The organism is Bacteroides reticulotermitis JCM 10512 (assembly GCF_000517545.1).
GTDB classification, from domain to species: Bacteria; Bacteroidota; Bacteroidia; order Bacteroidales; family Bacteroidaceae; genus Bacteroides; species Bacteroides reticulotermitis.
The window spans coordinates 1-115343 of sequence record NZ_BAIV01000002.1 but is presented as its reverse complement, the minus strand read 5'-3'; the positions used below and the strand labels follow the sequence as shown (position 1 = coordinate 115343).

The 115343-nt window shown below is 43.2% G+C and carries 78 protein-coding genes and 16 pseudogenes (1 of these 94 running past the window's edge); 53 read left to right on the top strand and 41 right to left on the bottom strand.

Annotated elements, in window-relative coordinates:
- The 6 genes and pseudogenes from JCM10512_RS23270 to JCM10512_RS01415 form a co-directional block, all read right to left on the bottom strand.
- Positions 1-264 carry the 5' end (the start) of a BACON domain-containing protein gene (locus tag JCM10512_RS23270; protein WP_244436812.1) on the bottom strand. Its footprint begins 771 nt before the window's first position, so the window shows 264 of its 1035 coding nt (coding positions 1-264); it begins with the start codon at positions 262-264; its stop codon lies off the left edge, out of view.
- 31 nt (positions 265-295) lie between these two features.
- A complete protein-coding gene (locus JCM10512_RS23265; RefSeq protein WP_244436811.1) occupies positions 296-1192 on the bottom strand; it encodes a DUF1735 domain-containing protein in 897 nt (298 codons plus the stop codon).
- Positions 1167-1703 carry a DUF1735 domain-containing protein gene (locus JCM10512_RS23260; protein ID WP_244436810.1) on the bottom strand — a complete coding sequence of 179 codons (537 nt, stop codon included), beginning with the start codon at positions 1701-1703 and terminating at the stop codon, positions 1167-1169. Before JCM10512_RS23260 ends, JCM10512_RS23265 begins: the two co-directional genes overlap by 26 nt.
- Positions 1704-1730: 27 nt before the next feature.
- Complete coding sequence (locus JCM10512_RS01425; RefSeq protein ID WP_044159730.1) at positions 1731-3602, bottom strand: RagB/SusD family nutrient uptake outer membrane protein; 1872 nt, start codon at positions 3600-3602, stop codon at positions 1731-1733.
- Between the two features lie 19 nt (positions 3603-3621).
- Positions 3622-6738: pseudogene (locus JCM10512_RS01420) on the bottom strand (SusC/RagA family TonB-linked outer membrane protein).
- A gap of 256 nt (positions 6739-6994) precedes the next feature.
- Positions 6995-10954, bottom strand: a complete 3960-nt coding sequence (locus JCM10512_RS01415; protein ID WP_044159728.1) for a two-component regulator propeller domain-containing protein — start codon at positions 10952-10954, stop codon at positions 6995-6997.
- Between the two features lie 1115 nt (positions 10955-12069).
- On the opposite strand from JCM10512_RS01415, the pseudogene JCM10512_RS01410 reads away from it, so the two are divergent.
- The 14 genes and pseudogenes from JCM10512_RS01410 (at position 12070) to folE (ending at position 23576) form a co-directional block, all read left to right on the top strand.
- A pseudogene (locus JCM10512_RS01410) lies at positions 12070-12782 on the top strand (pyridoxine 5'-phosphate synthase).
- Positions 12782-13500 (top strand): annotated as a pseudogene (locus tag JCM10512_RS01405) (MotA/TolQ/ExbB proton channel family protein). Before JCM10512_RS01410 ends, JCM10512_RS01405 begins: the two co-directional pseudogenes overlap by 1 nt.
- A 6-nt stretch (positions 13501-13506) precedes the next feature.
- Positions 13507-13926 (top strand): ExbD/TolR family protein, encoded by a 420-nt coding sequence (locus JCM10512_RS01400; protein ID WP_044159726.1) that lies wholly within the window; start codon positions 13507-13509, stop codon positions 13924-13926.
- A gap of 6 nt (positions 13927-13932) precedes the next feature.
- Positions 13933-14763: a cell envelope integrity protein TolA gene (tolA, locus tag JCM10512_RS01395; RefSeq protein ID WP_044159724.1), complete on the top strand. Its 831-nt coding sequence runs from the start codon at positions 13933-13935 to the stop codon at positions 14761-14763.
- Positions 14764-14788: 25 nt separating this feature from the next.
- Positions 14789-15340, top strand: a complete 552-nt coding sequence (locus tag JCM10512_RS01390) for a DJ-1 family glyoxalase III (RefSeq protein ID WP_044159722.1) — start codon at positions 14789-14791, stop codon at positions 15338-15340.
- Between the two features lie 3 nt (positions 15341-15343).
- The gene (locus tag JCM10512_RS01385; protein ID WP_044159720.1) at positions 15344-16015 is read left to right on the top strand and encodes a 2-C-methyl-D-erythritol 4-phosphate cytidylyltransferase; all 672 of its coding nucleotides are present in this window, start codon (positions 15344-15346) and stop codon (positions 16013-16015) included.
- Positions 16003-18097, top strand: a pseudogene (gene recG / locus JCM10512_RS01380) (ATP-dependent DNA helicase RecG). The gene JCM10512_RS01385 and the pseudogene recG overlap by 13 nt, the downstream one beginning before the upstream one ends.
- Before the next feature lie 219 nt (positions 18098-18316).
- Positions 18317-18781 (top strand): nucleoside-diphosphate kinase, encoded by a 465-nt coding sequence (gene ndk / locus JCM10512_RS01375; RefSeq protein WP_044159719.1) that lies wholly within the window; start codon positions 18317-18319, stop codon positions 18779-18781.
- Positions 18782-18800: 19 nt separating this feature from the next.
- Positions 18801-19684, top strand: a pseudogene (locus JCM10512_RS01370) (peptidoglycan DD-metalloendopeptidase family protein).
- Positions 19685-19789: 105 nt separating this feature from the next.
- Entirely contained in the window at positions 19790-20332 is a 543-nt protein-coding gene (locus JCM10512_RS01365) for a DUF1599 domain-containing protein (RefSeq protein ID WP_044159717.1), read from the top strand.
- Positions 20322-21655: pseudogene (locus tag JCM10512_RS01360) on the top strand (BT_3928 family protein). The gene JCM10512_RS01365 and the pseudogene JCM10512_RS01360 overlap by 11 nt, the downstream one beginning before the upstream one ends.
- Positions 21656-21699: 44 nt before the next feature.
- Positions 21700-22458 carry a triose-phosphate isomerase gene (gene tpiA, locus JCM10512_RS01355; RefSeq protein WP_044159715.1) on the top strand — a complete coding sequence of 253 codons (759 nt, stop codon included), beginning with the start codon at positions 21700-21702 and terminating at the stop codon, positions 22456-22458.
- Between the two features lie 70 nt (positions 22459-22528).
- Complete coding sequence (locus JCM10512_RS01350; RefSeq protein ID WP_044159714.1) at positions 22529-22978, top strand: SPOR domain-containing protein; 450 nt, start codon at positions 22529-22531, stop codon at positions 22976-22978.
- A 7-nt stretch (positions 22979-22985) separates the two neighbouring features.
- Positions 22986-23576, top strand: a complete 591-nt coding sequence (gene folE / locus JCM10512_RS01345) for a GTP cyclohydrolase I FolE (protein WP_044159712.1) — start codon at positions 22986-22988, stop codon at positions 23574-23576.
- Positions 23577-23618: 42 nt separating this feature from the next.
- Here the strand turns inward: folE and dnaG are convergent, their stop codons facing one another.
- The 5 genes from dnaG to JCM10512_RS01320 form a co-directional block, all read right to left on the bottom strand.
- Positions 23619-25652 carry a DNA primase gene (dnaG, locus tag JCM10512_RS01340; RefSeq protein ID WP_044159710.1) on the bottom strand — a complete coding sequence of 678 codons (2034 nt, stop codon included), beginning with the start codon at positions 25650-25652 and terminating at the stop codon, positions 23619-23621.
- Positions 25653-25819: 167 nt separating this feature from the next.
- Positions 25820-26593 (bottom strand): prephenate dehydrogenase, encoded by a 774-nt coding sequence (locus JCM10512_RS01335; protein ID WP_044159708.1) that lies wholly within the window; start codon positions 26591-26593, stop codon positions 25820-25822.
- 64 nt (positions 26594-26657) lie between these two features.
- A complete protein-coding gene (locus JCM10512_RS01330; protein WP_044159706.1) occupies positions 26658-27719 on the bottom strand; it encodes a bifunctional 3-deoxy-7-phosphoheptulonate synthase/chorismate mutase type II in 1062 nt (353 codons plus the stop codon).
- A gap of 29 nt (positions 27720-27748) precedes the next feature.
- A complete protein-coding gene (locus tag JCM10512_RS01325; protein WP_044159703.1) occupies positions 27749-28933 on the bottom strand; it encodes a pyridoxal phosphate-dependent aminotransferase in 1185 nt (394 codons plus the stop codon).
- Complete coding sequence (locus JCM10512_RS01320; protein ID WP_044159701.1) at positions 28908-29756, bottom strand: prephenate dehydratase; 849 nt, start codon at positions 29754-29756, stop codon at positions 28908-28910. The genes JCM10512_RS01325 and JCM10512_RS01320 overlap by 26 nt, the downstream gene beginning before the upstream one ends.
- A gap of 334 nt (positions 29757-30090) precedes the next feature.
- Between JCM10512_RS01320 and JCM10512_RS01315 the strand changes: the two are divergent.
- The 3 genes and pseudogenes from JCM10512_RS01315 to JCM10512_RS01305 all read left to right on the top strand — a co-directional run bounded on the left by JCM10512_RS01315 (position 30091) and on the right by JCM10512_RS01305 (position 32166).
- Positions 30091-30653, top strand: a pseudogene (locus tag JCM10512_RS01315) (RNA polymerase sigma factor).
- Positions 30650-31093, top strand: coding sequence for a hypothetical protein (locus JCM10512_RS21110; RefSeq protein ID WP_052517061.1), 444 nt, complete (start codon positions 30650-30652; stop codon positions 31091-31093). The pseudogene JCM10512_RS01315 and the gene JCM10512_RS21110 overlap by 4 nt, the downstream one beginning before the upstream one ends.
- 5 nt (positions 31094-31098) lie before the next feature.
- On the top strand, positions 31099-32166 hold the full coding sequence (locus tag JCM10512_RS01305; RefSeq protein WP_044159699.1) for a hypothetical protein: 1068 nt from the start codon (positions 31099-31101) through the stop codon (positions 32164-32166).
- Positions 32167-32213: 47 nt separating this feature from the next.
- Here the strand turns inward: JCM10512_RS01305 and JCM10512_RS01300 are convergent, their stop codons facing one another.
- The 4 genes and pseudogenes from JCM10512_RS01300 to JCM10512_RS24515 all read right to left on the bottom strand — a co-directional run bounded on the left by JCM10512_RS01300 (position 32214) and on the right by JCM10512_RS24515 (position 37237).
- A complete protein-coding gene (locus JCM10512_RS01300) occupies positions 32214-33176 on the bottom strand; it encodes a tetratricopeptide repeat protein (protein ID WP_044159696.1) in 963 nt (320 codons plus the stop codon).
- A gap of 42 nt (positions 33177-33218) precedes the next feature.
- Positions 33219-35153, bottom strand: a complete 1935-nt coding sequence (locus JCM10512_RS01295; protein ID WP_044159694.1) for a RecQ family ATP-dependent DNA helicase — start codon at positions 35151-35153, stop codon at positions 33219-33221.
- A 48-nt stretch (positions 35154-35201) separates the two neighbouring features.
- Positions 35202-36918, bottom strand: a pseudogene (gene recJ / locus JCM10512_RS01290) (single-stranded-DNA-specific exonuclease RecJ).
- A gap of 184 nt (positions 36919-37102) precedes the next feature.
- The gene (locus JCM10512_RS24515) at positions 37103-37237 is read right to left on the bottom strand and encodes a hypothetical protein (RefSeq protein WP_262482578.1); all 135 of its coding nucleotides are present in this window, start codon (positions 37235-37237) and stop codon (positions 37103-37105) included.
- Positions 37238-37517: 280 nt separating this feature from the next.
- Here JCM10512_RS24515 and JCM10512_RS01285 point away from each other — a divergent pair, with 280 nt between their 5' ends.
- Genes JCM10512_RS01285 through JCM10512_RS01260 form a run of 6 tightly spaced genes read left to right on the top strand, consistent with a single transcriptional unit; the run spans position 37518 to position 45821 of the window.
- Positions 37518-38075, top strand: coding sequence for an anti-sigma factor (locus JCM10512_RS01285; protein WP_044159692.1), 558 nt, complete (start codon positions 37518-37520; stop codon positions 38073-38075).
- Positions 38066-38683 (top strand): FecR family protein, encoded by a 618-nt coding sequence (locus JCM10512_RS01280; RefSeq protein WP_044159690.1) that lies wholly within the window; start codon positions 38066-38068, stop codon positions 38681-38683. The genes JCM10512_RS01285 and JCM10512_RS01280 overlap by 10 nt, the downstream gene beginning before the upstream one ends.
- Before the next feature lie 12 nt (positions 38684-38695).
- Positions 38696-42019, top strand: a complete 3324-nt coding sequence (locus JCM10512_RS01275; protein WP_044159688.1) for a SusC/RagA family TonB-linked outer membrane protein — start codon at positions 38696-38698, stop codon at positions 42017-42019.
- Between the two features lie 12 nt (positions 42020-42031).
- The gene (locus JCM10512_RS01270) at positions 42032-43450 is read left to right on the top strand and encodes a RagB/SusD family nutrient uptake outer membrane protein (protein ID WP_044159686.1); all 1419 of its coding nucleotides are present in this window, start codon (positions 42032-42034) and stop codon (positions 43448-43450) included.
- 16 nt (positions 43451-43466) lie between these two features.
- The gene (locus tag JCM10512_RS01265; RefSeq protein ID WP_158332165.1) at positions 43467-44216 is read left to right on the top strand and encodes a DUF4843 domain-containing protein; all 750 of its coding nucleotides are present in this window, start codon (positions 43467-43469) and stop codon (positions 44214-44216) included.
- A gap of 9 nt (positions 44217-44225) precedes the next feature.
- Complete coding sequence (locus tag JCM10512_RS01260) at positions 44226-45821, top strand: PKD-like family lipoprotein (protein WP_158332164.1); 1596 nt, start codon at positions 44226-44228, stop codon at positions 45819-45821.
- Positions 45822-45870: 49 nt separating this feature from the next.
- Here the strand turns inward: JCM10512_RS01260 and JCM10512_RS01255 are convergent, their stop codons facing one another.
- Positions 45871-46383: a sigma-70 family RNA polymerase sigma factor gene (locus JCM10512_RS01255; RefSeq protein ID WP_044159680.1), complete on the bottom strand. Its 513-nt coding sequence runs from the start codon at positions 46381-46383 to the stop codon at positions 45871-45873.
- A 284-nt stretch (positions 46384-46667) separates the two neighbouring features.
- Between JCM10512_RS01255 and JCM10512_RS01245 the strand changes: the two genes are divergently transcribed.
- Both JCM10512_RS01245 and JCM10512_RS01240 read left to right on the top strand, forming a co-directional pair.
- Positions 46668-47834 carry a thioredoxin family protein gene (locus JCM10512_RS01245; RefSeq protein ID WP_044159676.1) on the top strand — a complete coding sequence of 389 codons (1167 nt, stop codon included), beginning with the start codon at positions 46668-46670 and terminating at the stop codon, positions 47832-47834.
- A 36-nt stretch (positions 47835-47870) separates the two neighbouring features.
- Positions 47871-49043: a thioredoxin family protein gene (locus tag JCM10512_RS01240; protein WP_158332163.1), complete on the top strand. Its 1173-nt coding sequence runs from the start codon at positions 47871-47873 to the stop codon at positions 49041-49043.
- Between the two features lie 60 nt (positions 49044-49103).
- Here the strand turns inward: JCM10512_RS01240 and JCM10512_RS01235 are convergent, their stop codons facing one another.
- Entirely contained in the window at positions 49104-49550 is a 447-nt protein-coding gene (locus JCM10512_RS01235) for an acyl-CoA thioesterase (protein ID WP_044159673.1), read from the bottom strand.
- A 359-nt stretch (positions 49551-49909) separates the two neighbouring features.
- Between JCM10512_RS01235 and JCM10512_RS01230 the strand changes: the two genes are divergently transcribed.
- The 19 genes and pseudogenes from JCM10512_RS01230 (at position 49910) to JCM10512_RS01145 (ending at position 81645) form a co-directional block, all read left to right on the top strand.
- Complete coding sequence (locus JCM10512_RS01230; protein WP_044159671.1) at positions 49910-50473, top strand: L-threonylcarbamoyladenylate synthase; 564 nt, start codon at positions 49910-49912, stop codon at positions 50471-50473.
- Positions 50474-52266, top strand: a pseudogene (locus tag JCM10512_RS01225) (chloride channel protein).
- Positions 52267-52268: 2 nt separating this feature from the next.
- On the top strand, positions 52269-53237 hold the full coding sequence (fmt, locus tag JCM10512_RS01220; protein ID WP_044159668.1) for a methionyl-tRNA formyltransferase: 969 nt from the start codon (positions 52269-52271) through the stop codon (positions 53235-53237).
- A 17-nt stretch (positions 53238-53254) separates the two neighbouring features.
- Positions 53255-53905, top strand: a complete 651-nt coding sequence (rpe, locus tag JCM10512_RS01215) for a ribulose-phosphate 3-epimerase (protein ID WP_044159666.1) — start codon at positions 53255-53257, stop codon at positions 53903-53905.
- An 11-nt stretch (positions 53906-53916) separates the two neighbouring features.
- Positions 53917-56022, top strand: coding sequence for a ComEC/Rec2 family competence protein (locus JCM10512_RS01210; RefSeq protein WP_044159665.1), 2106 nt, complete (start codon positions 53917-53919; stop codon positions 56020-56022).
- A gap of 47 nt (positions 56023-56069) precedes the next feature.
- Positions 56070-57107, top strand: coding sequence for a DHH family phosphoesterase (locus tag JCM10512_RS01205; RefSeq protein WP_044159664.1), 1038 nt, complete (start codon positions 56070-56072; stop codon positions 57105-57107).
- Positions 57108-57224: 117 nt separating this feature from the next.
- Positions 57225-57866 (top strand): BamK family beta-barrel-assembly machinery protein, encoded by a 642-nt coding sequence (bamK, locus tag JCM10512_RS01200; protein ID WP_044159663.1) that lies wholly within the window; start codon positions 57225-57227, stop codon positions 57864-57866.
- A 35-nt stretch (positions 57867-57901) separates the two neighbouring features.
- Entirely contained in the window at positions 57902-59290 is a 1389-nt protein-coding gene (gene glmM / locus JCM10512_RS01195; RefSeq protein WP_044159661.1) for a phosphoglucosamine mutase, read from the top strand.
- Positions 59291-59609: 319 nt separating this feature from the next.
- Positions 59610-63581 (top strand): two-component regulator propeller domain-containing protein, encoded by a 3972-nt coding sequence (locus tag JCM10512_RS01190; RefSeq protein WP_081741186.1) that lies wholly within the window; start codon positions 59610-59612, stop codon positions 63579-63581.
- A 1251-nt stretch (positions 63582-64832) separates the two neighbouring features.
- Positions 64833-68017: pseudogene (locus JCM10512_RS01185) on the top strand (SusC/RagA family TonB-linked outer membrane protein).
- Between the two features lie 19 nt (positions 68018-68036).
- Positions 68037-69971: a RagB/SusD family nutrient uptake outer membrane protein gene (locus JCM10512_RS01180; protein ID WP_044159659.1), complete on the top strand. Its 1935-nt coding sequence runs from the start codon at positions 68037-68039 to the stop codon at positions 69969-69971.
- Positions 69972-70072: 101 nt separating this feature from the next.
- Positions 70073-70759: a discoidin domain-containing protein gene (locus tag JCM10512_RS23250; protein WP_244436806.1), complete on the top strand. Its 687-nt coding sequence runs from the start codon at positions 70073-70075 to the stop codon at positions 70757-70759.
- A gap of 119 nt (positions 70760-70878) precedes the next feature.
- On the top strand, positions 70879-71643 hold the full coding sequence (locus JCM10512_RS23245) for a C2 family cysteine protease (protein ID WP_244436805.1): 765 nt from the start codon (positions 70879-70881) through the stop codon (positions 71641-71643).
- Between the two features lie 70 nt (positions 71644-71713).
- A complete protein-coding gene (locus JCM10512_RS01170) occupies positions 71714-72952 on the top strand; it encodes a hypothetical protein (RefSeq protein WP_052517060.1) in 1239 nt (412 codons plus the stop codon).
- Between the two features lie 292 nt (positions 72953-73244).
- A pseudogene (locus JCM10512_RS01165) lies at positions 73245-75532 on the top strand (GH92 family glycosyl hydrolase).
- Between the two features lie 28 nt (positions 75533-75560).
- A pseudogene (locus tag JCM10512_RS01160) lies at positions 75561-77878 on the top strand (GH92 family glycosyl hydrolase).
- A gap of 10 nt (positions 77879-77888) precedes the next feature.
- The gene (locus JCM10512_RS01155; protein WP_044159657.1) at positions 77889-78680 is read left to right on the top strand and encodes a basic secretory protein-like protein; all 792 of its coding nucleotides are present in this window, start codon (positions 77889-77891) and stop codon (positions 78678-78680) included.
- Positions 78681-78691: 11 nt separating this feature from the next.
- A pseudogene (locus JCM10512_RS01150) lies at positions 78692-81018 on the top strand (GH92 family glycosyl hydrolase).
- A gap of 84 nt (positions 81019-81102) precedes the next feature.
- Positions 81103-81645, top strand: coding sequence for a glutathione peroxidase (locus JCM10512_RS01145; RefSeq protein WP_044159863.1), 543 nt, complete (start codon positions 81103-81105; stop codon positions 81643-81645).
- Here JCM10512_RS01145 and JCM10512_RS01140 read toward each other — a convergent pair.
- Both JCM10512_RS01140 and JCM10512_RS01135 read right to left on the bottom strand, forming a co-directional pair.
- Entirely contained in the window at positions 81623-82141 is a 519-nt protein-coding gene (locus JCM10512_RS01140) for an NUDIX hydrolase (protein WP_044159654.1), read from the bottom strand. The genes JCM10512_RS01145 and JCM10512_RS01140 overlap by 23 nt on opposite strands.
- A 46-nt stretch (positions 82142-82187) precedes the next feature.
- Positions 82188-83407 (bottom strand): annotated as a pseudogene (locus tag JCM10512_RS01135) (S-adenosylmethionine:tRNA ribosyltransferase-isomerase).
- 206 nt (positions 83408-83613) lie between these two features.
- On the opposite strand from JCM10512_RS01135, the gene JCM10512_RS01130 reads away from it, so the two are divergent.
- Positions 83614-84675, top strand: coding sequence for a winged helix DNA-binding domain-containing protein (locus JCM10512_RS01130; RefSeq protein WP_044159652.1), 1062 nt, complete (start codon positions 83614-83616; stop codon positions 84673-84675).
- Positions 84676-84709: 34 nt separating this feature from the next.
- Here the strand turns inward: JCM10512_RS01130 and JCM10512_RS01125 are convergent, their stop codons facing one another.
- The 3 genes and pseudogenes from JCM10512_RS01125 to JCM10512_RS01115 all read right to left on the bottom strand — a co-directional run bounded on the left by JCM10512_RS01125 (position 84710) and on the right by JCM10512_RS01115 (position 86740).
- A complete protein-coding gene (locus JCM10512_RS01125) occupies positions 84710-85402 on the bottom strand; it encodes an HAD family hydrolase (protein ID WP_044159650.1) in 693 nt (230 codons plus the stop codon).
- Positions 85403-85597: 195 nt separating this feature from the next.
- Positions 85598-85981: a DUF3037 domain-containing protein gene (locus JCM10512_RS01120; RefSeq protein WP_044159648.1), complete on the bottom strand. Its 384-nt coding sequence runs from the start codon at positions 85979-85981 to the stop codon at positions 85598-85600.
- A pseudogene (locus tag JCM10512_RS01115) lies at positions 85959-86740 on the bottom strand (HipA family kinase). The gene JCM10512_RS01120 and the pseudogene JCM10512_RS01115 overlap by 23 nt, the downstream one beginning before the upstream one ends.
- A 376-nt stretch (positions 86741-87116) precedes the next feature.
- Between JCM10512_RS01115 and JCM10512_RS01110 the strand changes: the two are divergent.
- Entirely contained in the window at positions 87117-88175 is a 1059-nt protein-coding gene (locus JCM10512_RS01110; RefSeq protein WP_044159646.1) for a DUF2027 domain-containing protein, read from the top strand.
- An 84-nt stretch (positions 88176-88259) separates the two neighbouring features.
- On the opposite strand, the gene JCM10512_RS01105 is transcribed toward JCM10512_RS01110, so the two are convergent.
- The 10 genes and pseudogenes from JCM10512_RS01105 to hemW all read right to left on the bottom strand — a co-directional run bounded on the left by JCM10512_RS01105 (position 88260) and on the right by hemW (position 97626).
- Positions 88260-88616 carry a hypothetical protein gene (locus JCM10512_RS01105; protein WP_044159644.1) on the bottom strand — a complete coding sequence of 119 codons (357 nt, stop codon included), beginning with the start codon at positions 88614-88616 and terminating at the stop codon, positions 88260-88262.
- A 527-nt stretch (positions 88617-89143) separates the two neighbouring features.
- Positions 89144-89746 carry a LysO family transporter gene (locus JCM10512_RS01100; protein WP_044159643.1) on the bottom strand — a complete coding sequence of 201 codons (603 nt, stop codon included), beginning with the start codon at positions 89744-89746 and terminating at the stop codon, positions 89144-89146.
- A complete protein-coding gene (locus JCM10512_RS01095; protein ID WP_044159642.1) occupies positions 89743-90021 on the bottom strand; it encodes a LysO family transporter in 279 nt (92 codons plus the stop codon). Before JCM10512_RS01095 ends, JCM10512_RS01100 begins: the two co-directional genes overlap by 4 nt.
- A 4-nt stretch (positions 90022-90025) precedes the next feature.
- Positions 90026-90724, bottom strand: a complete 699-nt coding sequence (locus JCM10512_RS01090; RefSeq protein ID WP_244436803.1) for a hypothetical protein — start codon at positions 90722-90724, stop codon at positions 90026-90028.
- 76 nt (positions 90725-90800) lie between these two features.
- Positions 90801-91781: a DUF4249 domain-containing protein gene (locus tag JCM10512_RS01085; protein WP_044159640.1), complete on the bottom strand. Its 981-nt coding sequence runs from the start codon at positions 91779-91781 to the stop codon at positions 90801-90803.
- A 6-nt stretch (positions 91782-91787) separates the two neighbouring features.
- Positions 91788-94490 (bottom strand): TonB-dependent receptor, encoded by a 2703-nt coding sequence (locus JCM10512_RS01080; protein ID WP_044159639.1) that lies wholly within the window; start codon positions 94488-94490, stop codon positions 91788-91790.
- Positions 94487-95370: pseudogene (locus JCM10512_RS01075) on the bottom strand (FecR family protein). Before JCM10512_RS01075 ends, JCM10512_RS01080 begins: the two are co-directional and overlap by 4 nt.
- Positions 95371-95389: 19 nt before the next feature.
- Positions 95390-95824, bottom strand: coding sequence for a hypothetical protein (locus tag JCM10512_RS01070; RefSeq protein WP_044159637.1), 435 nt, complete (start codon positions 95822-95824; stop codon positions 95390-95392).
- 90 nt (positions 95825-95914) lie between these two features.
- On the bottom strand, positions 95915-96469 hold the full coding sequence (locus tag JCM10512_RS01065) for an RNA polymerase sigma-70 factor (protein ID WP_044159630.1): 555 nt from the start codon (positions 96467-96469) through the stop codon (positions 95915-95917).
- A 23-nt stretch (positions 96470-96492) separates the two neighbouring features.
- Positions 96493-97626, bottom strand: coding sequence for a radical SAM family heme chaperone HemW (hemW, locus tag JCM10512_RS01060; protein WP_044159629.1), 1134 nt, complete (start codon positions 97624-97626; stop codon positions 96493-96495).
- A 270-nt stretch (positions 97627-97896) separates the two neighbouring features.
- Between hemW and fusA2 the strand changes: the two genes are divergently transcribed.
- The 3 genes from fusA2 (at position 97897) to rprY (ending at position 102578) form a co-directional block, all read left to right on the top strand.
- A complete protein-coding gene (fusA2, locus tag JCM10512_RS01055; protein WP_044159627.1) occupies positions 97897-100053 on the top strand; it encodes an elongation factor G2 in 2157 nt (718 codons plus the stop codon).
- 265 nt (positions 100054-100318) lie between these two features.
- A complete protein-coding gene (locus JCM10512_RS01050; protein WP_044159625.1) occupies positions 100319-101872 on the top strand; it encodes a sensor histidine kinase in 1554 nt (517 codons plus the stop codon).
- 4 nt (positions 101873-101876) lie between these two features.
- Positions 101877-102578, top strand: a complete 702-nt coding sequence (gene rprY, locus JCM10512_RS01045) for a response regulator transcription factor RprY (RefSeq protein ID WP_044159623.1) — start codon at positions 101877-101879, stop codon at positions 102576-102578.
- A 172-nt stretch (positions 102579-102750) separates the two neighbouring features.
- Here the strand turns inward: rprY and JCM10512_RS01040 are convergent, their stop codons facing one another.
- Complete coding sequence (locus JCM10512_RS01040; protein WP_044159620.1) at positions 102751-103197, bottom strand: MarR family winged helix-turn-helix transcriptional regulator; 447 nt, start codon at positions 103195-103197, stop codon at positions 102751-102753.
- Between the two features lie 162 nt (positions 103198-103359).
- Here JCM10512_RS01040 and rpsF point away from each other — a divergent pair, with 162 nt between their 5' ends.
- The 4 genes from rpsF (at position 103360) to JCM10512_RS01020 (ending at position 105075) form a co-directional block, all read left to right on the top strand.
- Positions 103360-103704 carry a 30S ribosomal protein S6 gene (gene rpsF, locus JCM10512_RS01035; RefSeq protein WP_044159618.1) on the top strand — a complete coding sequence of 115 codons (345 nt, stop codon included), beginning with the start codon at positions 103360-103362 and terminating at the stop codon, positions 103702-103704.
- Positions 103705-103706: 2 nt separating this feature from the next.
- Positions 103707-103979, top strand: a complete 273-nt coding sequence (gene rpsR / locus JCM10512_RS01030) for a 30S ribosomal protein S18 (protein WP_044159617.1) — start codon at positions 103707-103709, stop codon at positions 103977-103979.
- 16 nt (positions 103980-103995) lie between these two features.
- Complete coding sequence (gene rplI, locus JCM10512_RS01025) at positions 103996-104439, top strand: 50S ribosomal protein L9 (protein ID WP_044159614.1); 444 nt, start codon at positions 103996-103998, stop codon at positions 104437-104439.
- A gap of 210 nt (positions 104440-104649) precedes the next feature.
- Positions 104650-105075 (top strand): hypothetical protein, encoded by a 426-nt coding sequence (locus tag JCM10512_RS01020; protein WP_148298219.1) that lies wholly within the window; start codon positions 104650-104652, stop codon positions 105073-105075.
- A gap of 187 nt (positions 105076-105262) precedes the next feature.
- Here JCM10512_RS01020 and JCM10512_RS01015 read toward each other — a convergent pair whose 3' ends face one another.
- From JCM10512_RS01015 to JCM10512_RS00990, 8 genes are all read right to left on the bottom strand, one after another.
- Complete coding sequence (locus tag JCM10512_RS01015) at positions 105263-106618, bottom strand: HAMP domain-containing sensor histidine kinase (RefSeq protein ID WP_044159610.1); 1356 nt, start codon at positions 106616-106618, stop codon at positions 105263-105265.
- A 12-nt stretch (positions 106619-106630) separates the two neighbouring features.
- Positions 106631-107317, bottom strand: coding sequence for a response regulator transcription factor (locus JCM10512_RS01010; RefSeq protein WP_044159608.1), 687 nt, complete (start codon positions 107315-107317; stop codon positions 106631-106633).
- 42 nt (positions 107318-107359) lie between these two features.
- Positions 107360-110458 carry an efflux RND transporter permease subunit gene (locus JCM10512_RS01005; protein WP_044159606.1) on the bottom strand — a complete coding sequence of 1033 codons (3099 nt, stop codon included), beginning with the start codon at positions 110456-110458 and terminating at the stop codon, positions 107360-107362.
- A 1-nt stretch (position 110459) separates the two neighbouring features.
- Positions 110460-111557 (bottom strand): efflux RND transporter periplasmic adaptor subunit, encoded by a 1098-nt coding sequence (locus JCM10512_RS01000; RefSeq protein WP_183207562.1) that lies wholly within the window; start codon positions 111555-111557, stop codon positions 110460-110462.
- A 3-nt stretch (positions 111558-111560) separates the two neighbouring features.
- Complete coding sequence (locus JCM10512_RS25215; protein ID WP_500778520.1) at positions 111561-111731, bottom strand: hypothetical protein; 171 nt, start codon at positions 111729-111731, stop codon at positions 111561-111563.
- Positions 111732-111801: 70 nt separating this feature from the next.
- On the bottom strand, positions 111802-112671 hold the full coding sequence (locus JCM10512_RS00995) for a TolC family protein (RefSeq protein WP_262482581.1): 870 nt from the start codon (positions 112669-112671) through the stop codon (positions 111802-111804).
- A 14-nt stretch (positions 112672-112685) separates the two neighbouring features.
- A complete protein-coding gene (locus tag JCM10512_RS23240; RefSeq protein WP_244436801.1) occupies positions 112686-112847 on the bottom strand; it encodes a hypothetical protein in 162 nt (53 codons plus the stop codon).
- Between the two features lie 1078 nt (positions 112848-113925).
- Complete coding sequence (locus JCM10512_RS00990; protein ID WP_044159602.1) at positions 113926-114804, bottom strand: helix-turn-helix transcriptional regulator; 879 nt, start codon at positions 114802-114804, stop codon at positions 113926-113928.
- Positions 114805-115343: the final 539 nt, after the last annotated feature.

Genomic DNA, 115343 nt, shown 5'->3' with positions numbered 1-115343 from the left:
CTCATCAATGACTTTAGCTGCCATACACCAGTCTGGTTCGGAAGAGGTAACACGCCATTCATCTCTTGATAGATTGGTGTTTACCGGAATCTGGATGTCATACTTTTTGCTATCGAAATCCTGAACCAGATATTCTTCTTCTATTTCCAGTTTGGGGACGGAGCTGTTTTGATCTTCGTCAGCACACCCGCAGAACGCGGGAATGCTAAATATAAGTAGGACGAATAGTAAGGCTTTTATTCTTTGTATTTCTTTTTTATTCATGTTTTTCTAATTTTCTTGGTGTTTCATTTACTTATTCAGCAACCCATAGATTTAACTCTGCTATAGCCATGGCATTTAAGCCTGCTTCCTTGGCATGAGTTGATTCAATACGCAGATATCTGAATAGGCCTGAGATCGGTAACATCATACCGGATTCATAAGTTGCTCCCATCTCCGATAATGGCAGATCATCGCTTAATGTATTCAACAGTGTGAAGTTCACTCCATCTTCGCTTGTATAAATATTAAGCTCTTGTGGGTTCCCATTACCGTTGTTTGAACCGTTGGCCTGAGTTCTAGTTACATAACTGAACTTGAATCCGCTATATACGCGAGGTAGTTTAACCTCTATGTATGGTAGTTCGGAGAAATCACTTGGGAATCCGTGGAATGCCCAGTAAGAATGGAACGAGGTGTTAATGTCGCCATCAATGACATTGATTAGTTGCGTACGGGCCTCCAGAGACTCGAAGTCTTCCGTTCTGGCATTGCTGGAAATCATATCTTCTGTCAACTTGATCTCTTTCAGTTCTGTCTCCTCGATATGTTTTTGATATATAATGGCTGCCAGGTAACTATTTGCATCTTCCTTAATTGTGAATGTAGGCATACTACATTCAGTCAGTTCCACTGGAAGAATGTATTTTCCAAATTTCAGGTCATCGGCGATATTGATCTTAATCGTAGCATTACTTGTGCTTTTGCCTGAGATGAATGAGGCTTTTGGGATTAACGTATAGCAGTTTTCAGGTAATAATAGAAAATCCGCCTGATTGCTTTCATTGTACTCTGTTAGTAATTCCGGATTTACTTCCAAGCTACAGTCAAAGTCCCAGGCATTTGCCATTGGCATGCCAATAGGGATTGTAATATCAAATGACATAACTCCTCCTTCTTCCACCTTATAGTTGGTAACCGGATTTCTCAAAGTAGAGATAAGGCGTAACAATGTCCGGTACAATGAAGATTAGTCTTTTGTTGATATTGATGTCATCATTCGAGTTGTTTAGCACCAGTGGTAAGGTGTAATTGGCACTACTCAATTCTTTGATTTTGTCGATCTTAAAAATAACCTTCACCATTTTATGGTCGTCCGAACTATCAAACTCCAGAGTTGTTGTTTCCAGTGTGAAGCAGTCGTCCGGCAACAAATTGTAATCCATGTCATTCTCTGCATTATAAATTTGCAAATTGACTGCGTCCAGGACTGAAACATCTACCGATGAATTTTTCTTCGAATTGTATCCGGCTCTGATAACAACAAACTCGCTGTTGGCTTCATTGCTGGTGTCGTAAATGGTTACATGTTGTTCACCGTTGTTTTTGAAATAGAGGATGGACTCATATTCGTCCAGGTAATCCTCGCACCCGTCATTGCAGGCACCAAAGGGCAACAGTGCAAGGCATAAGGCGATTGCTTTAAATATCTTGTTTTTCATATAGCTTTATTTTTCTAGATTATGGCGTTACCATGCATAATTTTGAGTCAATTGTTTATTCAGACTAATCTCTGTCTGCGTGAACGGATACAAATAATGCTGTTTCTTGAATACGCGCTTTTCGAATGCGGTTCTTACCCAGAAACTATCCGGAGTAACATCACCACTTCCCATCGTTTCGACATTCATACCCCACATCTTACCACCGTCACATTCTTCAGCAATTTTCCACGTACGTGTATCAAAGAAGCGATGATTCTCGAACGCTAATTCTACACGGCGTTCTTTCCGACATAAGTCGAGTAGTGCTTTATCGTCTGCTTGAGGATAGGATTCAGTGATCGCAGGTAAATTGACGCGTGCTCTGAGTTCTTTCCATATCTCCATCGCTTTGGCGGTGTAGTTTCCGGGGATATTTACACCTCTGATTTTACACTCTAGTACTGCTTCTATGAAATTTAAATAGACTTCTCCGAGGCGGAAAGTTGGGAAAGTCATATCTCCCCATTGTCCGTTTGCTGAGTTGGCGGTATGATCGTAGAAACGATTCAGCATAAAACCTGATTTAGGGCGGGCATCTGAGGTATACCCATTGGCACCGTGTGCAAAAGAGGTAAGAGTCATCTCATTTCCGTGATGCCATTTACTACCGCTAAAGAAAACTGTAATGTAGAACCGAGGGTCTCTTTCAGTACACATCTTTACCGTATTCAGCTTGTAGGAGTTAGCTCCTCCCCATGCAGGATAAGTGATATCTGTATAAGTCATTTCATCGATAGCGTAGCCAGACTCCGGATCAATAATCGGAGCACCATCCGATTCATAACCGGTGATGGGGAACCGTCCGGTTTTAGCCATTGGATAAGCATCCACTTGTTGTTGTGTAACACCAACTACTCCCCAGGAAGAACTTCCCGCAACGGAAGTCGGACATGTGTGTGCCCCCATTATGAAGCGTCCTTTGGAACCGGTGGTCCAGATGAGTTCACTATTCCATTTTTCTTGTGTGATTCCATAATAGTTATCGTATGGATTGTCATCTCCGGAATGATATAGCTTATAAAGATTTCCGTCGATTATTTTATAGGCGGCATCTGCTGCTGTTTTCCATTTATTGGCATCATAGTTTTGTGGAAATAGATTAGTTCCGTCTGGGTTCTTAACCGAAGCATACATGGTATTCCCATTAAATAAATCACGTGCTGAATAAAGAGTCAGACGAGAAATAATAGCTTGACAGGCACCTTTAGTTGCCAATCCTTTTTCGGTACTGGATGTCCAGGCAGACTTCATATACGGATTGTCGATCAAGGAGTTCAATTCGCCTACGACATAGTCTACGCATTCGTCCCAGGTGTTGCGTGGGCGTTCCAGTTCGGCTGCACTTTTGGTGAAGTCCAACAGTTCGTCATGAAGGAGGAACACCGGCCCGTAGGTTCGCATCATTAAGAAATAGTAATACGTACGTGCAAAACGGGTTTGTACTTTCCATTGTTCCTTTTCATCGTTCGTAAGCAGTGGGTCGGTACAGCGATCAATGTTTGCCAGAAAGATATTACATTCACGTATACCTCGGTAATAGGTACTCATACGTTCGTAAGGCACATCAGACGGGTTCCATGCCCCGGAAGTCATTATATGGTATTCACGGCTTCTTTGCGACACTGTCACTTCTTCGGCAGCTCCACTCCACGGTGTATATTGGAAATCATTGACGTCATCCGGTAAAAAACTCATGGTAGTTAGCCAGTATTTACGTGAATCCGAGCGGGTTTCCCACACTTTGTCTAAGGTCAGGGATTCGTCTGCTTGCCTATCTAGGAAAGAGTCACAGCTTGTTTGTGAAAGCATCAATACACACACAAACAGAGACGAATAGTATTTTGTTATTTTTTTCATATATTGTTTCATGATTATATTAGAATTTAGCATTCAATCCAATTGTAAAAACTCGTAGTGGCGGATAGATACCACCGTCTGAACTTCCGGTTTCAGGATCCCATAATTTGAATTTACTAAAGGTTATTAAATTGCTTCCGGAAAGATAGAATCGAGTAGACTTGATAAACGTCTTCTCAAGGATGGATTTGGGGATAGAGTATCCGATCTCAAAATTCTTCAGGCGCAAGAAGCGACCGTTGCGCATCGTAAGCGTGGAAGTTTGGTTGTTGTTGGTAGAACCTTCTCCACCAGCTTCGCTTAGTCTGGGATAATAGGCGGCTTTGTTTTGTTCCAGCGTATTGGTTGATTTCCATACATGGTTGTAAATATCTTCATTAATACCGCTCTGGTTTATATTTCCTGTAGAGAAAGGACGCATCGCGGTACCACCCACATAAAAGGTGCTGTGGGCAATCCCTTGGAAGAAAGCATTGATATCCCAACACTTCCATTGGCTGTCAGGCCGAAACCATACGTTATCTCCGGGAGGTCGGTGTATCCCAAGGCTACCTTATCGTATGTATCAACTACGCCGTCACCATTGACATCTTTGTATCTGACGTCGCCTACACGGTAGGTACCAAAATTCTGTTCAGGAGCATTATCTATTTCTTCTTGGCTTTGGAACAATCCTTCAGCTATAAGTCCGAAAGTGTGACTTCCTCCTGTACCGAATGTCTTTCCGATACTATTCTGGTATTTATAGAGCTTTTCTACTTCATCATTGTTTAATAGCTTGTTGCGATTAAATGTAAAGTTTGTCCGACCGGTTAAGAATACTTCCCCTATCTTTTCTTCGTATTCGAGCGTAGCGTCCACACCTCGATTGACAGATGCTCCGATATTCGTTTTTGGCTTTGTTGTTAAGCCTACAATAACGGGAAGTCCCTGACGGTTGATAAATACTCCTTCACGTTTTTCATGGAAGTAATCAGCTTGTAACCGAATTCGATCGAACAGCTTCATTTCAAAGCCAAGGTTTGTTTTATAGGCTTTTTCCCAACTGACAACTACATTTTCGACGTTACCAACTTGGATTCCACCTCCTCCTTCAGCTCCATTTTCACCATAATTCCATCCGTTGTTTGTACTAATTGTAGATTGATAGATCCAACGGTCGCCACCAATTGCATCATTACCAACTGTTCCATAAGATCCTTTTAGTTTTAGTTCATTGATTACAGGACGGATCGGGTCCCAGAACTTTTCATTAGATATCATCCATCCGATGGCATAAGCTGGGAAAAAACCGAATCGATGCCCTTTGGCAAAGTTCTCCGATCCATTGTATCCCATGTTGAACTCGGCAAAATAGGTATCTTTAAACGCATAAGTCACGCGCCCGGCTATTCCCTGGTATTTATAGGGTAATGAGAGCGTTTTACTATAAGTTAGCTTTTTATTTGTAATCTTGTGGTTGTATAAAAGCATGGCACCTATACGATGTTTTTCTGCAAACAGGCGATTGTAGTTAAGGCTTCCTTCCAGATAGGTTGTAATAGAGCCGCTTCCACTCTCGTCGAGTCCTAGTTCATCTGTACCAGTCACAATGGGACTGCCGAAGATAAGATTCCCGTCTTCGTCACGCCCTTTGGCATAATATTGATTCGGCGTTTTGGCACGAACTATGGTATTACTATTAATGGCATCCCAAGAAAACTTGATGGAGGCTGTTAACCCCTTGGTTACTAAATCGCCTAAGTCCTGATTGATACCGATAAGCGCTTGAGCTGAGTTCCAAAACTGTTCACCGTATCCGGAATGTACTAGTAAGTTCCAGGGGTTTTCACCTCCCTGAATACTTGGATACGAGAGTGTTCCATCAGAATACTGTTTAGGGTAAATACCGGGAGACGTTTCGAAAGCCCTTGACCATATGGTACCTTTGTCTGCACCTGGCCCATAGAATTTTTCATAGATATTGGCCAGATTTACATTCAGTACAGTGGACTTCGTTATCGTGAAATCCATGTTGGCGCGAAAACTATATTTATTGTAGCGAAGAGATGTGTTATAGTCGTATTGTTTTCCTGCATTCCGGAAGATCGATCCTTCATTATATAGCGAACCTGATACAAAATATTTGCAGATGTCTCCTCCACCTGAAACATTCAGATTTACTCGTTGATTCGAGGCCATATCTTTATAAAGTTCTTTCATCCAGTCAACATCAGGATATAGGTCGGTGTCTGTTCCGTTTCGGAAGTAATCTAGTTGCGTGGGGGTATAATATTCGTAGCCTTTCATTTCGTTATATAACTCTGCCATTGTGCGGAGTTAGCAAACTTAGGCATTTTGGTCGGTTGTGTAAATCCTGCTTCTACTCTGGCGGTGATGAGAGGTTTGCCTTCTGTTCCTTTCTTGGTGGTAATCAAGATTACACCGTTGGCACCTCGTACTCCATAAACGGCAGAGGCCGACGCGTCTTTTAAGATAGAGAAAGAAGCGATATCTTCTACATCTACTAAGTCTAAGTCGCGTTCGATTCCGTCAACCAATACCAGTGGAGTATTACTTCCGGTAAAGGAAGAAACACCTCGGATATAAAAGTCGGCAGCACTGGCTTTTCCCGGTTCTCCGGTACGGCTCATGCTACTACGCCCGCTAGTTGCCCGGCTAATACACTTGAAATAGAAGATCCCGGTACTTTAACACCAGCCATATCGATCGTCGAGATCGAACCGATAACACTGGCTTTCTTCTGATGTCCATACCCAATAACAACGACCTCATCGATTTTTTCAGTTTCATATTTGAGGGTAACGTTGATTACATTTTGGTTTTCGATCGCGATTTCCTGGGTACTCATACCTATATATGAAAACACGAGTACGCCTCCCACAACAGAATTGTCGATCGTAATAGAATATTTGCCATCTAGGTTAGTAATGGCCCCGGTAGAACTGTTCTTAAGCCATACATTGGCTCCGATGATGGGCATATTGTCTCCTTCGGAAGTGATTGTGCCTGTAACGGTGCGTTTTTTGGGAGATTGCTGGTTGTCTTCTGCGGCATAGGTTTGAATAGATATTCCGTTTAACAGGGTAAAAAGACATAACCAGATAAGTTTGGTGTGAAATAAATGTTGTTTCATGTGTTTTTGTTAAAGTTAATCACAATACTAAATTAAGATTCATTGTGCGATTTGTTGGTCTTTTTGTTTAGGCATCCTCCTTTCTCTTGATTAAGGTTTTACAATCGGTGTCTTTCTGCAAAGAAAAATATTATTAAAGGAAGTCAGGGGGGAGTAATTTGTATTTGAGAGGGGGTAAATTATAATAAAGGGGAGAAAAACGGTCTTTTATTGATTTTCTCCCCTTTATTATAACCTACCTTTTTATATAAGACAGCTATTTCTTATAATCGGATGGTAATACGCCAAATTCTTTTTTGAAACATTCTCTGAAATAACGTAGATCACTAAAACCTACCGCATAGGTTACTTCGGATATTGTATACTTTTGTGATAATATCATTTGTGATGCGACTTTCAACCGGATGCTTCGAATAAAAGCATTTGTTGTCTGGTTGGTAAGTTGTTTTATCTTTTTATTCAGTGTCAGTTGGCTCATTCCAATGGTACGGCAGAGTCGTGAAACACTCAGTTCTTCATTATCTATATTTTCTTCTACTATTGCTATAATCTTCTGAATAAATTCTCTGTCAGCCTGCTCCGGGAAAATGGTAGTAGGGTCGTCTTCGGACATGAGATTACTTCTGAATTTTTGTGCCATCATTCGTCGGTTACCCAATATCGAATGCACCGTAGAGATTAGAATGTCATTGTCAAAAGGCTTGCTGCAATACGCATCCGCATAGACTGACAATCCTTCTTGTTGTGCCTCTTTCGATGTTTTGGCAGTTAACAGCACAACCGGAATGTGTGAGGTCTCTTTCGTGGATTTGATGGCGGAGCAAAGTTCGATGCCACTCATTTCCGGCATGATGATGTCTGAAATGACAATTGAAGGCATCTCAGACAGACAGATGTCGAAAGCATCTTTACCATTGAATGCAGCTGATATATTATAATAAGGACGAAACAGCTCATCTAACATCTGGACGATTCCTTTGTTATCATCGACAATTAACAAGAGCGGCTTGTCTTCTAATTCTTCGTCGCTGCTCTCTGACATCGGATCTATTGGTGAAGGAGGAGGTGGGAAGTATTGTAGGCCGGAAGTCTCGTTTGTTGTGGAAGGTTCTACAGCGTTACTCTTATTTTGAAATGGAATAAATACTTGAAAAACGGTTCCTTCTCCTTCTTTACTCTTGAATTGGATAGTACCTTTGTGAAGTTCTACCAAGCCCTTGGTTAATGAAAGGCCGATACCAATCCCCGATTCGGAATAGAAACGTTCGAAGATATGTTGCTTCACCTCTTCGGTCATTCCTATGCCGGAATCGGCAATATGAATCGAGACCCCTTCTTCTTGTGCTATGATTTCCATATTGATAGAACCTCCGTCAGGTGTGTGTTTGATAGCATTAGAAAGAAGGTTGTACAGAATTTCTTCCATTTTATAAATGTCGAATAATAGGAGAAGGTGGGGGGCATTGGTGTTAAAGGCAAACTGGATTTGCTTGTCATGAGCTAGTTGGAGAAATTGTGAGAAACTGTTTCTACAGAAATCGACAATGTCACTTTCTCTGAGTTCGATATCCAGTTTTCCTTTATCCTGCTTGGATACTTTGAGTATCTGGTTAATTAACCGGAGCAATATGGAACTGTTGTGCTGGATATTCATGAGATGACGATGTAATTCATCTTTTGTTATATTCGGTGTAGAAAGCAACTTTTGCAGCGGAGATATGATTAAGGTTAATGGGGTACGAAACTCATGGGACAGGTTCATAAAGAAATTCATCTTCATCTCTGATAATTCGCGTATCTGTTTCTTCTCTTTCTTTGCAAGGAAGAGTTCATACTTCCTTTTTTCGCGAATCTTAAAATTCCGGATAAACATATATCCAATGAATATACTTATGATTATATATAGTATTATGAAATACCATCGAAGAAGGAGTGGTTGCAGAACTTGAATCTCCATTTTCTGCGGCTCCGACCACGTCTCTCCATCACAAGAAGCTTTTACTAAAAAAACATAAGTACCAGAAGGGATATTGGTGTACTTTGCTGAGCGATTACCTTGCTCACAGGTGATCCATTCTTTGTCAAAACCGTCTAATTTGTACTTATAAATAATTTTATCTGTAGACGTGAAGCACAATCCTACGAAGTCTAAAGAAAAGTTGTTATTCCGGTGGGATAAGATAAGCTTGTTCGTGTTGAGGATTGTACGCTTTAATGGAATTTGTCCATTCACTTTTTCTCCGACTTTCAGACTTTTGTTATTTACGGACAGGTTGATGAAAGATACTTTGGGCAGAATTGTGTCTTCTGTGAAAACAGTAGGAGTAAATGAAGTTATGCCATTAATGCCTCCGAAGCATAGAGTGCCATTGCTCTTCTTTATGTAGGATCTTTCGCAGAACTCATTGTTTGCCAGTCCGTCATTTAGCTGGTAGATTTTGATAGACTGTGTTTGCGGGTCGATCTTGTTTAATCCCTTATTGGTAGCTACCCAAATGAAGCTATTGCTATCTTCTGTGATACTTTTGATGCAATTGTTGGAAAGTCCTTTTTGAACATTGAGCCATTGATAGTTCCATTCGCCTGTAGATGGATCTCGTTTTAAATGGTAGAGGCCATTGTCTAAAGTCCCGATCCATATATCCCCATTTCTTGCTTCTTGAATGTGGACAATATTATCCCGAGGCAGGAGATGGTCATGATAAGTTGCCAGTTTGAATTTCCGACGCGAGGGGGTGCTTTTGAAGCGATCTTGGTTGTTTAATACTATCAGTCCCTCTGCTGTCCCGATCCATAAGTTGTTTTCTTTATCTTTTAAGATTGTACGTATGATGTTTGAAGGAAGCGGGAATGTCTTAGAGTCCGTTTTATAGGCTGCAACACTTTGTTTTGTGGAGCGATTATAAAGAGTTAAACCGTCATTGTAGGTTGCAATCCATAAGAAACAGGAATCTTGCACAATATTTCGGATCGAAGGTACACGTATTCCTGGAATCTGTTGTTGTATGATTTGCTTATTCTTTCCGATCCAAGCTTCATAAAGCCCATACAGAGTTCCTATCCATACTTTGTCTGAAGCGTCTTGTCTACAGATTGTATGTATCATATCATTTTGCAGAGTTGTTTGCGCTATGATTCGTTTCTGGGTAGAATCGAGTACGCATACTTCACCGTTCAGGCTGCCTATCCAATAATTACCCGAATAATCTTCTGCCATGCATTCGATGTTTTTACTAGATAGGTTTTGTTGAAATGGCGTTTGACTTTTATGGAAGCAGAATGCTCCGTCCCGGTAAGTCCCAATCCATGTATTGCCGAAACTATCTTCGGTAAATGAAGTCGTCCAAGGATTACCACTGAATACGGTTTTCAGTTTTCGTTCGGAACTTAGTCCTTTCAGTGAGGTTCGATATAATCCGTCGAAACAAGAGAGCCAAAGTTGATTGTCAGAAGATATAAACAACTCGCGGGCCGGGTGATTTGTCAGCTGAAAAAGGCTCGATGTCTTTTCGTTATAGAGGTAAGCTAATCCTCCTTTAAGAAGATATAATTGCTTCTTGTAAATAAATATTTGATTTATATCCTCGAGGATGTCTTTCTGAAATCGTTGGAATGTATTGAGAGATTTGTTGAAAGTATATACTTTGCCTCCTGCCACAGTTAGATAATGTCCATTAAAAGGGACGCATATATTCGGGAAGTAATATTCAGAGTCCAAATATTGCTTTAATTGGTACTGATTCTTTTTTTTGTTAAGGATCTTAATCTGGTAAATGCCTCCTTTTCCGGTGTATACCCAGAGTTGATCATTCCCTATTGGTTTGATTTTGAGAATAACTCTTTGTATACCTGCATCTTCCGGTAGATAGGAGGAAATGCGTGTAAATAGATCGGTGTCTATGTCATAACGGTAAATCCCTGTTTCTGTGCCGATCCATAAATCCCCGTCACTACTTTCTGTGACGTATAACATTAATCCGGTATCTAAACCGTTATCATATCGGCGATACGTTTTGAAAGAATATCCATCATATCGTACAATCCCATCGAAAGTAGTGAACCATATCAAGCCCCTTGAGTCTTGGATAATGGAGCGCACATAGTTTTGAGGTAATCCGTTGGCCGATGTTATGTGTTTATAAATGTACTCATTTGCCTGTGCGAATAAGAAAAAGTGCATGAGTAAGATCAGTAGGAAATAGCGTTTGTGTTTCATGTGTCATAGGTTTAGCAGATTAACTGCAATCCAAAGATATGAAAACTCTTGTAATAGTGAGAGAAATCGTATAAAAATATTTTTCTAGGATAGGCTATGCTGATTCGCTAGCTAGTCGTTTGAGAAAAACCGTCTAATCTTGTTTCTTTAGCGACTTTGTTTGTCGGTATTAAAAACGAACCCAATGTGTTGCGTTTTGTCGTAGATCTATTAAGCTGTATTTCTTGTCTCATTTTGTCTGTTTATACTTTGTAAATGTACTATAAATTCGCCGTATGCCAAAATGAAAAACTGTTTTTTTATTCAATCACTCATAAATAATTCAGCAAGGAGCTTTATGCGGATCAGATGCAGTATCCTAACACACGGGGCAGGGTGCTTTTCTAATATCGACTAATTTACGATTATCGTGCTTATCCGGAGCAATAATGAAAAATCTTTCCTTCAAATCTCCAAAAACAAGCAAAATGATAGTATGTATTTTAATACATAATTACTTTACATATATATATCGTGGTCCAACATATGGTCCAAACCCATTTTAACATATCTCTCAAACCCGCTCTGGTAGGGCGTTTGAGATAGGTCAACATATGGTCTAACATATGGTCCAAAAAAAACAGAACAAATTGTTAGTTAAATGCGGACTAGTTCTCTTTCTAAAAAGAAATCGTTTCCTTGCATAATACTTTGATTAATAGGTTCGTATGGTGGAGTAGGGCGGTGGGGGCTTTCCCTGGAGCGGTGTGCTTGATCAAATTGACCGGTGTATTTGCCCAAGTCAACGGGTGTATTTGGCCAAATTGATCGGTGTACTTGCCCAAGTTAACGGGTGTACTTGACCAACAACACCGATGTACTTAGCCAAGTTGACCGGTGTACTCAATCAAATTGAACGGTCGATTTTACTCATTAAATCGCCTGATGATAGAAACAGATCGCAATTTTGATTGATCCCCGGCCACTCTTTCATTTATTGACAATAATTGTGTCTATAAAGCTAAAATCCTAGAATTTATGCTTTAAATAACCCAAAAAGAGCGTAGATTGCCCCTCGTATTATTAGGCGGCTTCTAATAATATTCGTATTTTTGCAGCAAATATTACATAAAACTATGACTAAATTAAGTGTAAACATAAACAAGATTGCTACGCTCAGAAATGCGCGGGGAGGAGATGTACCTAATGTCGTAAAGGTAGCCCTTGATTGCGAGAGTTTCGGCGCAGATGGCATCACCGTCCATCCTCGTCCCGATGAACGGCATATTCGCCGGGAAGATGTTTACAATCTTCGTCCATTACTGCAAACTGAATTTAATATTGAAGCTATCCTTCGCCCGATTTTATTGATCTGGTGCTTAAAGTTAAACCGCATCAAGTGACGCTAGTGCCCGATGATCCTTCGCAGATTACCTCCAATTGTGGGTGGGACACGAAAGCGAATTTGGAATTTCTGTCCGAAGTACTCGATGGATTTAATACAGCCGGCATTCGTACATCCGTGTTCGTGGCCGCTGATGTCGAGATGGTAGAATATGCCGCTAAAGCCGGTGCCGATCGTGTAGAACTTTATACCGAACCCTACGCAACGGCCTATCCGAAGAGTCCGGAAGCCGCTATCGCCCCTTTCGTAGAAGCTGCCAAAGCAGCGCGCAAACTCGGTCTGGGGTTAAATGCCGGACATGACCTGAGCCTCGTGAATTTGAACTATATGTATAAAAACATTCCCTGGCTGGATGAAGTTTCCATCGGACACGCATTGATAAGCGATGCTTTGTACCTCGGGTTGGAACGTACCATTCAGGAATATAAAAACTGCCTCCGCTAATGAATGCAATGATGTTACTGGCTCAGGGAGCCATCAGCCTGACCGATTCCCTGGCAACAGCCAATCCCGTATTGACCGAAGTGACCGCTCCGGAAATGAATATGTTTGATATGGCCGTCAAAGGCGGTTGGATCATGATTGTGCTGGGTGTCCTCTCCGTTGTCTGCTTCTACATCCTGTTCGAACGGAACTATGTAATCCGCAAAGCCGGAAAAGATGATCCGATGTTTATGGACAAGATCAAAGACTATATCCATACGGGTGAAATAAAGGCCGCATTGAATTATTGCCGTACAGTCAACACACCTGCTGCGCGCATGGTTGAAAAAGGCATCAGTCGGTTAGGAAGGCCGATCAACGATGTACAGGCAGCTATCGAGAACGTGGGTAACATTGAAGTAGCCCGACTCGAAAAAGGCCTGATCGTCATGGCAACCATCTCCGGAGGTGCACCGATGCTCGGTTTTCTTGGAACAGTGACAGGTATGGTGCGCGCATTCTACGAAATGGCTAATGCCGGAAGTGGCAATATCGATATAACATTGCTTTCCGGTGGTATTTATGAAGCATGATCACCACCGTGGGAGGTCTGATTGTAGGTATCATCGCCATGTTTGCTTATAACTACTTGGTTATGCTGGTGGACAGAGTGGTGAACAAAATGGAATCCCGGACCATGGAATTTATGGATTTACTAAACGAACCCGCTCAGAAATAAAAAGATATGGCATTAAAAAGAAGAGCAAAAGTATCACCGGATTTTAGTATGGCTTCGATGACCGACGTCATATTTCTGCTGCTGATATTCTTTATGATAACCTCCACCGCTGTGTCACCCAATGCCATCAAGGTATTGCTTCCACAGGGAAAACAACAAACTTCGGCTAAACCGTTGACTCGCGTGGTTATCGATAAAGACTTGAACTACTATGCCGCTTTTGGTAACGAGAAAGAGCAGATGTTGGCTTTGGAAGAGCTAACACCCTTCTTGCAAAACTGTGCAACCAAAGAACCGGAAATGTATGTTGCGCTTTATGCTGATGAGTCGGTACCCTATCGTGAAATAGTCAGAATTCTGAATATCGCGAACGAGAATCATTTTAAAATGGTGCTGGCTACACGTCCGCCCGAAACGCGTAAATAAATTAGTATGGACAACAGAAAGAAGGGTGAATATATTGGAGTGCTGGGTGCATTGTTAGTGCATGTGGCTCTGTTTGCTCTTTTGATTCTGGTAAGTTTTGCGGCTCGGCTACCTGATGATAGTGCGGGCGGTGTGCCTGTTATGTTAGGCAATGTGGACCAAGCAAGCGGTTTCGATGACCCCTCTTTGGTCGATGTAGACATTTTGGCTGAAGAACCGGAGGTTGAGTCGATCCCCGAAGAGCCAACTGAACAAGATATGATCACGCAGACCGAGGAGGAAACTGTCGTATTGAAGCCCAAAGAGGTAGAAAAGCCCAAAGAGAATATAAAAAAGACCGAAAAAACCGAAGCTGAAAAGCTAGCCGAAACGCGTAAGTTAGCCGAAGAGCGAGCCGAACGTGAGCGGAAAGAAGCTGCTGAAGCTACTACCAAAAGAGTAGCCAATTCGTTCGGAAAGGGAACTCAACTAGGTGGAAACAGAGGTACGTCCGAATCCGGAACAGGTGTGGAAGGTAGCAAAGATGGAAATTCATCTACCGGACTGAAATCCGGAGTAGGAGGTTACGGAACATTTAATCTTGGTGGGCGTTCTTTAGGTACCGGGAGCTTACCGCGGCCTGCCTATAATGTGCAGGAAGAAGGGCGAGTGGTGGTCAACATAACCGTCAATCCAAACGGTGGAGTAATTGCCACCAGCATCAATCCGCAGACCAATACGGTCAATTCCGCTTTGCGAAAGGCGGCAGAAGATGCTGCGAAGCGAGCCTTGTTTAATACCGTGGATGGTGTAAACAACCAAACCGGTACAATAACTTACTATTTCAAATTAAGATAATAATATCAATTTATAATAAAAGATTATGGGAACTGTGTATACTTTTTTGGCGGATGGTTTTGAAGAAATCGAAGCTTTGACAGCTGTTGACACGTTGCGACGTGCCGGGTTGAAGGTACAAATTGTATCGGTTACCCCGGATGAAATTGTAGTAGGTGCACACGATGTATCTTTGCTCTGTGATGTGAATTACGAGAATTGCGACTTCTTTGATGCCGGACTGTTGCTGCTCCCCGGAGGAATGCCCGGTGCTGGCACATTGGACAAACACGAAGGGCTTCGTAGATTACTTTTAGATTTTGCAGCGAAGCAGAAACCCATCGCAGCTATTTGTGCTGCTCCCATGGTACTCGGTAAACTTGGAATCCTCAAAGGGAAAAAAGCAACCTGTTACCCGGGTTTTGAACAATACCTCGAAGGAGCTGAACTTGTGGATGCACAAGCCGTGCGCGACGGAAATATTGTAACGGGTAAAGGACCGGGCGCCTCGTTGGAATTTGCTCTTTTGGCCGTAGAAATGCTGGTTGGCAAAGAGAAAGCAGACGAGTTGGCGGAAGCCATGTGCGTTAAACTCTAGGCAATGGTGCATTATGCTCTAATTGTAGCCGGTGGCAAAGGGCTGCGTATGGGAGCCGATCTCCCGAAACAATTTCTTCCCATCGGAGGCAAGCCTGTGTTGATGCGTACCCTCGAAGCATTTCGTGCCTACGACAGTTCGTTGAAATTGATTCTGGTTCTCCCCTCCGAACAGCAAGGCTTTTGGACTCAACTCTGTGAAGAACATCATTTTCACATTGAGCATGAATTGGCAGATGGTGGAGATACACGGTTTCATTCCGTACAGAATGGATTGGCTTTGGTCACCACTCCCGGTTTGGTCGGTGTGCATGATGGCGTACGCCCCTTTGTATCTTCGTCGGTCATCCGCAGATGTTATGAGTTAGCGGCTATACATCATGCGGTTATTCCCGTGGTGGATGTTGTCGAAACCGTGCGTGAAGTCACCACAGCAGGAAGCCGGACTGTCGACCGCAACGCATACAAGCTCGTGCAAACACCTCAGGTATTTGATGCCGAATTGCTGAAACAAGCCTATTCGCAACCCTATACATCCCTTTTTACAGACGATGCTTCTGTAGTAGAAGCCTGGGGGACTTCGGTCTATTTGACAGAAGGCAATCGTGAAAATATAAAGATTACCACTCCGTTTGATTTGAAAATAGGCGAAGCCTTACTTGAATGTTCGATTTAAAGACACGTGACATAAAATATATCTCCGGTGTAGGCCCTCAAAAGGCGTCTGTACTGAATAAAGAACTGGAAATATTCTCACTACATGATCTCATCTATTATTTCCCGTACAAATATGTAGACCGGAGCCACATCTATTCCATTCGTGAAATAGATGGAAACATGCCGTATATCCAGCTGAAAGGAACCATTATCGGTTTTGAAACCATTGGCGAAGGACGACAACGCAGGTTGATAGCCCATTTCACCGATGGGAGCGGAGTTATTGATTTGATCTGGTTTCAGGGTGTAAAATACATTCTGGGGAAATATAAATTGCATGAAGAATATGTCATCTTTGGCAAGCCCTCCGTTTTCAATGGGCGTATCAACGTAGCCCACCCCGATATTGATTCCCCGGCCGACCTTAAACTCTCTTCGATGGGTTTGCAACCCTATTATAATACGACGGAGAAGATGAAGCGCAGCTTCTCAATTCGCATGCTATTGAGAAAATGATGGCGTCGGTTGTTGAGCAAATTCAAGATCCCCTGCCCGAAACTCTTTCGCCTAAAGTCTTGTCCGAACATCATTTGATGCCACTCACGGAAGCATTGCGCAACATTCACTTCCCCGCCAATCCTGACATTCTGCGGCGAGCCCAATACCGTTTGAAATTCGAAGAACTTTTCTATCTCCAACTCAATATTTTGCGATATGCCAAAGATCGTCAACGCCGATATCGAGGATATATTTTTGAGAAAGTAGGAGACGTGTTCAATAATTTCTACTCCCGCAACCTACCTTTTGAATTGACAGGCGCTCAGAAACGAGTGTTGAAAGAGATACGCAATGACGTTGGCAGTGTAGGCAGATGAACCGTTTGTTGCAGGGCGACGTAGGAAGTGGTAAAACACTGGTTGCCCTCATGAGTATGTTGATCGCCTTAGATAATGGCTACCAGGCGTGTATGATGGCTCCCACCGAAATATTGGCTAACCAGCATTTAGAAACGATCAAAGAACTTCTCTGGGGCATGGATATCCGGGTTGAACTGCTAACCGGTTCCATCAAAGGGAAAAAACGCGAAGCTATTTTGGCGGGATTGTTAGCCGGTGATGTGGATATCTTGATAGGTACCCATGCGGTGATAGAAGATACAGTTACCTTCTCTTCATTGGGATTCGTGGTGATTGATGAACAGCACCGGTTTGGAGTTGCCCAACGTGCCCGACTGTGGGTCAAGAACGCGCAACCTCCCCATATGCTTGTCATGACTGCTACTCCCATTCCCCGTACATTGGCCATGACCTTATACGGCGATTTGGATGTCTCGGTTATCGATGAACTTCCTCCCGGACGCAAACCGATTGAAACGATCCATCAGTTCGATAACCGGCGGGAGAGCCTCTATCGTTCGGTACACAAGCAACTAAAAGAGGGTAGGCAGGTATATATTGTATACCCCTTAATAAAAGAGAGCGAAAAGATAGACCTAAAGAACTTAGAAGAGGGCTATCAGCATACCTGTGAGGAATTTCCGGAATGTAAGGTTGTTAAGGTGCACGGAAAAATGAAGGCAGCTGAAAAGGATGCCCAGATGCAGCTCTTCGTTTCCGGAGATGCCCAGATCATGGTTGCCACTACCGTAATTGAAGTAGGGGTGAACGTCCCCAATGCTTCCGTGATGATTATCGAGAATGCCGAACGCTTCGGACTTTCGCAACTGCATCAGTTGCGTGGGCGTGTTGGGCGTGGGGCGGATCAGTCGTATTGCATCCTAGTCACGAATTATAAACTGACTGACGAGACCCGCAAGCGGCTCGAAATAATGGTGCGCACCAACGATGGATTCGAAATAGCGGAAGCGGATCTTAAACTACGTGGCCCCGGTGATCTGGAAGGAACGCAGCAAAGCGGCATTGCTTTTGATTTGAAGATAGCCGATATAACCCGTGACGGGCAACTTTTGCAATACGTCCGGGCGATTGCCGAAAAGATTGTAGAACATGATCCCGCTGCACAGAGCCCGGAGAACGAGATTTTGTGGAAACAGCTGAAATCTTTGCGAAAAACGAATGTTAACTGGGCTGCTATAAGCTAAAAAACGGTTAAACATACGTTTTTTTTACAAAGATGTGTTGCAAAACATGTTTGGCTATATATCCTTTATTCAGAGTGCTTTGGGGCGGTATTTTATCCTTGATAATCAGCTAATGGTCTGAAAAATAGTTAATGAAAGATTTGGTGTTTGATTGAAAAACACTATCTTTGGGAGAATTTTTTAGTAAAAGTGTAGTTTAACTAGTTGAAATTTGCCTTTATGATTGAAAGAACTCTGGTCATTTTAAAACCATCTGCTCTACAACGAGGATTAGTCGGTGAGGTCACTCATCGCTTTGAGCGTAAAGGGCTCCGGTTGGCCGGAATGAAAATGATGCAATTGACAGACCACTTATTAGATGAACACTATGCACACCTTATCAACAAGCCTTTCTTTCAACGGGTGAAAGATTCCATGATGGCAGCACCGGTTATTGCTTGCTGTATTGAAGGTGTAGATGCTGTACAAACAGTCCGTACATTGGCGGGACCTACCAACGGGCGCTTGGCTGCACCGGGAACAATTCGAGGAGATTATAGTATGAGTGTTCAAGAGAACATTATTCATACATCCGATTCACCCGAGAATGCAGCTGTAGAATTAACGAGATTTTTTAAACCAGAAGAAATGTTCGCCTACAAGCAAGTGGCATTTGATTACTTGTATGCAACCGACGAATATTAATAATGAATTGACGAAACGAATGAATTTCAATTGTATTATTAAAACAGGACTTGTAGCCGTAGCTACTATGATTAGTTTAAGTTCCTTCTCACAGGACTTAATTGCCCGACAGGCACCAATAGACAAAAAGTTAAAAACGGTAGATTCTCTTGCCCTGCAGAAGCAAATTCGCGCAGAACAGGCAGAGTATCCGGCTTTAAGCTTTATCCAAACTGGAATAATCAGTATGTACATGCTTACGGGAAAGATGCAATTGTTCCTGAAAGTTATGCAATTGATTTGACCGGTTTCCATATGCCGACTCCAAACACACGTATTACGTCCCCTTTCGGCCCACGTTGGAGAAGAATGCATAATGGATTGGACATCAAGGTCAACATTGGTGATACCATCGTTGCTGCATTTGACGGTAAAGTCCGGATCGTGAAATATGAACGTAGAGGATACGGTAAGTATATCGTTATTCGTCATGACAATGGTCTGGAAACTGTTTATGGTCACTTGTCCAAACAAATAGTAGAAGAAAATCAATTGGTTAAAGCGGGAGAAATTATAGGTCTGGGTGGTAATACCGGTCGTTCTACCGGTTCGCACTTGCACTTTGAAACACGTTTCTTAGGAATTGCGATCAACCCGGCTTATATGTTCGACTTCCCGAAACAAGATATCGTAGCCGATACGTATACATTCCGTAAAACAAGAGGCGTAGAGCGCAACCGCGCAGGCTCTCATGATTCGAATGTAGCCGAAAGTGCTGCAATTCGCTACCACAAGGTTAAGAACGGAGATACTTTATCCCGTATTGCCAAAATACGTGGCGTATCAGTTAGTACGCTGTGCAAATTGAACCGTATTAAGCCAACTACAACCTTACGTATTGGTCAAGTATTACGCTGTTCATAAGCGAAAAAACAATATTTATCAAAGAGGGCACTTTAATATAATTTAGAGTGCCCTCTTTCTCTTTTCTCTTAATTATTGTTACCTTTGTGCACAATTTGCAAGAAAATGAAAGATACCAATCAACAATTTGAGCATGTTATCGGTTTATGCCGTGATCTCTTTTCAAAAAAGCTGCACGATTATGGTCCTGCATGGCGTATCTTGCGTCCGGCTTCTGTAACCGATCAGATCTTTATCAAAGCCAACCGGATTCGTAGCATCGAAACCAAAGGAGTAACTATGGTTGATGAGGGAATTCGTTCCGAGTTTATCGCCATCGTTAATTATGGCATTGTAGGGCTAATCCAATTGGAGTTAGGATATGCGGAATCTGCCGATCTTACCAATGAAGAAGCTTTGGCGCTGTATGATAAATATGCGAAAGAAGCTTTAGACTTGATGATCGCTAAAAATCATGATTATGATGAAGCATGGCGTAGCATGCGTATCAGTTCTTACACCGATTTGATCTTGATGAAGATCTATCGCACCAAGCAGATTGAAAGTCTGGCAGGTGATACCTTAGTGTCTGAGGGGATTGATGCCAACTATATGGATATGATCAATTATTCTGTATTCGGATTGATAAAGCTAGAGTTTGAAGGATAAGAATCTACATATTATTCAAAAGATATTAGTGAATGCTTGCCGCTTTCTTTTGGCGGCGGCATTTATCTTTTCCGGTTTTGTAAAAGCTATCGATCCGTTAGGGTCGCAGTATAAAATACAAGACTATCTGACCGCTTTTGGTATGATATCTTGGTTCCCCTCTTTTTTCCCTTTGCTGGGAGGTATCGTATTGTCAGCTATTGAATTCTCGATCGGTATCTTCTTATTCTTCGGTGTCAAAAAGCAACTTTCGTCTTTATTCGCATTGCTGTTAATGGCCGTAATGACACCACTCACCTTATATCTGGCATTATTCGATCCGGTTTCCGATTGCGGATGCTTTGGCGATGCTGGGTATTGACCAATTGGGAAACCTTTGGCAAAAATGTAATCTTACTGGCAGCAGCGATTCTGGTGTTTCGGAGAAAAGCGCTTCTGTGTCGGTTTATAACCGAGAAGATGCAATGGGTGGTATCTCTGTACACATTCTTGTATGTGTTTGCTTTGGCGTTCTACTGTTATTATAGTTTGCCTCTTTTAGATTTTCGTCCTTATAAGATTGGACAGAATATACTAAAGGGCATGACGATTCCCGAAGGTGCCAAACCAAGTGTGTACGAAAGTATCTTTATACTTGAGAAGAACGGGCAGAAGCAGGAGTTTACACTTGAGAACTACCCGGACAGCACATGGACGTTTATTGATACGAAAACAAGCTTAAAGGAAAAAGGATACGAACCACCCATTCACGACTTTTCGATGATAAGTGTGACAACCGGTGAAGACCTGACCGAGGATGTGCTGACAGATGTTGGTTACACATTTCTATTGGTTGCTCATCGCATTGAAGAGGCTGATGATAGTAATATTGATTTGATTAATGAAATTTATGACTACTCAGTAGAACATAAGTATAAGTTTTATTGTCTTACTTCTTCACCGGAGGAGCAAATCGAACTGTGGAAAGATAAAACTGGAGCGGAATATCCATTTTGCCAGATGGACGATATAGCATTGAAGACTATGGTTCGCTCGAATCCGGGATTGATGCTGATTAAGAATGGTACGATACTGAATAAGTGGAGTGATGAGAATATACCTGATGAGTATGTGTTGACCGATAAGCTGGACAAACTGGATCTAGGAAAGCAAAAACCGGTAAGTGATGCACGTACCATTGGCTATGTGTTCTTGTGGTTTATTGTTCCCCTTCTTCTGGTGCTAAGTGTCGATGTGTTGATTGTTCGGCGTTCGGATAGGAGAAAGGCGGGGCTGAAGAAACTAGGTGACTCCGGACCGCGAGAGGAAGAAAAAGAAGATTAAGAGGATGTAATTTTATTAACCCTTTAAAATAAAAAAAGAACAAAATGAGAAAAAACATTGTTGCAGGAAACTGGAAGATGAACACAACCCTTCAGGAGGGTATTGCACTGGCTAAAGAATTAAATCAAGCTTTGGCTGCTGAGAAACCAAACTGTGATGTTGTCATCTGTACTCCGTTTATTCATCTGGCTTCTGTTACTCCTTTAGTAGATGCTGCTAAGATTGGCGTAGGTGCGGAAAACTGTGCTGATAAAGTATCAGGTGCTTATACCGGTGAAGTGTCAGCTTCTATGGTTGCTTCTACAGGTGCTAAATATGTAATTCTGGGTCACTCAGAACGTCGTGCTTACTACGGTGAGACTGTTGAAATCTTGAGAGAGAAAGTAAAATTGGCTTTGGCAAACGGATTGACTCCGATCTTCTGTATTGGTGAAGTATTGGAAGAACGCGAAGCTAATAAGCAAAATGAAGTAGTTGCTACACAAATGGAATCTGTATTCTCTTTGTCAGCTGAAGACTTCTCTAAAATCGTATTGGCTTATGAACCTGTTTGGGCTATTGGTACTGGTAAAACAGCAAGTCCTGAACAAGCACAAGAAATACACGCTTTCATCCGCTCATTGGTAGCTGGTAAATTCGGTCAAGAGATCGCAGATAACACATCTATTCTATATGGTGGTAGCTGTAAACCCTCTAACGCAAAAGAACTGTTCGCTAATCCGGATGTTGACGGCGGATTGATCGGTGGTGCTGCTTTGGCGGTTGCAGACTTCAAAGGTATTATCGATGCGTTCAACGCATAATTGACTATTTTAAGCACGGATGGGGAATCCATAGAATCCCTATCCGTGCTTATCCCTAAATAAAAATTGAATGAAAAAGTTAAGTTTACTTTTGGTCCTGTTTGCCTTTGCTGGTATCACTGTGCAGGCACAGAATATCGTTAAGAGTCTGGAACGTAATGTGCCGGGACAAGGAAAGGTGACCATTCACCAGGAACCCGGTGTCGAAGCTTTAATAGGTACTGAGCGCACGGTGGCCGGTGAACAGAAAGTAATTAAAACTTCAGGGTTCAGAATACAAGCTTATGCCGGTAATAATACCCGGGAAGCAAAATCAGAGGCTTACCAGACTGCGTCACGTATCAAGGGTTTCTTTCCGGAGTTATCGATCTATACTTCGTTTAACCCACCTCGTTGGCTTTGCCGTGTAGGTGATTTTCGCAGTATTGAGGAAGCTGATTCAATGATGCGCAAATTGAAAGCTACCGGTGTATTTAAGGAGGTCTCTATCGTGAAGGACCAGATCAATATTCCTTTATAAATTTGTCATGCTAGAAAAAGAAGAAATTATATCTCCCAACTTAGAGGAGTTGAAAAGTCACTATCGTAGTATTATTGGATTGCTTGGTGAGGATGTGGAACGCGAAGGCTTGTTGAAAACTCCGGAACGGGTCGCTAAAGCCATGTTGAGTTTGACAAAAGGCTATCACATGAATCCCCACGAAGTATTGCTTTCCGCTAAATTCAAGGAAGAGTACAGCCAAATGGTTATTGTGAAGGATATCGATTTCTTTTCTCTTTGTGAACATCATATGTTGCCATTCTACGGCAAAGCGCATGTAGCTTATATTCCCAATGGCTATATTACCGGATTGAGTAAAATCGCTCGGGTAGTCGACATCTTCTCTCATCGCTTGCAAGTGCAGGAGCGAATGACCTTGCAGATCAAAGAATGTATTCAGCAGACACTTAATCCGTTAGGGGTAATGGTGGTTATAGAAGCCAAGCATATGTGTATGCAGATGCGTGGAGTAGAAAAACAAAACTCCATTACTACGACTTCTGATTTTACAGGAGCATTCAATCAGGCCAAGACACGTGAGGAATTTATGAACCTGATCCAGCACGGAACTCTATAAAAGATCGTTCGATTCTGAATCAGGAGGGGTGGTTACGGGTGACTATCGCAGAACAACGCGGTCACCCAAACGTTTAGCCATTAAACTTTGTACCTCCCGCAAACTATTATATCGCTTCATTAACGAATCACATTTCTCATTATTGTTGGCTAGAGCCGGGTCTTGCAGTGCATAAAGTAAATGCTTGAGTTCCTCTGTAACAATGGCATATTTGAAGTTGACCATCAACATGGGAACCAATTCGTACAGACGTTCTTCGTCGGTTACAATCTTCTGCGTCTTTGAATGATATTTGCTGAGCTGATATCGTACGTTAATCAAATCCACACATAGTTTGCTGATAGTGGGATCGGGGTGTGATAGAAAATATCGCTCGGCCTTGAAACCATTATCATACAGATGCGCGGCAGCCTCCGAGAGGATTTGGCGATGTTGTGGATTGTGAAAGGACAGTTCGTCGCCTTTCAGATCGCTGATTACATATTCAAGTACTCTCACCGGAACTTCATTTCCTTCCTCATCTTTCACATTACACATGATTCGTTCTCCATAGCGTATGACTGTTTGGAGAATAAGCCGCTCGAATTTATAGAATTCTTGTCCCTCTTTCCCCTCTTGCGGGATGAAAGACTCATAAACCTCTTCCGGCATCGGAGCGTCGTAAGGGGGAGGAGTTCCTCCTTCGGATGCAGTATTAGGAGAGGCGGGCTGTCCCGGTTCATTGGTAGGAGAAGGGTTTAGCATCGGTCTGTTAGCTTTGGCTGCTTGTGCTTCTCGCAATTTGGCAACTTCAGCTACTAATAACTTTTCTTCGATACGAAGTTGTTGACTACACTCCTTAATATACACATCACGTACAATTGCTTCCGGAATAACGGAGATGCTTCGTACAATGTCGCTGATCAATTCCGCACGCTTGATCGGGTCTTTTCCGGCATCCTCCATCAAGAGATTGGTCTTGAAACGAATGAAGTCGGATTCATGGTCGCGGATAAAGTTCTGGAACCCTTCCGAATTATGTTTGCGGGCGAAAGAGTCAGGGTCTTCTCCATCGGGGAGTAGGCAGACTTTGATATTCATTCCCTCCTCCAATAGCATATCGATACCACGGAGAGAGGCTTTGATTCCCGCTACGTCACCGTCATAGAGTACGGTTATGTTGTTCGTAAAACGATGAATAAGTCGTATTTGTCCGGGAGTAAGAGCGGTTCCCGAAGAGGATACTACATTCTCAACCCCTGCTTGATGCATGGAGATAACATCGGTATATCCTTCTACCAGGAAGCAGCGGTCTTGTTTAACAATCGCTTGCTTGGCAAAAAAGATTCCATATAACTCACTGCTCTTGTGATAGATCTCGGATTCCGGTGAGTTGACGTACTTCACCTTTATGCCTTTAGTCTGCGTACTGAGTACACGGCCTCCGAAGGCAACAACCTTGCCGGAAAGCGTGTGCACGGGGAAAATGATACGTCCCCAGAAACGGTCCCGAAGACGATGATCGTCCGTTTCGTAGCAAACACCGGTTTTAACAAGGAACTCTTTTTTATACCCTAATCGTAGGGCTTCCTGAGCCAAAGAATCATGACTATCGGTACAATAGCCTACTTGAAACTTTTCGATAATATCGTCACGGAATCCTCTTTGGCGTAAATAGGCCATACCGATGCTACGTCCGTCAACATGGTTCTTTAGAATATTCTGAAAGTAGTCACGGGCGAAGTTATTAACGATAAACATACTTTCGCGCGTAGATTGTGCCTGTCTCTCCTCGTTGGTAAGCTCCCGCTCCTTTATTTCAATATTATACTTTTTGGCCAGGTACTTCAGTGCTTCATAATAGGACATCTGTTCATGTTCCATGATGAAGTGAACTACATTTCCACCTTTTCCACAACTGAAACACTTGCATAATCCTTTGGCCGGAGAGACACTGAAAGAGGGCGTTTTCTCGTTATGGAACGGACACAAGCCGACAAAGTTCACACCCCGCTTACGAAGTGTGACGAATTCTGATACTACATCTACAATTTGTGCAGCATCCAATATACGGTCAATGGTGGCTTGATCAATCATTCTAATTTTCCTCTTTTTTTAGCAACACAAAGGTACACATAAAAAAATCCCCTGCAAAAAAAGTTGTTTGCAGGGGAGAGGGTATTTCTTACTTTTATTCAGAACAAGCGAATGCAAAAGAGGAGTCTGCTTATGCTGAATTAAGCTTTTCTGTAAGAGAGAAATTGTTATTTGATCTTTTCCCGGATTTTAGTCAGGTAAGCCTTCATTCCTGCCGCATCTTTGCTTTCAATGATTTCAAGTAACCGTTTCAACTCAGTTCGTATGTTGGCTACTTGCGACGGGGTGCGTGGATTGAACAGAATCTCCTGAAGCAAGTAATCATCTTCGCTCAACAATCCCTTAGCGATAGCCATATGCTTCTTGAATGTAGTACCCGGTGCTTCCTGGTGTTTCATTATGGCGGCAAATACGAAGGTAGATACAAACGGGATAGAGAGTGAGTAAGCTACTGTCTCATCATGTTCGTCGAATGTGTATTCGAAAATATTCAGGCGGAGAGTCTGGTATAAGTCTTTAAAGAAAATCTTTCCCATATGATCGCTCTCACTAATAATAATAGCGTTTTCACTCCCCAAATTATTGAGGCTGGCAAATGTCGGTCCGAACATGGGATGGGTAGATACATACCGGAAGCCGCTTTCTTCGTAGAATTTCTTTAATCCCGTTTTAACGGAAGCTATATCGCTGATGATACAGTCCTTGGGGAGTACGGGAAGTACTTTGCGGAATGCGTCCAGCGTGTACTTTACAGTTGCGGCATTGATGACGAGTTCCGGTTCAAATTCCTTGATTTCCTCCAGAGTTGTGAAACGGTACGTGTTGTACACAAAGCGCAGTTGATGCGGGTTAACATCAAACACAGCTGTCTCATGCTGGAAGCTTAGAATATCAGTGAAGAAAGAGCCCATTTTGCCGGCTCCGAGGATAAGTATTCTCATAATGTTGTTTACGGGTCTCTCCCCAACCTTCTCTTTGTGAGAGGAAGGGGAAGGACCTGTCTTTTTATTTATTAATAATTTCCAATTGTTGGCGAACGGATTCCTCGTGGATCGCTTCGAATATCTTTTTCATAAATTCGGCATCCATGCTACATTGTTCACCTTGTGCACCACGTTTCTCCAGAATTTCATTGTAACGTCCGGTTTGGAGTATGGTGATATTATGCTCTTTTTTATAAGTTCCTATCTCACGGGCGATGCGCATTCTTTTGGCAAGTTCCTGAATGATGTTGTCGTCGCATTCGTCAATTTGTTTGCGCAGCTGACTCAAGCTCTCGGTTGACTGAGTCTCTGTACGGATAACCAGCAAGTTGAGGATATAGTCGAGTACATCCGGGGTTACTTGTTGAGAGGCGTCACTCCATGCGCAATCCGGATTGCAATGGCTTTCTACAATTAGTCCGTCGAAGTTTAAGTCCATAGCCTGCTGACAAAGCGGAGCGATCAGTTCACGTTTACCACCAATGTGACTCGGGTCACAGAAGATAGGTAGGTTCGGAAGACGGCGACGAAGTTCGATTGGAATATGCCATTGGGGAAGGTTGCGGTAGATCTTCTTGTCGTAGCTGCTGAATCCGCGGTGTATAGCACCCAGGCGTTTCAAACCAGCATTATTGATACGTTCCAAAGCACCGACCCAGAGTTCCAGATCCGGATTAACCGGGTTCTTTACTAAAACCGGAATATCAACTCCTTTCAAGGCATCGGCAATCTCTTGTACGGCAAACGGATTGGCTGTTGTACGAGCGCCTACCCATAGGATATCGATGCCTGCTTTCAAACATTCGTAAACATGCTTGGCGGTAGCTACCTCGGTAGAAACATACATGCCTGTTTCCTTTTTGACGTTCTTTAGCCATCCGAGGCCTTCAACTCCAACGCCTTCAAAGCCTCCCGGTTTGGTACGCGGCTTCCAGATACCGGCACGGAAAATCTTTTGTCCTTTGTCAGCCAGTTGTTTGGCCGTTTCCATAACCTGTTCTTCACTTTCCGCACTACAAGGGCCGGCAATAACGATAGGGCGTTTAGCTTCAATGCCCGGTAATAAAATTGATTCGAGTTCCATTATATTTATAGTTTTCTGTTATTATACATTTAATTATTCAGGATTTGGATGCGTTTCAGTGCTTCCGCCAATTTACTGTCTTTACAGCATAAGGAGATGCGGATGTACCGGGCTCCATTGCTTCCGAAGATAAATCCCGGAGTGATAAACACCCTTGCCTCGTGGAGAACTTTCTCGGTCAATTCTTCCACATCTTTGCACGAAGCCGGAATCTTACCCCAGAGAAACATGCCTACTTGCTTTTCGTCATAGGTACATCCCAAGGCTTTCATGATTTCTCCAGCCAGATTACGGCGGTTGCGATAGTTTTTGTTATTACTTTCGTACCAGTCCGCTTCGGCTTCCAGTGCGGTAGCGGCAGCCAATTGCATGGCCCGGAACATTCCGCTATCGATATTGCTTTTTACTTTCAAAATCCATTGTATAAACTCCGGATTCGAGGCGAGCATACCGATGCGCCACCCTGGCATATTATGACTTTTGCTCATTGAATTGAATTCGATGCAACATTCTTTAGCTCCCGGCACGCTTAAAATACTGATCGGATGATCGTTCAGAATAAAGCTGTATGGGTTGTCGTTCACGATCACCAATTGATGGCGGCGGGCGAAATCAACCAAACGTTCGTACAGTTCCGGAGTTGCATTGGCACCTGTCGGCATATTGGGATAGTTGGTCCACATCAGTTTTACGCGGCTGAGGTCCATCTGTTCCAATGCATCAAAGTCAGGCATCCATCCTTCTTCCTCTTTCAAGTCGTAGTTGATTACCTCTGCTCCAAGGATTTTGCTGAGTGAGGTATAAGTCGGATATCCCGGATTGGGTACGAGTACCTGTTCGCCCGGATTGACAAACGCCAGTGTAACATGCAGAATCCCTTCTTTAGAACCAATTAATGGTTGAATTTCCGTATTCGGATTTAGCTCCACTCCGTACCACTGTTGGTACCAATTGGCAAAGCTCTTTCGCAACTCGGGTATTCCTACATAAGGTTGATAGCCGTGACCGTTCGGATCTTGGGCGTTATGGCACAATGTTTCGATTGTCTTCTCCGAAGGAGGCATATCGGGACTGCCTATTCCCAAGCTGATCACATCTTTGCCTTCAGCATTCATCTGAGCTACCTCTTTTAGTTTCTTCGAGAAGTAGTATTCGCTCACACTAGCCAGTCTGTCGGCCGGGGCTATTTTATATACTTGATTTTCCTTCTGCATATTCGCCTAAAATTTTAAGTTCTTTGGTTAATGGAGTTATGGCCGTAATCGACTGTTTGTATCTCAGATAATCGTTGAATACTACATCTACATAAAATTGATATTCCCATTCCCGTCCGATGATCGGAAGAGATTGTATTTTAGTCAGATTGATATTGTAAAAAGAAAGAATGGACAGGACTTGCGAAAGACTTCCTTCCGAGTGGGGAAGCGTAAATACCATACTCGATTTATTGAGCGTGTTGGCATGGTGTTGACGAAGCTCGTCCGCCTGCCAAGGATCAGCTGCAATTAAAAAACGGGTGAAGTTGTGTTTATTAGTCTCAATTCCTTCCTGCAACACTTTCATACCATAGCGTTCGGCGGCAGCTCTGGAGCAGATAGCGGCATGACCTTTCAGATTCTCTTTTTGAATGATCTCCGCACTGCGTGCAGTATCTTCGCCTTCCACAACTTTCAGCTGGGGGTGTTGATTGAGGAACTCCCGGCATTGCATGAGTGCGATGGGGTGAGAGTTAACTTCGACCAAGTCGGCCCAGTCCTCGTCGGGCAAGCATACAAAACTATGAGAAATGCGCAACTTATATTCTCCGATAATCTGCGCACCACTTTGGCGTAACAACTCGTTGTTGTACAACAAGCTTCCCGCAATGGTGTTTTCAATGGCCAGCATTCCGATAACCTGGCTGTCACGACGTACGGCTGTAAACACGTCTTCGAAGTTAGTGCAGCAGATTAACTCTATTTCTTCTCCCTCGAAGTACTTGTGTGCGGCTATATCGTGGTATGAGCCGAGTGTTCCTTGAATTGCTATTTTTCTCATTGTTTTGATGTATGGTATAAAAAAATCCCGCATCCATTGTTGGAGCGGGATTTATATGATTAACTCTTTATTTAGTTCTTAAGCATCATTGTCACTAGACACATACAAACTCCCGCTCTACTTTGCTGCTAAAGTAAAAGTAAAAAAAGAAGTAATATGCATAAGTAAATGATTTCATCCGAATCGTTGTTTTTTTCTCTTTTGTTTCTAATTCAGGGGCAAAAGTAATAAATTTCTGTTATATTCAAACAATAAATGATATTTTTTTCTTTTTTTGCCGAAATCATTCGACTTGAAGTGCATTTGGACGTATTATATATAAACAGGTGATGAAATGATAACTCAAGAACAAATCGGGAATCTTATTGAACGAAGCAAAGCTGATGATAGGAAAGCTTTTGCTCAATTGATTTTAGAGTTTCAGGAGCGTGTATTCAGACTTGCCTTTCGGCTGCTCTGTCAGGATGAGGAAGCTCGGGATATGACTCAGGAGGTGTTTATTAAAATCTGGCTATCATTGGATAAATACGATTCCACCTATCGATTTTCTACTTGGCTCTATAGAGTCACTTGTAACATGTGTTATGATCGTTTGCGGGCTTTGCAGCGTTCACCTTTTAATTATGCAGTTGAGGATGCCAAAACATGTAATGTCGCAAGCCGCGAGACATAGAAGAGCGTATGATTAATAGAGAATTGAAAGAATTGATTTTGCGTTTTACCGAAGAACTTAGTCCGAAACAAAAGATCGTATTTACCTTGCGTGATGTGGAAGAGTTGGAGGTCTCGGAAGTCATACTGATTACGGGGATGACCGGCGTGGAAATCAAACAGAATCTGTATCATGCACGAAAGATTATCAGAAGTAAAATTAATCAAATAAATGCGGGCTTATGAAAAGTGAAGAAGAACAATATGAGCAATGGTTACAAGAAATGAGGTTAGCCTCACCGGTCTTAAGAGAACCTGAAAAGATGGTTGAACTGATCTTTGAAGGAATAGATAATACGTCGCGGAGGAAGAAGAAAATATCCAAATTGATAAACTGGAGTTTGTCAGTGGCAGCGAGTTTGCTATTTACGCTCTTTGTTTATGAAACGTATGTTTATCCTATCACGTTCGACAGGGATCAGGCTGGAATAGCCTTGCAGTCAACAAGTTTTCTTTTGGAACCAAAAGAACCGGAAGAGACGATTGTATGGACGCCGGAGATGGGTGTCATCGAAAAGAGCCAGCGTTTGTCTGCTGTGTGGAAAGAACGTCGGGAAGAGGAGTCTCGAAAAAAGATTTTTATCTATAAGTTTTCTCAAATAACTCATACTAACCTAATAAAATAGAACTTATGAAAAGTGGAAGTAAAATAATCGTTCTGGTCTTATTGCTGTCATTCACAGCTTGTACCAGTCATTTTAGGATGACGACTCGGGTACATCGGGATGGAACAGTAGAACGTTCTGTATATGCGTTTGCCGATTCGGCTTTTCGGGCGGGTGATCGTTCAACGACTCCTTTCTTATTCTTGTTAGATGCTAATTGGCAGGTTACGTGCTTGGACTCTTTCGAACTTTTTGATTCGTTTGGCGAAAAGCAGAAAGTAAATGTGAAAGTAAGTCGGTCGTTGAAAGGGACAGAGGATATGCTTTTCTTTACTCCCAAAGAAGAATGGATGCGTTCATTGGTTGCACCTCAAGAGAAACTTGAAAAGCATTTCCGTTGGTTCTATACGTATTATACCTACTCATGTAGCTTTGGAGAGATCACAGAAAAAGGCCCTGTCTCCATGGATAAATATTTGACTAAGCAGGAACAGAGATTGTTGTTTCAAGGGGATTTGAATGGCTGCGTGGATATGAATGGAATTGAACTGAGCGAGAAATTAAACCAGTTGACTACTCAGTTCCAGCAATGGCTTTATCAAACTCAGTTTGAATTGGCTTATGGCGTTGTAGAGCAGTTCTTGGATGCCTTGCCGGACACGGTCCGTTTGTCGCAGATTCGAAGAGATAAAATGACAGTCTTTGCACATGATAAAACTCTAAAAGATAAGCCGGACTGCTCTCCGGAATACATCTGCAAACTGCTGGACGAACAATATGGTGGTGACTTTTTTACCGAAATGTACAAAGCGCGTGGGGAAGCGATGGATAAAGAGTTTGAAAAGAGGGGTCGTATCGTCGAACTGTTTGCTAACCAAATCAAGTTTGAACTGGCTATGCCGGGAAAATTGATCGCTGCTAATACGCAGTTGACCGAAGATAATCAGCTAATCTGGAAGGTGGATGGCTATCGTTTACTACCGGGAGAGTATGTGCTAAAAGCAGAATCGCGTACAGCTAACGTCTGGACCTTCTGGCTAACCGGCGTGTTGTTGCTGTTCATCGGATATGTATTGATCAAAAAGAGAAAATAATGAAAGAGATGTTCGGTACCGCTTGACAACCGGTACCGAACGTGTGCTTAAAATATCCCGGGTAGTGTTTCGGGCTTTCCACCTAGATTGTTGTAGCTACCGTTCAAAGCAGCTTCCTCCTTAGGATTCAATTCCAAGGATATCTTCATATCTTCTACCGAGCCTTCTTTGTCCCCATTCAATAATTTGGCACGGCCACGCTCATGATAAGCCGCCGCAAAGTTGGGGTTTAGCTCAATTGCTTCATCGAATAAGCCGATTGCCTCTTCCATCTTCTTTTGAGTAATAAAGAGCTGTCCTAGGTATAAATAGGCCTGCTCATTGAATGGATTGATTTCCGTAACGAGTAAGTAGTCAGCTTCGGCTTCGCTCATTTCATCGTTGGCCTCTTTAACCTTTCCGCGAAGAAGAAGTGCGGCCTCTTCTTCAGCATGATGAGCCAATATAGCATCTATATCCTCCATTACTTCCGAATATTGTTTCATGTGGAGTAGGGCTTCGGCACGTATCAAGCGAGCTTCGATGAAATCTTCTTTCAGCGCGATTGCCTTTGTGAGATGAGCAATAGTCATAATCTCGTCATTCTGACCCTTACGAGCTTTAGCCAGAAAGAAATGTGCCATTGCGTTACTCTCTTCTAATTCAATAGCTTTCTGAGCAGCTTCTTCCATTGCCGGATAATCTTCGAGTATATAGCATACATTAGCCAGTGATAGGAAAGTGTTAGTGACATGAGATTCCATCTCCGCCATGCGTTCTAACAGATTTCGGGCATTAGCCGCCTCTCCGGATTGGATGTAAATTTGGCTGAGGTAGCCCATTGTTTCAAAATCCTCTTCGATAGCGAGTGCTTCAGTAAAACATTTCACGGCATAATCAATACGTCCCATGCGTTGTGCGCGTAGTCCGTCATACTTAAATATCTCAAAATTCTTTTGGTCGTTTTTCTGTTTTTCATCTTCTGTCTTTTCCGATTTACGGGAGAATAAAGATTTAAAGAAGTTCGGCATGATTTCTTATAATTTTAGAGTTTACATTGCAAATGTAATAACTTATTTTGGAATTTGTATCATTCCGCTTTCGATCTTTATGATTCCTGTTTCCGATAAGTATTGAAGAGCTTGCGCTAAAATTTCATGATTAGTTTCTAGTTCGTTCGCTATTTCGATTGGAGTTTTAGGGCCATGCTCCAATAAAGTTAATATCCGGCTCTTTAATTCTTCCAGCATTTTAGTCGTTAGGTTGTTCGCCGACCGGTTACTGAGGCAGACGTCGCACTGTCCGCAGTTATGCTCATTTTTCTCTCCAAAGTAATGCAATAGCATCCGGCTTCGACAAGCGCCATCGGTTGTTACATAATCTACCATCGCCTTAATGCGCATCTCATATCTTGCTTTTCGATCTTCATAGGCTGAGGTAGGAATCTGGAGAGCATGCAACTCGATTCGTTCGCGCGTGTATATTATATAAGGCGTTTTTTTCCGTGGGATGTAGTCTACGATACGTCGTTTGGTTAATGCCACTAAGATGTTGTAGATCTGTTGCCGTGTTAAACCGGTGCGTACGGCAATGGAGTCTTCGCTGATGTACGCATAGTCGGTAAATACCCCTGTGTAAGAACGTAAGATCGCATGTATCAAAGCTTCCGTTTCGGAGCCCATCTCCCGTAGCTTGTATAGTTCATCCCGGCGGAGTGTGAAAAGAATGCGGGAAGCATTATCTTGTTCGTCCGTATATTCCAGATAGCCGGCTTGCGTCAATATCCTCAATGCGCTGTCCACAGGTACGGGGAAGTGTTTGAACTTGCGGCAAAATTCTTCCAGATTAAACTCTCTTATACATTGAAATCCATCGCCCATGGCCATCTGATAATAGTATTGTAGATGCTCATAGACCTGTATAATATACTCTTTGACGGGAAACGTATCAGAAATTCGCTTTTGTAATGTTGTTCGGTCGGACTGGGAATATAGTATAATAGCATAGGCTTTATCGCCATCTCTACCTGCGCGTCCGGCTTCTTGGAAATAAGCTTCCAGTGAGTCAGGAAGATCCAGATGAAATACGATTCGGACATCAGGTTTGTCGATTCCCATGCCAAACGCATTCGTTGATACCATAACGCGGACTTCACCGTTTTGCCATCGTTTTTGGCGAAGATCTTTCACAGCATTATCCAGTCCGGCGTGATAAAAATCAGCGGTGATTCCTTCGTTGATCAGAAATTCGGTGACTTCTTTCGTCTTCCGTCGGTTACGCACATAAATGATGGAACTGCCCGGAGTTCTTTGTAGAATACGTAATAATTCACCATACTTATTATCGGTCTTGTGGACGAGATAAGCCAGGTTTTTCCGTTCGAAACTCATGCGGAATACATTTTTCTCGCGGAATTTCAGCTTCTCCTGTATGTCTTCTACTACTTCAGGTGTTGCGGTTGCCGTCAGTGCCAGTATAGGGGCGTTCGGAAGTAGGTCTCTTATCTCGGAGATTTTGAGATAAGCCGGACGGAAGTCGTAGCCCCATTGGGATATACAATGACTTTCGTCCACGGTAACCATAGAAACCTTCATGGATCGAAGTTTGGTACGAAAGATTTCTGTGTCCAAACGTTCGGGAGATATATACAGAAATTTATAATTGCCGAAGATGCAATTCTCCAGTGCGGTAAGTATCTCTTGCCGAGACATACCGGAGTAAATGGCAAGTGCTTTAATTCCTCTTTTCCGGAGGTTCTGCACTTGGTCTTTCATTAAGGCGATGAGCGGAGTAATAACGATACAGATTCCCTCTTGTGCGAGTGCCGGAACTTGGAAGGTAATCGATTTACCTCCCCCGGTAGGCATCAATCCTAAAGTGTCGCGTCCTTCACCGATACTGGTTATGATAGCTTCCTGTAGATCACGGAAGCTATCATAACCCCAGTATTGTTTTAGTATGGAACGATAAAGTTCTATCGGATTTCTCTCCTTTTTATTGTTCTCCATGTGGTTAGGCTCTCTGAGCCTCCTTGTCATTCGCGAAAGGGAGGCTTGCTATTCAGCAGGTTTGATGTCCTCGATTTGCAATTGGACTTCTCCACGTTTATGCGTATTCTCTTCGATCGTATAACAGATGTCGAAGGAACGTTTGGTTTTGATGTATCGTACGTGTGAACTTTGCCCAAAAGCAATACCGTTCATGACATTATTCGACTTATTATCGACCAGTTCCAACTTGATATGTTCCTGTTCACGTCCCACCACTTTGCTCGTTCCGTAATCATACACATGATGTGTGCAGAAGATCGGTTTGAGATTGTCAGGCCCAAATGGATTGAATTTCTTCAAGTGACCAAAGAACTTACTTGTGATATCTCTGAAATCGATTTCGGAATCTATATTTATAAAAGCACTCGTTTGCTCCGGTAGAATGTGTTGGGAAACAAATGCTTCGAACCGTTTGGTAAATGCTTCCACATTCTCCACTTTCATTGATAAACCGGCTGCATAGGTGTGCCCACCGAAATTCTCCAAAAGATCCCGGCAATGTTCAATTGCTTTGTATACGTCGAAACCCGATACGGAACGTGCCGAACCGGTAGCCATATTGTCGGTACGTGTTAAGACAACTGCCGGACGGTAGTAAACCTCCGTTAGGCGAGAAGCTACAATACCGATTACACCTTTATGCCATTCTTCGTTATAGATCACGATAGAGCGTCTGTCAGCTAATCCTTCGAGGTTGTTAACGATTTGATTAGCCTCCTCTGTCATCGTTTTATCCAGATCTTTACGAGTCTCATTGTATTGGTTAATCTGTCGGGACTTCTCCAATGCCGCGGAAAAATCTTTTTCCGTTAATAGATCCACTGCTTCTTTTCCACTCTGGATTCGTCCCGATGCATTGATGCGTGGTCCGATTTTGAAGACAATGTCACTGATTGTGATTTCCCGTTCAGACAATCCGCAAACATCAATGATGGCTTTCATACCTATACTCGGGTTGCTGTTCAACTGCTTTAAGCCATGGAAAGCCAGAATTCGGTTTTCCCCCATAATCGGCACAATGTCTGAAGCGATGCTGACTGCTACCAAGTCCAGCAAAGGGATTAGGTGATGAAATTCGATGCCGTTGTTAATCGCGAATGCCTGCATGAATTTAAATCCGACACCGCAACCGGATAGGTGCGTGTATGGATACGTATTATCCAACCTTTTGGCGTTCAAGATAGCGACAGCCGGCGGGAGAATATCATCGGGTACATGATGGTCGCAGATGATAAAGTCGATTCCCTTTTCTTTTGCATATGTGATCTCTTCTACAGCTTTGATACCACAGTCGAGCACAATAATTAACCCTACGCCACTTTCGGAGGCATAGTCTATCCCTTTTTTAGAAACTCCATACCCTTCGTTGTAACGATCGGGGATGTAATAGTCAATGTTTGAATAAAACTGTTGAATAAACTTGTAGACCAATGCTACGGCAGTAGTACCGTCTACGTCATAATCTCCATAAATCAGAATGCGTTCTTTCTTTCCCATCGCCTGGTTCAGACGTTCTACCGCAAGGTCCATATCCTCCATCAGGAATGGATCGTGCAGGTCGGGCAACTGCGGGCGGAAAAACTTCTTGGCTTCCGGAGCCGTAGTGATTCCCCGCTGTATCAAGAGTTGGCCAAGGATAGGACTAATCCTAATTCTTGTGCTAATTCTTGCTTGTCTCTGCCTGTTCGGGTGTAATGGGTTGATAATTCCATTTGTGATTCATTTTATATATTGTTTTTTCTTTTTCTGTTCTCAAACGTCAGAAGGCTCTACTTTCCAACATGGGGTAAAATTACGAAAAAAAGCGGAAGTGGAGAGTACATCTGATGAAATTATTTCAGTCAGGTGCAGAATAAAAGAACATTTAAGAGTCTTTGTTTTGATTTAAATCGTGCGCAGGATAGGTGCTAGTGGAATAAATACTTATCCGGCCCTATGGTTAGTTTGTTGAAAAGAACGATTAAAAGCAGGAAAAGGCAGTTGATGTAACTGTTTACACCTACTGTGACAGCAGTGCCACCGCCTTGGCACAACTGTGCCATCGCTTTGGCACAACTGTGCCACCGTCTTGGCACTGCTGTCACAACGGCATAGCACTACGTTTTACTTCTATCTTTTTGAACAGAAATAACTAATAAATTGCTTCTTCTATTCGAAAGAGTGAAAGATAGTGAATTGCCTGTTTATTCTGACAAAAGAGAATGATTTTTATACAAAAGATAAGCAAGGCGAACGATAATTAAGTGAAAAATGATTTTTTTTCTATTTATTCATTCACGAGTATTGAGGAAATTGGTGTTATATAGGTAAAAAGGTCACATTATGGGAATAAAAAATAAAAAAGACGAAAAGGTGTTTGATTCAAATGAACTCCCGGAAGAAGAGAAAAGGCTATTTGAAGCGTGGTTGGAGGAGAAGGACCATCGGGCACTGCTTAGTCAATGGAGTGAATCTTCTTCTATACAGCGGGATCTTATTAAACTTCGATTTCTGAAAGAGCGAAAGCGTCACAATCTAAAACGCTTTGTTCATGCTATCCATCGGAAGCAACGATGGAGAAATGCATCGATCGCCGCCTCTTTTCTTTTATTACTGGGACTGGGGACCGGATTGTTCTATTTTATAACGCCCCGAGTGGATGAACCGGTTGTGTTAATTCCGGAAGTGGACCATCCCGTAATGCTCAGAACAGCTTCTCGAATTGAGTTCCTGGCCAACCATCAACCAATAAATAGCTTGGAGCAGCAGGGAGTACGGATTTATACTTCAGAAGAGAAAATCAGTTATTCGAAAGAAGGCAATTATCTGCCAAGTATTAATGACTCCTTGCTCTATAATGAATTGATTGTCCTCGGGGAAAGATTTATGATGTGGAGTTAGCTGATGGGACAACAGTACGTCTCAATTCTGAGTCCCGCCTGCGTTATCCGATTCTTTTCAAAGAAAACAGTCCGCGTGAAGTCTTTCTACAGGGAGAAGGTTATTTCCGGGTACAAGCGGATGCCGAACATCCGTTTATCGTACATTCTCCACGTGTCAAGACCTTTGTGTATGGAACAATATTTAATATAAAAGCTTATCCGAAAGACTCTTACAGCAATGTAACTTTGATTGAAGGTAAACTTAAAGTAACCGACGCCAAAGGGCTCGACCAATTGCTGCATCCCAAACAAGAAATCAATTGCAATAACGACACCTTCGTGAGTGTTCCTGAAGAGACGAATGTGGAAGATATTATTTCCTGGAGCGAAGGGAAATTGTATTTCAACAACCGGAAGCTTTCGGATATTGCGAAAGATTTGGAACGCAAATATGACATAAAGATAGTTTTTAATTCTCCGGCGACCAAACAACTAATATTCTACTCGAAAACTCAGAAATTCAATCAGATTGAAAGCATCTTGGAATTATTAAAACTGACCGGAGAGGTCGATTATCAGATTAAAGGAAGAACTGTATATCTAAATGAGGGTAATGAAAATAATTAAACACTAAAAACAATGAAATTTATTAGAAGATTTCTGGCAAACACGAAACGTGTTGGAGTGCTTTTTAAGCCTATCGGCTTGAGCACATTGTTGTTGGTTTGCTGTAGCACATGGGCTGTAGCTCAGAATGTGAGTGTAAACTTGCACAATGTCTCTTTGCAGCAGGCTATAACAGCTATTGTAGACCAGACAAATTACGGGATTTCTTACAATGTAGATGAAATGCCCAAGGAAAAAAACGTAACGATCAATGTTAAGAATGTATCTTTTGATGCCGCTATGGAGAGTTGCCTGAAGAAGTACGGGTTTACTTACATGGTACACAACAATACCGTAGTGATACAGAAGGTGAAGCAGCAGAAAACTTCCCGAGAAGAAGAGCGGGTCGTGAAAGGAAGTGTGCTTGACAATAAAACGGGTGAAGAACTTATCGGTGTCAATGTGGCCGCTGTTCGGAAAGGTAAAATAGTAGTGGGAACTACTACGCAGGTAGATGGAACGTTCTCCTTGAAAGTTCCGGAAGATGTCGTTTTGAAATTCACCTATGTCGGTTATAAAGAGCGTACCTTATCACTCGGAAATCAGGAAAACATCGTAATAAAGCTGGATGAAGACGAGAATCAGCTAAGCGAGGTGGTAGTAAATGGTTACTACAATCGTAAGCGCGAGAGCTTTACCGGATCCGAGATTTCTATCAAGGCGGAACAATTGCAGGATCTGGGAGCGACTAACATCATGAGCACGATCTCAGCTTTTAATCCTTCTTTGCGTATGACCGAACAATTGGAGTATGGTGCCGACCCGAACCGGGTACCGGAGATGACGTTACGCGGACAAAGTACCTTTGATTTGCGTGGATCTGCCGAAGGCTCCCGTAGCAATCCGAATGCTCCGCTGTACATTCTTGACGGGGTGGAAGTAAGCGCTGAAACAGTTTACGACTATGATATAAACCGAATTGATAATATTACCATCCTGAAAGATGCTTCTGCTACCGCTGTGTATGGTTCGCGTGGTGCCAATGGAGTCATTGTAATGAATACCAAGCGTCCGATTCCGGGACGAATAAAAGTATCCTTTAATGCTAATTATACCGTATCCATCCCCGACTTGCGAGATTATAACCTGATGAATGCAGCCGAAAAACTGGAGTTTGAGAAGCGTGCAGGTGTCTATGTCTATTCGGCCGGTGGTTCGGAAGGGCAGTTGCAAATGGATAAACTCTATAACGCTCGGTTGCAGGAAGTGGCTCGTGGAGTCAATACCTATTGGTTATCGCAACCGGTACAGACCTCTTTGAACCAGAAGTACTCAGCAGTGCTCGAGGGGGGCGATAGCAATCTGCGCTATCAGCTGAATCTGCGATATGATACCAATAAAGGAGTTATGAAGAAATCGGGACGTGATAATTACGGAATCAGTGCTGTGCTCGATTATAACATTGGAGAGAACTTTCGCGTTCGCAATGATCTGGCCGTCTCCAATCTAACGGCCAAAAATTCTCCGTATGGTTCTTTCAGTACATATGCACAGCAGAATCCCTATGATCGTATTTATGATGAGAATGGTGAGTTTGTCAAAGTGCTTTCCACCAATGCCATCAATCCGATGATTAATGCCAGTTTGCCGAATAAGGATGATACCAAGACAACTACCTGGCAAGATAACTTCTCATTGGAATGGAGATTTATGAATGCTTTTCGGTTAACGTCTCGGCTTAGCTATACAAAAGCGTTGGCACAGAGCGAAACGTTTCTTTCTCCCAATTCACCGGTGTTCAAGGATGAAACAGATGTGAAGCGGAGGGGAAAGGCGACTTACTCCAATTCTACCGAGGAGACTTTCGACGGAAACGTCATGTTGTCCTATTATGATACTTATAAGGACGATCATACATTAAATGTGACCGCCGGAACAAACTTTACCTCTACAGAATTCCACGCGCAAGGGTTTGCGGCTACCGGTTTCTTAAACGACAACCTAACCAATATCTATTACGCTCAGCAGTATGCCGAGAATAGTAAGCCGTCCTCCAGTTCGGACGTGTCACGCTTGGTAGGTTTCTTGGTGAATGCAAACTACGGTTTTAAAGAGAAGTATTATGCCGATTTCTCTTTCCGTACGGATGGTTCATCCAAGTTCGGTAGCGAATCACGGTTCGCTCCTTTCTGGTCACTGGGATTGGCGTGGAATGTCGATAAAGAGTCGTTCATGAACGAAGACTTGATGACGATGAAGTTGCGCGCCTCTATCGGTACTACAGGGAATATCAACTTTGCTTCCTCACAGGCTATCACGAAATATTCCTACGATCCGAACAATGTCTATTTGGATTCGTGGGGAGCTACTATTCAGGGATATGGAAATGATAAACTGAAATGGCAGAAAACCATGACCTACAATGTTGGTGTCGACATAACTTTATTGGATAATCGAATTTCGTTCTTTGGTGATGTATACCGTAAACTGACTGATAACCTGCTGTTACCTATGAATGTGGCTCCATCAACAGGTTTCTCGTATTATACAGAGAATGTAGGAAAAGTGGAGAACCTGGGTTTGGAAGGACGTTTACAGGTAAGTTGGTTACGTAAAAAAGAGTTTTCGTGGTCGACTACTTTTTCTGCTTTCCACAATCGGAATACCATCAAGCAGATATCGAATGAGTTACAAGCCATGAACGAGCGCAATAATACGGAGGACGAGAGCAATGTCGGTGGAACGGTAGCCAATCAGTACGAAAACGGTAACTCTACAACTGCTATTTACGTGGTGCGCTCGGCGGGAATTGATCCGGCTACCGGTAATGAAGTGTACATCAAACGTGATGGATCGTTGACCTCTGTTTACGATTACAAAGACAAGGTGGTGGTAGGCGATACCGAACCGAGTGTCAACGGTAATATAATTAATAACATCGCTTATAAAGGGTTGAATGTATATGCCGTGCTGACATATCGTGTCGGAGGTAAGTTGTATAATTCGACTTTGGCGACTAAGGTAGAGGGGGCTAACCCCACTTATAATGCTGATAAACGCGTGTTGTACGATCGTTGGAAAGAACCGGGTGACGTAGCCCACTATCGCCGGATTGATGATAATTCATCGGTATATCAAACCAGTCGTTTCGTACAGGATAATAATTCGTTGGTTCTGTCGAACCTGTCAGTAACCTATACCTTTCCTCAGCGCATTTCTAAAAAGTGGGGATGCGAATACTTTAAAGTTGTAGCCGCTACGACCGATTTGTTCCGACTCACCAGTATTAAGACAGAGAGGGGAACGAGTTATCCGTTTGCGCAGACTTTTTCATTGGGTATTAATGTTAGATTCTAAAAAAGGTGTCGTATGAATACAATTAAATATTTACTGCTCACTTTAGCCGTCTTTGCTCTATTTTCTTGCAGCAATTGGCTTTCTGTTGAACCGGAAACTTCGGTGGATGAAGAAAAACTGTTCTCTACGGAACAAGGTTTTAAAGATGCGATGGCAGGAGTATATGCCGACATGGCTTCCTCTACCTTGTATGGACAGAATCTGGGTTTTGGTTTTTTGGAAGTTTTAGCCCAGCAATATGATTATAATACGTTAAATAGTACCTACAATAGTTTTTATCGGGTGAAAGAGTATGAATATACTTATTCCACGGTCAAATCACAGATTTCTACCATCTGGCTTAAAATGTATAATACCATTGCCGAAGTCAATAATATATTTCGCTGGATGGATAAAAACGGTAGCGTGTTGCCGGAAGCAACTCGTCACCGTATCAAGGGTCAATGTTACATTGCTCGTGCTTACCTTCATTATGACCTACTCCGGCTTTTTGCACCTGATGTGCAGCGTCAACCCAATGAGCGGGGGATTCCTTATGTGGAAACATTCGGTATTATTCCCACAGAGGCCAATACGGTGGCTGAGGTTATTGAAAAGATCAAAAAAGACCTGACTACTGCTAAAGAGGAGCTGAAGGATGATCCGATATTGCAGGTCGTTCCATTTGAAATCGAAGATAAAACGGTATGTGATCAATACGTCGCTCAGGCAAATTACTATACAGCTGAGGCTTTATTGGCTCGTGTTTACCTCAATGAGGGTAATTATGTAGAAGCGCGTAATGCAGCTCAACGGGTAATCCAGTCCGGCAAGTTCCGCTTGGTTGATCAAGAGAGCAGCATCAATGTGCCGAAGGAGGAACTCGATATCTTGTTCAATGACGAACACATATTCTCGCTCAGAAATACCAATATACGTACTTATTCGGAGAATCTTCATTTAGGTAAGTCGGAGAACGGTGTAACATCGGGAGCGGCTCTCCCATTGACCAGTAATATACAGGATATTTTTGATGGGAATAATGATGATGTACGCTACTCGACATGGGTTCGCCAATCGGATTCGTACTTGATGAAATATAGTCAGGATATTAAGCGCTTCTATCCCAAGCAGGTCTTGATCAAATTGGCCGAGATGTATCTGATCTGCGCCGAAGCTCAGTTTAAATTGCATGATGACGATGCCTTAGAAACCTTGAATATTCTTCGTCGCTCGCGCATTACCAATCTGGCTACCAGCGATAAATACCAGCTTGATATGCAGGTGTTGCTGGGTGAAATGCGCCGGGAGTTTATCGGTGAGGGGCAGTTGTTCTTTGCATATAAACGGTTGAATAGTCCGATTTATAATGTTCTGAATGATGTGGAACCTAGTGATCGGGTTTTTGTATTACCAATACCTGATGATGAATTGGAATATGGAAAATATTAAATTAAGATCTATGAAAATGAGAATCATTACTATACTATGCCTGTGGGCATGCTTGGCTACTTCGTGTACGAAAGAAATCGAAGGTAGCTATACGGATGACAGCCGCATCTACTTTGAGTATCTATTTCAAGACCCGAACTATTATGGAACCCGGTTGATTATACGGGATTCTTTAATTGTTTCCTTAGGTAAATTAGATAAGGAGATTGAATCTTATGAAGTGAAAATACCGTTAAAACTGCTTGGATTGCCATTGACTACCGAAAGGCAGTATAAGGTCCATGTGCTCGAAGCGGGAACCGTGTTGAAAGGAAAGACTACTGCTCAGGAAAACATCCACTACCTTCCGCTAAAGGAATCCTATCAATTCCGGAAAGATGAGTGGACGGATACTTTGAAAGTAACTGTGCTCCGAAGTGCGTTGAATACAAGTTTTACAGCGAAAGAAAGCAAAACTCTGATGTTGGGCCTGGAAGAAACGGCAGACCTGAAGCTAGGAATGCGTGACGGATGGGAGATTAAAATGAGTATCAATAACTTTCTTGAAAAGCCAAGTTGGTGGAGAGAGGGTGGATTGGGTTATTATCATCCGGAGAAATATCGCATTCTACTATTGTTTGAAACAGAAGAGTTTTATGCAAGTGTAGATATTCTGAATAATGCCAAAAGATACATCGCCGCTATGAAAAGCTACTTGGAAGATCATGTGGTAATTGATGAAGAAACCGGCAAGAGAGTAGGATTTGATAGTTTAATTGACTTATAAATGCGGGATATGAAACGTATACATTTGTTTTTTGCGGTCCTTTTTCTACTAGGATTGAGTGGCTGCTACGAAGATAAAGGAAACTATGACTTTACATCTATTAATGAAGTGGCATTTGATGAGTTTCCTAAGAATCTTGAATTAGACCAATTCGATCAGTTAGTCATTAATCCGTCTTTTACCGGAAGCTTATATGATAAAGACGAGTCGAAGTATGAGTATGAATGGCGTATGAATTCCAAGGTAATAGCCAACACGCGTGATTTGGATTACCAGATTCAGGAGAGTTTGGGATCGTATACTTTGCGTTATACAATCACTGATAAAGAAAATCAAACGAAGGCATTTGCTACAGCTCAACTATTGATCAACTCATCGACCTCTTCCGATGGGATTCTGGTGGTGAGTAACCAATATGGAAAGGCCGATTTTTCTTATTTGCGCTTGGATAAGGAAGGGGTGTCATTTGCTCCTATGTTCTACAATAGAACACATGATGAACCCTTGGCTACCAATGTAACGCAACTTACTCAGACCTTTGTAGACGGTTATCCGAGCTATGTCACCAAATATGGCGGACAGGGTATCAAACTCATTGCCGATGAAGGGCTGTTAAGGTTTAGTAATGTAGATTTGGAACCGGCAGGCAAGATTGACGAACAGTTCTTTCTCGAATTCGGTTCGTTGTACCCCATTCCTGATTATAGTCAGTATAAACCGACTTACCTGGCTAGCTTTATCTCTCAGTGGCGACGTACTCCTTACGGGTCAATCATGAATAACGAATATACATATATCATTTCAGAGGATGGTACCTATATTATCTCCTATTCCCGCAACGGAGCCCCTAGCATTTATTCGTATCTTAAGGACAGCGATTATCGCTTGTCTCCGATGAGTTTCGAAACTGGGCGTTCGATACCGGCAAATTATAATAATAATGTATATGCCAGCTGGAGTGGAACTAGCCGAAGAGGAGTCTTTGATGAGAATACCGGACAGTTTTTTGTCTATTATTTCGGAGATATGAAAGCAGTGGATGCCACACAAGTATTTCCCGGTTATAAGGCTTTCTACGGAGAAGATACCTATCAGTCACTGCTTTGTTTTTCGGCCATTAGTAATGGGAGCAACAGCAAACTGTGTTCCTTTGATTTGAATCAGGAAATTCCTAAAGTAGCTAGTGTGGACGCTTCTTTGGTATCTGCCAAAAGTCGTTTCTTTATGCTGAGAAACCTGCCTTATGTTTATTTTAATACGGCTAAAGGATTGTACAAGTACAACATACTTAATGTTGCTTCGGGCATTGCACCGGCGGGATCGGATCAAATTCTGTCTTTGCAGGATTTCGGGTACGATGCGTCAGCTACAATTACGGATATCAGTTTGCACCGGGGAGAAAAGAAAATGTTGGTTTCTGTCAGTCGTTACAATACCGATGAAGATGGCAACGGGAGTGAGCTTAAAGGTGATATATTGGAAATCAACTTGGAAGGAACGGCTCCTAAACTGATAAATAAATGGGTTGGAGTTTGTGGAGCGAAGGCTTTGGTTATCTATAAGTACCGCACCTTTGCTCGTAATGATGAAGAGTACGTAGATTGACTTATTCCCTTCCTCCTTCATCTCGGGTGAAGCGGGGGAGGGACTTTGCTCAAAGGCTACAACATAAGTAGAATGTAAAGTTCTTGCGGAGTGTTTTTATGGCGAGGTAAATATGTGTTTTGACTGTGTTTATTGAAATACCCATTTCCTGAGCAACTTCAGCATAGTGCTTATTCTCAAAATAGATCATTCGAAGAACTGTCTGACACTGTGGTGGAAGGCTTTCAACAGCTCGATGGATTTCTTCCAATCGATTCATGTAACTTAGCTCCTCTTCTTGTTCATCCAGTATGTAAAGTTCGGAGGTTAATTCATGGAGACTCATTTTAGAAGAAAAATCACGCAGGTAGTTCAATGCGAAGTTTCTGCCACAAGTATATAGAAAGGCCGGAGTCGCATTAATCAACCGGTTCTTCTCCCAGAGCTTAATGAAAAGGTCCTGCACAATATCTTCAGCTACAGGAATCGAATGAACATAGTTATCAACAACGATAACCAAATGTTCAAAGTGCTCCTGAAATAGCTCTATTGCAGCTTTTTCGACTTTACTTGTGGAGGACATTTTGGGAAGAGATTTTTATCAGTTTAAATTCGTCATATTAAAGAACTTCTTCCTGCAAAAGGATGGAGTCATAATAAAAGGTCGTCGAAAAATACAATTTAGCAATGGTAAGCAACCAAGGTTAAAAGAGTTCGAAAACGCTATTATGGAAACAAAAATAAAGAATTTAGTTGAAATGACAAACCAGACAAACGATAAAAGCAACATTTACTGACTTTTAATGATAATGTTTCGGAGTAGTAGCCGAGCAAATTGAGATACAATTAATTAAAAAAAGAAATAAAATGAGAAGACATCTATTTACACTAATTATGTTGGCTGGCGCATTATCCGTTTTTGCGCAAGGGCATGGAATACAGTTTGTGCATAAGCCTTGGAAGGATATTGTGGCACAAGCAAAAGCAGAGAATAAATTGATATTTATTGATTTTTACACACAATGGTGCGGCCCTTGTTTGAATATGGCTCAGCAAGTGTTCTCTTTGCCGGAAGTAGGCTATTTCTATAACCAGAATTTTATCAATGCCAAAATTGATGCAGAGGAAGCAGAGGGAAGCGAATTGGCTAAAAAGTACGGAGTGCGGAGCTATCCGACGTATGCTTTTATTGCTCCTGATACGGAGGAGATGGTACATCGCAGCAGTAGCAGGCAAACCGCTGAACAGTTTATTGCAACCGGGCAAGGAGCTTTGCAACCGGAATTGCGCTCTTTCTATTTGGAGCGTGAATATCAGCAAGGTAATCGCAAACCGGAGTTTTTGATGAACTATATTCGGTATGAGCATTCTATTTATGCCCGCGAACAGGTTAGCACGGCATTTGATGAACTCATCAACGGGGGAGCTAAACTTACTCAGCGTCCGGTATGGGATTTGTTTGTCGGTACAATTAGTGGACTTACGCCTTACTTGAAACAAGTGTCCGACCAGTATGCTGTTTTTTGCCAGTTATATGGTCAAAAAGAGGTGGATGCAAAATTAGCAAAAGAAACTACCTACGGTGACTTGGAGGTTATTGAAAAGTTCTGTAATTTTGAGGGTAAATTATTTAATAGCCAGATGATTCGCATTCAATCGGCTTTGCGTGCAAAGAAGTATGATGAAGTGATTGCACAGATTGATGCGTTAATTGCAGATCCGGCTGTTGATCAGCAAGCTCTGATAGAGCGGTTGAAGTTTATCGCTCGTTTGAGCTACTATCAGCGGGAAGAAGTTCCGCAAAACTGGTTCGATAAATGTGTGGAGTATTTGCAATATATAGCCTACAATCAGACGGTGCGAGATGACGCTTCTATACATCAGGAATATGCTGCTGCTTTGGAAGAAGTAATCCGCCGACAAAAAACAAAAGAGAGTATTCCGGCTTGTCTGACTACTCCTCCTGTACATGGGAAAATCGTGTACAACCTTCGACCGGATGTATTGAAGATGAAGCCCAGACGGAATAAGTAAATGTATTTAGAATATTGACTAAAAAGATAAATGATTATGAAACTAAAGAAGATGCTGATAGTACTATTATTGGCTTGTGTTTCGAATGTAAGTTTCGGCCAAGAGGCTGCTCCCGAAGGTGAAGGCGTGAAGTTCCTTGATGGTTACACGGTTACGTATGCTCAGGCACTCGCAGATGCCAAGAAAGAGTCCAAACTTCTTTTTATCGACTGTTATACAACTTGGTGTGGTCCTTGCAAAATGATGATTCGCGATGTCTTTTCGCTGAAAATGGTAGGTGATTACTTTGCTCCCCGTTTTGTATCCATCAAGTTTGATATGGAGAAAGGCGAAGGATTGGAATTACGCAAGAAGTTTGACGTAAAGGCTTATCCGACCTTCCTGATTATCGATCCGCAGAAGAATACGGAACTTACGCGAATTGTTGGTGGAGATAAAGCCGACAAATTTGTTGAAACGATAGAGACAAATCTAAAAGCAGGCGGTTTGAGTGCTTACGACGAGAAATATGCTGCGGGAGAAAGGAGCGAGGAGTTTGTATTAGCTTATATCAAAATGCTTTCCGCTGCTTACAAAAGTGAGAAGTGTGGGGAAGTAGCGGATGCGTATCTGGCAGGAAAAGAGAGTCAGTTGCTTACTAATCAAGCTCTTTATGACATGTTTATGCAGCATGTAACATCAGCTGATTCTCCTTCGTTTATGTACGTGGTTGATCACAAAACGGAGTTTTCTCAAAAATATGATGAGAAAAAGCTGAATCGTAAGCTCCAAATGGTTTGGGAATCGTTTCCACAGAAATATCTGGTAAAGAAGGATGATGGGACATTGGTTTTTGATCAGGCTGGGATGGATCAATATGTTTTGAAGATGAAAAAATATGATGTGCAGAATATTGATCGAATTTGCCTGAGCACAGATATGTATGTCGCTCAACAGCAAGAGAAGTGGCCCACGTATTTGGAACTATGCAAACAATATGTAGATCAGAACGGGAAAAGTCATTTCTTGATTTACAATTATGCACTGCGCATAGAGCGTGGTTGCAAAGATGAGGCTGTGCGTTGGAATACTGCGGAATGGCTCAAAACAAGCAAAGTACGTTTGGAAGAGGAGTTGCAGAAAGATCCGGCTATGGATGAGGCGAAAAAGAAAGGCTTGACAGGCTATCTGACTAGTTATGAAGGCTTGATAGCTAAGCTAGATAAATAAATAGATTGCTAACGAAAACAGTTCCGATCGGCTTGCACCAATCGGAACTGTTTTTTTATGCTAAGTTGTGCTAGTTTTCTTCTTTCGCAAATCACGTCCTTCATAGACGCAAATAGCTTCGATCCACTCTTCGGATAGCGGTTTGGACTCATGCTTTTCAAGATCGAAAGTGACCATCACCGATTTGCAGATACATTTCACTTCTTGCGTATTGGTATCAATCACTCGCTGAATTAAATGAAAGCTTTTAGTTCCAATCTCCGATACCGCAGTTTGTACGGCAATATGATCTGAGGCGAATATTTGCGTCAGAAAGTTGGCCTCAATATGTACTACAACGATACCATCTTTTTCCCAGTCAACACCCGGACATACAGCCGCAAAGTACTCAGTCTTCCCCAGATCGTAAAAAGAAAAATAAACAGTATTGTTTACATGCCCGAATTTATCTACATCGTTGAAGCGTAGCTGGATCGGCAGCGTGTGGTGAAATTCGATTTCTTCCATTGTTATCACTTAATCTTTTTTTGAATTCGCTGCAAAAGTACGACTTTTTTGTGGAAACAGCATGTTTTGCTGCCACATGTTCATCAAGAAATGGTATTGATGTCTCAGTCGGGTTCAAATGATGTGCAGGTAATCTGGAGTTACCTTTGCAGCTCTTCTTAATCCTTTCGTTGAGAAAGTCGGAAATCGATAAAAGAGAATTGGGCTTTTATGTACAACTGGATTAGATTGATAACATGCTACTCAAACAAGGGTGTGTAGGAAAAAACGTTTTCTTCCATTGTTTTTACTTAATCCTTTTTAAATTCGCTGTAAAAGTGTTATTTTTGCATGTCATTCTCAACTGAAAACAATAAGAAATGATTGAAGATATAAAAAAGGCTTGTCAGGTGATGAGCGAAGGAGGAGTGATTCTCTACCCAACTGATACTGTTTGGGGAATAGGCTGTGACGCTACTAACGAAGAAGCTGTGCGGCGTGTGTACGACATTAAAAAACGAGCCGATAGCAAAGCGATGCTGGTTCTGGTAGACAGTTCGGTGAAAGTGGACTTTTATGTGCAGGACGTGCCCGATGTGGCTTGGGACCTGATCGAAGTTTCGGATAAACCATTAACAATTATTTATTCCGGTGCTCGCAACCTAGCTCCGAATCTGCTGGCAGAAGATGGAAGTGTAGGAATACGGGTAACAAACGAAGCCTTCTCCAAACGCCTTTGCCAACAATTCAGGAAAGCAATCGTTTCAACATCCGCTAATGTGAGTGGAGAACCGGGAGCTGCTAACTTCAGTGAAATCAGCGAGGAAATCAAGTCGGCTGTTGATTATATTGTTGGTTTTCGGCAAGATGATATGAACCGCCCCAGTCCCTCAAGTATTATCAAATTGGAAAAAGGTGGAGTAATTAAGATAATTCGAGAATAAATGGAAAAAGATAAGCAGAGTTTATTGCAGCAGTTTATCAAATGGCGTGAGCGGAATATTAATGAAAAACAATTTATTCTGATATTAAGCTTTCTGGTTGGTATTTTTACAGCTACGGCAGCTCTGATTCTGAAGTTCTTTATTCATGAAATACAAAACTTTCTCACAGAGAACTTTGATACAACGGAAGCTAACTATTTATATTTAGTATATCCGGTTGTTGGTATATTCCTCGCAGGTTGGTTCGTACGTAACATCGTTAAAGACGATATTAGCCATGGAGTAACGAAAATCCTTTATGCTATTTCCCGGCGACAAGGGAGAATTAAGCGGCACAACATCTGGTCGTCTACAATTGCAAGTGCTATAACCATCGGTTTGGTGGATCAGTTGGAGCAGAGGCACCGATCGTATTGACCGGTTCGGCTATCGGTTCCAACCTGGGTAGTGTCTTTAAAATGGAACACCGTACCTTGATGCTACTTCTCGGCTGTGGTGCGGCTGGGGCTATTGCCGGTATCTTTAAGGCGCCCATTGCCGGAGTGGTGTTTACGCTTGAGGTTCTAATGATCGACCTTACGATGTCTTCACTGCTTCCATTGTTGATTTCCGCAGTGACGGCAGCTACAGTCTCTTACGTTATTACGGGGACGGAAGCGATGTTCAAGTTTCATCTCGATCAGGCTTTTGAACTGGAGCGTATACCTTATGTTATCTTGTTGGGTATCTTTTGCGGGCTTGTTTCTCTCTACTTTACGCGCATGATGAACTCCATCGAAGGCGTTTTCGGTAAATTGGCCAATCCTTATAAAAGACTAGCTTTTGGGGGAATCATGTTGAGCATTCTGATCTTTCTTTTCCCGCCGCTTTATGGGGAAGGGTATGATACAATCAATTTGCTGCTGACTGGAACAACATCCGCAGAATGGGATACGGTGATGAACAACTCCATGTTTTATGGAGATGGTAATTTACTACTTATATATCTCTTATTGATCATCTTCTTTAAGGTTTTCGCTTCGAGTGCAACGAATGGTGGAGGAGGATGTGGAGGTATCTTTGCGCCTTCACTCTATTTGGGTTGTATCGCCGGTTTCATTTTCTCACATTTTAGTAACGGCTTGGAGTTTGCTGCCTATTTGCCGGAGAAGAACTTCGCTTTGATGGGAATGGCGGGTGTGATGAGTGGGGTTATGCATGCTCCGCTGACCGGAGTCTTTCTAATTGCTGAATTGACGGGAGGGTATGATTTGTTCCTACCGCTGATAATCGTTTCGGTAAGTTCTTATCTGACGATTATTGTTTTCGAGCCGCATAGTATTTACTCCATGCGTTTGGCTAAGAAGGGACAGTTAATCACTCACCATAAAGACAAGGCGGTGTTGACCTTGATGAAGATGGAAAATGTCGTTGAGAAAGACTTTGTAGTTGTACACCCCGAAATGGACTTAGGTGAACTGGTAAAGGCTATCGCTGCTTCTCATCGAAATGTTTTTCCGGTAACGGATAAACGGACAGGCGAGCTGTTGGGAGTAGTCCTTTTAGACGATATTCGGAATATAATGTTCCGACAGGAACTTTATCACCGGTTTACTGTTAACAAGCTAATGATATCTGTTCCGGCCAAGATCTATGAAACGGATGGTATGGAGCAGGTTATGCAGACATTTGATGATACGAAGGCTTGGAATCTTCCGGTCGTAGATAAGGATGGACGTTATCAAGGATTTGTTTCCAAGTCGAAGATTTTTAACTCATACCGGCAAGTGCTGGTACATTTTTCAGAAGATTGATTATGAAGAAAGAAGATTTACGAATAGTATATATGGGTACTCCCGACTTCGCTGTGGAGTCACTGCGTAAGTTGGTTGACGGAGGTTATCAGGTTGTAGGAGTGATAACCATGCCTGATAAACCAGCTGGTCGCGGACATAAAATTCAATATTCACCTGTAAAGGAGTTTGCTTTAGAAAGGAATATTCCTTTGTTGCAACCGGAAAAACTGAAAGACGAATCTTTTATCCAGTCACTTCGCGAATGGAAAGCCGATTTGCAAATTGTGGTTGCTTTCCGGATGTTGCCGGAAGTGGTGTGGGATATGCCTCGGTTCGGAACATTCAACCTGCACGCATCCCTTCTTCCTCAGTATAGAGGAGCAGCTCCAATCAATTGGGCGGTTATGAATGGAGATGCGGAGACTGGCATTACCACCTTTTTCCTACAACATGAAATCGATACCGGTCGAGTGATTCAGCAAGTTCGTATCCCGATTGCCGAAACTGACAATGTGGGCATTGTGCATGATAAATTGATGATATTGGGCGGAGAACTGGTTGTCGAAACAGTTGATGCGATACTGAATGATACAATCAAACCGATTGCTCAGGAAGATATGGGGGTAGTTGGTGAGTTACGTCCTGCGCCGAAAATATTCAAAGAAACTTGTCGCATTGATTGGCAACAGCCGGTCAAGAGGATTTATGATTTTATTCGGGGACTCTCTCCTTATCCGGCTGCATGGAGCGAATTGGTGAATCCGGAAGGCGAGGCGGTGATCGTGAAGATTTATGAAAGCGAGAAAATTATTGAATCTCATCAACTTGCTTCGGGAACGATTGTGACGGACGGCAAGAAAGTTATGAAGGTAGCTGTGTCCGATGGATATATTTCGATTCTCTCTTTGCAACTACCGGGTAAGAAACGTTTGAAAACAGAAGAATTACTTCGCGGATATCGTCTGACGAATGATTTTAAAATGAACTAACTCATAAATTTAAGCATATGAAACCAATTATAGCTCCTTCTATTCTTTCAGCCGATTTTGGCTATTTGGCTAGAGATATTGAGATGATAAACCGTAGTGAAGCGGAGTGGGTGCATATTGATGTTATGGATGGGGTGTTTGTTCCCAATATATCGTTTGGATTCCCTGTTTTGAAGTATGTAGCCAGACTGAGTGAGAAGCCGTTGGATGTTCATCTGATGATTGTCAATCCGGAGAAGTTTATCCCGGAAGTGAAGGCATTGGGGGCACATACCATGAATGTACATTACGAAGCTTGTCCACATCTACACCGCGTAATACAGCAGATCCGTGAAGCGGGAATGAATCCGGCGGTAACCATTAATCCGGCTACACCGGTTTCCTTATTGCAAGATATTATTAAAGATGTATATATGGTCTTGGTGATGAGTGTGAACCCGGGTTTTGGCGGACAGAAGTTCATTGATCATTCGGTAGAGAAAGTTCGAGAACTCCGTGAATTGATTGAACGGACCGGTTCTGAAGCTTTGATAGAAGTAGATGGCGGGATTAACTTGGAAACAGGAGCGCGTTTGATCGAGGCAGGTGCTGATGTACTGGTTGCCGGAAACGCTATTTTTGCAGATCCGGATCCTAAAATGATGATTCATAGACTTCAGTCGCTGTAATAGCCACTAACTTGGATTACTATTATCTACATAAATATCCTTTCTTACGCCTGATTATCCCATGGATAGCAGGCGTTTTTTGTGGAGACTACTTCTTTGATGCCCAAACAGAAGCGAGTGGATACATAGTCTTATTTCTCTTTCTGCTACTTCTGACATTCGGCTTTTACTTCCAACAACGTTACTCCCTTCGTTGGTGTTTTGGGGCTTCATTCCTCGGGCTCTGTTTCGTGGGAGGATGGATTGGGGTAACTACGCAACTAGAAAAAACTGTTTATCAGTTCCCCAAAACGGAAGACGCTTATCGCATCGTTTTGACAGATAACCCGGAAGCCAAAGAGAAAACCTTTCTCTGTCGGGCGACTTTGATCGAAAGGCATGATTCGACGGCTACTGTAGCGGTCGCCCGGCAAGCGATTCTTTATTTGGCAAAAGATTCGCTTTCGGCTCGTTTAAAGAGTGGAGATGAGTTGCTTGTCGCCGCTCGCATTTCCCCTCCTGCCAACCAAGGAAACTTTGATGAATTCGATTACGCCCGGTATTTACTTCGGAAAGGTATCAGTGGAACCGGCTATATAGTATCCGGCAAATGGGAACTTCTTTCCTCCAAAGAACTAACTACCTTTCGTTCGATAGCAGATTCACATCGTGAAAAGGTGCTTGCACTCTATCGGGATTTAGGGTTTGAGACAGATGAGCTAGCTGTTCTGTCAGCATTGACGATTGGTGATAAAGCAGAGTTAAGCGATTCGATAGTCGAAAGTTATTCAGTTTCCGGTGCTAGTCATATTCTCGCACTCTCCGGTTTGCATATCGGTCTACTTTATGCCTTACTCTTTTTTGTGATTCGCTTTCCTGGGCGTTGGGGGAAAGCAGGCTTGGCTTTACGTTCGGTTGTTATCTTATTATTATTGTGGTGCTTTGCTTTCTTTACCGGCTTTTCTCCTTCCGTAATACGTTCGGTTAGTATGGTCACCCTATTGGCAGTCGCTAGTGTAATTGGTCGAAAGAATTTGTCGATCAACACTTTGGCCGCTACCGCCTTTTTGATGTTGCTTTGCAATCCGGTATGGTTGTTTGATGTCGGTTTTCAACTCTCATTCTTAGCGGTCGCCGCCATTCTGTATTTTCAACCGGTCATTTATAATCTGGTGAAAGTTAAACGACGAGTCAGTAAATACGTTTGGGGGATTATGAGTATTTCTATAGCTGCTCAACTAGGGACGGCACCTCTCGTTATACTTTACTTCTCTCGTTTTTCGACTCATTTCTTACTGACTAACCTTGTTGTAATTCCCTTAGTATCACTCATACTTTATACATCGGTTGCCATGTTGCTTCTCACACCTTTTCCGTTTATACAATCCGGTGTGGCATGGGTGGTCAACCTCTTTTTGACTGTGCTTAATTCTTTTATTCGTTGGGTGGAACATTTGCCCTATGCTTCTATGGATGGGATATGGCTGCATAAAAGCGAAGTTTGTCTGATCTATCTGGCTTTTATTCTTTTGTATATCAGTTGGAATAACCGGCGAAAAATAGTTTATGCCCGTAGCTTGTTGATTAGCTTATCATGCCTGTTACTTTTGAGTACGGTTCATGTCTGGTTGTATTCGGCTGATCGTCCTCAACAAAGTCTGGTGTTTTATAATGTTCGAGGTTGTCCGGCTGTCCATGGCATTGCTGCCGATGGACATTCCTGGCTAGCTTATTCGGATAATGAAACAGGGCAGGAACGCCTGCACCGCACCGCTTCGAACTACTGGAACCATCATCATTTATATCCTCCGACGGAGTTGAAGGGTGATTACAAAGACGCCAGCTTTCAAGCGACCAATCAACTTTTCTTTTTTGGAGATAGTCGTGTTTGTATGGTTACCGATGATCGTTGGAAAGCGCAGAGAGCAACTTCACCGTTGCGCATTAATTATCTTTACCTCTGTAAAGGGTGTAATGAGTCATTGAAAGAACTTACGAAGCTTTTCACACCTACTTACGTCTTGCTTGATACTTCTTTATCGGAATACCGTAGAAAGTCTTTAGCAGCAGAGTGCCGTCAATTAGGATTGTTATTTATCTCATTACCTGAAGAAGGTTCTGTCCGCTTTTTGCTTTAAGTACAAAGAAATATCGTACATTTGCATTCTATTATAAAATTAGCATTATGTTGACTAAAGTAATTGAGCAGGCTAAAATAGATCATTTCACCAAATGGTTCGAGCGTGCTGACAAGATAGTGATTGTATCACATGTGTCTCCTGACGGAGATGCTATCGGCTCTTCATTGGGACTTTATCATTTTCTTATTTCTCAAGATAAAATAGTAAATGTTATTGTTCCGAATGCTTACCCCGATTTTCTTAAATGGATGCCCGGAAGCAAAGACATACTTCTGTATGATCGTTACAAAGAATTTGCCGATAAACTAATTGCTGAAGCCGATGTGATTTGTTGCCTAGACTTCAACGCATTGAAACGCATTGATGAGATGGCTGATGCTATTGCGGCTTCTCCGGCTCGTAAAGTAATGATTGACCATCATCTTTATCCCGAAGACTTTTGTAGAATAACCATGTCTTATCCCGGTATATCTTCTACCTCCGAACTAGTATTCCGCTTAATTTGCCGTATGGGTTATTTTAGCGATATCTCCAAAGAAGGAGCCGAATGTATCTATACTGGTATGATGACAGATACGGGCAGCTTTACCTATAATTCAAACAACCGGGAAATCTATTTCATCATTAGTGAGTTGTTGTCGAAAGGTGTCGATAAAGATGATATTTATCGCAAGGTCTACAATACTTATTCAGAGAGCCGTTTGCGTTTGATGGGGTATGTCTTGTCGAATATGAATGTTTATTCCGAATACAATACAGCACTTATCACGTTGACCAGAGAAGAACAAGGCAAGTTTCATTATATCAAGGGAGATAGTGAAGGCTTTGTCAATATCCCACTTTCGATAAAGAATGTGTGTTTCTCATGCTTCTTGCGTGAGGATACAGAAAAGGATATGATTAAAATATCCTTCCGTTCGGTCGGGACTTTCCCATGCAATCAGCTAGCTGCTGAATTTTTCAGTGGAGGTGGCCATTTGAATGCCTCCGGTGGTGAGTTTTACGGATCGTTGGCAGAGGCTAGCGCCTTGTTCGAGAAGGCCATTGAGAAATACAAACCTTTGTTGACTGCCAAGGGATAAAAGGGAAGGTTAAAAGTAAGGTTGGAAAGGTTAAAAGTTACCAACATTCAACAGTTCCTTTTCTACTTTAAGTGAAATTGAAATACATTTGTGCCCAATATAGCTAATTAACAGATAATGAAGAAACTTATATTTTTATTCCTTTCTTTATTGACCGCCGGAGCGTTGTTTCAGGCGTGTGATAATTCAAAGACTTATGCTGAAATGCTGGAAGATGAGAAGAATGCAGTGAATAAGTTCATCAAAGACAATGGAATCCGGATCATTTCACAATCTGAATTTGAAAGAAACGATACGATTACTAATTTAGAACGAAATGAATACGTCTCTCTATCCGATGGAGTATATATGCAGATTGTAGATCGTGGAAACGAGGAAAAAGTTGATACTTTCGCTTCGAATGACGAAATCTGTGTGCGCTATTTGGAAGAAGATCTGATGACACGTGATACAACTTGTTTCAATGTGTTCTTGGAACAATGGGCGGATGCTACTCAACTTTACGCTCGTCCGGCAGTTTTCCGTTATGTAGCTCAAGGTACTTATGTGTATGCTACCTTTCTAGAAATGGACTACTATTGGAGTTCGGTATATGCATCGACTTCAGTTCCTGCCGGTTGGTTGGTTGCACTACCTTATGTGCGTAACAATTCCCATGTCCGGTTGATTGTACCGTCTAAAATGGGACACCAATCTGCACAGCAATATGTAAATCCGTTCTATTACGATATATGGACATTCAGTAAAGCACTGAATTAATCTGCTTTACACCTTAAAAAACGATATAAAACACTATGACTTTAATTAAATCTATCTCAGGAATTCGTGGAACAATTGGCGGAGTAGTAGGCGAAGGATTGAATCCACTTGATATTGTAAAGTTCACCTCGGCCTATGCAACATTAATTCGCAAAACCTGTAAGTCGGAAAGCAATAAAATAGTAGTGGGGCGTGATGCTCGTATTTCCGGCGAAATGGTAAAGAATGTAGTTGTGGGTACACTCATGGGAATGGGATGGGATGTTGTTGACATCGATTTGGCTTCAACTCCAACTACCGAAATGGCTGTTACTATGGAAGGAGCTTGCGGAGGAATCATTTTGACCGCTTCTCATAATCCTAAACAGTGGAATGCGCTGAAATTGTTGAATGAAGATGGTGAGTTCTTGAATGCCGCAGAAGGACAAGAGGTTCTTCGTATTGCTGAAGCTGAAGAATTTATCTATGCCGATGTCGACCAATTGGGCTCCTATCGTCAAGATCTGACTTACAACCAAAAACATATAGATAGTGTATTGGCACTCGAATTAGTCGATGTCGAAGCTATCCGGAAAGCAAACTTTCGCGTAGCGATTGATTGTGTTAACTCAGTGGGTGGAATTATCCTTCCTGAATTGCTTGATCGTTTGGGCGTGAAGCATGTAGAAAAGCTCTATTGCGAACCAACCGGAGACTTTCAACACAATCCGGAACCATTGGAAAAGAATCTAAGTGACATCATGAATCTGATGAAGGGTGGGAAAGCAGACGTAGCGTTTGTTGTCGACCCCGATGTAGATCGTTTGGCGATGATCTGCGAAGACGGTGTAATGTATGGAGAAGAATATACACTAGTTACTGTAGCCGACTATGTATTGAAACATACGCCGGGTAATACCGTTTCTAACTTGAGTTCGACTCGTGCTTTGCGTGATGTTACACGTAAGTATGGTATGGAATACAGCGCTTCTGCCGTTGGTGAAGTAAATGTAGTTACCAAAATGAAAGAGACCAATGCGGTGATTGGTGGAGAAGGTAATGGAGGAGTTATCTATCCGGCTAGCCATTATGGTCGCGACTCTTTGGTTGGTATTGCTCTTTTCCTGAGTCATTTGGCTCATGAAGGAAAGACGACAAGCGAACTGCGTGCTACTTACCCTCCTTATTTCATCGCAAAGAACCGGGTGGACTTAACTCCGGAAATCGATGTAGACGCTATTCTGGCTAAAGTGAAAGAACTCTATAAGAATGAAGAGATCAACGACATTGATGGTGTAAAGATCGACTTTGCCGATAAATGGGTTCATTTGCGTAAAAGTAATACCGAGCCGATTATCCGTGTTTACAGTGAAGCTTCTACCATGGAAGCCGCCGAAGAGATTGGGCAGCAGATCATGGATGTAATCAATGAGTTAGCTGGATAAAACACTTATCTGATAAAATAAAGAATGGCACTTTTCAATTCGAAGAGTGCCATTCTCTGTTTTTGTACGTGTAAGTAAATCGGGTTTATAACTGAAACTGTTAGGGGCGGTTTAAGGAGTTAAAAAACGTTGTTCTACCAGGAAGATTGTAAGAAACCTGAAATGCTGAAACTCAGGTTAAAGTGGATTAATAAACGGGGGAGCTTATTGTAGAAAAAAGAATCTGGGGGATGGGTTGTAATGAACTCATTTTTTTTTGGCTTTTTGCATCCGAAAAGTTACCTTTGTCTCATAATACATTGGAAATCCTATCAATTTTATGATTAAAACGCGCCTTATAACCATTCTTGTTACATTGACTTGTTCATTAGGTTGCCTGTCGGAAAATGTGAAAGATAGCTATATCTTTTCCAAAGTGGATTATCAGCAGGGATTATCTAATAGTGCTGTCTTATGCCTTTTTCAGGATAAGACCGGATTGATGTGGTTTGGTACTTATGATGGGGTGAATTGTTATGATGGAAAGTCAATGGAAGTTTTTCGAGCTGACTTCTCCGCGCGAAAAACATTAAATAATAATATCATTCATTCGATCCAACAAGCAGATAGTAACTGTTTGTGGATAACCACTCACTTGGGAGTGAATCGTCTATCTTTAGATACTCGGCAAGTTATAGGGAGCTATGATTTTGCGGGTGACTATTATGTGCATGCTAACAATAAAGGAAATACGTGGGTTGTATCCAAAGAAGGACTTTTCTATTACAATACCTTTCACAGTAAGTTTATCCGGGTTAAAGCACCCCTCGCTTCCGTCGAGGACATGGATCAAAGGGCTTTTGTAGCCAATGACGGTTCGTTATGGCTCTTTTTGCAGCATTCGAATAAACTCCAACAAATATCGTTGAGCGCTTTTAATGAAGATTCGCTAAGTGTCCGGTGTACGACTTCTCTAACCGATTTTCACTCAAAGGCTATTGAGGGTGTCTTCTCTCAGAACGGCGTTATTTGCTTCATCGACCGCGAGCAGGATTTGTTTGTATACGACATATCCAGAAAGTCTAAAATCTACATCCGCAATGTGGCTTCGCTGACACAGAAGTATGGTTACATCAGTGGGATTGTTCCCTTTTACGATGATATTGTTATCGGGTTTAGGGCAAATGGGTTAGTACGTCTACGCACTTCGAAGAAATATGAAGAAGAAGTGATCAATCGAAATCTACGCATCTACGATATTTACCAGGATCCTTCCCAGAATATACTATGGGTTGCTTCGGATGGGCAGGGAGCCATTATGTATGCCCGGAAATATTCTATTGCGACGAACCTGATGTTAAATCAGTTATCCCCCAATCTGAGTCGGCAGGTACGTTCTTTGATGACAGATAAATATGGTGGGTTGTGGTTTGGTACGAAAGGTGACGGCTTATTGCATATTCGTGATTACAGTGATGGAATGACAGCTGCCTCAACCACCATCTATTCGCCTTCTGAGAAACAAAAAGCCGCTTCTTACTCGAAATGGAACAGAGAGTTCCAAGGATACAAGCTGCTGCAAAGCCGTTACATGGACGGCTTTTGGGTAGGAGCCGGTGAACCGGGATTGTTTTATTACTCTTTCAGAGATGATGAACTGCATGAGGTTGAAGATCATTCCGAGTCACCCGCCATCGATGTACATGATATTTATGAGGAGAATGACAACATACTCTATGTTCTTACCGCCGGATCCGGCTTTCGTAAAATAACGTTGGATAAAACGTCGGGAACCATCAAGGTAAAAGAGCAGAAGAGATATCACTTTTATTATGAGCAGCGTGAGATGACTATGTTCTATCCGATGTTGCCGGAAGGTGATTCTATCTTGTGGTTGGGAAGTCGTGAGAAAGGACTGCTTCGGTTTAATAAGCGTACCGAGGAGTATCAGGTAATCTCTCTCAAAGAAATGCTTCATAAATCAGTTGACGATGTGCTTAGTCTGCATCGAACGAGCGATGGACGAATGTATGTGGGAACAACATCGGGCTTGGTGTGTGTGACCTTTGAGGGAAAGCAGATTAAGGCCACCTATATCGGCCGTGAGCAAGGACTGTTAAACGATATGATACATGGCATCTTGGAAGATGGGAATGGTTTTTTGTGGTTAAGTACCAATCGGGGGCTGATAAAATACAATCCGAACAACGGATCTTCTCATGCCTATTACTACAGCGCCGGTATACAGATCGGTGAGTTTAGCGATGATGCCTATTATCAATGTCCTTATACCGATCGTCTTTTCTTTGGTGGCATTGACGGGTTGCTATATCTTGATAAAGAAGTAGCGGCTGTGCCGGAAGTCTATCCGGATATTCTGTTGCGTAAATTGAGTATAGGAAGGCAGGAAGTGAATTTGGGCGATTATTATGTGGACGGTGGTAAAGCCCTGCAATTGAAAGGAGCCGCTATCTCTTTCTCCCTTTCCTTTATCGTACCCGACTTTCTATATGGAGGTGATGTCGAGTATTCTTATATGCTGGAAGGGTATGATAAACAATGGACTACGTTTAGCAGTATGAATGAAGCGGCGTATCTTGATATTCCGGCCGGTGATTATCTATTCAAAGTGAGGTATAAAAAAGATGTATTCAATACCGAATATAAATACTTCTCCATACCAATCCACATTCTTCCTCCTTGGTATCACTCTACGCTGGCTTATGTCTTCTATGTCTTGTTAGGACTCTTGGCAGTTGGCTATCTGTTTTTCCTATTGCGGAAATACTCTTTGCACGAGCGGATGATGAAACGGTTGCTCAATGCCGAAAGTCGTTCGGTATTGCCGGGAAGTGCGAATTTCGATCGGGATATGTTGGACCGGCTTACTTTAATATATCGCTCCTGTGATCAGTTGCGCGCTGAAAACCTGCCGGATGAGAAGCGTGTAGAGGTGGTGAACCTAATGCGTGAAACGGTGATGGGTACTCTTTTTCATCCGGAAGTTGTGCATGTGGGAGATTTTAAGTCATTCTTTCCGTCCGAGTATGTCATTTCCGGTCGGATGAACATCAAAGAAGTCTCGTTGGAAGTTCTGCAAGTATTGGAGAAACAAGGAGTCGATGTTGCCGTGATACAATCCATGATGGCGGACCATTTTACTTTTCCGGTATATAAAAATGCTTTGCGGAGTATTCTTTATTATTGCTACTGCTATATAGCTAATGCTTCCAAAGGAGAAGCGGTTTCTGTGCAAGTCAAAGAAGAAGAAGGCAAAATGCTGTTGTTATTTTCAGCCACGAATAGTCTGGTGAAGAAACTCTATGACCGGTTATCCGAAGTCAATCAATCAACGACTGAAGTGAAAGAGAAAGACATCGATCAATTCTGGAACGCTCGACTCTTGCTTTACGCTGTGCGAACGGCCTTAGAACAACTTCATATAAGTTTGCATTACGCCGATAGGAAGGAAGATCACCAGTTGATCATCGCTTTTGAACCGGCACTGCTGGATGTGCAAGAACAAAAGGGGAAAAAGAAAGTTCTGTTGTTGGAAGATCGTGACGAAATGATCTGGCTGATTAGCGATCTGCTTTCCGATGAGTATGTAGTTGTGCCGGTGAGAAGTGTGCAACTTGCTTTTGAAGAGATACGTCGATCGGCTCCTGCTTTATTTCTGGTCGATATGTTACTATATGCACAAGCCGAGGGAACCTTTATGGAATATATTAGCAAGAACCGGACTCAGTTGGCTAAAACCGTTTTTATTCCGATGCTTACTTGGAAAGTCAGCTCCTCCATTCAGCGTGAGTTAATTCTATGGTCCGATTCGTATATCGTATTGCCCTATGACATCTTGTTTTTACGTGAAGTAGTCCATAAAGCTATTTATGGGAAGCGTGAGGCAAGGCAGATCTATGTGGAAGACCTCGGAGAATTGGCCGATCAAATTGTCTGTACAACTGCGGAGCAGGCTGAGTTCTTACGGAAACTGTTGCAAGTTATTGAACAGAATCTGGATCAGGAAGATTTAGGTTCAACGCTAATAGCCAATTGCATGGCGATGAGCTCGCGTCAGTTCTACCGGAAGTTCAAAGAGATCTCTGCAATTGCCCCGGGCGATTTAATTAAAAACTATCGCATGGAGAAAGCGGCTCGTTTGTTGCTGAATGACGACCTCTCTATTCAAGATGTTATTTCAGATGTCGGAATATCCAGCCGTTCTTACTTCTATAAAGAGTTTGCCCGTCGCTTTGCCATGACGCCGAAAGATTACCGCGATCGGCATAAGGACCTAAATAAAGAAGACTGAGTTCCGCCTGATTCCTGATAACCTCATTTCATTCTAATTCGGAACAAGGCCCCTATGTGTGAGCCTTTTCCCGTCTGACGCAGAACCTTACAACTGAGCCGAACCTCCTATCGGCTCAATCTGCTGTCAGAAACCTGCGTTCATTTACTAGATTTCATTCTTTCCCACGCACTCCCTTGGAAGTTATTTGGGGGTTGATTTGCTATCACTATCACAAACCGATATTAATAAGTTGATTGTGAGTGATTAAAGGCTGTAAATACACGGTGAAAACTTGTGACAGAAAAAATACGGTCACAAGCTTAGGATATAGTCAGGTGCTTCAAAACAGTTCTTGTTTTAAGTCCGAACAATACTGCTGTTGCATGAGAACAATTCATGTTTTGGTTCAGTAGTCGGCTGGAGAACAAGCGAACTGTTGCACTGCTTTCAATAGTAGTCTGATTGTCTCTTCCTGTTTCGACTGACGCTTTTGCATGCTAGCTGCAAAGCCGGTTTGTCGAATACTCCTTTGCTTTGTACAGCATCCCTGCTTTATAAGTCGGAAACAAATAGGATATTAGGTCGTGCCACCGCAGTGACACGGCTGTGCCAACGAACTGGCAAAGTTGTGCCACTGCGGTGGCACTCTTGTGACAGTGGGGAGAAATTTTGTGGCACTAGGAGTGAACTGTCGTGACAACGGGATAGAACTGTTATTATATTAGGAGTGAACTGCCGTGCCGGCAGCCTGTACTCTTGTGACAGCCGTTGACAGGAGTAATTACAGCAGGATATCAGCTTCATCGGCCCTGACTTTTCGTTCGGAAAGTCTGCGTACAGAGGCGGCCGGCCCGTATATTTCGAATAAGCCTTGCGACTTACAGAGCAAAGTTGCCGCAAACTTTTATCAGTGAGCCTATAAAATAGAAAAAGAGCATGCCCGCTATGGAATAATAAGGGCGCTAATCAATCTTTATAGTAAGAATAGATATTTTAAGGTATTGACAACCCTCTGGGAATCAGTGAGACGACGTTCGGCGAATGTTATAATTGTGCTCTAAATGATTTTAAGATAAATTAGTTGCTTGATTATTAATTTATTAGCTTGTGCTTTAAACGTACGGCATGTACTCTAACCACACCCTTTTACTTTGCCTTGTTTTTGGCAAAATAGAGAACGCTTATTAACTAAAAATTGGATTAATTTGCTTTCACTAATAGTTTTTCTATATGATTTGTAACCTTATTATTAATTAAAAAACAAGTAACATGGATTTATTTGGAGTGAAAAAACATCACGGCAGATCGTTATGGATACTGGTACTACTGCTTCTATTTAGTGCGACGACGTGGGCGCAGAGCGGTTCGGTAACGGGGCGTGTCTCTGATGAAAAAGGCGAATTGCTCATAGGAGTGAGTGTGCAGGAAAAGGTACTGGAAATGGTACTATTACAGATGTCAATGGCCAGTATAATCTTAAACTAACTACTAAGAACCCGGTGCTAGTTGTATCTTATATAGGATATAAGCCACAAGAAGTAAAGGTTACTAAAAAGATTGCGGACGTTATTTTGGCCGAAGAAGTTTCCGCATTGGATGAAGTTACGGTGGTAGCTTATGGTAATCAGCGTAAAGTATCGGTAGTCGGAGCGCAGTCTACCATGAATATGGACGCTATCAAGATGCCTACGGCCAATCTGTCCGCTACAATTGCCGGACGCTTGCCGGGCTTGGTTGCTGTACAACGTACGGGAGAGCCGGGGCATGACGATGCCGATATCTGGATTCGCGGTATCTCAACTTTCACCAATCAGAATTCAAAGCCTCTGATATTGGTTGATGGCGTAGAACGCGATTTCAATAACATCGACCCGAACGATATTGAATCGTTTACCGTATTGAAAGATGCTTCTGCCACAGCTGTTTACGGTGTACGTGGGGCAAATGGTGTAATCATTATCAAAACGAAACCGGGTAAGGTCGGCAAACCGCGCTTTACCGTAGATTACTATGAAAGCTTTGTTACGTTGACCAAAAAACCGAAACTGGCAGATGCTTATACCTATATGGATGCAGCGAATGAAGCATACATGAATACGAAGAACCAGCTACTTTTTACGCCCCAATACATTGAGGCTACTAAGAAAGCGCATGGTTTGCTTGCCAATGACAATCCGCAGATGTATAACTCGTATCTATATCCGGCAGTAGACTGGATGGGCGAATTGTTCAGAGACTGGGGACATAACCGGCGCGCCAACGTCAGTGTACGCGGAGGAGTACCCAATGCTTCCTATTATGTATCGTTGAGCTACTACAATGAATCCGGTTTGACGCGTACGGCTAAAATGGAAAACTACAATGCAGACATTCGTTACGACCGTTACAACTACACGGCTAACTTAAACTTGAAGCCAACTCCGACAACAACAATCGACTTGGGCTTCAGTGGCTATCTTTCTGCCGGCAACTATCCGCAGATTTCTACCAGCAGTTTGTTTAGCTCCGCCATTCAGATCAATCCCGTTTACTATCCGTTGATGATGCCGGATGGTACTGTATCGGGTATTTCGGGAAACGGTGACCAACGCAACCCGTATGCCGACCTTACTCGCCGCGGATATACCAATGAATCGAAGAATCAACTGAATTCAAATATCCGTGTTGCACAAGACTTAGGCTTCTGGAAGTGGAGCAAAGGGCTGACCGCATCGGCTATGATTGCTTTTGACGTACGAAATGAGCGGTCTTTGAATTATGAAAAGTGGGAAGATACGTATTACTTTAGCGGAAGTAAAGATCCGGTAACCGGATTGTGGAATGATGATGTATTCAATGCAGACGGTACGTACAAAACTTACCGTTCGCATGAAGGATCGAATGAACTATCTTTTAACACAACCGGAGAGAATACGCGCAGCACCTATTTTGAAACTTCGCTTAACTACGATCGCTCTTTTGGCTTGCACCGTGTGGGTGGTTTGGTTCTTTATAACCAGAAGATCGAACGTTTGGTCTATGATAATAATGATGAAAGAAACAAAACAGCTCAAGACCGTATTATCAATACGTTGCCTTATAAGCAGCAAGGTATTGCGGCTCGTCTGACTTACTCGTGGAACGATCGTTACTTCTTGGAAGTGAATGCAGGTTATAACGGTTCTGAAAACTTTGACCCTGAGAAGAGATTCGGTTTCTTTCCTGCCATCGGTTTGGGCTGGGCTGTATCTAATGAAACGTTCTGGGAACCTTTGCGCAAGCATATCTCATTCTTCAAAATCCGTTATACAGACGGTTTGGTAGGTACCGATGCTGTAACTAATCGCCGTTTCATGTACCTGGATGTTATGTCTTCCAGCAGCGGCTACCGCTTTGGTGTCGATAACGTAGGTGTTGGCGGATGGGCTGTTACTAAATATGGCTCCAATGTCGGTTGGTCTACATCGCATAAGCAAGACTTAGGGTTCGATTTGAAGTTCCTCAATGACAACCTCTCTCTGACAGTCGATTTGTTTAAAGAACATCGAAAAGATATCTTTATGCAACGCGCCACCGTGCCCGACTATGCCGGATTCATCGAAATGCCTTATGGAAACTTAGGTATTGTAGATAATAAAGGTATTGAAGCCTCTGTCGATTGGACGCAACAATTAAGCAAAAAGGTATCTTTGACTGTACGCGGAAACATTGCCTACAATGAAGATAAAATCGTAGAAGATGATAAGCCGGCGGTAAAATACCCATGGCAGGAAACCCGTGGAACGAACGTCAACGGTCGCTGGGGATGGATTGCTGAAGGATTGTTTACCAACGAAAACGAGATCTTGGACCATGCTAAGCAGTTTGGTGAAGAGTATCCCGGACAAGTATCCCGAGTTGGAGATATCAAATACAAGGACTTGAATGGTGACGGCGCAATCGATGATTATGATAGATGCCTCATTGGACAGGGCGATGTACCTAAGTTGTACTACGGCTTTGGTTTAGACTTGCAGGTTAGTAATTTCTCGATCGGCGTGTTGTTTGCGGGTAACGGACAAGTTGACCGTTGCTTGACTGGAAATGCCGTAAATCCGTTCTCCGATGCTTCCGGCTTCTCCAATCTATATGCCAATGTAACCGACAGATGGTCGGCAGATGATCCAACCAATGAGAATGTATTTTATCCTCGTCTTTATTACGGATCAAGTGCAAACGCCAATAACACGAAGACCAGTACCTGGTGGCAGAAAGACGTTAGCTACATGCGCTTGAAACAGCTGAATATCTCATATACGCTGCCAAGTCGATTGTTGAACGGTACGTTCTTGAATACTGCGAGCATTTATCTGATGGGTACAAACCTGTTAACCTTCTCTAAGTTTAAACTGTGGGATCCGGAGTTGAATACGAATAACGGTACACGTTATCCGAATGCTCGTACCTTCTCCATCGGAGTCAATGTTAGTTTTTAATTTATAATTAGCAATCAGTATGAAAAATATATTAAAAATAGGAATACTTACCTTGTCTCTGCTAGGGCTCAGCTCTTGCAATGATTTCTTTGATTCGATACCGGGGCAGTCGTATGATATGACGGAGACCTTCTCCAATCGTTCGAAGACAATGGATTTTCTGAACAATACATATAGCTATGTGAGCAATGAGAATAGCGAACGCTATTTGATACCCGGCAACCAAGGTTCTCCCTGGACGGGCGGGACTATCGAAGCCGATTTTACCTGGAGTTGGCATATCACGAATGAATGGACTACCGGAAAAACTTACGCTTCTTCCGGTTGGATTAACTACTTCTTCATTGAATACTATAAAGGAATAGCCAAGGCCAGTACTTTCATCCAGAACGTAGACCAATGCAAGGAAGCCTCTGAAGGCGAACGTACTGTATGGAAAGCACAGGCACGTGCTTTGCGCGCCATTTATTACTTCATGATCTTCCGTTCGTATGGTCCGGCTATCCTATTGGGCGAAGAACCGCTTTCTGTAGAAACGCCACTAGCCGATTTATTGAAGGAACGTAGTTCCGTAGACGAGTATATCGCATACATTGTCGAAGAATTGGATCGGGCTGCTCAGGATCTTCCAACTAAGTACAACGGAACCAATCTGGGACGTATTGACCGGGGAACCTGTAAAGCGATGAAAGCAACCGCATTGCTTTATGCCGCCAGCCCGTTGTTTAACTGCAACCCCGATTATGCGGATATTAAAAACGCGGATGGTAAGCAACTCTTTCCGCAAGACAAATCGCAGGAGCAGGCCAAATGGGAAGCTGCCCGGAGTGCTTACAAAGATTTCTTCGACGAGTTTGTTGACAAAGGAGTTTATAAGCTATATACGACTGCTGGTACCGGTGGTGTAGATTATTACGAATCATTCCGCCGCGCAACCTGCGGTATGAATTATGATGATACCAACCTGGAACAGATCTTTGTACGGGTAGTAGATGAAGGAAATGATAATTATGAATTGGTTCCTTATCATGCCGGCGAAGCCAGTGACCTTAAAGGTGGTATGGGATTGGGAGCTACCCAGGAGATTGTCGACCTGTTCTTTACCGACAAAGGCTATCGCATTGAAGATACTGAATCCGGCTACAAAGAGTACACAGGAGTGCCGACAGCAGATTTCTATGGGGCAACTGCCGACTATACGAATCCGAACTCATCGATTGTCTGTTTTGAGAAAAATACCAATAAAACACTGAAGCAGTGGGCTAACCGTGATCCTCGTTTTTATGTCTCCATCACATTCAACGGTTCTCGTTGGTTAAGGCCTCGCAGTGATGGTAGCTGGATTACTACTGAACTGAATAAAGGAGGTAACTCAGGAATCGATAAAGCAAGCTGGGATTCTCCTTATACCGGATACGGTGTTCGTAAGAGAGCTCCGATTAATGGTACATGGTCCGGCAAACACGTTTCTATATTGCTTCGTTTAGCCGACGTTTACTTGGGCTATGCAGAAACGTTGAGTGCATGTGGCGAGTATGACAAAGCATTAGGTTTGGTCAATAATATTCGCGAACGTGTCGGTTTAATGCCTTATGGAAGCGGTACAGGCCAGATTGCGTGTCCTGCCAACCGTACAGATGTTGACAAGCGTGTACGTCGCGAACGTTTGGTTGAATTGGCATTCGAACGGAAGCACTTTTTTGACGTACGTCGTTGGAAGGTAGCCGATATGTCTATTGGTGATGGTTGGATTTATCCTACGTATCACAAAGGTGGTGAAGGTGGCGAGATTCACGGTATGAACAACAATGCCAATCTACCGCAGTTCTTCGAGAAGGTAGCAACCGAGCTTCGTATTTTCGAAAAGAAGCATTACCTCTTCCCAATTCCCGATCAGGATATACGTCGTAATCCAAAGATGGTTCAGAATTACGGATGGTCGAGTGTTGACTAACTGCTAAGATGGAAGGAGAGTAAGCATCTCATGCTTATTGATAATTGTAGATGCTTACTCTGCCAAACATTCAGAAGATAAAAACATAAATTAGAATAGTTATGAGAATCATACAACCTAAGTTTTATAGTGTAAAGAAAATCCTTTTCTTCTCTGTTTTGTCACTCTCGTTTGTGCTGGGAAGCTGTTCGAGTGATGATGACGAGGAGATTGGCGGGGGAGGAACAACTTCTCCGTATTGGACCCTTGGAAGCGGAAATGCGAATATGCCGTCGAGTGGAACAATTATCGCGCAATACTCGGATGCTCCTGCCGGTTCGGAAATCAGCAAACTGGTCGATGCGAATGCCGATACGAAATATGTCACCTATCACAATGCCTTCGATATAACCTGGAATGGCAACAGCAACATTGCCGTACTAGCCTATTCGTTGACTTCGGCCGCCGATGCTCCGGAGATGGACCCGAAGTCATGGGTACTTTCCGGCTCGCTGGACAATAAAGTATGGAAAACAATCGATTCACAAGATAACCAAACATTCACCGGCCGAAAAGAAGTGAAAAGCTTTGAAGTCGAGAATTCGGTAGCCTATCGGTATTACAAACTGTCGATTCAAAGTAACCGCGGCGGAAATGCGACCCAGATAGCTGAATGGGTGCTCTCTGCAGCCACCTTTACCGGAAATATTGATGACTTGCTTCCGTATTCTTCAGGGAATACCTATACGGCGGATACCCCGATGGGTACACAGCATAAGGGAGGACGTGTGGCTACTACAGCGATATAGCTTGGCTCAAAGATGCTACTAAAGAGCCTGTAACCTTTGCCGGCCTGTCTTGGGCAACATTCCCGGTTGGTTCACTCTATCCTTTTGGCGATCCGAAACCAGCTGACGTTAACCAGCATGTGATTGGTGATTGTTCTGCTTGTGCCGTAATGGCCGCTATGGCTCATTACTATCCGAAGTTTATCAAGAAGATAATTAAAGATAACGGCAATAGTACGTTTACCGTTAGCCTGTACGATCCGAAAGGGAAAGAGATCGAAGTAGGCGTCAGCAATATGTTTGTAGCCGATGGTAGTAAGTTAGGTGCCGTATCGGGAAAGAACGATCAGGTGACTTGGGCAACCGTACTTGAGAAATCCCTGATAAAATGGAAACAAATCTATGCAGGAACTTCAGATATAGGCGGTATCGCTACTGAGTACGCGGCTTCGATCTTCACCGGAAACGGAAATAGCTTTGCTTTTGCTTCGGGCAAACTGTCGGCTAAAGAACTTAAGCGTGCCGTAATTGTGTCCTTGCAACAGGGAAAACTGGTGATCGGTGGATTTAAAGATGGCGATCTGCCGGTGGAAAACAAGTATAAAACAGTTAATTTCCACGCATATAGCTTCTATCCGTCATCCAATGACGCTGTTCTATTTACGATGCGTAACCCGTGGGGAATGCTTCCTTTGGTAAGCGGAGGATATAGCAATGGAAAAGAAGATGGTTTGCTAAATATTAAAGACGACGGGGTGATTCCGCCGAATGTTGATATTCGCGTGATGGAACCGGGGGCAGCAAAGGCATATGCCAATGCTGGTAATATTGAACCTTATACACCGCCTTCCTATCTTCCGGCACCAATGCGTGTAGCCGAATACCTGTTGAGAACAGGGAGGTAACCACGTCCTTATGTTAGAAATATAACAGGGGCATACCTTAAATTTTGTTTCAAACTAAAATGATTTTATTATGAAAAAGTTAACTTATATAGTACTTACGTTATGCTTAGCTCTTTATAGTTGTGGGATGACCGATGTGTGGAAGGATTGGGAGGATGAGGGAACCCTGAGTACCGACCGATTGAAACCTTCGGAGGTAAAGGAAATCCTATGTGCTGCCGAAGGTTGGAAAATGACTTATAAAGGCATTGATTTTTATTTCCAATTCAATGATGGCGGCTATGTTATCTCAGATACGGATGAAAGTATTCTCGAGAATAAGGTTGAAGATGGCTATCATTTGGATTTTAAAGGTGCAGACAAAGTCTTTTTGACCCTGGAAAATGCAGGTGCCTTAAAGTATCTCACCGAAGGAAGCGAAGAAACGCTTGTCATTACGGCATACACCAACCAGAAAATCACTGCTAAAGGTGAAGTTAATGGTGTGGCAATGGATTTAACCCCTGTCACGAGTGTTGAGATCAAGAAGAACGACGATGCGAAGAAAGCTGCCATTGTTGCTCGAAACAAGGCTTTATTCCTGAGTAAGGTTCAAACGGAGCTTTACAACGGAGTCATTCGGGATGCCAATGGGAAGTTCATTGCCCATTATGCGATCTCCGGTGCGAACAATGAGTCGATTAAAATCAGTGTTTTGGAAAATCGTGTGCTGACACATTATGAAAGAACCTTGACGATTGGTGCGGACGACGAAAATGGAACGTTCAATTTCGACGCTGTTACGTTGAACGGAAGCAGTGTGAAGCAAATACTTTATCGATTTGATAACAGTGCGATGAGCACAGATACTAAGTTGAGTGTTGGCCCCAACAAGGATGCGAGAGGTTTCTTTACCGGCTCTTCGTATAAGACGTATGTGATAAGCAAAAATAACAGCAAGGGAGATGCGAAAGAAGAACTATGGCAAGAATTGAGCTGGAAAAGTGTAGGGGATATCGAACTTTCCGATCGCGATGTACGGCCTCTGGTACTTTGTCCGGGATCTGAGGATGCTGTTTGGTACACGTTCTTTGATGCCAACTGGACTGTTAAGACCGAGTTCGACCGAATTTATTTCACTAAATCGAAAGGTTATATGCCCTATGGCGGTGCGGATAGAATCGCTGAAGTCGAACAGAAACTTACTAAGTTCTTTGCCGGTTGGTTCCATGCGGATGGTCTTTATGTTGTACAGGAGACTAACGGAGGAGTTGCGTATCTTTATTTTGTGAGTCCTACTACCAGCAACTGGTTTAAACTTCAGAAATGATTTGAGGAAATAAACAATGGGGTATGTCGGTTTCAGGCATACCCTTTCTATTATTTGTCTTTTGAAAGTGATAGGATACTCGAAAATTGCTGTACTCTAATTGTACACCTTTGTACGTTTGTCTTTGATTATCTATTACTTACCAAGTGCTCTAATCATCCTTTTTGTGTTTGAAATGAATATTCTTTTTTTAATACTTTGGCGTGAATGAGTACTCTCTTTCATTGAAAAAGCCTTTAATTTGCTCTTGAAAATAAATAAACAGTATAAATAGCTTAATTCGTACACCATGATGAATGTAAAAAAACTACTGATTTCTGTAACCGTTCTGCTCTGGGGAGTTTGTTCTCTTTTTGCACAGAAACAACCGGTGGATTATGTAAACCCGTTGATGGGAACCGATTCTAAAATATCGCTCTCCAACGGCAATACGTACCCTGCCATTGCTTTGCCTTGGGGAATGAACTTCTGGATGCCGCAGACCGGTAAGATGGGAGATGGGTGGGCATATACCTACGCTTCCGATAAAATCAGAGGATTCAAACAAACGCATCAGCCAAGTCCCTGGATTAATGATTATGGGCAATTCTCTCTGATGCCTGTAACCGGCAAGCTAAAGATTGACCAAGAAAGCCGGGGCTCTTGGTTCTCACATAAGTCAGAGACAGCTACGCCTTATTATTACAGTGTCTATTTGTCGGAGTATAACATGACTACCGAGATCGCTCCGACCGAACGCTGTGCTTATTTCCGTTTTACTTTTCCGAAGACAGAAGACGCCTATGTAATCATAGATGCTTTCGACCGCGGATCTTACGTCAAAGTGATTCCCGAGCAGAATAAGATTGTAGGCTATACTACACGTAACAGTGGGGGAGTCCCTCAAAACTTCAAAAACTACTTTGTGATCGAGTTCGACAAGCCGTTTGCTTCTCAGAAAGTTTGGGCGGAATATCAGCCGGTAGAAGAGCATCTCGAATTACAATCCAATCACGTTGGAGCCGCCATTGGGTTTGTTACCCGGAAAGGTGAGCAAGTACACGCTCGGGTTGCCTCTTCGTTCATCAGCTTGGAGCAAGCGGAGTTGAATTTGAAAGAGATCGGAACGAAAACATTCGATCAGGTGAAGGCAGCCGGCCGCAAAGCGTGGAACGATGTGCTGGGAAAAATTCAAATAGAAGATAACGATGCCGACCGGATGCGTACATTCTACTCCTGCCTGTATCGTTCGGTACTTTTCCCACGTATGTTCTATGAGGTAAACTCCAAAGGTGAAACGGTGCATTACAGTCCGTATAACGGAGAGGTACGACCGGGGTATATGTTTACCGATACCGGATTCTGGGATACGTTCCGTTGTCTATTTCCATTTGTTAATCTGGTCTATCCTTCGATGGGCGCCAAGATGCAGGAAGGCTTGTTGAACACCTACCAGGAAAGTGGCTTTTTCCCGGAATGGGCAAGCCCGGGCCATCGTTGGTGTATGGTAGGCAATAACTCGGCCTCCGTGGTGTCCGATGCTTTTATGAAAGATGTAACCAAGGCCGACGCCGTGAAAATGTATGAAGGATTACTGAAAGGAGCCAACAGTGTGCATCCGCGCATTGCGACCACCGGACGTATGGGATTCGATTATTATAATAAGTTAGGTTATGTACCTATGATGTGAAGATTAACGAGAGTGCTGCCCGTACGCTCGAATATGCCTATGATGATTGGTGTATTTATCGCATGGGAGAGAAACTGGGACGTCCTGCGGAAGAACTGGATATCTACAAGAAAAGGAGTCAGAACTACCGGAATCTATTTGATTCGGAAACGAAGTTAATGCGTGGAAAGAATGCCGACGGTACATTTCAGCAACCTTTCAATCCGTTTAAATGGGGCGACGCCTTCACCGAAGGAAATAGCTGGCATTACACCTGGTCGGTGTTTCATGATGTTCAGGGACTTATCGACTTAATGGGTGGTGAGAAGATCTTCGTCAGTATGCTCGATTCAGTCTTCAACCTTCCTCCTATATACGACGAGAGCTATTACGGAGGCGTGATTCATGAAATCAGAGAGATGGAGATAGCCAATATGGGTAACTATGCGCATGGTAACCAGCCCATTCAGCATATGATCTACCTGTATAATTACGCCGGCGAACCTTGGAAAGCACAACACTGGTTGCGCGAAGTGATGAATCGTTTGTATTCGGCTACCCCGGATGGATATTGTGGCGATGAAGACAATGGACAGACGTCAGCTTGGTATGTATTTACAGCGCTGGGCTTCTATCCGGTTTGTCCGGGAAGCAACGAATATGTGATGGGAGCTCCTTATTTCAAGAAAGCGACGATTGCTTTAGAGAACGGGAAGAAGCTGGAATTGGTTGCACCTAAGAATAGTGACGAGAACCGGTATATCCGTTCGTTGACCTACAATGGCAAGAACTATACAAAGAATTACCTAAACCATTTCGATCTGTTGAAAGGCGGACGCTTGGTGTTCGATATGGGTAATCAACCTGCCAAAGGAAGAGGAGTGACACCTGCCGATTATCCATACTCCTTCTCACGTGAAAGTAAAAAGTAAATCAGGGCTACATGAAACATAAAGTTATATTAATTGCAATGATGCACTAACGTTGCCTGTTTGGGCACAACAACCGGTGGACTACGTAAATCCGATTATCGGTACCAACGGAATGGGGCATACGTTTCCCGGTGCCTGCACCCCTTTTGGACTCGTACAGTTGAGTCCCGACACAGATACAATTCCACATAATGTCAATGGAGCCTATCAGAAGAATGCCTACGAATATTGTGCTGGTTATCAATACCGGGATCAAACGATTGTCGGTTTTAGCCACACCCATTTGAGCGGTACAGGGCATTCCGATCTGGCGACATCCTTTTGATGCCTGCCGTAGGCGAGGTCAAGTTGAATCCGGGACGGGCTGACCATCCGGGCGAGGGGTATCGTTCCCGTTTCACCCATGCTACCGAAAAAGCCACTCCCGGCTATTACGAAGTGATGCTGGATGACTATGGAATCAAAGCACAGCTAACCGCTACGCAACGGGTTGGGGTGCATAAATACACCTTTCCAAAAGGGAAGAACGGGCATCTGATACTGGATTTGGTACACGGTATTTATAATTATGACGGCAAAGTCCTATGGACTAACCTTCGGGTGGAGAATGATACGCTGTTGACAGGCTATCGCATAACCAACGGATGGGCACGGACTAATTATACCTATTTTGCCATCTCCTTGTCCCGCCCAATCAAAGAATACGGTTATAAAGATAAGGAGAAAGTACTCTATAACGGCTTTTGGCGTCGCTTCAATATGGAACGCAACTTCCCCGAAATATCCGGGCGTAAGGTGGTCGCTTATTTCCATTTCGATACGGCAGAAGAGTCGGAGTTGGAAGTCAAAGTGGCTCTGTCGGCGGTAAGTACGGAGGGAGCTATTAAAAACCTACGTGCCGAAACAGGTGGGAAGAGCTTTGACGAATTGGCGGAAGCTGCTCGCAACGATTGGAACAGTGAATTAGATCATTTCGAGATAGCCGGTACACCCGACCAGAAAGCTATGTTCTATACCTCTCTGTATCATACAATGATTAATCCATCGGTGTATATGGATGTGGACGGGGCATACCGCGGACTGGATCATAACATCCATCAGGCGAAAGGATTTACGAATTATACGATATTCTCGCTTTGGGATACGTACAGAGCCGAACATCCCTTCCTGAACCTGATCAAGCCGGAACGCAATGCCGACATGGTACAATCGATGATTAAGCATGAGCAGCAGAGTGTACACGGCATGTTGCCTGTCTGGAGCTTGATGGGGAATGAAAACTGGTGTATGAGTGGTTATCATGCGGTGTCGGTATTGGCGGATGCAATAGCGAAAGGCGTTGTTACAAATACGGATGAGGCTTTGAAGGCGATGGTAAGTACATCGACCGTCCCTTATTACGAAGGTGTAGCCGACTATATGAAGTTGGGGTATGTTCCTTTGGATAAGAGTGGTACAGCGGCATCGAGTACGCTGGAATATGCTTATGACGACTGGACTATTTATCAGACGGCTTTGAAAGCCGGACAGACTGATGTAGCGGAAGCCTACCGGAAGCGTGCGTTGAACTACCGGAATGTGTATGATACTTCGATCGGATTTGCCCGTCCGCGATATAGTGACGGCACTTTTAAGAAAGAGTTCGATGTCCTACAGACCTACGGAGAAGGTTTTATAGAAGGTAATTCATGGAATTTCTCTTTTCACGTTCCTCACGATGTGCTAGGTATGATCGATTTGATGGGAGGGGAGAAGACTTTTATCAAGAAGCTGGATGAGCTCTTCACCATGCATCTGCCGGAGAAGTATTACGAGCATAACGAGGATATCACGGAAGAATGTCTGGTAGGCGGTTATGTACATGGCAACGAACCAAGCCATCATGTACCTTACTTATATGCGTGGACATCGCAGCCGTGGAAGACTCAGTACTGGGTGCGTCATATTTTGAATCGCATGTACCGGAATGATATTAACGGCTTGGGCGGCAACGACGATTGCGGGCAAATGTCTGCCTGGTATCTGTTTTCGGTAATGGGTTTTTATCCGGTTTGTCCGGGTACGGATCAATATGTACTGGGGGCTCCCTATCTGCCATCGTTGAAACTGAAGCTTCCCAATGGGAATACCTTGGAAATCAAGGCTCCGGGGGTTAGTGATCAGAAGTGCTATGTACAATCGTTAACGCTGAACGGAAAGCCTTATGATAAGATGTATGTCACGCACGACACAATTTTAAAAGGAGGTGTGTGGGAATTTAAGATGAGTTCCTCACCCAATAAACGCCGGGGTTTGACAAATGAAGCCAAACCCTACTCATTGACTAAAGGAATATTAAATAAATAAAGTAGGAAAAATGAAACAGTTTTTTATTGTATGCGGATTGTGCTTGCTGGCCGGAACCATTGCTTGTTCCACCAGTAAGAAAGGAAAAAAGGATCGGCCGGAATCGGCTTGGGAGCAGTATAACGTTGGAAAGGTTTTGTTTGAAGACAAAGCGGCCGGAACGCAGGGGTCGGATATTTACGAACGGATCATTCCCGATCCGCAGACGTATATTAAAGAGCAGGCACGTACCGTACTGGCTACACTCTATCGCTCGCCAAAAGATAGTATACCACCGGTTCGGGAGATTCACTACACCTTGGAAGATATTGAAGGAATCTCTGCGAAAGGGGGAGGTAATGGAAATGTTACAATCTTCTATAGTACCCGTCACATCGAGAAATCGTTTGCCCAAAATGATACAACCAAATTATTTTTTGAGACCCGGGGCGTATTGCTTCACGAGTTGACGCATGCGTATCAGTTGGAGCCACAGGGAATCGGAAGTTATGGAACCAACCGGGTATTCTGGGCCTTCATTGAAGGAATGGCGGATGCCGTGCGAGTGGCCAATGGCGGTTTTGGAGCCAATGCCCGCCCCAAAGGTGGCAATTATATGGACGGATACCGCACAGCAGGTTATTTCTTTGTCTGGTTGCGCGATCATAAAGACCCGGAATTTTTACGCAAGTTCAACCGGAGCACCTTGGAAGTCATTCCATGGTCGTTCGACGGAGCCATTAAGCATATTCTGGGCGAGGAATTCGCGATTGACGACCTCTGGCACGAATATCAGGTTGCTGTGGGAGATATACAAGCATAAATCACAGGAAGATGTTAGTGATGATAGGTAGAAAGATGTTTTGTATTTTGTCATGCCTGGTAGCTTTGCCGGGCATGGCTCAAACAGAGAAGCTGACCGAATACGTCAATCCGTTTGTGGGAACGGATGGGTATGGGAATGTCTATCCGGGTGCTCAGATTCCTTTCGGGGGAATCCAGATTAGTCCGGATACTGATGCTAAATTCTATGATGCGGCATCCGGCTATAAATATAGTCACCCGACAATCATGGGCTTTAGCCTTACCCATTTGAGCGGCACAGGGATTCCCGACTTAGGGGATTTTTTGTTTATACCGGGAACGGGCGAGATGAAGTTGGAACCGGGTACGCATGAGGAGCCGGATAAAGGGTATCGTTCCCGCTATTCGCATACACAAGAATGGGCATCCCCTAATTATTACGGCGTGTTGCTGTCGGATTATGGGGTGAAAGCCGAGATGACTTCCGGAGTGCGCAGCGGTATGTTCCGCTTTACGTATCCGAAGTCCGATCAGGCATTTATTATGATCGATATGAATCATACGCTATGGCAGTCATGCGAATGGTCTAATCTGCGTATGATTAACGATTCTACGCTTACCGGCTATAAACTGGTGAAGGGCTGGGGCCCGAACGGCATATTTACTTTACGGCTGTCTTTTCGAAAAAACTCGATGGGCTGCGGTTTATGCAGGATAAAAAGCCGGTGGTTTATAATACTTCCCGTTACCGGAGTTCGTATGAAGCCTGGGGAAAGAATCTGATGGCTTGCCTCTCTTTTCGGGCAGAAGAGGGAGAAGAGATTACCGTGAAAACAGCGATCTCCGCTGTGAGTACAGACGGTGCGATGCGGAATATGCAAGAATTGGACGGCATGACATTCGACGGTTTGAAGGCTGCGGGCGAGCGTTTATGGGAAAAGGAGTTGGGTAAATATTCCTTAGTTGCCGATCCAAAGACGAAAGCAACGTTTTATACCTCCGCCTATCATGCGGCTTTGCACCCGTTTATCTTTCAGGACTCGGACAAGCAGTTCCGTGGGTTGGATAAGAATATCGAGAAGGCGGAAGGCTTCACAAACTATACCGTGTTCTCTTTATGGGATACTTACCGGGCCTTACACCCTTGGTTTAACCTGGTGCAGCAGAAAGTCAACGCCGATGTAGCCAATTCGATGCTGGCTCATTACGACAAGAGTGTGGAGAAAATGCTGCCTATCTGGTCGTTCTATGGCAATGAAACATGGTGCATGATTGGCTACCACGCTGTTTCGGTTTTAGCGGACATGATTGTAAAAGGGGTGCCTGGATTCGATTATGAACGGGCTTACCAAGCCATGAAGACCACGGCTATGAATCCTAATTATGATTGTTTGCCGGAGTATCGCTCGCTCGGATACGTGCCTTTCGACAAAGAGGCGGAGTCGGTTTCCAAAACGCTGGAATACGCTTACGATGATTACTGCATTGCACAGGCTGCCCATAAGCTGGGGAAAGAAGACGACTATCGGTATTTCCTGAATAGGGCTCTCTCTTACCAGACATTGGTCGATCCTGAAACCAAATACATGCGCGGCAGAGATAGCAAAGGCAATTGGCGTACCCCGTTCACACCGGTCGCTTATCAGGGACCGGGTTCGGTGCATGGATGGGGAGATATCACCGAAGGTTTTACGCTTCAATATACTTGGTATGTACCGCAGGACGTGCAGGGATATATCAACGAGATGGGTGAAGAACTGTTCCGTCGGCGTCTGGACGAGCTATTTACGGTAGAACTGCCGGACGATATTCCCGGTGCACATGATATTCAGGGGCGTATCGGAGCGTATTGGCACGGCAATGAGCCTTGCCATCACATCGCCTATCTCTACAACTACCTGCGCGAACCATGGAAATGCCAAAAGTGGGTGCGGACTATTGTCGACCGCTTTTACGGAAATACACCCGATGCGTTGAGTGGCAACGATGATTGCGGACAAATGTCGGCTTGGTATATGTTTAATTGCATGGGATTTTACCCCATTGCCCCATCTAGCAATATCTACAACATTGGTTCGCCCTGTGTGCCGGGCATAACGGTACAAATGAGTAACGGTCGGGCAATTGAGATGACAGCCGACAACTGGTCGCCGAAGAATGTGTACGTGAAGGAGTTGTATGTCAACGGAAAGAAATATGATAAATCCTATTTGTTGCATGACGATGTACGCGATGGTGTGAAACTGCGTTTTGTGATGAGTGCTAAGCCCAACTATAAACGAGCCGTTTCTGCCGAGGCTGTACCGCCTTCGCTCTCACGACCCGGACAAACGATGAAGTATCGCCCGAGCATTTAAAAACAACTGATTGTCATCTTTCGCGAAACATTCCATCTTGTTTATTCGTTTATCATAGAAAGAAACTTTTAATGTATGTTCAGTATGAAAACATTTGTTTTGATGATTGTTACGATGATATGCACCCTCTCTTTGAAAGCGCAGCATCAGTCGTTCTATGATTTTACCGTGAAAACGATTGATGGCAAAGCGTATCCTCTTTCACAACTGAAGGGGAAGAAAGTGTTGGTGGTGAATGTGGCTTCTAAATGTGGATTGACACCGCAATACGCACAATTGCAGGAATTATACGAGAAATATAAAGATAAGAATCTGGTTATTATCGGTTTTCCGGCAAATAACTTCAAGGGACAAGAGCCTGGAAGTAATGAAGAAATCGCTGAGTTCTGTTCATTAACCTACAACGTCAGCTTTCCGATGATGGAAAAAATATCCGTAGCCGGTGATGATATGGCTCCACTCTATAAGTGGCTGACCACGAAACGGCTGAATGGGAAAGAAGACGCTCCGGTGCAATGGAACTTTCAGAAATTCATGATTGACGAGAACGGCAAATGGGTAGGCTTCGTTGCACCCAAAGACAGTCCGTTCTCCGAGAAAATTGTTACTTGGCTAGAGAAGGAATAAGAGAAACCTTTTGCAGTTCTCCTTCAAAGTTTGGGGTAAAGATTTCTTTCCCCAAGCTTTTTTTTATCTCTTCGATGCTCCAGAATCGTCCTCCATCCAATTCATCGCTAGGCTGTATCTCTCCATCATAAACGGTTTTGTGTACAAAGACCAACTCTTTTTCCCGTTCGGATTCGAATACATAACTTCCCAGAAACTCGGGCGTGAAATCGGTAATACCCAACTCTTCCCGGCTTTCCCGGCGGAGAGCAATCTCTACACTCTCTCCCAAATCGATATGCCCGCCTACGGATGTATCCCATTTATCGGGCTGAATATCTTTCCACGCCGGTCTTTTTTGCAGGAACAGTTCTCCCTGACTGTTGAAAACATGTAGATGAATGACCGGATGAAGCAGCTTGCTTCCGCTGTGGCATTCTCCCCGTGTGGCAGCTCCGGTGATATTCCCCTGCTCGTCTACCAGCGGAAACATTTCCTGATTATTGTCTCTTGGCATAAATTCGTTGTTTTTTCAGATGAAACTTAGCAATCCCTGAAAGGCTCTATGGAATGAGTAAAGAAGAATCTCCGTAGCTCAGAAAACGGAAGTCATGGTTCAGCGCATAGTCGTAGATCGTACGCCAATTGCCTTTTACGAAAGCCGAAACGAGCAACAGCAACGTGCTTTGTGGCTGGTGGAAGTTTGTAACCATTGCCTTTACTATCTTATATTTATATCCCGGAGCGATGATAATCTGCGTACTGGTATGAAGTGCTTCCATCCCGTGGCGGTCGAGATAACCCAGTATCTTCTGCAATGCGACTACCGGTGGAAGTTCATCGTGCTCCTCATAAGGTTGCCATTGCCTAACGTGTAGTTCCTCCTCCGTTGCATGAGGGTTTTCCGCTAGCGTAACTCCGATGTGATACAGGCTTTCGAGGGTTCGCACAGAGGTCGTTCCTACTGCGATAGCCCGGGCATCGTGCGCAATCAGTTTCCGAATGGTTTCCCGGTTGACGGAGATATACTCCGTATGCATCTCGTGCCCTTCGATCTCTTCGCTCTTCACAGGTTTGAAAGTACCTGCTCCCACATGTAAGGTCAGTTCCTCCAGTTCAATTCCCTTTTCCCCGAGAGCTTCCAAGACGCGGGGTGTAAAATGCAAACCGGCAGTAGGAGCGGCTACCGAACCTTTTATTTTGGAATAAACAGTCTGGTAAGTCTCTTTGTCGCTATCCTGTGTATCCCGGTTTAGATACGGAGGAATGGGGAGTTCGCCGAACACCTCCAGTATATCGGCAAAGGTGACTTCCGGATTATCCCAGGAAAAGTCCACCCAATGGCTGGTTCCCCGGCATTCTCCACGCGTGGCCGTCAGTGTGATGGAGAATCCTTTGACCTCCATCTCCCGGTGTAGCGCACCCTCTTTCCATTTTTTCAGGTTACCGATCATGCAGAGCCATGCCGCGTGTTGAGTCTGCTGGAAATTCAACACATAATCGTTGGGCTGAATAGGTTCCAGACAAAATACTTCAATCAATGCGCCGGTCTCTTTGCGAAAGTGCAACCGTGCCTGAATAACTTTGGTATTGTTGAAAATCATCAAGCCCCTTCGGGCAGGTATTCGGGCAGAGAAGTGAAAACGTCCTCACTCACTTCGCCTTGGCGGTATATTAATAGTTTGGATTGATCGCGTGTAGGTAGCGGGTATTTCGCTATTCGTTCATCCGGAAGCGGGTAGTTATACGCATCAATCCGGATATGCTTGGGGTTCTCTTTCATCATTTTCATCTTTGCGTTTGCAAAAGTAATCATTATTTTGAAAAACTGATCCAAACGTGACCCCTCATTGGCTATAATCTGCCGGTTGGATTCAGCAGGCATTTGTGTCGGGCCGTAGAGTTAAGAAATAATTTGGGTATATCCGGGATTTTTCCTACTATTGTGATCTCGTATCCGAATATCCATCAGAAGATAATACAGCAGTTATGAAAATACCAGCGATCCGTTTATTGAATCAACAATTGTTGAAGCCACTTTTCAGTACCCCCAAAGAAGTAGTCTCCTGGATGGGAGCCATGCAGGCACAAGATGCCGGTATGGTTAAATGGGCCGTAGGAATCCGCACGAAGGCGGGGACGCTGCCGATGGTTGAGCAGGCTTTGCAGCGGGGAGAGATTTTGCGCACTCATGTGATGCGTCCTACCTGGCATTTAGTAGCTGCGGAAGATATTCGCTGGATGTTGAAACTGTCGGCTCCGCACGTGAAAGCCGCCAACGATTCGTATGCCAAAGGGCGGGATTTGGAGATCACGGAAGAACTTTATAAGCGCAGTCACAATTTGCTTGAAAAGATTCTTTGCGGTGGAAAGAGCCTGACCAAACAAGAAATTACCGATCAGTTCCTGCAAGCCGGGATTCAGGTCGATGTTCACCGGATGAATCGCTTTGTGGCGCGTGCCGAATTGGAAGGAATCGTTTGCAGCGGAGAAGCGAAAGGGAGCAAGCATACGTATGCACTTCTGGAAGAACGCGTTCCGCCGGTTCCGGAACTTACGAAAGATGAGGCTTTGGCGCGGTTGGGACGAAATTACTTCCGTAGTCACACACCCGCTACTTTGCAAGATTTTATTTGGTGGTCGGGTTTATCGACTACTGAAGCCCGGCAGGCGATTTATCTGCTTGGAGCTAGCTTAACGGCCGAAACATGGAACGGCCAAACCTGGTACCTGCATGAGGATAGCCGTACAAGTATGAAAACCGCCGCTTCCAGTTTGCATTTATTGCCCTCTTATGATGAATATTTGTTGGGTTACAAAGACCGTACGGATGTACTTCCCAAGGAACATTATCCGAAAGCCTTTACAAACAACGGATTGTTTTTCCCCATTATTCTTAGCAACGGAGAAGTGACCGGCAATTGGAGTAAGCCCGCAAAGAAAGGCGGGAAACATCTTACACATTCTTTTTTCCGTTCGGAAACTCTTGCGGAGGATGCTCTACTGAACCGAGGGAAGGAGGCTTATTTACAGTTTATCAGTTCGTTGTAGGCGATTGCGCATCGGGTGTGTCGGGTAGCGTTATTTAAAACAAGGCCAGCACCTCGTCCAACCGGTCGACCTGGCGCATATGCTCGTGCGTGAACGCATCTACCACTTCATGCTGCCACATGACTTCGAACGGCACGTGTATGCCGTAACCACCGATAGCCAGTACCGGCTGGATGTCCGACTTGAGCGAATTGCCGATCATAACCAGTTCGGAAGGTTCGATCTGCAAGATCTGTAGCAAGCGGAGATACGCTTTCTCATTTTTATCAGGCATTACCTCAACGTGGTCGAAGTAGGCCGACAACCCCGAGCGTGCCAGTTTGTTTTCCTGATCCAGTGAGTCGCCTTTGGTAGCTACCACTAATTTGTATTTTCCTTCTTCTCTCAACGTGTCGAGTGTTTCTTTTACCCCCGGCAGTAACTCAACCGGCATTTCCAGTAGTGATTTTCCTAAGCTGATAATCTGCTGGATGTCGGCCGGAGCAATCTCCCGATTGCTGATTTGCAGGGCTGTTTCGATCATCGAAAGTGTGAAGGCTTTGGCGCCGTAACCCAAAAGGCGGAGGTTATTCATCTCGGTTTGAAACAATGCTGCGGATATTTCTTCGGCCGTTCCATAGGGTTTCAACAGATCGACATACCTTTTCTCTACTTCTTGAAAAAAAGGTTCGTTGCTCCACAACGTATCGTCTGCATCAAAAGCGATCACTTTAATTAGCTCTTTCATCGGTCTTTTATCAGGAATTAAACAGTTACACGGATAGGATACAAACCAAACTCTTAAGTCCGCTTAAGCTTTCCATGGTTACAAATAACTCTATCGGGATTGCAAATATAAGATGATTTGTTGTCATTTGGACATTTATAGGATAGAATTAGTGGGTCTAAGCAGCCTTTCTCATGTTTATTTCCTGCCAACTAATCAAACGACCAGTTCGTTGTACAATACTTCAAATGTGGCATCCAAATCATCCGAGAAACCGAGCCGGGCAACAGACGTTTGTATGCATGTACTGCGAACGGCTGTCAGCCAGCGGAAACGTTCGGTAATGTCAAGCTGTGCTATTCCTCCCCCTTCTCTGGTGCCGGAGCAGATCTTGTCAAATGCCGAAAGGTTCGCGCACAAAGAATCCATGTCCAGTTCCGTAGAGAAAAGGCGCATTCTTTCTTGGTTCACGTTGTAGCGTACCTTAAGATACGCAAGTCGTTTTGAATATAGGATAAGGCCCACGTTCAGAAATTCTTCTCGTTCTACACGGGGCACTACCCGAATAACAGCATATTCATATAAGTGCTTCTCTAGCATGTTGTATTTCTTTAGTAAAGAGATAAGAATGTTTTAATCTTTCAGACAGAAAGTTGAAATACGTCTGTCGTATGTCTTGTGGCGTTTCTTTCTCACCTCCCCAATTAAGCCATTCATCAGGCAATAAACTCACTATTTCCCCAATCTTTTCAGGGGTCAGTATCTTCTTAAATTCAATGTCTACTTCGTTCAGCTTATCTGCATACGGCAGTAGCACATGATCTTTTATATATGTAAACGGACTTAGCGCATGCTTTTCCCAATTTTCCCACGAATGATGAAAATAGAGTGAGGCCCCCTGATCTATTAGCCACAATTCTTTATGCCACATCAGCATATTGGTATTACGTACCGTGCGGTCTACATTGGTCAGAAAAGCGTCCATCCACACAATCTTCGAGGCGGTCAGGCTATCTACCTGCGTTGCTACGGGATCAAAAGTCAGTGCCCCCGAGAGAAAGTGCAATCCCAGATTTAATCCTCTGCTACCCTTTAAGATGTCTTGTATTTCTTCATCGCCTTCGGTACGGCCAAAGGCTTCGTCGAGGTTGATAAAAACTAGTTCAGGAACCCGGAAGCCGAGCGTATGAGCTACAACTCCACCGATAAGTTCACTTATGAGCATCTTACTCCCATGGCCTGCCCCACGAAACTTGACAACATATTTAAACCCGTCATCCGCTTCGGCTAAAGCGGGGAGCGAGCCACCTTCCGCAAAGGGGTTATATAACGTGTTACGTTTACGGTACGTATTTCCATCTTCTTTATCTGTTTTTTGGGTAATGGAAAAAAACGATTTGATTGGTATGTAAATTTGCACCTCATACCTTTAAATTCTCCTGCCTTTCTAATAAATAGGTAGTAGACAAATATACAGTGTTTTTTTATCTTTGCAATATTTAGAAGAGAAGAAATGTCTGGGTTAGTAGAAGTTTGCCCGACAGCTGTTTTTTTTAAGCCAGTAGAGAATCGCTTAGTCGGAATGGTCTAAAATGTTGGCGGATTAAAATAAAAGTGAATAGAATTGATGGTACAGAGTGTTTTATGTACTTTTGTAAGCATTAAGGCCGTACCGACCTGCGAGAGGGAAATATGGCTCTGATGTTAGTTTGAAACTCTAATTGGAAATAGAACGATGAAAATAGGAGATAAAGTACGCTTTCTGAGTGAAGTGGGTGGTGGAATCGTAACAGGATTCAAAGGAAAAGACTTTGTGTTAGTAGAAGACGCTGATGGCTTCGATATTCCGATGCCGATACGCGAGTGTGTCGTAATCGAAACTGACGATTACAACATGAAGCGGAAACCGGGAGCAACCACGCCGAAAGCCACCGAACCGACGAAGCCTGTGAAGCCCGAAATGTCGGCTGTACAACGACAAGCTGAAGTGCGTGGTGGCGATACGTTGAATGTGTTTTTGGCTTATGTTCCCGCCGACAGTAGGGCGATGAGCACAACTCCATTTGAAGCTTATCTGGTGAATGATAGCAACTATTACTTATACTATACATACCTGAGTGCGGAAGGGAAAGCGTGGAAGAACCGTTCGCATGGCTTGGTAGATCCTAACACCAAACTGCTGCTTGAAGAGTTTGCCAAGGATCAACTGAATGACATGGAACGGGTGGCTGTTCAGTTCATCGCTTTTAAAGATGGCAAATCGGCTGCTCTCAAACCTGCCGTTAGTGTCGAGCTACGTATTGATACCGTCAAATTCTACAAGCTACATACGTTTACGGATTCGGATTTCTTTGAAGAACCGGCTTTGCTTTATGATATCGTGAAGAATGATGCACCTGCCAAGCAAGTGTATGTGTCGGCCGAGGAGATTCAGGAAGCTTTATTGCAGAAGAAGGCCCCGGAGAAACCCCGGTCGCAACCAATCGTGAAACCTCACCGTGGAGAGAAGTCCGGCATCATCGAGATCGATCTTCATATTGACTCCTTGCTGGATGATACGAACGGACTGAGCAATGCTGAAATGCTGAATTATCAGCTCGACAAATTCAGGGAAGTTATGGAGCTCTATAAACAGAAACGTGAGCAGAAGATTGTCTTTATTCACGGCAAAGGAGATGGTGTGCTTCGGAAATCGATTGTTGATGAACTGAAACGGAAATACAGTAATTGCCGCTACCAGGATGCATCTTTCCAAGAGTACGGATTTGGAGCTACAATGGTGACTATCAAATAGAGCAAAGCTTTTTTGAGAAGATATAAAAAAAAGAAAGGGTGCAGATTTCACGATCTGCACCCTTTTCAATGATGTCTCTGTCTATTATTTGTTCAGTTCGATACCTTTGTTCATCAAAGTGATGTTCATCAAGGCGGCGTACTTAGCATATTGTTCGTCAGTTAACGTTTTTCTCATCAATTTCAGATTGCCGTATACTGCGTTGTACAGTTTAGCGTCTTTGTCCTTCTTTGCTGTAGCAGCTTTGGACATTTGCTCGGAGAAATAATCGCAAATATTTGTCACTTCTTCACTCTGAACAGAGCTTAATTTCAAATATCTACCCAATTTGCTCACATTGATGTTTCCTTCCCATTTTGCAGTTGTAGGTTGATTCCCTGCTGCAAAAGTCGTAGCAGTCAGGCAGATTGCTGCCACTAATGTTAATCCTAAACGTTTCATAATACCTACTTTTAATTTGTTATTCTAAAAACTATTCCTAAAAACTAAATCTAATACCTATTGAAAAACTTCTAAGCGCTTAGTCTTTCTTTTTACCTATGCAAATATAGGAATATGTTTTATAACACAAAAACGAAACGTAGAAAAAGAGTCTTTTATCGGTGTTTTCTTGATTTAGATCAAGAATAAGTCTCGGAAATATTCTAAATAGGGGCGAATTTGAAACATATTTGTAATACGTGTGCGCAAACGTGCGTTTCTAGTGTTTCTTAAAAGCGTTCTATTCTATCATATTGGTAGTGCAATATTATGCGAAGACTAATTCCTCCGAATGAATAGTTTATGGCCTTCTTTAGTAGATGTCAGTTCGTTACACCGTGGTGTCTCTTTCGTTCGACCCAGGTGTAACGGAAGTTTGACCTAGGTGTTCCTTTCGTTCGACCCGGGTGAACGAATGCTTGTATAAAGCAGACTTCTTATTTTAATAAGGCATACGGGTAATACCTCGGAGTCTGTATGTGCTGTAACTACAGCGAACAAAAGAACGTTACCAGAAAAGGAACGCTGAAATCGACAATAAAGCCGTGGAAGATGGAAAGAATCACGAACTCTTTGCCGGAATACTGGGTGATGATGGGGAGCGTGGTATCCATGGTGGTGGCTCCCCCTACCGAGATGGGAGCTAGCTTCCCGAAGTATTTGACAAGAAACGGAGCCGCCAGCAAGGCAATGATCTCCCGCAAGATGTTGGATAGTAAGGCGATTGTACCCAATTCGGGCCCTTTGTATTCGGTAATGAAAATGCTGGAAAGAGAATAATAGCCGAAGCCCGATCCGACAGCCATGCATTCGGCTAGCGAGCGATGACTCATCAGGCTACCTGCCACCGCACATCCCGCCAATGTGCCCAGTATGGTTATGATGGGCAGAAGTACGAGGCGGGGATTGAGCGAGCGAAAGCTTTTTAGAGTTTGCGGATCATTGCCGATGTTGATACCTACGCAAAGCATCAATCCGCAAAGAACATAATAGCTCAGGTCATTCTGCGTAAAATCATACGGGATGAGATGATGAAAGCCGCATAACGCACCTACCACAAAGAAAGAGACAATAATTAAGCTACCCTTCATGGCTTCTCCCTATTTTTCTGATAAAGCAGATACCAAAGTCCCCATGCCGCCAACACACTTCCGATGACTGCCGCCAGCGTGATGATAAGCGCATCCATCCCCAACGAATACAATCCTTTCACAATGCGTTCGTTTGCTCCCACATTGACTCCGAGTAAAAAAAGGAGCAGCCAGATGAATACGGTAATGACCCGCGGAATCCACGACAGGCGTTTGAAGCGCATCGTGTAGCCTATCAAGATACCAGCCAACATGATTCCAATGATCGTGAACATAGGGTTAGGGTTTGTTTTGAGGTGGCAAAGATAACACTAAATGGATTTCTTGGCTAATCTCTTCTACGATTTCTTTGGTTACCATTGAAAGGCATTCCGTCATCTCGTCGAGACAGGCGGCATTGGCTCCATACGAATCTTCATATTTTTGTCCGTTGGCCGTTTGCTGCCGGTCTACTGAATAGGTCTTGTCAAGCAGGCAATCTTCTCCTTGCGTCAGGCGAATGGAAATAGCCAAACGGGAGCGTGCCGGACGAGTTTTATTGCTTATAACCTCCATCGTTTCTCCATCGAACCAAAAGAAACTCGAATTATTGAGCTTAACCCCGGCGGAAGTTTCGTTTGTTCGGATCTTTACTTCCAATCGGTAGGCCGAATCGGGAACGCTCTTCTCTTTTTGATTATCTATCAAATGAAAACAAGTGCTGCTATTGCATTCGGTAAGCAATGCCTCGGTCAGGAATTCCCGGTAAAGCTGGGTTAGTGAGTGCTCGCCCAACTGAATCCGGAAGAGTTCTCCGCTATAATTATAGAGTAACAACGGGACTAGCGTATATCTTTTACGTTTCACCCGTGTATAATAATCCATATTGGAATAGTCGATGAAATTCAAATACACCGTTTGCTTCGCTTCGCCCAGATAGGTAGGCGATGTGAGTTCGTAATACAAGCCGGACTTCAAAGCATGTATCTCTTTTTGCATAGCCCGGCTGCTTCGACAGGCCGAGAGCAGTGGGAGTATGCAGATTATGAGAAAGATCTTATGCGATTTAGCCATATTATTTTCCGATGTGAATGGTTTGACTTACTTCCGTACTTACTCCTAGTATGCCGGTTCCTCCATGCACATTGCTGGGGAACTTGATCGGTTCGTTGAATGTTTCGTCATAGGCGTCGGAGTCTATCAGGTTGAGTGCTTTCAGGTAGTAAAACTCCGTTTCGGTGATACTCGATAAGCGTATAACGACTTGAACATTATCTACGTAGCTCGAGTAGCCCAGCGGATCGGCTCTGTTGTACACAGTCATGGTATAGGAGTCGTTCCTGAAACGTGTGTTGTCGAATACTCCATATAAGTTTTTCGCCGTATCGAAAAGCCCACTGTCTTCGTCGTCTCCGGTGGATGGCTGCCCGTCTGTCAGTACGATGTCTTCACGAGCTATAAATTGGTAATCGTGATGCGTTTGTGTAACCCACTCATCCTTTTCATCATTATACTGGGTAGCTGTGATTTGTTTGTCTACAATCAACCGATAGAAATTATTCTCATTGGAATGATCTTTAAAGGTTATTCGGTAGCGTAGATAATTCTGGGTATAGCCACTTTGTGTAATCGGTACCGTAAGCGTATCGATATTTATTATTTTTTCAAGACGCTTCGGTACGATGACCTCCGCCCAGGCATGATGTTCCCCGTCATCCGTAAAAGCATCGATGCGTATGGCATCGCCCGGATTGAAATGGCTTGTTAGTTTAAAGCGGCATTGATTATCGTTGTCCGTCTGCGGAGGTAACGGGCGTAAGCTTTCGGTTAGTTTCCCGTTTACGCGTACTTCAATAGCGGCCTCTTTTACGTGTGTCGTAGATTCTCTTCCGGTCAAATTGAGGTAGAGGGTGTTAGTCAGGCTGTCTGCGTTCAGCAGCGCATTGATAACTAATTTGGGAGGATTCTCCTTGAGGTTAAAAGGAAGCTCATTCTCGCAGGAGGCAACCAAAAGCGTTGCGAACAAGATGGATAGATAGTATATATAGTTTTTCATACGTTCTTAGAATTTATACGTGTAAGTAAATGATGGGATGAGAGGCAGAATCGTATATTTCTTGATTACCACCTTGTCTGAATTATTTTTGCTGGTGCTGCGATAAACAAAAGTCGGATTCATGGCATTGTAGGCATTGTATAAACTGATATTCCAGATCCGCATTCCATGTTTGGTTTTCTTGTTGAAGTTGACGCCGATATTTAGCCGATGGCTTGCCGGCAAACGGTAATTGTTGCGTTGCTCCACATAAGAAGCTTCCGATACGGTTGGTGTGTTGTTGCCGGAAGGATAATAATAACCGTAGTCTGCGGACCATCCCCCAAAGCCGCTGTTTGAACTACCTTCGGGACGAATAATGGTCGTTTTTTCTTCAGGGATCGTGCTGGTGCCACCGGTGTAGAATACCCATGACGCACTGAGGTCGATTCGGTCGGTGAGTTGGTGGCTAACGGTGAGGTTGATGTTATGGCGTCGGTCGTACTTATACGGAAAACGCTCGCCATTGTTGATGCCACCTTTGGCAAACTTACGATCACTTTTGGATAGTGTATAAGAGATCCAGCCGGTTGTCTTGCCCATTGTTTTCTGCGCCATCAATTCGATACCTGCCGACCGCCCTTTGCCCATTTCTACTTTATTCTCCCATCCGGCCGAAGAACCGAAGAAGCTAACTCCCTCTTTGTATTCCAAAACATTACGCATATCCTTGTAGTAGCCCTCTAACGAGAATTCCCAGCCGCGGATGCCGGTGTAATATCCACCGAGTGCATATTGATGTGAGCGCATCGGCTTAATCTTCTGAGTTACCGGAACCCATAAGTCCGTTGGCATGGCGATGGGCGTTGACGATAGCAGATGTACGTATTGGCTCATTTTCGTATAGGAGGCTTTAAGGGCAATGTCTTTACTGACCTGATAACGTGCGGACAGGCGGGGTTGTAAAGAGAAATAGCTTTGTTGCTGTACATGAAACATGGATAGATGGAGCCCGGCGTTCAATCGCAGAAGAGGTCCTATCTTCATTTCATCTTCTGCGTACGCAGTCACTTCATGAGCGGATATGCGGCTGTTGTTTATGTTGTGGTAAGTTGTATCGCGTTCGACTTGGTGATTGCTCAGGTCGGCAATCTTGGAAGTCATCACTTCCGGACGAAACCGATGATAAAGGTAACCTGTGCCGAATTTGATGTGATGTGCAGGAAGCGGATTGTAGTCGAAGTCTAGTTGATAACTCCAGTCGCGGATGCCTGAGTGGTAATTGGCCGAGTAACGGTTCACCATTGACTCGTTGGCATTCGACGTCTGATTGTACGTGTATGCGTTGGTAGTAAAAAGATAATTATTGTAGGCAACTGTGGTGTTGCTGAACAAACGGTTGTTGAATATATAGTTCCAGCGGGCGGAAACAATCGTGTTTCCCCAGTCCATACCACTTCCGTCGGTGTAATCGGTATTCGAATCATATTGGGCTGAGAAGTGATCTTTTCCATTGTAAGCACTTAGAAACAAACGGCTTCGATCGGAAAATTTATGATTGACTTTGGCGTTGAGATCGTAAAAGTAATAACTGTACTTTTCGTCGTCAGGCATGAATGGCTTGGCTAATAAATCGAGGTATGACCGCCTGACGGAAATGTTGAAAGACGTTTTATCTTTCACAATAGGGCCTTCCAGATTGATTTTGCTGGTTAACAAGCCGATGCTGAATGTACCGTGGTAGTTCTTCATGTCTCCGTCGTTGGTGCGCACATCAATGACCGAAGAGAGACGCCCGCCGAAACGTGCCGGAAAAGAACTTTTAAATAAGGTCACCTTTTTTACGGCTTCGGGCGTGAATACAGAAAAGAAGCCGAACATATGATCTACATTGTATACCGGGGTTCCGTCTAGTAAAATTAGATTCTGGTCGGGACTACCACCACGTATATACAATCCGGCCGAGCCGTCTACACCCGCCTGTACGCCGGGCATCAGTTGGATGGCTTTCATCACATCTGCTTCTCCCAAGATACTGGGAACCTTGTTGATCTGTAAGGTCGGTATTTCGATTGCCCCCATTTGTGTGGCCCTGGCACCTGCCTCTGCTTTGTCGGATATGATAACCACCTCCTGCAATTGGTTATTATCCGCTAGTTGCACGTTGATCACAGTGTCTTTTTGCAAAACAAAGGAGTGCTGCTCGGTGGTGTAGCCCAGATAGGAGAAGCGAAGTTCGGCTTTTCCTGCGGGGAGGGTGATGCTATAAAAACCGTAAGGATTGGTTGTACTGCCTTGATTCTGATGACTGTCAATAATATTGGCCCCAATCAACGTCTCGGAAGACGTTCCGTCTGTAACATATCCGCTGATTGTAAATTTACGGCTTACGGGTTTAGTTGTTTTTTTCTTTTGCAGAAGAATATGCTTGCCGGACAATCGGTAGCTGATGGACTCGTTCTTGAATACATTGTCAAGAACTTCCGGCAGAGGCATTTCCTTCACATTCAGATTGATCTTTTGTGTAATAACGATCTCTTCGCCATAAATGAATGAGTAGCCGGTAGATTCTTCAATTCGTTTGACGAACTCTTTCAATGTAGCGTCTTTCAACTTTAACGAGATGTGAACCGCTGTGTTCTGTGTATGAGCTTGGGTTACATAGAAGAGAATAACAACCGTTAGCAAGATTGTTCTGCTGAGGCTTTGAGCAGCGTATCCTTTTTTCATTTTACGTTAGGTTTAGTGGTAATGACAATTTGTTTGTTTTGCTGTGTGAATCTGAAATAACCGGCACTTTGCAGTACGGATAATATGTCGTTCAAATCTTCTCCATTACGGAAGCGAGCCGTGATTCGATAGTTGAGCAGCGCACTGTCGCTATCTGAATCGAAACGCCAAACGAATTGGATAGTTCGCGGACAATATGCTTTAGGGGCATCTGATCGAATCTAAATTCTCCTTGGCGCCAGCATATCTCATCTTTGGCATTCTCTGAGTGGCTGCGAGTTAATTTGCCGTCTACCTTATTATATATAGCTGTTTCATTAGGCTTCAAAATAATAGGGGCAGCGTTTCCTTGACTGCTGACAGCTACCGATCCCGTCAACAATGTCGTTCGTATCTCCGGATTGTTTTGATAAGCGTCTATGTTGAATTGAGTACCGAGTACTTTCACCTGGATCTTTCCGGCTTCTACAATGAAAGGCCGTTTTTTATCTTTGCTAACTTCAAAATAGCCTTCTCCGGTCAGTGCGACTTCCCGGTTACCGTTGCCGAACCGCTCGGGGTAGGTTAATGAAGAATAGTGGTTTAGCGTAATGCGAGATCCGTCCGGAAGGTGAAAGGTCTGTGTTTCAGCCAACGTAGACACAGTCTGCAAGCTTCCGGGCTGCGTATATAAATAAGCAGTCCATACCGATAGGCAGAGTAGGGCAGCGGCTGCCACTGCGGCGAATGATCGAATCCAAAGAGTGCGACGGGTACGTGTGTGCAAGCGCTTCTTCAGCATCGGATAACTGGCTTTTGCGGAGAAGTTACCCCGGGGTGAGCGGGTAGACGTAATCAGTTTGTTGAGTATCTCCTCCAAATCGGCATCGGTATATTTCATCTGGTTCTGTATTGCTTGATTATTTCTGTTTTAAAAGGATAGTCAGCCGGCTGGTTGTACCTTCTTTCCATTGCGGTGTGCAAGACAAGGTTATATTTTGTTGCTTGAATGTCATCCGGTTGGGGAATACTTTAACGACTGTCGTTGCCGACTTACTTCCGGCTTTGATGGTAACCTGGCTTTCTGTCAGGCTTATAATTGCTGCTTGTCCCGAAGTTGGGGCGGGTATAGAGAGTGATACCGTTCTGTCTTCCTTCGACTTGCTCGTGGCAATAATCGCAATGGATAGATCGTATTCGGCTAGCTCTTTATCATGTTCTTCCAACAGTTTGGATTGTTTGAATCCTACATAGCCTTCAGGATAATTATCAGACTTATTGCTACATGCATATAGAAAGGGTAGCATGATTGAAAGAAAGAGGGCCTTGGTACTTAAGTCTTTTAGCTTTTTCATAATTCCGGTCTTTTGATTAATAAATCTGTTTGTTTATTGATAAAGACAGGAGAGGAACAAAAACTCCCTACTCTTTTTCTTAAATAAATGTTAATTGAATTCGGAGCGGCTAATCATCGCTTTCAATCGGCTGACTGCTTTCTGCAAATGAGCGTCTACGGTTTTTATGCTGATACCTAAATCATCCGCTACTTGGGCGTAGCTTTGTTTCTCTTCCCGAACCCGGATAAAGATCTCTCGACAGCGTTCAGGAAGGCGATCGAGTGCTTTTACATACATTGCGAAAAGCTCTTCGCTGACGAGTGACTCTTCGGGGGAACTGTCCGCAGCAGATGATTCGGAAAGAGCATCAGTATGGAAGTTGATGTGCTTCGATTCTTTCTCCAAGAAGTTAAGTGAAGCGTTTTTAACCAGAATAAAACAATAGTCTTCGATGTTTTGAATGTCGAGTAAACTGCTTCGCTGGTTCCACAACTTTAAAAAAACATCCAGTACAATCTCCTGTGACCACTCCTCTTTCTTCACATAATAATAAGCGATTCGGAAAAGACGATCATAGGTCATATCGTAAAAGCGACGGAACGCTTGCTGCGAGTTTTGCTCTTTAATCTGCCTTAGCAATTTTCGTACTTCCGATTCGGTCATGGGCGCTAAAGTTTGAATTCGAATTATTCTTCTACAAAAAGTAAATCCCTCATGATGCTGTCGGAAATGAAAACGCCTTCCCGCGTTAAGCGTAATGCTCCGTCGCGCTCCTCCAGTTTACCACTTATTATATAAGGAGTAGCCATCTCTCTGCAATAGTTTAAGAATTCCGAGCCATACGCCTCTTCCAACCTCTGCAGAGAAATCCCCCATTGGGTGCGTATGGAAGTAATGACCATTTCATTGTAGGCGGTAGCTTGGTCGCGCGGCTCTGTTTCAAAGTTCCGGCTATTCTTCTCAATAGCTTCCATATATTTATGAATGGAAGCAATATTCCATTCGCGCGATTCTCCGTTAAAAGAATGGGCGGAAGGCCCGCATCCTAAATAAGGAATTCCTTTCCAATAGGATGTGTTATGGCATGACTGTTTACCGGGTTGGCAGAAATTGGAGATTTCGTAATGCTCGTATCCGGCTTCCTGAAGACCATCCATCAGGAGCGTAAAGAAGCGTACACTGCTTTCTTCGTCCACCTCGTTTATCTGTTGCTTTTGTAGCATTTTGTAGATGGGCGTACCCTCTTCATACGTTAGATGGTAAGCCGAGATATGTTCCGCGTGCAGATTGATCGCCTGCTGGAGATCGTATTTCCAGCGCTCTTCCGTTTCACCGGGTAAACCGTAAATAAGGTCGACGCTTATGTTTTGGAAACCCGCTTCCCGGCATCTTGCCACCGCTTCTAAGGCTTGCTTGGCTGTGTGGCGACGCTTGAGCAGTTTCAATGTCGGTTCGTCAAACGTTTGTATGCCCATGCTGAGGCGGTTGAAAGGCAGTGTGGAGAGCATTTGCAAATATTCCGCTGACAAATCATCCGGATTGGCTTCTAAGGTAATCTCCTTACAGTGCTCTAATCCGTAAACCGCTTGTATGGTATCGAATATCCGGCAGAAATCTTCTTCCTCCAGCTGAGAAGGGGTTCCTCCCCCGAAATATACCGTTTCGATAGGCTCTCCATTCAGGTAATCTCTTCGCATTTCAAGTTCACGGCAAAGTGCCGAAACGTAGCGCTCTTTTAATTCGCTATGCGTCGTGGAGTAGAAATCACAATAGATGCAGCGAGTTTTACAAAAAGGGATATGAAGATAAATACCAGCCATAAACGCTATACTTTAGTTTTGAGATCGCAAAAGTAAAGCTATTTATCGGATAACTCAAAAGATGGTATTGTATTTATTCGTTTTTTTTATCCGTGCGTGGTTGGCGGCAAGTGCTGATGCGGTACGAAGAAAAAGAACAAAGATGCTTCATAACATTGTTTTGTAACACTATCCTTGTTGTTGCTTTTCCCCCAATTAATCCCTAATTTGCGGGTCACAATTAATGGTATGTGAGAGCATACTGAGTAATTATTTTAAATCTTTTATATTATGAAGGTATATCAGACTAATGAAATTAAGAACATTGCCTTATTGGGAAGTTCTGGCTCTGGGAAAACCACTCTCGTGGAAGCAATGCTTTTCGAGAGTGGTGTTATAAAACGTCGCGGAACAATTGCCGCAAAAAATACGGTTAGCGATTATTTCCCTGTTGAACAAGAGTATGGTTACTCCGTTTTCTCAACCGTTCTTCACGTAGAATGGAATAACAAAAAGCTGAATATAATAGATTGCCCGGGTTCAGATGACTTCGTAGGAAGTACAGTTACCGCGCTAAACGTGACCGACACCGCAATAATACTTCTCAATGGCCAGTACGGCATCGAAGTCGGCACGCAAAATCACTTCCGATATACTGAAAAACTGAATAAACCCGTCATTTTCCTTGTCAACCAGCTTGATAATGACAAATGCGATTATGATAATATCTTGGAGCAGCTCAAAGAAGCCTACGGCTCTAAGGTTGTTCCAATTCAATATCCAATCACGACCGGGCCGGACTTCAATGCCGTGATTGATGTTTTGTTAATGAAAAAATATTCGTGGAATCCCGAAGGTGGCGTTCCTATCATCGAAGAGATACCGGCAGAAGAAATGGATAAAGCCATGGAAATGCATAAAGCTCTCGTAGAAGCTGCCGCTGAAAATGATGAAGCGCTGATGGAAAAGTTCTTCGAACAGGATTCGCTCACTGAAGATGAAATGCGCGAAGGTATTCGCAAAGGCTTGGCTGCTCGCGGTATGTTCCCGGTTTTCTGTGTTTGTGCAGGCAAAGACATGGGAGTCCGTCGTTTGATGGAATTCCTGGGCAATGTAGTTCCGTTTGTATCTGAGATGCCGAAGGTGCAAAATACAAAAGGGCAAGAAGTGACTCCCGATGTGAATGGACCGGAATCTCTCTATTTCTTTAAAACAAGCGTAGAACCTCATATCGGTGAAGTCTCTTACTTTAAAGTCATGAGTGGAAGAGTACGCGAAGGTGACGATCTTGTCAACGCCAATCGTAGTTCCAAAGAACGCATTGCGCAGATTTATGCGGTAGCCGGTGCCAATCGTATCAAAGTGGAAGAGCTGCAAGCCGGAGATATTGGCGCTGCCGTTAAACTGAAAGATGTAAAAACGGGCAATACCCTGAATGGAAAAGACTGTGATTATACGTACAATTTCATTAAGTACCCGAATTCCAAGTATACCCGCTCTATCAAACCACTGAATGAGGCCGATGTAGAAAAGATGATGACTATTCTTCATCGCATGCGCGAAGAAGATCCGACGTGGGTGGTAGAACAGTCGAAAGAACTACGTCAAACCTTGGTACACGGACAAGGAGAATTCCATTTACGTACCTTGAAATGGCGTTTGGAGAATAATGAAAAGATCTTAGTGAAGTATGGAGAACCCAAAATTCCTTATCGCGAGACCATTACCAAACCTGCTCGTGCCGACTATCGTCATAAGAAGCAGTCAGGAGGAGCCGGGCAGTTTGGTGAAGTACATCTTATTGTAGAACCCTATAAAGAAGGAGTGCCGGTTCCGGAAACCTATAAGTTCAACGGACAGGAGTTTAAGATCAGCGTGCGTGGTACCGAAGTGATTCCGTTGGAATGGGGTGGTAAACTTGTCGTTGTGAATAGTATTGTCGGCGGATCCATCGACTTACGCTTTTTGCCCGCTATCCTTAAAGGGATCACGGCACGTATGGAGCAAGGGCCATTGACCGGATCATACGCCCGCGATGTACGCGTCATTGTATACGATGGCAAGATGCATCCGGTAGATTCCAATGAAATTTCCTTTATGCTCGCCGGGCGTAATGCGTTTAGCGAAGCGTTTAAAAATGCCGGGCCGAAGATTCTGGAACCTATTTATGACGTAGAAGTCTTTGTTCCTTCTGATAAGATGGGCGATGTAATGGGAGATCTTCAGGGACGCCGTGCCATGATTATGGGTATGAGTAGCGAGAAAGGATTCGAGAAATTGGTTGCTAAAGTACCCTTGAAAGAAATGTCATCTTATTCTACAGCTTTGAGTTCTTTGACCGGTGGACGTGCTTCTTTTATTATGAAATTCTCAAATTACGAACTTGTTCCGGCTGATGTGCAAGACAAGCTAATTAAGGAGTTTGAAGCAAAACAGACCGAAGAATAACAACTTGTTTCCCTTTTATTGTTAAAGCCGCCGTGTTTTTTAAGTAAAATACGGTGGCTTTTGTTTAACTATGATTAATTAAGATTGAAAAAGACACGCTAAATAATTAATTTTTTATTAAATTTGCAAACCAAAGGGTTCTGTTTTTTGTTATAATAACCAGAATATAATCTAAATAGCTTCTTTCGGTTAATTTACAGAAACTGTCGGTTAAATGAAGTTAATGAATTAGGAGTGTTAATTAGGGAGTGTTAATTTTGTTGCTATGAAGAAGTCAACAATTTGGATATTAGGTATTGTAATGGGGCTTTCTTTTCTGAGCTTACTCTATTTACAGGTAAGTTATATTGAAGAAATGATTAAAACCCGAAAGGAACAATTTGACTCTGCCGTACGCAACAGCTTGGAACAAGTTTCAAAGGATGTGGAGTATGCGGAGACAAGGCGCTGGTTGATTGAAGATATATCAGAAGCGGAGCGGAATGCTTTGACGGCAAACAATGCATCCATGCAGCAACATGACTTGATTCAAAAGACCCAACGCTTTACAGTTAAATCTCGCGACGGCAAGGTTTATTCCGATTTTGAGCTGAAAGTGATGACCTCCAAGCCGTCGGAACTTCCGAAAGCTATGATTTCTCCTTATCGGGGAACCAGAACCATACCGGAAACTTCGCGCTCATTGGTAGAAGCTATCAAAAACCGGTATATGTTTCAGAGAGCCTTGCTTGATGAAGTTGCCTGGCAGATGATTTACCGGGGAAGCGATAAGTCGATCGGAGAACGGGTCAAGTTTAAAGATTTGGATGATTATCTGAAGTCTAATTTATATAATAATGGAGTCGACCTGCCTTATCACTTTGTGGTAATAGACAAAGACGGCAGAGAAGTATACCGTTGTGCCGACTACGATGCGAAAGGAAGTGAAGACTCTTATCTGCAGGCCTTGTTCAAGAACGATCCGCCCGCGAAGATAAGTATTTTGAAAGTTCACTTTCCGGGGAAGAAAGATTATATCTTCGACTCGATCAGTTTCATGATTCCGTCGTTGATATTTACGCTGGTGCTGTTGATGACATTCATCTTTACGATTTATAGTGTCTTCCGTCAGAAGAAACTGTCTGAGATGAAAAACGACTTTATTAATAATATGACGCATGAGTTTAAGACGCCTATTTCCACGATCTCGTTAGCTGCGCAAATGCTGAAAGATCCGGCGGTAGGGAAGTCACCTCAAATGTTCCAGCATATATCTGGAGTCATTAATGATGAAACGAAGCGTTTGCGGTTCCAAGTGGAAAAAGTCCTTCAGATGTCGATGTTCGATCGGCAAAAGGCTACGCTGAAGATGAAGGAAATCAACGCCAACGAACTGATAACCGGGGTTGTAAATACCTTCGCATTGAAGGTCGAGCGCTACAATGGTAAGATCACATCGAACCTTGAGGCCATTGATCCCGTTATATTTGTAGACGAGATGCATATTACCAATGTGATATTCAATTTAATGGATAACGCAGTGAAATATAAGAAACCCGAAGACGACCTCGAACTGAACGTGAAAACGTGGAATGAACCGGGTAGGTTGATGATTTCAATTCAAGACAATGGAATTGGAATAAAGAAGGAAAACCTGAAAAAGATATTTGAGAAGTTCTATCGCGTGCATACAGGTAATCTGCACGATGTGAAGGGCTTCGGATTAGGTTTGGCTTATGTGAAGAAGATTATCATGGATCATAAGGGAACCATTCGGGCGGAAAGCGAACTAAACATAGGAACTAAATTTATTATTGCATTACCTTTATTAAAAAAATGATGATATGGACGAGAAATTGCGTATTTTATTGTGCGAGGATGACGAGAATCTTGGCATGCTTTTGAGAGAATATTTGCAAGCAAAAGGCTATTATGTTGAGTTATATCCTGATGGAGAAGCCGGATATAAGGCTTTCTTGAAGAATAAATATGACTTATGTGTGTTTGATGTGATGATGCCTAAAAAGGATGGATTTACATTGGCGCAAGATGTCCGCGCAGCAAATGCTGAAATTCCGGTTATTTTCCTAACTGCGAAAACACTGAAAGAAGATATTCTGGAAGGATTTAAAATTGGTGCTGACGATTACATTACTAAACCGTTCAGCATGGAAGAATTGACATTCAGAATTGAAGCGATCTTAAGACGTGTTCGCGGCAAGAAGAATAAAGAAAGCAACATCTATAAGATTGGTAAGTTCACTTTCGATACTCAGAAACAAATTCTGGCTACCGAAGGCAAACAGACTAAATTGACCACTAAAGAATCTGAACTGCTTGGATTGCTTTGCGCGCATGCAAACGAAATCTTGCAACGTGATTTTGCGCTGAAGACAATTTGGATTGACGATAACTACTTCAATGCTCGTAGCATGGACGTATATATTACGAAATTGCGTAAGCATTTGAAAGAAGATGATTCGATTGAAATCATCAACATCCACGGAAAGGGTTACAAACTCATAACTCCGGAAGTTGATGCATAATTGAGTTTTAGAACGAACTTTATGCTACTATAAAAAGAGGAGCCGACTGCAAAGTCGACTCCTCTTTTGTTGTTTGTTATGTAATGAACTATTGGAATAGCAACAGTTGCAATATTCTTAGTCCGTTGTTGTTCGTTGAAAAAAGATGAAGTCCGTTCGGGCGTATGGACGCTTAGTCCTTCGTGTTGAAAAAGACTTTTTTCAGCACCTCTTGTCCGATGCGAAGTTCTTCGAGAGTAAGGCCCTGTAAAGCTTCTTTGAGAGTTTGATTAGCTAGCAGACGTGCTTTCTCTTCCAGATTCCGACCATCCTTTGTCAAATGAATCATATTTGTACGGCGGTCTTTTTTATCGGAAATACGTACAACCAGATGCTGCCGTTCCATATTATCTATCAAACGGGTCATACTGGGCTTGTCTTTATAAGTTGCGTTGCACAACTCTTGTTGGGTTACGCCATCCTTCTCCCATAGAAAGATCAGTACAGTCCACTGTTCGGGACTGATTTCCAGGCCATTCTGTCGGAAATTGCGATATAGCTTCCGGTTGATCGCAGCAGAAACCTTACCGTTTAGTATAGCAAAAATGAGACGTATGTCGAAATTGAATTGCTCTATCATGAAATTATTGTTTGGACAACTTTGCAAAGTTAAACTACTTTGGGAATAAAACCTATATTTGGCTATAAAAAAAGATTAAATGTTTGTGGGACAAAATAAAATGGCTAACTTTGCACCCGCATTTTAAAAATAAAATAAATTATTTATTTAATTAAAACGAGTATGAATCAATACGAAACCGTTTTCATTTTAACTCCCGTTTTGTCTGATGTACAGATGAAGGAAGCGGTAGAAAAATTCAAGGCTATTCTTCAAACAGAAGGAGCTGAGATTGTAAATGAGGAAAACTGGGGACTGAAAAAATTGGCTTATCCAATTCAGAAGAAGTCTACAGGATTCTATCAGCTAGTTGAATTCAATGCAGAACCTACTGTAATTGATAAGTTGGAACTTAACTTCCGTCGTGACGAACGCGTAATCCGTTTCTTAACTTTCAAGAAAGATAAGTATGCTGCTGAGTACGCTACAAAAAGAAGAAGTGTTAAATCAAACAAAAAGGAGGATTAATCATGGCTCAACAAGTACAATCGGAAATTAGATATTTGACTCCGCCTTCTGTAGACATTAAGAAGAAAAAATACTGCCGTTTCAAAAAGAATGGTATTAAGTATATCGACTACAAAGATCCTGAATTCTTGAAGAAATTCTTGAATGAGCAAGGAAAAATCCTTCCACGTCGTATCACCGGTACTTCTTTGAAGTTCCAACGTCGTATCGCTCAGGCTGTGAAGAGAGCGCGTCACTTGGCATTATTGCCTTACGTAACTGACATGATGAAATAAGTTAAGGAGGAAAAGTATGGAAATTATATTAAAAGAAGACATTATAAACTTGGGTTACAAGAACGATATCGTAAACGTGAAATCCGGATACGGTCGTAATTACTTGATCCCAACAGGAAAAGCGGTTATCGCTTCTCCTTCTGCGAAAAAAATGTTGGCTGAAGAGTTGAAGCAGCGTGCTCACAAACTTGAGAAAATCAAGAAAGACGCTGAAGATTTGGCTGCTAAGTTGGAAGGTGTTACTTTGACTATTGGAACAAAAGTTAGCTCAACTGGATCTATCTTCGGTTCTGTTGGTAACATTCAGATCGCTGAAGCTTTGGCTAAATTAGGTCACGAAGTTGACAGAAAGATCATCGTTGTAAAAGACGCTGTGAAAGAAATCGGCCAATACAAAGCAGTTGTTAAATTGCACAAAGAGGTTTCTGTAGAGATTCCTTTTGAAGTAGTTGCTGAATAAGAAAAAGCTAAGCTTTAAGATAATAGAAAGCGGTTTCTCGAAAGAGAAGCCGCTTTTTTTGGTTCAATATCCGCTTAATAACCAATACCTTACGCTAATTAAAAAAGATTAATTGATATATTAAAATCATTTTTTGCGAAACAACAGCCAACTGACATTTGTTCTGATTGACGTTCTCGAATTATTATTAACAATTAAATCTTATTAAAAATGAAGAAGTATTTTTTTATGGCTGTTGCATTTGTTGCAATGGCGTTTACTGCGCAGAATGCTTCTGCGCAATTAGGTTTGCAATTGACACCTAGTGTGTCAACTATCAATTTAGGTACTGTTCCAGTGAACAGTGAAATACCTCTAGAGTTTAATGTTGGTATAATCAGTACGGGTGACATCTTTGAAGCTCCTTACGTTGTTAGCATGCAAATTGACTCGAAACAGAACACTGTTGAGGTTCGCAATGTGGTTCTTGAGCGACTGGGAATACCTACTTGGAAGGTCGATGCTGCAATTAAACCTACAGAGGTCGGTAATCTTTCAGGAGAAGCTTTAGAAATTACTATGGAACTACCTATTCCGTTATTGCCTAACATTATCCTGACTACGGAGATCCCACTAACCGGAACTGTCGTTCCATAAACTAGCGTATTTCTCCTAAACAAAGATTTATTTAATGTAAGAAGAGACCCACGTCCATTTTTAATTATTGTAGAAACAAGGACGAACGAAACGTGTGTGTCAAAATGAAGAGAATAGACTTCATTTTGACACACACGCTTTTTTTATTCTGAAATTCCGTAAGACCTCGTTCTATGTAAGCAAACGATCAGTGCTGTTGGAAAAGGATGGTGACCTGCGTACCGACTCCTGTTTGAGAATCGATGCGATAGGCGATCTTATTTTTGTCAAAAATGCGTAAAGCCAATGACAAGCCGATACCGTTACCTTGAATCTCGTTTGTATTATCTGCCCGGTAGAACGGTTTGCTTACGTGTGGCAATTGTTCCGCAGGGATTCCGATGCCCTTATCTGTGATCGATAAGCAAAGCGTCTCGGCTTGTTTCGATAAGTCTACTTCTACGCTCTCCTTCTGCGAATACTTCACCGCATTCTCCAGCAGGTTAAACAAGGCGATCAGTAATTGTGTCCGGTCAATCTGTACAAACATCAACGCCTCCTCTTCGGGAGCGATATTGATATTCACCCGCACTTTGGAAGCCGGATGAAGGTTTTTGACCTTATGTATTATTTCCCAGATCAGTTCGTCTATACGCGTTTGCGATACTTCCTTTTCCTCTTTCTTCAGGTCCGACACGATGATCAGCGTATTTAGAATCTCCTCCATCTGGAAAATCTGTTGCATGAGTTTCTCCGAAAGCTGCTGATACTCTTCCGGCGTGCGTTCCTTCAACGAGAATAAATCCAGATTGCCCAGCATCGATGCCAAGGGAGTCTTAAACTCGTGCGAAACGTATCGGACAAAGTTACGTTGAATCACCACCGTTTCCGAAATCTTTTCAAGCAAATTGTTGAACGTATCAATTAGATCCTGCAACTCGTCTTTAGTCTGTGGCGACTGAATCTGAACATCCAGGTTGTTCGTCGAAATGTTATTTACCTCCTCAATTGTCCGGCTGAAAGGGCGATACGCAATGCGTGACACCCATCGGCTGAGAAAGATAATGGCGATAGCTCCCAAGAGGAATAGTGGAACTAAGATCCAGAGTAGCAATTGCTTCTGTGCATTCAGGGCCGCCTTGTTCTCTTTGGCTATGACAACGAAATCACCTTGATTATCTTCGTAGAAGATTCCATGGCACAAATACTCATCCGTTGAAAAAGACAGCTTTTTTACTTTGCGAATTTTATCCAACGTAGAGGCCGGCACATCCATTGTTGCATGTTGACCATAGGCTATTTGGTTCTTTTCATCGTAAATCTGGTAATACGAATCAGACACAAACTCCTCGAACTGCTCCCTGATTTTATTAAATTCACGGGCATTGAGTTCATCCTCTTCCAGATAAAAGAGAGCCGATATATAAGCCGTTTTGTTCAGGTTATCATAAATCGTTCTTTCCGCATTCTTCGAATACAAGCCGTATATCAAGAATGCCATCAGCGCAAAAATGATACCATAGATCAGCGAACAGTATAAACTCAGGCGGGTTCTGACTTTCATAACGGGGTGGATTTATTCATTCGGTTCTAGCATATAGCCACGTCCTTTGATTGTTTTGATTAGTTTGGCTTTGCCCTCCGTATCGATTTTATTTCGCAAATACGAGATATACACATCGACTATATTGGTATTGGTATCATAATTCACGCCCCATACCGTATTCAGAATCTGCGTGCGCGTCAATACCTTTTCCTGATTTTCCATCAGGAGCCGGAGTAGTTTGAATTCCTGCAAAGTGAGTTTAATCTCCGTTCCCCCTCGCTCCACTTTATGCCGGTCCGGATAGATTTTCAAGTCGCCGCACGCCAGACTATCCGGTGTAGCAGCGTCGTAGCTCAACTTCACCCGGCGGATAAGCGCGTTGATGTGTGCCAACAACTCCCTGAAAAGGAAAGGTTTCGTCAGGTAGTCGTCGGCACCCAGATCGAGCGCCTTAATCCGGTCTTCCGGGTCTCCCAGTGCGCTGATTACAAGAATCGGAGTCAGTATCTTTTTATAGCGTGCGTATTGCAACAACTCGATGCCATCGATATCGGGCAGCATGATGTCCAGCAGGATCAGATCCCACTCTTTCTGAGAGATGAGTGCGCGTGCATCCACGCCATTCTCTGCCAGTACCACAGAAAAACCACTCTCTTCCAGCCCCTTTACGATAAATTCGCTGATGCGGCTATTATCTTCTACCAATAAAAGTTCCATAACCTAAACGTTAAAGTGTAGAACAAAGATACGTAATTAAATTCATTTCTCTTTCAGTCGTTTATCTCTTCTGTATGCAAAATAGAATACCTGAGGTAAAATTGTAAATGAAAGAATCATGCAGATGAGGATCCCCCCGACAATCATGATAGCCAATGGCTTCTGTACCTCCGATCCCATGCCATGCGATGTGGCAGCCGGGAAAAGTCCCATTGCCCCCATAAACGCGATCATTAATACCGGACGTACCCGTTGGTGGACCGCGTCGTCGATGGCCAGCCGCAAATTATGCGTGCGCTGCATTCGTTCTTTCATAAGCGCGATCAGCAAGATACTGTCGATGGCTGTGATTCCGAACAGAATGATAAATCCGATTCCGGCCGATATGCCAAATACCGTTCCCGTCACCCATAAGGAGATAAATCCGCCGATGAAAGCGTATGGAATGGCACTTGCGGCAATAAGCGTATCCTTTACCGTACCGAAATTGAGGTAAAGCAAGAATAGAATAAGTGCCAATACCGCCGGGATAATGATCATCAATCGGTGAGTGGCTCGTTGCTGGCTCTCAAACTCGCCCGCCCAAACCATTTTGTTTTCCGGGTTGAGCTGCACTTTTCCCTTCACTTTTCCCTGAGCTTCGGCAATTGTCGAGCCTAAATCTCTGTCGCGGATACTGAAACCTACCCCTACGTAGCGACTACTGCCTTCGCGGTAGATGAAAGTCGGTCCCGTGATAAACTGAATGTCGGCTATCTCTTTGAGCGGAACCTGTTTTCCATCCATGGTAGGAATCAGAATCTTTTCTATCTTATCCTTGTTGTCACGGTACTCTTTTTGGAAACGCATTTGAATATCGAATGTACGTTCGCCTTCATAGAATCGGCTTGCCGCCTTGCCTCCGATAGCCATTTCGACCACAGCCTGTGCGTCGGCCATCGACACCGCATAACGAGCCATGCGCGACTCTTCGAGTTTGATTTGTAACTCCGGCAGTCCGATGCTTCGGAACACATTCACGTCCTCAACCCCCTTTACATCCTTGATTGCCGAAGCCGTTTGGTCGGCCAACTTTTCCAGTTGCTGAAGATCATTGCCGAATATCTTGATCACGAGCGAACTCTTTACCCCCGCCACATACTCCTCTACATTATCTTGTATCGGTTGGCTAAATGCCAGAATCACCCCCGGATAGATATTGATCGAGTCATTAATTTCAGCAATAAGAGCATCCTTCTTTATTTTCCGTTTCCATTCTTTCTCCGGTTTCAGTTGCGCGTGGAACTCAATGTTGAAGAATCCGGTCGCATCCGTCCCGTCATTGGGGCGTCCGGTCTGTGACAATATGAATTGTATCTCATCAAACTTGCGGAGTTTCTGCTTCATCTCCTTGGTGATTTTGACCGATTCGTCCAGGTTGACACTGTTGGGCAACGTAGCCCGGATGTAGATAGCCCCTTCATTCATGCTCGGAATAAACTCAGTTCCCCAAAAGCTGAATCGAATCAGGCATACGGCTAGCAGTACTCCAAAGGTGATGAGCGTTCCCTTCCGATACCGAGAGCTGAATAGATAAACCCGGTATAAGTTGTGCGTAAAGAATCGGCTGATGAAATTGCTTTTCTCTACGATGGGTTTATGAAGCAGCGCTTTACACATCACCGGAACATAAGTCAACGAAAGGATTAGTGAACCCAGCAAGGCATAGCCCAGCGTAAACGCCAGCGGGGCGAACATCTTTCCTTCCACCTTTTGAAAAGAGAAAACAGGGAATAGCGCCACTACCAGAATGATCTGTGCGAAGAAGATGTGCGAAGCCACGCTACCCGCGCTCTTCTTGATCAATCCACCTTTCAGCGTACTGCCGAATCGTGCTCCCAATTGCCGGGAACGTTTTTCCATGGCCACAAAAACAATCTCCACAATGACCAGCGTCCCCTCGAGCAGTAGCCCGAAGTCCAAGGCCCCCATCGAAATCAGGTTGGCAGGTAAACCCTGAATCCGGAGCATAATAATGGCGAACAGGAACGATAGCGGGATCACCGTAGCTACGATCAACGTGCTGCGCCAATTGAATAAAAAGATAAACACAACGATAGATACCAACAAAATACCTTCCAATAGATTCCGCATCACCGTATGTACCGTTGCGTCTACCAGCGTTGTACGGTCCAGAAACGGTTCGATCTGAACATCCTTGGGCAGGATGCGCTCATTGAGTTCCGTTATTTTTGTTTTCAGGTTCTGGATCACCTCGCCCGGGTTTTGTCCGCGGAGCATGATTACGATGCCTTGAACCACATCATCCTCATTATCCAGTCCCACCTGCCCCAGACGCGGTTTCGAGGAGACGCTGACCGTAGCTACATGTTTAACCTTGATAGGCGTTCCTCCCTTTACTTCGATCAGGATATTTTCGATGTCTTCCACACTTTCGAGTAGCCCGATTCCTCGTACAACATACGCCTGACTTCCTCGTTGAATGATATCACCGCCTACATTGATGTTGCTCTTCGATACCGCGTCATATACCTCCAGCGGAGATAGATTGTAATTCCTCAGTTCGGCCGGGTTGACTTTGATCTCGTATATCTTCTCTTCCCCTCCAAAGCTGGCGATGCTGGCAACCCCCGGCACAGAAAGCAACTCACGTTCCACCACCCATTCGTTGATGGCGGCCACTTCCCGGATGGGTAGCTTACTTTTCAATACATACCGGTAAATCTCTCCCGTTGCTCCCGAAGGAGGTTCGATAGAGGCTTCGGCACCCTCAGGTAGTTCCAATCCCTGCATGCGGTTCGATGAATACTGTTGCGCGAAGAAGTCGTCCACATCATCCTCAAAAATCACCGTTACCACCGATAAACCGAATAACGATGTCGAGCGGACATCTGTTTTACGGGGGATGGTATTCATCTCTTTCATGATCGGCAGCGTGACAAACTTCTCTACCTCTTCGGCACTTCTGCCTTGCCATTGGGTGATGATGCGTACGCGTGTATTCGTTACGTCCGGATAGGCCTCGATGGGCGTATGGATGTAACAGACTATTCCTGTAATAAACAACAAAGCGGTTAGAAACAGGACCAGTACATGATTTCGCAGCGCAAATGCGATTATTTTTTCGACTAGCTTATGCATTTTATTTTTCTTTTAGCCCCGTATAGATGAGCAGTTGGTTGTTGATTACGACATTTTCTCCTTCCAAAAGTCCGGAAGCAACATACGTTGTTTGCCCGTTATGCCCTTTGAGTAGCACCTCTCTGACGGTGAACTTGCCGGCAGAGGTTTCCACAATAACAAAATAATGATCTTTGTCGAAAATCAGCGCATCCGACGGGATCGAGGTACACCGGGTTTGTTTCTCGCTTTTAAGCTTCACCACAACAGACATCTCCGGCTTTAGTTTCAGGCTCTTGTTATCCATTACAATACGAGCTTTCAGCACTTTTTCTTCCGGGTCGAAGACTTGCGATAGCGAATTGATTTGTCCGTGAAACAGCTCGTCCGGATAAGATAAAGTCGTGATTTCTACCTCCATGCCCTCTTTTACGAATTGCAGGTTGGTAGCATATACGTTGGCGGTTATCCATACCTTGCTTAAGTCGGCAATGGTGAAGAGCGGGCCGCTGTCCGGCGAAACGGTACTGCCCGAAGATATATTTTTGTCTACAATATAACCGCTAGCCGGAGCCGGTATCGAAAACGAACCGTTGTTTTTGCCGACGCCATACATCGAAATATCGTTGTGTATCTTGTCGTAGGCTGCTTGCGCTTGTTTGAGTTTGGCTTGTGCTTCCAGCAACTCTTTTTCGGATAGCATATTATCCGCATGCATGGTCTGGGCGGTCTGCCATTCCCGTTGGGCTACTTTAATTTCCGATTCGGAAGCAATCATTTCCGCTCGGAGGCTATTCAGTTCGGCACTTCGGATAGTGAGCAGCGTTTGGCCTTTCTGTACCTTATCACCTAGTGAGCAGAATGTCCGCTCGGCGATACCGTTGACTAAAGACACATACGAAATCACTTTATCCGGGTCATATTCCACTTTTCCGTTCAGCGTAAGTTCTTCTTCCTCATTGCTGTATGCGACTTTACACGTTTTCACACTCCGCAGAAAAGCATCTTCCATTGTTTCGACTTTATTGCTATTATCTTGCTTGCCAGTACCTCCTGTGCAGGATGCAAGGAAAATAACTCCCATGATCCATACCAATTGGATCGCTTTCTTCTTACTCATAATTTATTGTATATCTGTTCCTACTAAATATTGTAACTCTTCAAACTGCATCGTAAGCTCCTTTTTTGCCGAGAGTACTGTTTGTTTGTTCGACCGATACGCTTCCATGAAATCTACATACTCGAGCATGCTTATATTCTTATTCAGCAGGTTTTTGGTATATAGTTCGAGCATCGTATCCAGTTCGGGTAGTAAACTGTTTTCTTCTATTTTTTTATAGAAGCGGTAAGTCTGTGTATAGTTGTTATAAGCAGCAGCAACTTCGTGGAGTATGATATTTTGTTGCTGCTGCTCGCGGCTTAGGTTTTGTGCTATACTTAATTGAGCTGCTTTGATATTTCCCCGATTCCGGTTGAGAAAGAAGATCTATGCTGACTCCGAATCCAACAAAGTCCTTCCACACTCCACCGTAGCGGTCGTAGTTGGCACTTAGCGTCACATCGGGTGTTCTTAGCGACTTCTCGTATTCCAATGATTTCCGGTGGAATTGAGTCTGAAGCCGGTATTGCTTCATATCCGGGCGGTATTCGTCGGCCTGTTGCAATAAGTCAGACAGAGTGAGCTGTTCCGGATTTTTCTCTTTATGTGGCTTGTCGATTATCTCAATATGAGTTTGCGGATTCATGTTTAGTAGCACTTTCAGTGTTTTTTCCTGCTGTGCCAGTTCCATGCGCAATCCATTGATCTCGTTTTCCAACTCCAGCAGAGACGATTGCAAACGGAGTAGTTCGCCTTTCGCCATATTGCCTTGCTGCACCTGTTTTTTGTAAGCTTCCACGAGCGGGTTTGTTGAGTTTTGTTGGTTTACCAACACATCGATATACGCCTGAGCGTATTGTATCTCATAAACCGATTTCCGTAGTTCGGTCTTCAATCCTCGCAGCACGTCTTCAAATTCTTGCTGGGCAATCTCCTTCGCCACTTTTTCACGTCTGATTAACTTTCCTCTTTTATTGGCTGTCTGAATAATCTGACTGAGTTCGATACTGAATTCCGTGTTCTTTAGGTAAGAGCTATGCGGCGGATCGTTAATTTCTCTTTCTTGAGCTTTTGTACTCCACAAATTAACATTGCTAACTGATAAGGTGGGATTATCCCATAGTCTTGCTTGGATAATCGCGGCATCGGCTATGCTATATTGTATTTCTCGGCAATAAGTTCGAGGTTGTTCTGGAGAAATAACGTTTCAATCTCTTCGCAGGATAGCTTGATGTCGGGTTGTTCTTGTGCCGAAGCTGTAAAGAGATGGAGCAGTAACACTGCAAGAAGAATCAATTTTTGGGTGTGCATACAAATAACTTATTTATTATGCTGCAAAATTACCTCCCGGGTGTTAAAGCTAGCTTGGAATAGCGTTAGAACCTTATTATATCTACATTAGAAGTAGATTAGAAATCGGGTGGGGTAGCGTGAATTGCTTTCCCAAAAAGATCTAGATCTTTTCAAAAAAGAGCCTGATCTTTTGGTTGAAAGAGCCTGATCTTTTTTAAAAACATCAGGCTCTTTTTTTTCGCTTCCTTAGTCTTATAGAATCAGTCGATTAGCTTGTTTTTAGTTAAGCTTTCAGGTATTAATAGACTAGGCTGATGTGTTAATAGCCTATCGCTTGGGTATTAATAATCTAGTACTTGAGTTACCCAAACCTAGTACTAGAGTTACCCCAACCATGTACAAGGTTTACCTCATTCAAGTACAAGGTTTAGTAAAAACGAGGGATCGAATCAGAATCATATGTAAAACCTTGTGGTTACTTATCAAAACAGAAAATCGAGCTTCGTTTGAGCTAAAATATGCTTTCAAGCGTGTAAGTGCAAACGAATCATGTCATAATCACTTTTTGCCGTATTTATCTGATAACTAGATTTATACAATGCGGGGACTCTTTGGAGGTTGATTTGCTGAATGAATTATCTTTTTAGGTGCAAGCCATGCGTATCACTCATTGGAATGAAGCAACCTAAAAAAGAAGACGCAAAATAAGTGGCTGATATATTGGTAGATACGCGAAAAAGTGACTGTGACGACAAGTCAAGTTGCATTGCGTTTGCGACACCATAATCCGTGTAAAAGTTGACAGTAAGCTGATGAAGAATAACTGGCGAAAGTGAGTAAAGAGTTTCCCGCATTTCCTCCAATCATTTGCGGCCACTTGTAGGTAATTTTGTGTAATTCTGATTGGTGTGAAATAAAAAAATATCCTATTCCAATTATATTTTTTACCTTTGCAAAAGCATGTAACTAGACGGATATATATGATCTGACACTTGCAGAGTGTCGGAGGTCGGCATGAATTCCTTTAAATTTCTGGGGCAAAGATAGGATATAATTCCCGAATTGCCTTTACCATTAATAGCTTTTTATTTTACATTCAATCTTTTAATTTCAATCTTTCCAGTCTTATTTGAGTCGGTGTTTTGTTAAATTCCTTTCTACAGAATCGTGTGAAGGATGATTCCGATGAGAACCCGTTTTCTACGGCTATCTCTTTAAATAGCTTTCCGGTTGATTTGACTTCGAACAAAACAATACGTGCTCTTTCCTGCAACATCCACTGATAGGGTGTCTGCCCGAACACAGCGGTAAACTGCATAGTAAACTTTTTGATTGTCAGGTTCAGGAAAGCCGCCAACTCTGCCGCTGTTTGAAATTTCTTCCAGTGTAGCCGTATCTGTTCGGAGAAAGCAATGTCATTACTTAGTATAGGGTATAAAAACTCATAGATCCTTTCCTTGGAATAATAGATTCTGAGTAGCAGAAAGAACTCCTGTACCTTTATCTCAAGCCAGTAATGGCATGTTAACCCATGCTCGAGTGATTGGCTAATGTTATCTACCAGTTGCCTTACCTGCAGGTTCATATCCAGTTCTCCGAAGTTGTTGTGCTCCGGTTTATACACCTTCTTTCTCTTCCTCTTTTCTTTTACATATAAGTCCTCTAGAGAGAGGTCTCTACATAAATTAATGGGTGCTTGAATCCTGAAGAAAACGACTGTGGACTTTTTTAGGGACTTGTACGAACATTGGCTTCCGGCAACTAGGAAAAGCATCTTTCCTTTTGCGGCTTGGTAGTTCGGTTCATCCTTGCAGAAGAGCTCTATGCCACCTTCAAGTATAAATAAAACTTTGTGGTATGTCAGGTCTATAATCCCTGCTTTTCCTTTTACCATTTTCACAACTTCAATTACCGCTTTTCCCGTCTTGCGGCAATTAGTGCACAGTTTATGTGCCGGTTTGCGTGTATTCTTCATATCTGCTTCATTATTAATTTGTTAAGTCAATGTTTTACAAATGTTTCACAAATTTGTTTTGTAAATTTCTCATTATTTGCTTCTACTATGTTAATAACCAGTCGCTTCCGGTCTCTTTTTTAGTTCATCTCTCAAATAATGTTTCACAAATGTTTCACAAATCGTTTTTGCTGATTGTGTAATACTCTGAATATAAGTGCGGTGTGGTCGTGTAAAGACCTCCTCCGACACTCTGCAAGTGTCAGAAAAGATAAGTCCGAATTCAATGAAGCTTAGAAGTATGCCAAAAATGGCATTTTATACGTGTTTTTAATGACTTAGCTCTCTTCTTGAAAAAGAGAAATTAAAACTATTGGGTAAAGTAAGCATATATAGGTGACATTTCATAATGTATTATTCTTTTTGTGAGAATATAGCGTGTGTTGTGTCTTATTTTCCAGTATTCCATACCCCTAAAATTAGATTGAATGAATAAACTATTGGCAAAACTACTATTGCTGTTTCTCGTCTCACCACTTTTGCTGCATGCTCAGCAACCG

What these genes read in the sequence shown, in the direction of transcription:
- fusA2 (WP_044159627.1), top strand. Translation starts at nt 97,897, where the DNA reads ATGAAGGTATATCAGACTAATGAAATTAAGAACATTGCCTTATTGGGA.
- JCM10512_RS01000 (WP_183207562.1), bottom strand. Translation starts at nt 111,557, where the DNA reads ATGAGTAAGAAGAAAGCGATCCAATTGGTATGGATCATGGGAGTTATT.
- JCM10512_RS00990 (WP_044159602.1), bottom strand. Translation starts at nt 114,804, where the DNA reads ATGAAGAATACACGCAAACCGGCACATAAACTGTGCACTAATTGCCGC.
- JCM10512_RS01070 (WP_044159637.1), bottom strand. Translation starts at nt 95,824, where the DNA reads ATGAAAAAGCTAAAAGACTTAAGTACCAAGGCCCTCTTTCTTTCAATC.
- tpiA (WP_044159715.1), top strand. Translation starts at nt 21,700, where the DNA reads ATGAGAAAAAACATTGTTGCAGGAAACTGGAAGATGAACACAACCCTT.
- JCM10512_RS01085 (WP_044159640.1), bottom strand. Translation starts at nt 91,781, where the DNA reads ATGAAAAACTATATATACTATCTATCCATCTTGTTCGCAACGCTTTTG.
- JCM10512_RS01090 (WP_244436803.1), bottom strand. Translation starts at nt 90,724, where the DNA reads ATGCAAAAAGAGATACATGCTTTGAAGTCCGGCTTGTATTACGAACTC.
- rplI (WP_044159614.1), top strand. Translation starts at nt 103,996, where the DNA reads ATGGAAATTATATTAAAAGAAGACATTATAAACTTGGGTTACAAGAAC.
- fmt (WP_044159668.1), top strand. Translation starts at nt 52,269, where the DNA reads ATGAAGAAAGAAGATTTACGAATAGTATATATGGGTACTCCCGACTTC.
- JCM10512_RS01295 (WP_044159694.1), bottom strand. Translation starts at nt 35,153, where the DNA reads ATGGAGAACAATAAAAAGGAGAGAAATCCGATAGAACTTTATCGTTCC.
- JCM10512_RS01040 (WP_044159620.1), bottom strand. Translation starts at nt 103,197, where the DNA reads ATGATAGAGCAATTCAATTTCGACATACGTCTCATTTTTGCTATACTA.
- JCM10512_RS24515 (WP_262482578.1), bottom strand. Translation starts at nt 37,237, where the DNA reads ATGGCACAGTTGTGCCAAGGCGGTGGCACTGCTGTCACAGTAGGTGTA.
- JCM10512_RS01245 (WP_044159676.1), top strand. Translation starts at nt 46,668, where the DNA reads ATGAGAAGACATCTATTTACACTAATTATGTTGGCTGGCGCATTATCC.
- JCM10512_RS01105 (WP_044159644.1), bottom strand. Translation starts at nt 88,616, where the DNA reads ATGAAACGTTTAGGATTAACATTAGTGGCAGCAATCTGCCTGACTGCT.
- JCM10512_RS01255 (WP_044159680.1), bottom strand. Translation starts at nt 46,383, where the DNA reads ATGTCCTCCACAAGTAAAGTCGAAAAAGCTGCAATAGAGCTATTTCAG.
- JCM10512_RS01005 (WP_044159606.1), bottom strand. Translation starts at nt 110,458, where the DNA reads ATGCATAAGCTAGTCGAAAAAATAATCGCATTTGCGCTGCGAAATCAT.
- JCM10512_RS01205 (WP_044159664.1), top strand. Translation starts at nt 56,070, where the DNA reads ATGTTGACTAAAGTAATTGAGCAGGCTAAAATAGATCATTTCACCAAA.
- JCM10512_RS01400 (WP_044159726.1), top strand. Translation starts at nt 13,507, where the DNA reads ATGGCATTAAAAAGAAGAGCAAAAGTATCACCGGATTTTAGTATGGCT.
- JCM10512_RS21110 (WP_052517061.1), top strand. Translation starts at nt 30,650, where the DNA reads ATGAAAAGTGAAGAAGAACAATATGAGCAATGGTTACAAGAAATGAGG.
- JCM10512_RS23250 (WP_244436806.1), top strand. Translation starts at nt 70,073, where the DNA reads ATGAGAATCATACAACCTAAGTTTTATAGTGTAAAGAAAATCCTTTTC.
- folE (WP_044159712.1), top strand. Translation starts at nt 22,986, where the DNA reads ATGCTAGAAAAAGAAGAAATTATATCTCCCAACTTAGAGGAGTTGAAA.
- JCM10512_RS01050 (WP_044159625.1), top strand. Translation starts at nt 100,319, where the DNA reads ATGAAGAAGTCAACAATTTGGATATTAGGTATTGTAATGGGGCTTTCT.
- JCM10512_RS01140 (WP_044159654.1), bottom strand. Translation starts at nt 82,141, where the DNA reads ATGCCAAGAGACAATAATCAGGAAATGTTTCCGCTGGTAGACGAGCAG.
- tolA (WP_044159724.1), top strand. Translation starts at nt 13,933, where the DNA reads ATGGACAACAGAAAGAAGGGTGAATATATTGGAGTGCTGGGTGCATTG.
- JCM10512_RS01230 (WP_044159671.1), top strand. Translation starts at nt 49,910, where the DNA reads ATGATTGAAGATATAAAAAAGGCTTGTCAGGTGATGAGCGAAGGAGGA.
- JCM10512_RS01120 (WP_044159648.1), bottom strand. Translation starts at nt 85,981, where the DNA reads ATGCTAGAGAAGCACTTATATGAATATGCTGTTATTCGGGTAGTGCCC.
- JCM10512_RS01325 (WP_044159703.1), bottom strand. Translation starts at nt 28,933, where the DNA reads ATGCAGAAGGAAAATCAAGTATATAAAATAGCCCCGGCCGACAGACTG.
- JCM10512_RS01130 (WP_044159652.1), top strand. Translation starts at nt 83,614, where the DNA reads ATGAAAATACCAGCGATCCGTTTATTGAATCAACAATTGTTGAAGCCA.
- JCM10512_RS01020 (WP_148298219.1), top strand. Translation starts at nt 104,650, where the DNA reads ATGAAGAAGTATTTTTTTATGGCTGTTGCATTTGTTGCAATGGCGTTT.
- JCM10512_RS01385 (WP_044159720.1), top strand. Translation starts at nt 15,344, where the DNA reads ATGGTGCATTATGCTCTAATTGTAGCCGGTGGCAAAGGGCTGCGTATG.
- JCM10512_RS01300 (WP_044159696.1), bottom strand. Translation starts at nt 33,176, where the DNA reads ATGCCGAACTTCTTTAAATCTTTATTCTCCCGTAAATCGGAAAAGACA.
- JCM10512_RS01270 (WP_044159686.1), top strand. Translation starts at nt 42,032, where the DNA reads ATGAATACAATTAAATATTTACTGCTCACTTTAGCCGTCTTTGCTCTA.
- JCM10512_RS01390 (WP_044159722.1), top strand. Translation starts at nt 14,789, where the DNA reads ATGGGAACTGTGTATACTTTTTTGGCGGATGGTTTTGAAGAAATCGAA.
- JCM10512_RS01330 (WP_044159706.1), bottom strand. Translation starts at nt 27,719, where the DNA reads ATGGAACTCGAATCAATTTTATTACCGGGCATTGAAGCTAAACGCCCT.
- JCM10512_RS01170 (WP_052517060.1), top strand. Translation starts at nt 71,714, where the DNA reads ATGAAAAAGTTAACTTATATAGTACTTACGTTATGCTTAGCTCTTTAT.
- JCM10512_RS25215 (WP_500778520.1), bottom strand. Translation starts at nt 111,731, where the DNA reads ATGCTCGAACTATATACCAAAAACCTGCTGAATAAGAATATAAGCATG.
- JCM10512_RS01285 (WP_044159692.1), top strand. Translation starts at nt 37,518, where the DNA reads ATGGGAATAAAAAATAAAAAAGACGAAAAGGTGTTTGATTCAAATGAA.
- JCM10512_RS01365 (WP_044159717.1), top strand. Translation starts at nt 19,790, where the DNA reads ATGAAAGATACCAATCAACAATTTGAGCATGTTATCGGTTTATGCCGT.
- rpe (WP_044159666.1), top strand. Translation starts at nt 53,255, where the DNA reads ATGAAACCAATTATAGCTCCTTCTATTCTTTCAGCCGATTTTGGCTAT.
- rpsF (WP_044159618.1), top strand. Translation starts at nt 103,360, where the DNA reads ATGAATCAATACGAAACCGTTTTCATTTTAACTCCCGTTTTGTCTGAT.
- JCM10512_RS01320 (WP_044159701.1), bottom strand. Translation starts at nt 29,756, where the DNA reads ATGAGAAAAATAGCAATTCAAGGAACACTCGGCTCATACCACGATATA.
- JCM10512_RS01235 (WP_044159673.1), bottom strand. Translation starts at nt 49,550, where the DNA reads ATGGAAGAAATCGAATTTCACCACACGCTGCCGATCCAGCTACGCTTC.
- JCM10512_RS01335 (WP_044159708.1), bottom strand. Translation starts at nt 26,593, where the DNA reads ATGAGAATACTTATCCTCGGAGCCGGCAAAATGGGCTCTTTCTTCACT.
- JCM10512_RS01100 (WP_044159643.1), bottom strand. Translation starts at nt 89,746, where the DNA reads ATGAAGGGTAGCTTAATTATTGTCTCTTTCTTTGTGGTAGGTGCGTTA.
- JCM10512_RS01110 (WP_044159646.1), top strand. Translation starts at nt 87,117, where the DNA reads ATGAAAATAGGAGATAAAGTACGCTTTCTGAGTGAAGTGGGTGGTGGA.
- ndk (WP_044159719.1), top strand. Translation starts at nt 18,317, where the DNA reads ATGATTGAAAGAACTCTGGTCATTTTAAAACCATCTGCTCTACAACGA.
- bamK (WP_044159663.1), top strand. Translation starts at nt 57,225, where the DNA reads ATGAAGAAACTTATATTTTTATTCCTTTCTTTATTGACCGCCGGAGCG.
- JCM10512_RS01180 (WP_044159659.1), top strand. Translation starts at nt 68,037, where the DNA reads ATGAAAAATATATTAAAAATAGGAATACTTACCTTGTCTCTGCTAGGG.
- JCM10512_RS01305 (WP_044159699.1), top strand. Translation starts at nt 31,099, where the DNA reads ATGAAAAGTGGAAGTAAAATAATCGTTCTGGTCTTATTGCTGTCATTC.
- JCM10512_RS01265 (WP_158332165.1), top strand. Translation starts at nt 43,467, where the DNA reads ATGAGAATCATTACTATACTATGCCTGTGGGCATGCTTGGCTACTTCG.
- JCM10512_RS23240 (WP_244436801.1), bottom strand. Translation starts at nt 112,847, where the DNA reads ATGCACACCCAAAAATTGATTCTTCTTGCAGTGTTACTGCTCCATCTC.
- rpsR (WP_044159617.1), top strand. Translation starts at nt 103,707, where the DNA reads ATGGCTCAACAAGTACAATCGGAAATTAGATATTTGACTCCGCCTTCT.
- hemW (WP_044159629.1), bottom strand. Translation starts at nt 97,626, where the DNA reads ATGGCTGGTATTTATCTTCATATCCCTTTTTGTAAAACTCGCTGCATC.
- dnaG (WP_044159710.1), bottom strand. Translation starts at nt 25,652, where the DNA reads ATGATTGATCAAGCCACCATTGACCGTATATTGGATGCTGCACAAATT.
- JCM10512_RS23260 (WP_244436810.1), bottom strand. Translation starts at nt 1,703, where the DNA reads ATGAAAAACAAGATATTTAAAGCAATCGCCTTATGCCTTGCACTGTTG.
- JCM10512_RS01350 (WP_044159714.1), top strand. Translation starts at nt 22,529, where the DNA reads ATGAAAAAGTTAAGTTTACTTTTGGTCCTGTTTGCCTTTGCTGGTATC.
- JCM10512_RS01080 (WP_044159639.1), bottom strand. Translation starts at nt 94,490, where the DNA reads ATGAAAAAAGGATACGCTGCTCAAAGCCTCAGCAGAACAATCTTGCTA.
- glmM (WP_044159661.1), top strand. Translation starts at nt 57,902, where the DNA reads ATGACTTTAATTAAATCTATCTCAGGAATTCGTGGAACAATTGGCGGA.
- JCM10512_RS01065 (WP_044159630.1), bottom strand. Translation starts at nt 96,469, where the DNA reads ATGACCGAATCGGAAGTACGAAAATTGCTAAGGCAGATTAAAGAGCAA.
- JCM10512_RS01425 (WP_044159730.1), bottom strand. Translation starts at nt 3,602, where the DNA reads ATGAAAAAAATAACAAAATACTATTCGTCTCTGTTTGTGTGTGTATTG.
- JCM10512_RS01260 (WP_158332164.1), top strand. Translation starts at nt 44,226, where the DNA reads ATGAAACGTATACATTTGTTTTTTGCGGTCCTTTTTCTACTAGGATTG.
- JCM10512_RS01095 (WP_044159642.1), bottom strand. Translation starts at nt 90,021, where the DNA reads ATGTTCACGATCATTGGAATCATGTTGGCTGGTATCTTGATAGGCTAC.
- JCM10512_RS01125 (WP_044159650.1), bottom strand. Translation starts at nt 85,402, where the DNA reads ATGAAAGAGCTAATTAAAGTGATCGCTTTTGATGCAGACGATACGTTG.
- JCM10512_RS01145 (WP_044159863.1), top strand. Translation starts at nt 81,103, where the DNA reads ATGAAAACATTTGTTTTGATGATTGTTACGATGATATGCACCCTCTCT.
- JCM10512_RS01155 (WP_044159657.1), top strand. Translation starts at nt 77,889, where the DNA reads ATGAAACAGTTTTTTATTGTATGCGGATTGTGCTTGCTGGCCGGAACC.
- JCM10512_RS01190 (WP_081741186.1), top strand. Translation starts at nt 59,610, where the DNA reads ATGATTAAAACGCGCCTTATAACCATTCTTGTTACATTGACTTGTTCA.
- rprY (WP_044159623.1), top strand. Translation starts at nt 101,877, where the DNA reads ATGGACGAGAAATTGCGTATTTTATTGTGCGAGGATGACGAGAATCTT.
- JCM10512_RS01015 (WP_044159610.1), bottom strand. Translation starts at nt 106,618, where the DNA reads ATGAAAGTCAGAACCCGCCTGAGTTTATACTGTTCGCTGATCTATGGT.
- JCM10512_RS01415 (WP_044159728.1), bottom strand. Translation starts at nt 10,954, where the DNA reads ATGAAACACAAACGCTATTTCCTACTGATCTTACTCATGCACTTTTTC.
- JCM10512_RS01275 (WP_044159688.1), top strand. Translation starts at nt 38,696, where the DNA reads ATGAAATTTATTAGAAGATTTCTGGCAAACACGAAACGTGTTGGAGTG.
- JCM10512_RS01010 (WP_044159608.1), bottom strand. Translation starts at nt 107,317, where the DNA reads ATGGAACTTTTATTGGTAGAAGATAATAGCCGCATCAGCGAATTTATC.
- JCM10512_RS01240 (WP_158332163.1), top strand. Translation starts at nt 47,871, where the DNA reads ATGAAACTAAAGAAGATGCTGATAGTACTATTATTGGCTTGTGTTTCG.